This window comes from Massilia sp. 05N420 (genome assembly GCF_056397205.1).
Genome location: NZ_JBFTMX010000011.1, coordinates 1 through 115343, shown reverse-complemented (window position 1 = coordinate 115343; position 115343 = coordinate 1). Strand labels below are relative to the sequence as shown.

Sequence of the window (115343 nt, the reverse complement as noted above, 5' to 3'; positions counted from 1 at the left end):
CCCGCGTTCGCCGTCATGACGTTGACACGGCGCCGGGCGACTGCGTGTTCTCCCGTCCGCGCATCCTGCGCTATAGTCGAGCCGACCCATCCACATCCTCGACTAGCCATGATCTGGTGGTACCACCTATCCGCCCTCGGCGGCCTGAACGTCACCGCATTGCTCGCCGTCGCCATCGCCGCCAGGCTGGTCGGGGCGCGCTGCTGGCGGCTGGCGCTGGCGTGGTGCCTGCTGTTCGGTGGGGCGGTGTTCATCGCGGTGGCCAGCCAGGTGGCCTTCCTCGGCTGGGGCATCGGCGTGCGCGACCTGGAATTCACCGGCTTTTCCGGCCATGCGACGCGCGCCGCTGCCGTCTTTCCGGTCGCGCTGTTCCTGCTGATGGAAAGGCGCGGCTTCAGGCGCGAGGACCGGCGCACGGAATCCCGGCCGGGTGGCCGGGACCGGCGCACAGGCGGCTGGTTGCGCGCTGCGGTGCTTGCCGGCGTCCTGCTCGCGCTAGCGGTAGCGGCGGCCCGCGTCAAGGTCGGCGCCCACTCGGCCAGCGAAGCGGTGGCCGGCTGCATGCTGGGCCTGGCCTGCGCCGGCCTCTTTATCGCTCACACCCGCAGCGCCGGCGACAGCAAGCCCCAGCCGCTGCTGCTTGGTCTGCTGGCGGCGACCCTGCTGCTGCCGCGCGCCGACCCGATCAATTCCCACCAATGGCTGACGGCAGCCGCCCTCAAGCTGTCCGGCAGCGACCGCGTCTGGCTGCGCAACGGCTGGCAGCCGGCCCTGGGACCCTACGTGCCGCCGTGCGCGCCGGAGAAGCGCCGCTTCGGCGTCCTCTGTACCTGACTCAGGGGCGTTCGGCAATCCTGAGAAATTGGACTGGCATTGAAAAATGCCACGTCCTGGCAAGTTTCCTTGCTCGAATGTTGATGGGCGCCTTGGGGCGCGCGCCAGGGACGATCGAAGGTCGCGTAACAAAGGAAGCAATCGGGCCGTCGCGGGTGCCGAGAGCGGAAAGCGACGCCAAATCTTGGCCGTAAAGCAAGGAACAGATGGTATGATGCGGTTTTTCACAGCTCCCACTCCACCCTGAGCAAACGTGCGTCTATCCTCCATCAAATTGTCGGGATTTAAGTCTTTCGTCGATCCCACCAATTTCCAGGTGCCGGGGCAGCTGGTCGGCGTGGTCGGCCCGAACGGATGCGGCAAGTCGAACATCATCGACGCCGTACGCTGGGTGCTGGGCGAATCGAAAGCCTCCGAGCTGCGTGGCGAGTCGATGCAGGACGTGATCTTCAACGGCTCCACCTACCGCAAGCCGGCCGGGCGCGCATCGGTCGAGCTGGTGTTCGACAACAGCGACGGCAAGGCGGCCGGGCAATGGGGGCAGTATGCCGAGATCGCCGTCAAGCGCACCCTGACGCGCGACGGCACCTCGACCTATTACATCAACGGCCAGCCGGTACGCCGGCGCGACATCCAGGACATCTTCCTCGGCACCGGCCTCGGCCCGCGCGCCTACGCCATCATCGGCCAGGGCATGATCTCGCGGATCATCGAGTCGCGCCCCGAAGAGCTGCGCGTGTTCCTGGAAGAGGCGGCCGGGGTCTCCAAGTACAAGGAGCGGCGCCGCGAGACCGAGAACCGCCTGTCGGATACCCGCGAGAACCTGACCCGCGTCGAGGACATCCTGCGCGAGCTGAACGCCAACCTGGAAAAGCTCGAAGCCCAGGCGGCGGTAGCGAACCGCTTCCACCAACTGCAGGCCGACCAGGAAGAAAAGCAGAAGCTGCTCTGGCTGCTGCGCAAGAACGAGGCCAAGGCCGAACAGACGCGCTGGTTCCTCGAGATGGAACAGGCCCAGACCGGCCTCGAAGAGCAGAACGCGAAGATGCGCCACCTCGAGCTGGAACTCGAACGCATGCGCCAGGCCCATTACGCCACCGGCGACCGCCTGCACGCGGCCCAGGGTGAGCTGTACCAGACCAATTCCGAGATCGGCAGCCTGGAGGCGCAGATCAAGTTCGTGGTCGAGTCGCGCACCCGCCTGCAGAACCAGATCGGCACGCTCACCGCCCAGCGCGAACAATGGCTGAACCAGGCGCGCGATACCCAGGAGCAGATCGAGGAAGCGGAGTACCGCCTCGAAGAACTGGCGGCGCGTGTCGAAGGGGCGCAGATCGCCGTCGAGGCCCAGAACGAGCGCCTGCCGGAGCTGGACGCCGCCTGGCGCGCGGCCCAGGAGAAGTCCACTGAATCGCGGGCCCGCATCATGCAGGTGCAGCAGCGCATCGAGCTGTCGTCGGCCCACCAGCGCAATGCTTCGAACATCCTCGCGACACTCGGCACGCGCCGCGAGCGCCTGCAGCAGGAGCGCGGCAACCTGAACCTGCCGGATGCCGGCCAGCTCGACAACCTGCGCATGCAGCTGGAAGAAAAGCAGCTACAGCTCGAAGAGCAGAACCTGTTGTTGGAAGAAGCCGCCAGCCGCCAGGAATCGAGCGAGCAGGAACGCCGCGACGCCCACGCCCAGGTCCAGCAGGAGAGTGCCGCCAATGCCAGGCTGGAAGCGCGCCTGTCGGCCCTGCGCCAGCTGCAGGAGCGGGTCCAGACCCAGGGCAAGGTCCAGCCCTGGCTGCAGAAGCACGAACTCGACAAGCTGCCGCGCCTGTGGCAGAAGCTCGACATCGAGACCGGCTGGGAGACCGCGCTGGAATCCGTCCTGCGCGAGCGTACCGGCGCACTGGAGATCTCGAACCTCGACTGGGCGCGCGGCTTCTTCGGGGATGCCCCGCCGGCCCGCATGGCGCTGTACACGCCATCGACCGGCGCTGCCGCTCCGCACGACCACCACGGCCTGAAACCCTTTGCCAGCCTGCTGAAGCTGAACGATCCGGGCCTGCGCGGCCTGCTCGACGACTGGCTGCACGACGTCTACGCGGCCGACGATCCGGGCGCCGCCCTGGCACAGCGCGAGCGCCTGCCGGAAGGCGGCTGCTTCGTCACGCCGCACGGCCACATCGTCAGCCGCTCCAGCGTGCGCTTCTATGCCGCCGACGCCGAGCAGGATGGCGTCCTCGCGCGCCAGCACGAGATCGACAACATCACCAAGCAGCTGCGCGCCCAGGCCCTGCTGCTGGACGAAGCGCGCACCCGTTCCACCCGCGCCGACGCCGCGGTGAGCGAGCTGCAGCGCCGGCTGCAGGACGGCCGCCAGAAGGTCGCGACCCTGCAGAGGGAAGTGCACGCGCTGCAGATCGAGGTCGTGAAGCAGGCCGAGGTCGAGGCCCGCTTCAACCAGCGCAGCGGCCAGATTTCCGCCGATCTCGACGAGATCGCGGCCCAGGAAGCCGAACAGCGCCAGATAAAGATGGAGGCCGAGGCCGAGTTCGAAGAGCTCGACATGGAACTGGCCGAGCTGCAGGGCGCGCACGAAGACGGCCAGACCGCCTTCCTGGACAAGGAGCGCGCCTTGAACGAAGCGCGCGACAAGTTGCGCGAGCTGGAACGCGCGGCCCAGGAAGCGGTGTTCGCCGAGAAGACCCAGCGCACCCGCATCGAGGAACTGCGCCGCACCATCGCCACCGCCAACCAGCAGGCCGAACAGGTCCTGGAAAGCATAGGCTCTGGCAAGATGGAGCTCGAGGCGCTGGAGTCCGGCACCGCGGCCGAAGGCCTGCAGGAATTGCTGGCGCGCCGCACCGCCCAGGAACAGGCGTTGGCCGACGCCCGCCACGAACTCGACCAGCTCACGCAGCAGTTGCGCGCGGCCGAGGAAGCGCGCATGGCGGCCGAACGCAGCCTGCAGCCGCAGCGCGAGCGCATCACCGAGATGCAGCTGAAGGAACAGGCCGCGCGCCTGAACCAGGAACAGTTCGCGGAAGCCCTGGGCGCGACCGGCGCCGACGAGGCCGAGCTGTCGCAGAAGCTGCAGCCCGACATGAAGCCGCAATACCTGCAGGGCGAGGTGACGCGCCTGACCAATGCGATCACGGCGCTCGGCGCGGTGAACCTGGCGGCGGTCGAGGAACTGGCCCAGGCCACCGAGCGCAAGCGCTTCCTCGATTCCCAGAATGCCGACCTGCAGGAAGCGATCGCCACGCTGGAGGGGGCGATCGCACGCATCGACCGCGAGTCGCGCGACCTGCTGCAGGATACGTTCGACCGCGTCAACGCCAACTTCTCGGAGCTGTTCCCGATCCTGTTCGGCGGCGGCACCGCCAAGCTGATGATGACCGGCGAGGAAATCCTCGACGCCGGCGTGCAGGTGATGGCCCAGCCGCCGGGCAAGAAGAACGCCACCATCCACCTGCTGTCGGGCGGCGAAAAGGCGCTGACGGCGACGGCCCTGGTGTTCTCGATGTTCCGTTTGAATCCCGCGCCGTTCTGCCTGCTCGACGAGGTGGACGCGCCCCTGGACGACGCCAATACCGAGCGCTTCTGCCGCATGGTCAAGCGGATGTCCGACCATACCCAATTCCTCTTCATCTCGCACAACAAGATCGCGATGGAGATGGCCAACCAACTGATCGGTGTGACGATGCAGGAGCAGGGCGTATCGCGCATCGTGGCGGTGGACATGGAGTCCGCCGCGAATTTTGCACAAGAGGCACAAGCAGCATGACAGATTTAGAGATGAGCCTGGTTGCCGCGGGCGGCGTGTTCGTGGCCGGCGTCTTCGGTTACAACAAGTGGCAGGAGTACAAGGCGAGGAAGAGCGTCGAGCGCGCCTTCGCCTCCGACCATGACGACGTCCTGATGAAGGGCGGGGCGGCGCCCGAACGCGGCGCCGCCGAGCCGGTGCTGGGCGAGACCGGCGCCGTCGACCGCCACGAGCCGGTCCTGGATGCCAACGTGGACGCGCCGTTTGCCGAGCTGGCCGGGGCCGATGCGCTTGCCGAACCTTCGGTGCGCGAATCCCAGCACGGCGCCGCCGGCGCTGGCGCCGCTGCCTCGGCCGGACCGTCTGCCGGCGCCACCCTCGATCCGCTCGCCGGCCTGCCGGGCGCCAAGCCGGACACGCCGCCGGCCCAGCTGGCCGAGAACCTGGTCGACCCGCTGATCGACTGCCTGATCCCGCTGAACACCGAAGGCGCCCTGCGCGGCGACAAGATCCTGCCCGCGCTGCTGAAGCTGCGCCGCGTCGGCAACAAGCCGGTCCACTTCGTCGGCCTGGCCGTGAACGGCGACTGGGAGCCGATCGTGCATGGCGGCGTCTACACCAAGCTGCAGGCCGGCGTCCAGCTGGCCACCCGCACCACCTCGCTGAACGAACTCGAATACTCGGAGATGGTCACCCGCCTGCGCGCGGTGGCCGACGAGATTGGCGCCGAGCCGGAAGTGCCGGACATGATCGAGGTGATGAGCGAAGCGAAGAACCTGCACCGCTTCGTCGCCGGCCACGATGCCCAGCTGGGCGTGAACCTGGCCTCGAAGGGCGCGCCGTGGGCGATGTCGACCCTGATCGGCGCGCTCGAGAGCCAGGGCTTCGACGTGCGTCCGGACGGCCGCTTCGCGATGCCCGACAAGGAAGAGGGGACTGCGGGCGGGGTCCTGTTCACCCTGTCGACCAACGTCAACCTGGGCGCCGATACGACTTCGCGCCTAACCCTGCTGCTCGACGTGCCCTGCGTGGCCCCGGCCCGCGACGGCTTCGGCAAGATGGTCGCCTGCGCCAAGTCGCTGGAGCTGCGCCTGGACGCCGCCATCGTCGACGACTTCGACCAGCCGCTGCTCGATGCGGCACTGGGCGAGATCGCCGGCCAGGTCGGCGAGTTCTACCAGGAGATGGAAGCGGCCGACATCCCGGCCGGCTCGACCCGCGCGCTGCGCCTGTTCAGCTGAGGCTTTTTCATGAGCGAGCAGCAGAACTACCTCGAGCGGATGGCGTGGCTGGTCAAGGAGCTGAACCACCACATCTATAACTACCACGTGCTCGACGCGCCCACCATTCCCGACGCCGAGTACGACAAGCTGTTCCGCGAACTGCAGGCGCTGGAAGCGGCGCATCCGGAAGCGGTGTCGAACGACACGCCGACCTCGCGCGTGGGCGGCGCGCCGATCCCGGAATTCAGCCAGGTGACGCACGCGATGCCGATGCTGTCGCTGAACAACGGCTTTTCAAGCGAGGACATCGACAACTTCGACCGCCGCGTGCGCGAAGGCCTGGACCTGCCGAACGGCGCCCGGGTCGCGTATGCGGCCGAGCTCAAGTTCGATGGCCTGGCGATCAGCCTGCGCTACGAGAACGGCGTGTTCGTGCAGGCCGCCACCCGTGGCGACGGCTATACCGGCGAGGACGTCAGCGCCAATATCCGCACCATCAAGGTGATCCCGCTGCGCCTGCAGGGTGAGGATATTCCCGAGGTGCTGGAAGTGCGCGGCGAAGTCCTGATGTTCAAGCAGGACTTCGAGCGCCTGAACCAGCGCCAGCGCGAGCTTGGGCAGAAGGAATTCGCGAATCCGCGCAACGCCGCCGCCGGCAGCCTGCGCCAGCTCGACGCCCGCATCACGGCCCAGCGCAAACTGCGCTTCTTCGCCTACGGTATCGGCGTGCTCGAAGGCGCGGCGATGCCGCAATCGCACTCCGCTGTGCTGGACTGGTTCGAACGCCTCGGCCTGCCGGTGTCGAAGGAGCGCGCGGTGGTGCAGGGCTGCGAAGGCATCCTCGACTACTTCGGCTCGATCGGCGAGAAGCGCAAGTCCCTGCCTTACGAGATCGACGGCGTGGTCTACAAGGTCGACCGCATCGCCGACCAGGCGCGGCTCGGCTTCGTCTCGCGCGCCCCGCGGTTCGCGCTGGCCCACAAATTCCCGGCCGAGGAAGCGCTGACCACGGTCCAGGCGATCGACGTGCAGGTGGGCCGTACCGGCGCCATCACACCGGTGGCGCGCCTGACGCCGGTGTCGGTCGGCGGCGTGACCGTCACCAACGCCACCCTGCATAACGAGGATGAAGTGCGCCGCAAGGACGTGCGCATCGGCGACACCGTAATCGTGCGGCGCGCCGGCGACGTCATCCCCGAGGTGCTGGCGGTGGTGCTGGAGCGCCGTCCGCAGCCCGCGCCGGCCGTCTACGAGCTGCCGAAGACCTGCCCGGTGTGCGGCTCCCACGTGGTGCGCGAAGAGGGCGAGGCGGTGGCGCGCTGCTCCGGCGGCCTGACCTGCGCGGCCCAGCGCAAGGAAGCGATCCGCCACTTCGCCGGCCGCCGCATGATGGACATCGAAGGCCTGGGCGACCGCTACATCGACAGCCTGGTCGAGTGCAACCTGATCCACGGCGTGGCCGACCTCTACCGCCTGACCCTGGACGACCTGCTGGCCATGAAACGCCTGGCCGACGAGCGCGACGGCAGCACGCCCGAATCGGACAAGCCCGCGCTCAAGCAGGGCAAGGTGGCGACCAAGTGGGCCGACAACCTGCTGGCCGCGATCGCCGCCAGCAGGCGCCCGCCGCTGGAGCGCCTGCTGTTCGCGCTCGGCATCCGCCACGTGGGCGAATCGACCGGCAAGACCCTGGCCGACTGGCTGGGCAGCCTGGCGCTGGTGCGACGCGCCCCGGCCGCGCTGCTGCGTGTCCTGCCCGACATCGGCGGCACCGTGGCCGAGGCGATTGCCGAATTCTTTGCCGAACCGAAGAACCAGGCCGCGCTGGATGCGCTGCTGGCCGCCGGGGTCGAACCGCAGGGCGAACATGCGCCCAGGGCCCAGCTGCGCGAGCGCCTCGACGAGGTGCAGCTGCTGGCCGCGCTGGGCATCCCGAAACTGACCGAGCCGCGCGCAAGGCAGCTGCTGGCGGACGGACGCAGCTTGGACGACCTGGCCCACCTCAAGATCTTCAGCGTGTTCGGCCTGCCGGAGGCGATCGCCGCCGCGCTCGAAGAGTGGATGGCGGTGCCCGCCAACCGCGAGACCGTGCAGAAGATCGCCGACCTGCGGCGCGAGCTGCTGGCGCAGTTGCCGGAACAGGCGCCGGCGGGCGAAGAAGGCCCGCTGGCGGGCAAGACCTTCGTGCTGACCGGAACCTTGCCGACCATGTCGCGCGACCAGGCCGGCGCCCTGATCGAGGCGGCCGGCGGCAAGGTGTCCGGCTCGGTGTCGAAGAAGACTTCCTATGTGGTGGCGGGGCTTGAGGCGGGCAGCAAGCTGGAAAAGGCCGAGAGCCTGGGCGTGACCGTGCTGGACGAGGCAGGCCTGCTGGCGCTGCTGCCCAAATGAACCCTGACGGAGGCAGAATGAGTGCAATCAAGAAGGCCGTATTCCCGGTGGCCGGCCTCGGCAGCCGCTTCCTGCCCGCCACCAAGGCGCAGCCGAAGGAAATGCTGCCGATTGTCGACAAGCCGCTGATCCAGTACGCGGTCGAGGAGGCGGTCGCCGCCGGCGTCACCGAGCTGATCTTCATCACCGGCCGCAACAAGCGCGCCATCGAAGACCACTTCGACAAGGCCTACGAACTCGAGGCCGAGCTGGAGGCCCATGGCAAGGAAGAGCTGCTGAAGCTGGTGCGCGGCGTGATCCCGAAGAACGTCAACTGCATCTATATCCGCCAGTCCGAGCCGCTGGGTCTGGGCCACGCCGTGCTGTGCGCCCGGCCGGTGGTCGGCAACGAACCGTTCGCAGTGCTGCTGGCCGACGACTTCATGGACAGCGCGCCCGGCCACAAGCCGGTGCTGGCCCAGATGACCGACCTCTACGACTACGAGAAATGCAGCGTGCTGGCGGTGCAGGACGTCCCACGCGCGAACACCCGCCAGTACGGCATCGTCAGCGCCAGCGCCTACCGCCCGGACCTGGAGCTGGTGTCGGGCATCGTCGAGAAGCCGCAGCCGGACGAGGCGCCGTCGACCCTGGCGGTGGTCGGCCGCTACGTGCTGTCCGGCTCGATCTTCGGGCACCTCGCCAGGATCGGCGCCGGCGCCGGCGGCGAAATCCAGCTCACCGACGGTATCGCCTCGCTGATGGCCGACGAGCGCGTGCTGGCCTACCGCTATGCCGGACAGCGCTATGATTGCGGTTCCAAGCTCGGTTACCTGAAGGCGACCGCGGCGATGGGCCTGAAGCATCCGGAAACGGCGGCCGGCTTCGCCGAGTTCCTGAAGGAGCTGAAATGATCCACGAGATTCTGAAGATGGGCGATCCGCGCCTGCTGCGTGTGGCCGAACCGGTGAAGGAATTCGACACGCCCGGGCTGCACGCGCTGGTTGCCGACATGTTCGAGACCATGCACGCGGTCGACGGCGCCGGCCTGGCCGCGCCGCAGATCGGCGTCAACCTGCAGCTGGTGATCTTCGGCTTTGGCCAGAACCAGCGCTATCCGGACGCCCCCGCGGTGCCGGAGACGGTGCTGATCAATCCGGTCCTGACCCCGTTATCAAGCGAGATGGAAGAGGGCTTCGAAGGCTGCCTGTCGGTGCCGGGCCTGCGCGGCAGCGTGCCCCGTCATACGCGTTTGCATTACGAAGGCTTCGATCAATATGGAAAACATATCAGTCGTGAGGTCGACGGTTTCCATGCGCGCGTAGTGCAGCACGAGGTCGACCACCTGCTGGGCATCCTCTACCCGATGCGCATCAAGGACTTTTCCCGCTTCGGCTTCACCGAAGTGATGTTTCCCCATCTCGATCCGAAAGCAGACGATTGAACACGTTTTTCCCTAAGACCGCGGCAGCCTGCCTGGCGCTGGCTGCGCTGGCTGCGCTGGCTGCGCTGGCTGCGCTGGCACCGGCCGCCCATGCCGACGAGCTGTTCACGAAGATCGACGCCGCGCCGAAGAGCGAGCTCTGGATCGACAGCGGCTTCGCCACCTGGCACTTCAATCGCGACAAGGACCTGAACGGCGCCAACTGGGGCCTCGGCGGCGAGTACCGCTTCTCGGGCACGATGGCGGCCACCGTCGGACGCTTCTACAACAGCGACCGCGAATACTCGAACTATGCCGGCRTGATCTGGCAGCCCTATGCGATCGGCCCGGTGCGCCTGGGTGCGGCGATCGCCGCCTTCAACGGCTATCCGCACATGCGCGACGGCGGCTGGTTCCCGGCCGTGGTGCCGACCCTGACCTACGAATACCGGCGGGTGGGCGTCAATGTCGGCATCATCCCGAGCTACAAGGATCGCTTGTACGGCGGGATTTCGGTGCAGCTGAAACTGAAGCTGTTCGAATAAGCCACCCCTGAACCGGAGCCGCCATGCGCCTCGACTGGACCCAGCCTCTCCCGCGCGAGCAGATCCGTCCTTTCCTGGCGAAGTCCGACCTGGCGAGCTGGCGCATGCTGGCCTTCAACTGGGGCCTGATCGCGGCCTGCTTCGGGCTCGTCATGTGGCGCACCAATCCCTTGACCGTGGCGCTCGCGCTGATCGCGCTGATCGTGCTGGGCGGCCGCCAGCTCGGTCTCGGCATCCTGATGCACGAGACCGCGCACCGTTCGCTGTTCAGGACCGCCGCGCTGAACGAATGGGTCGGCCAGTGGCTGTGCGCGGCGCCGATGTTCGTCGAACTCGGCATCTACCGCCGCTACCACTTCACCCATCACCAGCAGGCGGGCACCGATGGCGATCCCGACCTGCCGAATTACGAAAACTACCCGGTCAGCCCCGCCTCGCTGCGCCGCAAGCTGTTGCGCGATCTGAGCGGACGCTCAGGCCTGCGCGCCTTCGCCGCCCTGATGCTGCTGTATGCGAGCGCCGACCAGCGCAGCGGCTACAGCTACCGCGCCCGCGCCGGGGAGAAGCGCGTGCTGAGCGCGCGTACGCTGCTGCGCAACAGCTGGCGTTGCGCGCTGGCGAATGCGCTCATGCTCGCCGCCTGCGCCGCCGCCGGGCAGGCCTGGACCTATCTGTTGTGGCCAGTCGCCTGGCTGACCACCTATATGCTGTACAGCCGCATCCGCAACGCCGCCGAGCATGGCGCGCTGCCGGGCACCCGCGAGCCCGACATCTGGCGCAATACGCGCACCGTGCTGGCTTCGTGGTGGGAGCGGCTGACGGTGGCGCCGAACTATGTCAACTACCACTTCGAACACCATCTGGTGCCGGCGGTGCCGGCCTGGCAGCTGCCGCGCTTCCATCGCTGGCTGCGCGAGCATGGGGCCTATGAGGCCGGCGCGCCGCTCGAACGCGGCTACGTGCAGGTGCTCAGGCGCATGACAGGTCGAGGAGGGTTCAGTCCTTGCGCGGATACGGCGACTTCCCGCCCTCCGCAATGAAGGTATCGATGCGCGCTTCCAGCACCGGCAGCGGCACGGACCCGAGCTGCAGCACGGTGTCGTGGAAGGCGCGGATGTCGAATTTCGGCCCGAGCGCCGCCTCGGCCTTCTTGCGCGCATTCATGATCGCCATCTCGCCCAGGTAGTAGGACAGGGCCTGGCCCGGCCAGGAGATGTAGCGGTCGACTTCGGTCTCGATCTCGTGATCGGACAGTGCCGTGTTGTCGTGCATATAGGCCTGCGCCTGCTCGCGGGTCCAGCCCTGGGCGTGGATGCCGGTGTCGACCACCAGGCGCGCCGCGCGCCAGGCCTGGTAGCTCAGCATGCCGAACATTTCATAGGGCGTCTCGTAGATGCCCATCTCGGTGCCGAGGCGTTCGGAATACAGGGCCCAGCCCTCGCCATAGGCCGAGATATACGCCCTGCGGAAGGGCGGCACGCCTTGCTGTTCCATTGCCACCGGCATCTGGAAGGCGTGGCCGGGCGCCGATTCGTGCAGGGTCAGGGCCGGCAGGCTGTAGAGGGCGCGGGCCGGCAGGTTATAGGTGTTCACCAGGTAGACGCCGGGACCGCCGCGCGCCGAGGTGTAGTAGGGCGCCTGGTCGGGCGGCACCGGATTGATGCCGAAGCGGCGGCGCGGCAGGTAGCCGAAGTACTGCTCGGCCTTGCCGTCGAACTTCTTGGCGATCCAGGCGGCTCGCATCAGCAGTTCTTCGGGTGTCTTCGCATAGAACTGCGGATCGCTGCGCAGGAAGGCCAGGAAGGCCGGCAGGTCACCCTTGAAGCCGGCCTGGTTCATGGTCTCCTGCATCTCGGCGCGGATCTTCGCCATCTCGGCCAGGCCGATCCGGTGGATCTCGTCGGCGCTCAGCGAGGTGGTGGTGTACTCGACGATCTTCGATTGATAGTAGGCGCGGCCGTCCGGCAGGCTGCCCGCGGCCAGGGCGACGCGCGATTTCGGGAAGTACTCGCTGCGTACAAAGGCCAGCACTTCGGCATGGGCCGGCTGCACGGCGTCGCGAATCGCGGCCGCGCCTTCCGCGCGCAGGCGCTCCTGTTCGGCCGCCGGGATCGCCGAAGGCATGTTGCGGAAAGGCGTGTAGAAGATCGTGTCCTGCGGTGTCTTCGCTTCCGCCACCGAGGCCAGCGGCGCATCGCGTCCGGCCAGGGTCACGCGCGGCGGCGTGAAGCCGCGCGCCAGGCCGGCGCGCATGTTCGCCAGCTGCTCGCGGAAGTAGCGCGGCATGTCGCGCAGCTGGGCGATGTAGTCGCGGTACTCCTGCGCCGACTTGAACGGACGCCGTGCGGCATAGGTGATGTCGGTCCAGAAGGAGCTGTCGGCGTTGACCGGCTGCTCGTATTCGCGGAAGCGCTGGGCTTCGTACAGTGCCTGGATCTGGGCGCGGTAGACGGCGTAGTTGATGCGCTCGGGTTTGGACAGCGTGCCGGGATCGATGCCGTCGAGGCGCTTCAGCACGCCTTCCCAGTAGCGGCGCCGTTCTTCCTGGGTGGCGGCATCGACGTGGGGCAGTTCCGGGCGCCTGCCCTGGGGCAGGTCCTCGTTGTCGGCCAGGTGCTGGGCGATGCGCCATTGCCATTCCTGCTCATGGATCGACTGGAAGCGTTTGTCGGCAGTGGTGGCGGCGGATGATGCGTTGGCGCTGGCACACAGCGACAGCGCCAGGAAAAGGGCGGCGCCCGGTTTTCTTGTCATGTTCTTCCCGGAGTGGACGGCGGATCGGATGAGCCTGGGCTCACGGCGCAGAATAAACGAAAACAGCCCCACGCGGGGCCGTCGGCAAGCGATCAGGCAGGACTCAGCCCGTCCGTTTCTCGCGCAGCGCCTCCGCCGGAACGCCCGCCAGCAGCACGATCGCCCCCAGCACCATCAGCCCCGTCACGAAGTACAGGCCGTAGTTGACGCTGCCGGTGACGGTTTTCATCCAGCCGATCACGAAGGGGCTGACGAAGCCGCCGATAAGGCCGATCGAATTGATCAGCGCAATCCCGCCCGCCGCGGCCGGGCCGGACAGATAGGCTGTCGGCATCGCCCAGAACAGCGGCATGGTGGCGAAGATGCCGATGGTAGCGAAGGATAAGGCGACCAGGGCCAGCGGCAGGTTGCCGGTCAGGAGGCTTGCCGCCACCAGGCCGGCGCCGCCGAGGAAGGCCGCGCACGCGGAGTGCCAGCGGCGTTCGCGGGTGCGGTCCGAATGCTTGCCGAGTGCGATCATGCCGATCGCGCCGATCACGTAGGGAATCGCGGTGAGGAGGCCGATCCGCAGCGGATCGGCGAGGCCGAAACCCTTGATGATGGTCGGCAGCCAGAAGGTGATCACATAGGTGCCGGCGATAAAGGCGAAGTAGGCGAACGCCAGGATGTAGATCTTTGGATCGCGCAGCGCGCCTTTGAGGGAGCCGTGGCGCGACGGTCCCAGGGCCTGGCGGTCCCGCTGCAGGGTACGCTCGACCACGTCCTTCTCCTGCGCCGACAGCCATTTCGCTTCTGCAGGGCGGTCGCACAGCAGGAACCACACCAGCAGCCCGAGCGCCACCGCCGGCATGCCTTCGAGCAGGAACATCCACTGCCAGCCCGCCCAGCCGTTCACGCCAGCCAGGTCCTTCATGATCCAGCCCGACAGCGGGCCGCCGATGATGCCCGCCACCGCCATTCCCGACATGAACAGGGCGATGATTCTTGCCCGCATGTGCGAGGGATACCAGTAGGTGAAGTAGAGGATGATGCCGGGGAAGAAGCCGGCTTCGAACAGGCCGAGCAGGAAGCGGGCGGCGTACAGCTGCGTTGGGGTCGTCACGAACATCATGCCGGCCGAGGTCAGGCCCCACAGCAGCATGATGCGCAGCAGGGTCTTGCGCGCACCGAACTTTTCGAGTAACAGGTTGCTCGGCACCTCGAACAGCGCGTAGCCGAAGAAGAAAATTCCTGCGCCCAGGCCGTAGACGGCGTCGGAAAAGCCCAGGTCCTGCTTCATCTGCAGCTGGGCGAAGCCGATGTTGATGCGGTCCAGGTAGGACGCGACGTAGCAGATGAAAAGGAAGGGAACCAGGCGCAGGGTGATCTTGCGGTAGACGCGCGCGGTCTCGTCGGCCGCTCCTTCCTGAGGGAGCGGCACGGCTAAACGGGTGGTATCGGTATTCATGTCTTGTCTCCTCCAGGGCGGCACGCCGCCCGGCACTGCGTTCAGCGAATGAACTTCTTCACGTAGTCCGTACCCAGGCCCACGGCTTCGTAGTGCTTTATGGCCGCCTCCAGCTTGGTGAACACGTCTTCGTAGCCGACCGGGCGGCCTTCCTCGTCGAGGTAGGTGTAGGCGCCGGTGACGTGGAACAGGGTGCGCATTTCGGTGACGTCTTCCGGCACGTACAGCGTGTGGATCTCGCCGGGGATCTCGTGGGCGTAGGAGCCTTCGATCGCGGTCCAGTCGTGTTCCAGGTAGTACCAGCGGCCCTTCAGCACGACGGCGTGAACCGGGCCGTCATGGCGATGGCGCGACAGCACGCCGCTCTTGCGCACCCGCAGCACGTTGACGAAGTAGCCCTGGGTGACATTCAGGATCAGTGGGCGGAACCAGACGTTCGGGGCCTGCGGCACCCATTCGCGCTCGTCTTCCGGAATGGCGTCGGGTACGACCAGGTCCTGGATCGCAAAACGGGGAATTGGCTGGGCAAAGCCGACCAGGCTGCTGGGATGGGTGCGCTCTAGGGATTTGGACACGTGATACCTCTTATCGATACGATGAATGAGGGTTGCATCTTGCGCTGCGCACGGGCCGTGGTAAATGCGATAATCGTCAATGGGCTTTGACAAAATTTCACAGATGGAGCAGCAGTGCCGATTCCCCTGGGTGAGCTGGAAGTGTTTTTTGCTGCCGTCGACAGCGGCAGTTTTTCCGCGGCTGCGCGCCGGCTGGACCTGACCCCGTCCGCGGTAAGCAAGCTGGTGTCGCGCCTCGAGGCCCGGCTCGATGCACGCCTGCTGCAGCGCAGTTCGCGCGCACTCAGCCTGACCGAGGCCGGGCGAGCGTTGTACGAGGAAGGGCAGGGCGTGTTCGCGGCCCTCGCAAGCGCGGAGAACGCGGTGAAGGCCTGCTCCGACGAGGTCAGCGGCACCCTGCGCATCCACTCGATGGTGACCTTCGCCAAGTATCAGTTGGCGCCGGCGATCGGCGACTTCCTCGCGCGCCACCCCAGGCTGCGGGTCGAATTCGTGCTGTCAAACGAGGCAGTCGATTTCATCGAGCACCGGATCGACGTCTCGATCCAGGGCGGACCGCTGCCCGATTCGTCGCTGGTGGCGCGGCGCTTGCTGCACAGCCCCTGGATCATCTGCGCGGCGCCGGGCTACCTCGCGCGTTACGGCACGCCGGCGGTACCAGGCGACCTCGCGCATCACAACTGCCTGAACTTTACCCAGCGCACGGACTGGAACGCCTGGCCGCTGGTCGAGAACGGCGTGGAAAAGGCGGTGCCGGCGCAGGGCAACGTGGGAGCGAACCTCGGCGACATGCTGCTCGAGCTGGCGAGAAGCGGCCTGGGCCTGGTGCGTCTGGCCGAGTTCCACATCCGCGACGACCTGAGGAGCGGCCGGCTGGTGCCGGTGCTGGAAGCCTTTCGCGCGCCGGCCCAGGAGCCGCTCTACGTGGTCTACCAGGGCCGCAAGCACCTGAGCCCGCGCGTGCGGGCCTTCCTCGGCTTCATGGAAGAGTGCTTCGGCGACTGAGATTCAGCGCTTCACCCTGCCCCAGGCCTCGCCCGCGCGCCACACCGGCATCGCCGGCGCATTCGCCACCGCATACCCCAGGTTCAGGGTGAACTGGGCCTGCTGCACCATGCCCGACAGGTCCCAGCCCGGGTCGTACTGGTCGCTGACCTGGTGGTAGTCCTTGGTGAAGGCGCGCATGCGGCTGCCGGAGGCCGCCGGATCGTGGACGAAGGCGAAGCTGCCGTCGCCGGAGAACACGGCCGAGCCGACGTTGAAGGCGGGGACGCCGGCCCTGGCGAACATGAAGTGGTCGGCGCGGTAGTAGGCGCCGCCCAGGTCCGGCACGCTGGGCGCCAGGCTCAGGCCCATGGCCTTCGCCACCTGGCGCGAGGTCTCGAGCAGGGAGCTGCGCTCGGCGCCGGGTACGCCCATGTCGCGGGTCGGGCCGACGAAGTTCATGCTGTCGAGGTTGAGGTCGGCGGCGGTCCTGGCCAGCGGCCACAGCGGCGCGCGGGTATAGGCCAGGCTGCCCAGCAGCCCCTGCTCCTCGGCGCAGGGCCACAGGAAGATCTGGGTCCGGCGCGCCGGATGGGCCACCGCCGCCTGGGCCATAGCCAGCAGGGCCGCGGTGCCGGAGCCGTTGTCGATGGCGCCGTTCCAGATGTGGTCCGGCTGGCCGTTCTGTTCGTCGATGCCGAGGTGGTCCCAGTGGGCCGAATAGATGACCGCTTCCTCGCGCAGCTTGGGATCGGTGCCGGGCACGATGCCCGCCACGTTGTACTCGGCCACCTGGCGTACCGCGCTCTTCACCTCGGCGTGGGCGCTGGCTTTCAGCTCGACCGGGCGGAAGCCCTTCACCTCGGCGCGGGCGCGCAGCTGGTCGAGGTCCTGGCCGGCGGCCGCGAACAGGCGGCGCGCCATGTCTTCGCTGATCCAGCCCTGCAGCGCGTTGCCGGGGCCGGCCAAGTGGAACTGCTCGTGCGAGAAGCTGTTGGCCGGCACGCTCCACGGATAGGACGCGGACGCCGTCGTATGGATCAGCAGGATCCCGGCCGCGCCCTGGCGCAGCGCCTCGTCGAATTTATAGGTCCAGCGGCCGTACCAGGTCAGCGATTTGCCGGCGAAGCGCTGCGGCTCGGTGGCGGTCGGCTGCGGGTCGTTCACCATCGCCACCAGCAGCTTGCCCTTCACGTCGGCGCCCTCGAAATCGTTCCAGTGTTCCTCGGGCGCGTCGATGCCGTAGCCGACGAAGACCAGGGGCGCGTCCAGCCGGGTCTCGGCCTGGCCGCTCGCATTGGCGTACACGGCGTCCTGGCCGAAGGCCGCCTCGATGGTCTTGCCGCCGGCTTCGAAGCGCAGGCTGCTGCCGGGCCGGGTCTTCTGGCCGACCAGCTCGACCTTCTGGCGATAGCCCTTGCCGGCGGCCGGTTTCAGGCCGATCGCGGCGGCCTGGGTTTCCAGGTAGCGCACCGTGAGTTCGCCGCCGCGCTGGCCGGTGCCGCGGCCTTCGAGCAGGTCGTCGGCAAGGAAGGACAGGTGGGCGCGCAGCGGGGCTTCCAGCACGGCGGGTGCGGCGGCGGGAGCGGCGGCGTGGATGGCGGGCAAGGCGGCAATCAGGGTGGCGCCCAGCAGGGCGGCGCGGAATCGGCGGTCTGGCATGGATACGTCTTGTTGTCGTGTTTGTCTGAAGCAAGGATCTTAGCAGTCCCTGGCGCGTGGCGGCGACTAAATCGGCCAGGAAAATATTGTCACGATTTTACAATTCTCCGTCCGGCGATCCCGTTAYAATATGGACCACATGCCTTGGCCGCCTCGGCGGTGCCGCACCAAGATAAATCCAGTTGACCTGCATGGAAAGAGACGACAACAAGCGGCGACAATCCAGCGATGACGGGACGGCGCAGCCACAGGCGAGCGCTGCCGTGTACAGGCTGCGCCCGTGGCGCCGCATCAGTGGCCAGTTGGTCACGCTGATCGGCGAGAGCGGTTTTTGCGCATTGTTCGGCCGCGCCCTCCGCACGATGGCGGTCCGTTACGAGTGGTTGAGCGTGGATACTTCGCGCAAGACCATCGACGGACTGCTCGTTGCGTTGGAGCGCGACCTGGCAGGCGTCGAGCGCGCCGTGGCCGACATCGCGAACGCGGAGTTGCTGAACACATTCACCAGACAGCTGTCGTCGCTGATCGGCGAAGCGCTCACGGCCCGGCTCCTCGAGCAGGCCAGGGCTTCGGAGCAGGACGGACCGGAAGATGTACAGGAGCACAAGTAAATGACCGACAAAGTACGCCTGGGATTGCTGGCAACCGGGGTTCCGGGCCTCGATGTCCTCCTCGGCGGCGGCCTGACCGAATATTCCTTCACCCTGATCGCCGGCGCCCCCGGCAGCGGCAAGACCACGCTTGCGCACCAGATCATGTTCGCGCAGGCCGGTCCCGAACGGCGCGCCCTGTTCTTTACCGTGCTGGGCGAGCCGCCGCTGAAGATGCTGCGCTACCAGCAGCAGTTCGCCTTCTTCGACATGGCCAAGGTCGGGCCCGACATCCGCTACGTGAACCTGGCCGATGATTTACGAGCAGGCCATTTCCATGGAGTACTGGAACGCATCATGCGCGAGGTCGAGGATTTCGGTCCCGGCCTTGTCTTCGTCGATTCCTTCCGCTCGGTCATGCAATCTGCGCGCAGTGGCAACGAGGGGCTGTCGGACCTGCAGCAATTCATTCAGGAACTCGGTTCGCGGATGGCGACCTGGCAGGCCACCACTTTCCTGATCGGCGAATATTCCCAGGCCGACGTCGAAGCCAATCCGATCATCACCGTGGCCGACGGCATGATCACGCTGATCCAGGCAAACGAGGACAACTCGATGCTGCGCAAGATCCGCATCAACAAGATGCGCGGCCAGGCCCACATGACGGGCTCGCACACCATGCGCATCACCGACGACGGCATCCGCGTCTATCCGCGCGTGCTGCCGCCGCTGGCCGACGACCGCCTGCCGGGCAGCCCGGTTGACCGCAGTCCGCGCCGCATCCCGACCGGCACCGCCGGACTGGACGAGCTGCTGCGCGGCGGTCTGCCGCAAGGCCACACGATGCTGGTGTCCGGACCGACCGGCATCGGCAAGACCATCCTCGGCACCCGCTTCCTGCAGGCCGGCGCCGACCTGGGCGAGAAGGGCGTCGCCCTGTATTTCGAAAAGGGCACGGCGCGCCTGCGCAACGCCGAACTGGCCGCGCTGTCGCAGTCCGGCCAGGTCGAGGTGGTCGAGAGCCGTTCGCTTTCGCTCAGCGTCGAGGAATTGCTGGACGCGCTGATGTGCGCGATCGAGCGCACCGGCGCCACCCGGGTGGTCATCGATTCGCTGTCCGAGATCGAGCTCTACCTGGCGCCGGAAGTGCGCGCAGACCTGCGCCTGGCGGTATTCCGCACCCTGACCGCCCTGGCCAAGCGCGGTGTGACCGCGCTGGTGACGGTCGGCATGGAAGACGATTACATGGGCCTGCGCTTCAGCCCGAGCGCTTTGTCCTTCCTGACGGATGCCGTGGTGTCCCTGCGCTTTGCCGAGATCGAAGGCGAACTGCGCAAGATCATGATGGTCGTGAAGGTGCGCGGCTGCGATCACAGTTCGGAATTACGGGAATACAGGATCACGGACGCTGGCATCGAGGTCGATGGCAAGCCGAGCGAGTACGACGGACTGCTGACGGGACATCCGACGCCAAGGCGTTGACGGGAAAGGCATGGGCGAGGACGCAATGGAACCGCAAGACGACGACATCACGGCCTCGCAACAGCGCGCGAGCACGCACGAGGAGCCGCGCGTTGCCCTGCCGGAGGAATACCTGCTGCGCCGCATTCGCGTCCTCGAAGACGAAGTCGAGAGCCTGCGCGCCGCCGCCGCCGAACGGCGCCGCCTCGAATCCACTCTGGAGCAGCTGCGCGAAGCCAACGAGCACCTGGTGCTGGCGGCGGTGCAGGCCCAGCACCTCCAGGAAGACGCCGAAGCCGCCAACCGGCGCCAGAACGAGTTCCTCGCGATGCTGGCGCACGAGCTGCGCAACCCGCTGTCGCCGATCGGCATGGCGGCCTCGCTGCTGGAACGCGCCCCGGACGCCTCGCCCCAGATGCACAAGCTGTCGCGCGTGATCGCACGCCAGGTCGACCACATGGCCAAGCTGCTCGACGACCTGCTCGACGCCGCCCGCATCAGCAGCGGCAAGATCACCCTGTCGACCCAGCCGCTGGTGCTGGCCGACGTGCTGCAGCAGGCGGTCGAGACCATGCAGCCCTGTATCCAGGAACGCCGCCAGAGCCTGCAGCTTGAACTGCCGCCGGAAAACGTGTTGGTCGAGGGCGACCAGGTGCGCCTGACCCAGGTGTTCACCAACCTGCTGGCGAATGCCTCCAAGTACACCGGCGACGGCGGCAGGCTGCACTTGCGGGCTGCTGCCTACGCCGACGAGGTATCGGTGGCGATCGACGACGACGGCAACGGCATCGCGCCCGAAATCATCCCCTATATCTTCGACCTGTTCACCCAGGGGCCGCGCTCGCTGGCGCGCTCCGAGGGCGGCCTCGGTGTCGGCCTGAACGTGGTGCGCAACCTGGTGTCCATGCACGCCGGCACGGTGACGGCGGAGAGCCAAGGYCCTGGCCAGGGCAGCTGCTTCACGGTGCGCCTGCCGCGCTCCGGCAGCCACAGCATCGGCCGCGGCCCGGCCCAGGTGGCCGTTACCGGCGGACGCAAGCGGGTGCTGGTGGTGGAAGACAATCCGGACACCTGCGCCACCCTGGCGGCCTGCCTGCGCGAAGAGGGACACGAGGTGGTGACCGCGCTCGACGGGCGCAGCGGCCTGGCGGCGGCGCTCGAGCGGCCTTACGACGTGATCGTGTGCGACGTCGGCCTGCCTGGCCTGGATGGATTTGGCCTGATCCGCGCGGTGCGCGCGACGATGGGAAAGGGAGAGCAGAGCACGCGGCCCCTGGCGATCGCCCTGACCGGCTACGGCCAGCCCGAGGACGAAGCGCGAGGCCGCGAGGCCGGCTTCGACCACTACCTGGTCAAGCCGGTCGGGCTGGATGCGCTGCTACCGCTGATCGACGCCTCGCAGCCGCATTTCTGATTCCTTATTTGCGCAGGAAGCCACCGAGGCGCTGCACCGCCTCTTCGATCCGCTCGTACCTGGTCGCATACGAAAAGCGCACGTGGCGGCTCGGCGCGGCGAAGCCGAAGTCGTCGCCCGGCACGATCGCCACATGGGCGTCTTCCAGCACCGCCTTGCCGAAAGCGGTGCTGTCGCCGGCGAGGCGGTGCGGCAGGTGCGAGATATCCGCGTACACGTAGAATGCGCCGTCCGGCATCACCGGCACGGAAAAGCCCAGTTCGCGCAGGGCCGGCACCAGGAAATCGCGGCGGCGCTGGAATTCCAGGCGACGCGCTTCGAAGATCTCCAGCGCGTCGTCGCGGAAGCAGGCCAGGGCGGCATGCTGGGCGATGGTGGGCGCGCAGATGAACAGGTTCTGGGCCAGTTTCTCGATCGCCGGCACCAGGGTTTCCGGCACCACCAGCCAGCCCAGGCGCCAGCCGGTCATGCTGAAATACTTCGAGAAGCTGTTCACGGTGATGACATTGTCGTCGAGCGCGAGGGCGCTGACCGGCTTGCCGTCGTAGGACAGGCCCTGGTAGATCTCGTCGACGATGGCGAAGCCGCCACGCTGCCTGACGGCGGCCAGCAGCTCGCGCGCCTGCGGCACGGTCATCGAGGTACCGGTCGGGTTCGAGGGCGAGGCCACCAGCACGCCGCGGGTGCGGTCGTGCCAATGCTCGGCCACGTGGGCCGCCGTGAGCTGGTAGCGTTCCGCGGCGCTCGCATACAGGAGGGTCGGCTTGCCGCCGAAGGCGCTCACGAAGTGGCGGTTGCAGGGATAGCAGGGGTCCGGCATCAGGACTTCGTCGCCCTCGGCCACCAGGGCGGCGCAGGCCAGCAGCAGGCCGGCCGAGGCGCCGGCGGTGACCACGATGCGGCGCGGATCGATGTCCAGGCCGTAGAAGCGGGCATAGTGGCCGGAAATCGCCTCGCGCAGCGCCGGCAGGCCCAGCGATTCGGTGTATTGGGTGGCGCCGCCGCGGATCGCTTCCATGGCGGCCTGCGCCACCATGTCCGGTGCGGTGAAGTCGGGTTCGCCGACGCTCATGCTGACGACGTCGATGCCGGCGCGGCTCATGGCGGCAGCCTGCTTGACCATTTCCATGACGCGGAAGGGTTCGATGGCGTCGACGCGGGATGCGACCTGGAGAGCGCGGGTCGCGAGCGCGCTGGTATTCTGTGTATCTGGCATCCGCTTATCTTACCTCAGGCCGGCGCCGGSTGCTCGGCGCGCAGCAGCCGGGCGCAGTCGGCGGCCGGCAGCGGCTTGCTGACGTAATAGCCCTGGATTTCGTCGCAGTCATACCTTTCCAGCTCGCGTATCTGTTCGACATTCTCGACGCCCTCGGCCACCACTTTCAGGTTCAGGCTGTGCGCCAGCCGGATCACGGCCTTGGTGATGGCGGCGTCGTCGAGGTCGTCCGGCAGGTCGCGAACAAAGGTGCGGTCGATCTTCAGGGCGTCCAGCGGGAAGCGCTTCAGGTAGGCCAGGCTCGAATAGCCGGTGCCGAAATCGTCCACCGACAGGCGCATGCCGAGCGCCTTGATGCGCGACAGGATCGCCACCGCCGCCTCCGGATTCGTCATCAGCATCGATTCGGTCAGCTCGAATTCCAGCAGGGTCGGATCGACCCCGGCCTTGCCGACGATGCGTTCGATGACGGCGGCCAGGTCGGCCTGCTGCAGCTGGCGGGCCGACAGGTTGATCGCCACCGGCGGCATGGGCAGGCCGGCCGCTTCCCAGCTGCGCAGCTGGCGGCAGACTTCGCCGATCACCCATTCGCCGGCCGGCAGGATCAGGCCGGTGTCCTCGAGGATGGAGATGAATTCGAGCGGCGCTACCAGGCCGCGCTGCGGATGGTTCCAGCGCAGCAGGGCCTCGAAGCCGCTGATGCTGCCGCTCGCGAGGTCGAGCTTGGGCTGGTAGTGCAGCAGGAATTCGTCGCGTTCCAGCGCCTGGCGCAGCTGGGACTCGAGCTGCAGGCGCTGGGCCGCGTTCTCGTGCTGGGCCGCCGAATAGAACTGCCAGGTGTTGCGGCCGCTGTTCTTGGCGCCGTACATGGCGGTGTCGGCGCTCTTGAGCAGCTGCTCGGCGCTGGTGCCGTCTTCCGGATAGCTGGCGATACCGATGCTGGCCGAGACGAACAGCTGCTGGCCCTGCAGGTGGAAGGGCTGGGCCAGCGCCTCGACGATGCGGGTCGCGATCAGCGAGGCGTCGCCCGAATGCCGCTCGTTCGCGCCGAGCCAGGGCAGCACCACCGCGAATTCATCGCCGCCCAGGCGCGCCACCACATTGTCTTCGCGCGCGCAGGCTTCCAGGCGCGCCGCGGCCTGCACCAGCAGCTGGTCGCCGACGCCGTGGCCGAGCATGTCGTTGACGTTCTTGAAGCGGTCCAGGTCGATGAACATCACGGCGGCGCGGTGGCCGTGGCGGCCGGCGCGGTCAATCGCCTCTTCCAGGCAGGCACCCAGCTGGCGCCGGTTCGGCAGATTGGTCAGGGAGTCGTACTGGGCCAGGTAGGTCAGGCGCCGGCGCGCTTCCTGGCGCTCGACCCAGGTGGCGAGGATGTTGGCGATCCCGCGCAGGAACACGGCGTCGTCCTCGTCGAAGCGGCGCTGGCCGTCGCAGTAGGCGCCCAGCACGCCGTACTGGCCGACGCCGGCGTCGAGGCCGGCGCGCAGGCCGTGCATCGCCGCCAGCGGCGCGAACCAGGGGCGCAGGCCGGTTGCCGCCGGTTCCGCCAGCGGAGCGCCGGCGCAGCCGAGCTGCAGTCCGGCCGCCTGCGCCAGCCTGCCGGCGCCGCTGCGCAAGGTCAGCTGGCGCTCCGGGCCGATCTCGAACAGGGCGGCGCAGGGCGTGCCGAGGCCGTGCGCGGCGGCCTGCACGGCGTCGACGAACAGGTCGTCGAGGTCGTTGGCGGCCAGGGCCTTGCGGCCGAGCTCCGCGATCAGGGTCTGGCGCTTGGCGTTTTCCACGATCGCGCGTTCGAATTCCTTGCGCTCGGTGATGTCGATGTCGATGCACAGGTAGCGCTCGATGGCGCCGTCCGCCTCGAAGATCGGGACGATGGTCCGGTACCACTGCAGGCGGCCGGCGCGGCCTTCGACCGTGACCTCGCCGTTCCAGACCTGGGGCGAGGGACTCCAGGCCGCGGCGCTGCCGGCCGGACGGCCGAATTCGGCCAGCTCGCGGCCGAGCGCCTCGGCGCGCGTGTAGCCGCTGCTGCGCTCGAACAGTTCGTTGACGCCGACGATGCGGCCGGCCGGGTCGACGTCGCACACGATGGCGGCCTGGTCCACCGCGCTCTTGTGCTGCATGAGGGAGTTCATCAGCGAGTCGATGCGCTGGCCGTACTGCACGCGCAGGCTGGCGGCGCCCCGGTTGACGGCGCGGATCGCTTCCTGGATCTCGGTCGGGGCGTCGGCCTGCAGGTCGGCTTCGGCGGTGACGCGGCCGGCGGCGACGTCGTCCTCGAAGGAGCGCAGGCGGCCCAGGTTCGACAGCCAGCGCTTCAGCAGGGTGCGCAACAGCGCCACCCCGAGCACGAAGGCGACCAGGGCGAAGGTCGCGGTCTCGATCACCAGCGCCCATAGTTGGGAGGCGATCTTGTCGGCGTCGAACTCGAGCCGGATCACGCCGTAGTCGCGGCCGCCGACATTGGCCACGCGGTTGACCTCGTACAGCTTGGAGGCGATCAGCTGCGTCAGCCAGTCCGGCGCCGGCACGCGTTCGATTTTCGGCGCCTGAACCCGCAGCGTGCCGCCGGCGACGTCGATGAAGGCGGCGCTCTTGAACGGCGACTGGAACAGCATCTTGCCGAGGGTGCGCTGAACGGTGTCGTAGTCGCCGATCACCGCGCTGTCCTCGATGTTCTGGGCCGCGACCTCGATCAGGGTCATGGCCGCGTCCTGGGTCTCGTCGACGTGCTGCAGGAACTGGTAGCGGTAGAACAGGGCCAGGCCGATGCCGAGGAAGAGCAGCATGGTGAGGCTGAAGACGGTGAATACCCGGCCGGCCAGGGAACGCGGCAGCAGGGCGGTCGGCGACATCTTCCTGAGTGTCGAAGACATGCGGCTCAGCACGGTCATGGCGCCGTTCCTGTGTTAGCGCAGGCTGGCCGGCGCGTCGGCGTAGAAAGCCCGGTAGCCGGCGTAGTCGGCGTCGCCGGCCGGGACGAAGGCGACCGGCTTGGGTGCGCGCACCAGCTCGGTTGCGGCGTCCAGTATCTTGCGGCCTTCCGGATCGTCCCGCATGGTCAGGAAGGCCCTGGCGACGGCGCGCACCTCGGCGGCCGGCACGCGGGGCGAGGCCATCAGCGCCAGTTCGTTGTATGGCGGCGAGCTCCACAGGACCCGGAAAGCCTTGCCTTCGCGCTTCGCATAGCCGTCTACCAGTTGTGAGTTGGCGCCGGTCGCCTTGACCTTGCCGGCAAACATCTGACTGAAGGCGGCGTCGTGGTTGCCGGTGAAGACCGGGGTGACGGCAATATTCTTGCGAAGCAGCTGGGCGTAGGGAATCTTGTAGGCCACCAGGGCTTCGGGCCCAGGGAAGGCGATGGCGTTGCCGGCCAGCTCACCGATGTCCTTGACCGGCGAATCGGCCGGGACCACGATCACGCCGTGCACCGGCGGCGCATCGCGGCGGCCGAACACGGTCCAGCCCATTTTTTCGCGGTCCGGGCTGAACAGGTGGTTGGTGAAGGCGAAATCGACTTCGCGCGCCAGCACGTAACTGGTGGTGTCGGCCGAGGTGCGGCCCAGCTTGAGGTTCAGATGCACGCCGCTCTTGTTCGAGACGTAGCGGATGATGGGATTCCAGAAGCTGGCCGAGATCTGCAGGTTGTACTGGTTGACCGGCGAGAAGTTGTAGCTGTGCGGTTCGGCGGCCGCGGCGCGCGCGAACAGGAGACAGGCCAGCGTCAACAGGCCGGTTTTGGGGAGCGTGTGCATGGTGTCGTGACAGGTCATGGACGCCGCTGCGCCCGGTAGAGTCACGCACTATATATCAGATTTCCTTTTTGCAACAGATCGGGTCTGTTCGCCAATCTTTCTTCTGATGCGCACACGCGACAGACGGAGCGATGGGGGAGAAGGGGGCGCAGGACGCGCCCCCGGATGGCGTTGAAACTTACTGGTGCGACTGGTGGCTGGCCGTCAGCTTGCGCATCAGGGGCAGGGCCAGCAGGGCGATCACGGTGCAGGCCACCGCGCCCATGCCCAGCTTGTTGAACAGGCTGGTGTAGATCGGCAGGGTCTGCACCGGATCGGTCAGGTCCTTCGGCACGCTGGCCAGGTTGGCGACCACGCCGCCCAGGTATTGGGAGATACCGGTGGCAACGAAATAGGCGCCCATCATGAAGCCGCTCATGCGGGCCGGCACGTAGCGCGCCACCATCGCCAGGCCCAGGCCCGACACCAGCAGTTCGCCCAGCGAGTACAGGCCGTAGCCGGCGATCATGACCCACGACGAGGTCATGCCGTTCACCGCGAAGGCGCCGGCCACGCCGTAGGCGAAGAAGCCGGCTGCCACCGCGGCGAAGCCGAGCGCGAACTTGCCGGCGATCGACAGGTCCTTGCCGGTGCGGCCTGCGGCCGAGTACACCCAGGCAAGCACCGGGCTCAGCACCATGATCCAGATCGCGTTCAGGGCCTGGAACTGGGCCGGCGACCAGGTCCACAGGTGGGCACCGAAGACACTGAAGTCGAGCTCGACGTTACGCAGGGCGAACAGCGACAGCGAGGTCGACATCTGCTGGTAGAAGATGAAGAAGAACACGGTCTGCAGGGTCAGCACCAGGGCGGCGATCAGGCCGGCGCGCTCGCTCGGCTCGCTCTTGCGGATCAGGTGCACGAAGATGCCCAGCACGACGAAGCCGGCCAGGTAGACGAAGGCGCGCGCCAGGCCCTGGTTTTCCAGGATCTCGGCCGAGCCGAACACCACCAGCACGGCGCCGACCAGCACGGCGGCCAGCTTGCCGACCTGCAGGGGACGCTCGTCCGGCAGGCTGCCGACGTGGGCGATGGTGGCGCGCATCAGGGCCACGTTCAGCAGGCCGACCACCAGGCCGACGGCGCAGACCCCGAAGGCGGCGTGCCAGCCGAAGTTGTTGCCGTACGTGGCGTTGACGTAATCCTTGATCCAGGGCGTGGCCAGCATCGAGACGGTCGAGCCGACGTTCACGGCCATGTAGTACAGGGTGAAGGCGGAGTCGATCTTGGAATCGTCGCCTTCATAGATCTTGCGCACCAGGTTGGCGGTGTTGGGTTTGAACAGGCCGTTGCCGACCACTACCACGCCGAGGGCGCAGAACAGGAAGCGGGTGCTCTCGGTCGGTACCGCCATCAGCGCGTAGCCGACGGTCAGGACCATGGCGCCGAGGTACATCGAGCGCTTGGTGCCCAGCACCTTGTCGCCGATCCATCCACCGATTGCGGGAGCGACGTAGATCAGGGCGGCGGCCGCGCTCCAGACCAGGTTGGCGCGGCTGTCCTCGAAGCCGAGGCGTTCGACCATGTAATAGACGATCAGCGCCTGCATGCCGTAATAGCCAAAGCGCTCCCACAGCTCGATCAGAGCGACGGTGAGGAAGGAACGGGTTTGTGTGTAGGGTAGGGGTAGGGTTTCGGTTTTCATGGGTCTCCCGGATTCTCGGATGCCTGCCTTGTGGACAAGCAATCCCCGGATGCTACGCGACCCCGGCCCTTCGCGCAATGCCGGAAAACGGCGCGTAAAGACTGTCGTGGCGGGCTCTGCGGCTTTTTTCGCTGTCGTGCGGCACGAAAAAACTTGCTGAATATAAAATTGAACGTTGCCCGAGTCTGTCCGACCAATCGAGGATCGAAACGACACCATGAGAGTGCGCACCCACCTAAGCCTGCTTGCCGCGGCGGTCTTCCTGCCCATGATCGTCGGCGCCGGCGTCGCCATCAAGCTGCTGCTCGATGCGGAGCGCCATGCGGTGCTGCGCGGCATGCAGGAACTGGCGCGGGCTTCCGTGCTGGCGATGGACCAGGAATTGACGGCCGCGATCGCCGCCGGCCAGGCCCTGTCGACCTCGGCGCGCCTGCAGCAAGGCGATTTCCGCTCCTTCTATGTGCAGTCGCAGGCGGCGAATGCCGGCAGCGGCCGCCAGAGCGCGGTGCTGCAAGAGGATGGCCAGCAACTTTTCAATACCGCGGTCCCCTACGGCCAGCCGGTGGCGGCCCCGGCACGCGGCGCCCTCCAGCGGGTGCGCGCCGTGTTCGCGCGCCAGCGTCCGACCGTGTCGAACCTGATCGTCGGCAGTTCCACCCACCGCTACATCATCTCGGTCGAGCTGCCGTTGGTGCTGGACGACGGCCGCCGGGTCCTGCTCGACCAGTGGTTCGGTATTTCCCACCTGAACAGCCTGCTGCCGCGCGACGTCCCGGCCGGCTGGCAGGTGGCGGTGTTCGACCGCGACGGCGCGACCCTGGCCCGCAACGGCGCCTGGTTGGCCGAGATCGCTTCGCGCGCCCGTCCCGACCTGCTGGCGGCGTTGCGCTCCGGCGCGGTCCAGGCCGATGCCGCCGATGCCAGAGGTGCGCCGATGACGGTGGCGCTGGCCCGCTCGGCCCTGTCCGGCTGGACCGCAGCGATCGGGGTGCCGTCCAGCGAACTCGCGGCCACCGCGGCGCGCGCGGTGTCGCTGATCGCCGCGACACTGCTGTGCGCGGTGGTGCTGGCGCTGGCGGGGGCGATCCTGTTCGCGCGGCGCCTGTTGGCGGCGACGGAATACCTGGGCGCCGCCACCGAGGGCATGGCGGAAGGCTGGCTGCCGCCGCCGGCCGACCTGCGGATCACCGAACTGAACAGCTTGCAGCAGGTGCTGCACGCCGTCTCGAGGCGCCTGCAGAAGGCCGAGACCGGACGCCGCAAGCACCTGGCCGAAGTGCAGGCGGCGCGCAGCGTGGCGGAGTCGCAGAATCGCGCCAAGGACGAATTCCTGGCCATGCTGGGCCATGAGCTGCGCAATCCGCTGGGCGCGATCAGCTCCGCCATCGCCCTGATCCAGATGGGGGCGAGCGGTCCGGCGGCGGAACGCGCCCATCAGATCATCGGGCGCCAGAGCCGCCACCTGGCGCACCTGGTTGACGAGCTGCTCGACGCCAACCGCGTGTTGAGCGGCAAGGTGGTGCTGGCGCTGGCGCCGCTCGAGCTGGCCGCCGCCGTGCGCGAAGCCGCGCTGACCCTGCAGACCCGGGGCGCCACCAGCGAGCATCACGTCGAGCTCGACCTCGAGCCGGTGTGGGTGAACAGCGATCCGACCCGCCTGCAGCAGGTGATCGGCAACCTGGTCGAGAACGCCGCCAAGTACACCCAGGCCGGCGGCCACATCCGCGTCAGCACGCGCCGGCGCGAAGACATGGCGGAGCTGGTCGTGGCGGACGACGGCAAGGGCATCGAGGCCGAGCTGCTGCCGCGCGTGTGGGACGTGTTCGTGCAGGGCAAGGTGGCGAATCGCAGCAAGGGCGGCCTCGGGATCGGGCTGGCGGTGGTCAAGTCGCTGGTCGAGCAGCAGCACGGTTCGGTGGCCGTGGTCAGCCGTGGCGCGCGGCAGGGCAGCACCTTCACGATCCGCTTGCCGCTGGCGCCCGAGGCCGTGGCCGCCGTCGAGGCGCCGGCGCCCGAGGCGGCGCCGCTGGACGGCCTGCGGGTGCTGGTGGTCGAGGACAACCAGGACCTGCGCGAGATGATGTGCGCACTGCTGGCCTCGCGCGGCTGTGCGGTGAGCTGCGCCGCCGATGGCCATGGCGGCATCGCGCTGGCCCGCAACGCGCTGCCGCAGATCGCCTTCATCGACATCGACCTGCCCGACATCTCGGGCCACGAGGTGGCGCGCGCGCTGGGCGAGCAGGGCGGGATCCGGCTGGTGGCCGTTACCGGCTATGGCCAGCCGGAGGATGTGCGGCGCGCGCTGGCGGCCGGCTTCGACCGCCATCTCAAGAAACCGGTGCGACTGGAAGACCTCGAACGCGCGATCGGCGAGCTCGACGTGGTGCGCTGAATACAGTCAAGCAACAAAGAATGCGCCGTCTGCCGCAAACGCTTGCGGCAGCATTTCCCTCTCTTTGACAGCGCTACCATTTGTCCTGGGCAATCGCCCGGCGCAGACCCGGGGTCGGAGCGTTTTCGCCGCCGCTGCCGCTCGAGCTCGTCTTTATGCAAGCAGGATCCTGTACGATTGAATTCCCATTGGAGATTATCGAGTTGTAAAGTATTCTTGGTTTCAAATGTGAGGTACCAGATACTCACAACAACCTTATATCCTCATTTATGGCTGACTCCTCCCCAGGTTCTGCCGTTGGATACCGCGATGACGCCGTCATCGCGGGACTGCTTCATGAGCGCGGTGTGCATGTCCAGGGCCGCGACCCGGCCGCCGAGCGCAGTGCGCTGGCCTTGCTGGCCCAGTGCCTGGCCGACGAGCCCGAGCTGTTGCTGCAGCGGATAGCCGAGACGGCGCGCGCGCTGTGCGGTGCGAGCGCGGTGGTGATCGCCGTGCGCGAACCCGGCAAGGATGGCGAGGAAATCTGCTGGTGTGCGGTGGTGGGCGGCGGCGACGGCCAGGTGGGAAAGCGCTTTCCGCTGCAATCCTGCCCCTGCGGCGTATGCGTGCAGGCGGATGGCGCGGTGCTGTTCGAACACCCGGAACGGGAGTTCGAATCGGTCCGTGAGGCCGGCGTGAAGGTGGCGGAAGCCCTCGGCGTGCCGTGGCGCGTGCGCGGGCGTCCGGCCGGCGCGCTGATGGCGATCCTGGCCGACGAGGGCGAGAACTTCGATGCCCACGACCTCGAGCTGCTGCGCGAACTGGCAGGCTTCGCCGCCGCCGCGCACCGGGCCGGCGGCGCCCTGCGCGACAATCCGGACCCCGAACGGCTCGAGCGCGAAGTGGAGCAGCGGATGCGGCCCGTCCTCGAAAGCAAGCAGACGCTGGAGCGGGAGGTCGAGGAAAGCCGCGCCGCCGAGCGCGCGCTGCGCGAACACAAGGCCCTGGTCGATGCCACCCTCAGCATCAGCACCGTCGGCGTCGCCTACTTCGACCTCGACGGCACCATCCACGAAGTGAACGAAGCCTACCAGCGCATGACCGGCTACAGCGGGGAAGAGCTGCGCGATTTCGAGAACTGGAAGGCCTCGACCGCGCCCGAGTTCTGGGACCTGACCCTGCGCTCGGGCTACGAGCTGCGCGACATCGGGGTCACGCGTCCCTACACCAAGCAGATGCTGCGCCGGGACGGCAGCCGCTGGTGGGGCCTGTACGCGCCGGCCCGCATTTCCGGCGAGGGCGCGAACGCGCGCTGCGTCTGCTTCATCCTCGACGTCACCGAACTGAAGGAGGCCGAGGCGCGCCTGGCCGAGAGCGAGCAGCGCTTCCGCGCCCTGGTCGAGGGTTTCGGCCAGGCGGTCTGGGAGACCGATGCGGACGGCAACTTCGTCGCCCCTTCTCCCAGTTGGTGCGCGTATACCGGGCAGCGCGAGGCGTCCTCGATGGGCAAGGGCTGGCTCGATGCCGTGCATCCGGACGACCGCGACTACGTGCGCCGCGAATGGCTCGCCGCGCTGGCGATGCGGCGCGGGATCAACATGGAATTCCGCGTCCACGTGGCGATGGGCGGCTGGCGCTGGACCAATGTGCGCGCCGCGCCCCTGTTCGGCCCGGACGGCAGCCTGCGCAAGTGGTTCGGCATGAACATCGACATCGACGAGCGGCGCCGTACCCAGGCCGCGCTGGCCGAGAGCGAGCGCCGCTACCGCATGCTGTTCGAGGCGATGGACGAAGGCTTCCTGCTGGCCACCGTGCAGCACGACGAGAACGGCCGCGCGGTCGGGCTGGCGTATTCGGAAGCGAATCCGGCGGCGGTGCGCATGACCAGCATCCACTACGTCGGCCCCGGCCAGCTGAAGGTGAGGCCCGAGCACGAGCCCTGCTGGCTGGATGCCTGCGCCCAGGTCGCGCGCACCGGCGTCAGTGCGCGCTCGCAGTGCTTTGCCGAGGCGCTGTCCTGCTGGTTCGATTTCTATGTATATCCGGTCGGCGGCGGCGAGGCGCCGCGGGTGGCGATCCTGTTCCACGACATCACGGTGCGCAAGCGCGCCGAGGACGCGCTGCGCGAGAGCGAAGCCCGGTTCCGCGCGCTGGCCGACGCCTCGCCGGCCCTGATCTACCAGTTCGACGCCGACGGCTGCCTGATGTACCTGAACCAGCGCGGCCCCGACGAGGGCGGCCCGGCCGGCGAGGCCGACGGCTGGCGCGCCATCGTCCAGCCGGACGACATGAACGCCTACCTGCTGGAAGTCTGCGAGGGCATCCGCCAGCGCGCCGCCTACACCCAGCGGGTCCGGGTGCCGGCGCGCGACGGCAGCTGGCGCTGGTTCGAATCGCATGCCGCGCCCTGGTACACGGGCGACGGCCAGCACCGCGGCTACGTCGGCATCTCGCTCGACATCACCGGCGCCGTGCAGGCCGAGGAAGCGCTGAAGGAGGCCGACCGCCGCAAGGACGAGTTCCTGGCGACCCTGGCCCACGAGCTGCGCAACCCGTTGGCGCCGATCAGCAACGCGGTCCAGCTGATGCGCCGGCCCGACGGACGGCGCCAGTCCGACCGCGTGGTCGAGATGGTCGGGCGCCAGGTGCGCCAGATCGTGACCCTGGTCGACGACCTGATGGAAGTCTCGCGCATCACCCGCGGCAAGATCGACCTGCGGCTGGAGCGGGTGCCGATCGGCGAGATCATCCACAGCGCGGTCGAGACCAGCCAGCTGGCGATCGAGCGCGCCGGCCACCAGCTGGCGGTGGCCCTGCCGGAGGAGCCGCTGGTGCTGCAGGCCGACCGCGTGCGCCTGACCCAGGTGTTCGCCAACCTGCTCAACAACGCCGCCAAGTACACCGATCCGGGCGGCCGCATCTGGGTCGAGGTCTGGCGCGAGGATGGGCAGGTCCTGACCTCGGTGCGCGATACCGGGATCGGCATCCCGGCCGAGTCGCTGGGACGGGTGTTCGACATGTTCGCCCAGGCCCACCGCGCGGTCGGGCGCGGCCAGGGCGGTCTCGGGATCGGCCTGACCATGGTGCGCAGCCTGGTCGAGATGCACCACGGGAGCGTCGAGGCGCACAGCGGCGGCAGCGGGGCGGGCAGCGAATTCCTGGTGCGCCTGCCGCTGGCGCCGGTGGACGAGGGCCGCAGCGAGCGCCCGGGCCTGGCTCTGGCGCGGCCGAACGCGCCCTTCGCCGGCCAGCGCATCATGGTGGTGGACGACAACCGCGATGCCGCCGATACCCTCGGCCTGCTGCTGGAAGCCGACGGTGCCGACGTGCGCGTGGTCTACGACGGCCGCGCCGCGCTGGCGATGGCGGAAAGCTTTCTGCCGTCCAGCGTCCTGCTCGATATCGGCATGCCCGGCATGGACGGCTACGAGGTCGCGCGCCGCCTGCGCCAGGACGAGCGCTTCGCCAACATGCGCATCATCGCGCTGACCGGCTGGGGCCAGGATTCGGACCGCCGCCAGACCCGCAACCGTGGCTTCAGCCATCATTTGACCAAGCCGGTCAGCCTGGAGGACCTTCACCGAATCCTGATCTGACGCAAAATATCGACAAATCGCAATAATTTCCAGGCGKTTTCATTCACCCTGCATTTTTTATGCAAAGTGAGTTAGCTAACGTCAAAGCCCGATAGCGGCTGATAGACTGAAATCACGTCAACCCGTATTGGGAGGCAGCGATGACGTGGATTTCAGAATTTGTCAGGTATCTATCCGTGCTGGGCGACCCCAGGCTGGAGCCGGGCACGGTCGAAGGACTGCCCCCGTTCGCGCTGCGCCAGACGGCCGATGCGCTGAAGGCCGCCGGCTGGACCACGACCTATGAATACAATGGCGATGACGCCTGGGTCGACTACGCCCGCATCGACATGCGCAAGGGCCGCTCCAAGCTCAGGATCCTGTGGGACCCGGACAGCGGCGGCAGCATCGACGGGCCGCAGACCGTGCTCGAAGGGCTGCGCCCGCTCGACCCGTGGATGGACGAAGCCGGCGAGGGCCGGATCGATTATCAGAAGCGCTCGTCCGGACCCAGGTAGCGCCACTGCCCGGCGGGCAGCTCGCCCAGCTTGACGCGGCCGATCCGCACCCGCTTCAGGCCGATCACCTTCAATCCGACCATGTCGCACATGCGGCGGATCTGGCGCTTGCGGCCTTCCTTCAGGGTAAAGCTGAGCTGGTCGTCGTTCTGCCAGCGCACCTTGGCCGGCAGCAGCGGCTTGCCGTCCATCCACAGGCCGTGGTTGAGCTTCTTGAGCTCGGCGTCCGGCAGCTTGCCTGGCTTGGTGTACTGGACCCGCACCAGGTATTCCTTCTCGATCGCCGTGTCCTCGCCGATCAGCTGGCGCGCGATGCGGCCGTCCTGGGTCAGCACCAGCAGGCCGACCGAGTCGATGTCCAGGCGCCCGGCCGGCACCAGGGAGCGCAGCTGGGTCGGGTGGAACTGCTCGGGCGAGGGATCGTCCTTCCAGCGGTTTTCCGGCTTGACCAGCACCACGGCCGGCTTGTAGCCGTCTTCGGCCTGGCCGCTCACATAGCCGACCGGCTTGTTGATCAGCACCGTCACGCGCTTGCTCTGCTCGGCTGCGGCCTGGCGCTCCACCGTGATCTTCTGGTGCGGCAGCACCTTGCTGCCCAGTTCGTTTACGACCTTGCCGTCGACCCGCACCCAGCCTTTGGCGATCCAGTCGTCGGCTTCGCGGCGGGAGGAGAGGCCCAGTTCGGACATGCGTTTGGAGAGGCGTACGGGTTCGGTCATAAGTGGTAAAAGTTGAACCGTCGTCCCCGCGCAGGCGGGGACCCAAGTTTGCAAGCGCTGTCGTAACGCATCCAACTTGGGTCCCCGCCTTCGCGGGGACGACGTTGGTTAAATTTTCAAAGCGTCGAGCAGCTCGGTCTCCAGCTGCACCTGCACCCGCTGATTATGCAAGGCCTGCCCATCGATCAGGAACACGTCCTCGACGCGCTCCCCGAGCGTCATGATCTTGGCGGTATGCAGGTTGATGCGGTAGCGCGCCAGCACGCTGGCGATCGCATACAGCAGGCCGTTGCGGTCGTTGGCGGCGATCGACAGCAGCCAGAACTGGCCGCGCTCGTCCGGGCGCAGCTCCACGGTCGGGATGATCGGGAAGTTGCGCGACATCCGCGACAGGCGGGCGCGCAGCGGTGGGCTGAGCGCTTCCTGGCGGGTCAGCACCTCGCACAGCTCGTGCTCGATCAGGCTGATGATGTCGCGGTAGTTGTTGGCGAAATTCTCGTCCGTGATCAGGAAGGTGTCGAGCGCGTAGCCGTCCCGGGTCGTGTGGATCTTGGCGTCGAGGATCGAGAAGTTCTTGCGGTCGAAATAGCTGCAGATGCGCGCGAACAGGTCGGGCTGGTCCTTCACGTACACCGTCACCTGCAGGCCTTCGCCGATCGGCGCCAGGCGCGATTTCACCACCGGCTTGTCGCGTCCCAGCTTGTCGACCAGGGCCCGGGTCTGCCAGGCGATGTCGGAGGCGTCATGGCGCAGGAAGTAGGCGACGTCGAGCTGTTCCCAGAGTTTCTCGTGGGCGTGCGGGCCGAGCCCGAACAGGCGCAGCGTGGCCAGGGCTTCCTGCTGGCGCGCCCGCAGTTCGCGGTCGGCCGAAGGCGGTTCGCCGCCCAGCACCCGCAGGGTCATCTTGTACAGGTCTTCCAGCAGCTTGGCCTTCCAGGCGTTCCACACCTTGGGGCTGGTGCCGCGGATATCGGCCACGGTCAACAGGTAGAGGGCGGTCAGGTGGCGTTCGTCCTTCACGAGGCCGGCAAACGCCGCGATCACGTCCGGATCGGATAAATCCTGCTTCTGCGCCACCTGCGACATGGTCAGGTGCTGCTCGACCAGGAATACCACCAGCTCGGTGTCTTCCTGCGAGATGCCGTGGTCGCGGCAGAATTCGAGCACGTCCTGCTTGCCGAGTTCGGAGTGGTCGCCGCCGCGGCCTTTCGCGATGTCGTGGAAGAGGGCGGCCACGTACAGCAGCCAGCGGTCGCGGAAGTTCGCGATCAGCTGGCTGCAGAAGGGGTATTCGTGGGCGTGTTCCGTCATCGTGAAGCGGCGCATGTTCCGCACCACCATCATGATGTGCTGGTCCACCGTGTAGACGTGGAACAGGTCGTGCTGCATCTGGCCGATGATGCGGCGGAAGTTCGGCAGGTAGCGGCCCAGCACGCCCATGTCGTTCATGCGGCGCAACGCGTGCACCAGGCCGACCGGGGCTTGCAGGATGCGCAGGAACAACGCGCGATGCAGGGGATTGGCGCGGAAGGATTCGTCGATCAAGGTGCGCGCATGCCACAGCGCGCGCGTGGTGCGCGCCGTCATGCCCTTGATGTCGGGACGTTCCGTCATCACCACGAAGATTTCCAGCACCGCGGACGGGTTGGCCTCGAAGGTGTCGTCCGCGGCGATGTCGATGAAGCCGTTGACTTCGTTGAAGCGCGGATTGATCGGCATCGGCCTTGATGCCTGGGGGAACAGCTGGGCCTCGATGTTCTGCAGCAGGATGGTGTTCATCTGGGTCACCACCTTGGCGGCCCAGTAATAGCGCTGCATCAGGTATTCGCTGGCGCGGCGCGCTTCCAGGCCCTGGCCGGTCGAGGTCAGGCCGAAGGTCTCGGCGATCTGGGTCTGGACGTCGAACACCAGGCGGTCCTCGCGGCGCCGGGTCTGCAGGTGCAGGCGCACGCGGATGTCCTTGAAGGCGTACTCCTTCTCCATCAGCTGGCGCGCCTCGGCCCGCGTGATCAGGCCGCGGATCGCCAGCTGGGTCCAGGAATTGCCGAGTCCCGCCGCCTTCGCCACCCACAGGATCACCTGCAGGTCGCGCAGGGCGCCCGGGCTCTCCTTCACGTTCGGTTCCAGGCTGTAGGGCGTGAACTCGTACTTGGCGTGGCGCAGCCGCATCTCGGCGGTCTTGGCGTGGAAGAAGGCCTGCGGATCCATCGCTTCGGCATAGCGCCGCTGCAGCTCGGCGAACAGGACCTGACTGCCGGTGACCAGGCGCGCCTCGAGCAGGCTCGTTTGCACCGTGATGTCGGCCGCCGACTCGCTCATGCATTCGTCGACGGTGCGGATGGCGTGGCCGATCTCCAGGCCCAGGTCCCACAGCAGCTGGACGAACTGCTCCAGCCTGGCCTGGGTGAGGGCGTCCGGCGGATCGCCCAGCAGGATCAGGAGGTCGACGTCCGAGTGCGGGAACAGCTCGCCGCGGCCGTAGCCACCGACCCCGACCAGTGCCGTTTCAAGCGGCAGCCCGGCCGCGCGCCAGGCGTCGCCCAGCACGCCGTCGACGCTGTGGCGCAGGCCGCGCAGCAGCTTCTCGGGTTTGCCGTTCTCGCGGAAGTCGGCAATGATGCGCTGGCGCTCGTCCTTCAGGCGCTGCCGCAGCTGCGTCTGGAGGCTGGCCTGCGGTTCGGTGGCGATGGTGCCGCTCATCTCATGCAGCGATTCAGGCCGGGACGGCGTCCTTGTTCAGCACGATCGCCGGCGGCGGCGGGGTGCCGGCCGAGGTGGTCAGCACCTCGTAGCCGGTTTCCGTCACCAGGATCATGTGCTCCCACTGGGCCGACAGGCTGCGGTCCCTGGTCTTGATGGTCCAGCCGTCCGGCATCTCGCGGATGTCGCGCTTGCCGGCGTTGATCATCGGCTCGATCGTGAAGATCATGCCGGCCTTCAGTTCCTCGCCGGTGCCCGGGCGGCCGTAGTGCAGCACCTGGGGCTCTTCGTGGAAGACCTTGCCGATGCCGTGGCCGCAGAATTCGCGCACCACCGAGAAGCCGTTCTTCTCGGCGTGCTGCTGGATCACGTGGCCGATGTCGCCCAGGTGGGCGCCCGGCTTGACCTTGCTGATGCCCAGCCACATGCATTCGTAGGTGATCTCGGACAGGCGGCGTGCCTGGATCGAGGGTTCGCCCAGCAGGAACATGCGGCTGTTATCGCCGTGGAAACCGTCCTTGGTGATCACGGTGACGTCGATGTTGACCGAGTCGCCGGCCTTCAGCACCTTGTCGCCCGGGATGCCGTGGCAGATCACGTCGTTGACCGAGGTGCAGACGGCCTTGGGGAAGGGCGGGTAGCCCGGCGGCGCGTAGTTCAGCGGGGCCGGCACGGTGCCTTGCACCTGGACCATGTATTCGTGGCAGAGGCGATCGAGTTCGCCGGTGGTGACGCCCGGCTTGACGAAGGGGGTGATGTAGTCGAGCACTTCGGCGCCGAGGCGGCCGGCGATGCGCATGCCTTCGATCTCTTCTTGGGTCTTGATGGTGATGGACATAATTTGTCTGTGACGCGAATTCAGTTCTGCAATGGGATATTCGTCCATTATATGTGATCGGGCGGCACGTATGAACTTGAAATCGGAGGCAAATCCCGTTAGAATCTCGGGTTGCTCGTGTTCGTATCGAGCAATGTTGTAAAAAACGTCTTTTTTATTGAATCGCGAATGCGGCCGACAAGGGTGCCTGACACAGGTGTACCGGCCGTTATTCAAGACTTAACCCTGGAGAATCAAATGTCCGTTACTATGCGCGAAATGCTGGAAGCCGGTGTTCACTTCGGCCACCAGACCCGTTTCTGGAACCCGAAAATGGCACCGTTCATCTTCGGTCATCGCAACAAGATCCACATCATCAACCTGGAAAAAACCATGGCGATGTACCAGGATGCGATGAAAACCATCAAGCAGATCGCTGCTAACCGCGGCACCATCCTGCTGGTCGGCACCAAGCGCCAGGCCCGCGACATCATCGCCGCTGAAGCCCAGCGCGCTGGTGTGCCGTACGTCGACCAGCGCTGGCTGGGCGGCATGCTGACCAACTTCAAGACCATCAAGACCTCGATCAAGCGCCTGAAGGACATGGAAGCCGCGATCGAATCGGGTGAAGTCGAGAAGATGTCGAAGAAAGAAGCCCTGATGTTCTCGCGCGAGCTGGACAAGCTGCAGAAGTCGATCGGCGGCATCAAGGACCTGCAGGGTGTGCCGGACGCGATCTTCGTGGTCGACGTCGGCTACCACAAGGGCGCCGTCACCGAAGCCGGCAAGCTGGGCATCCCGGTCATCGGCGTGGTCGACACCAACCACTCGCCGGAAGGCGTTACCCACGTGATCCCGGGTAACGACGACTCCTCGAAGGCCATCACCCTGTACGCACGCGGCGTTGCCGATGCGATCCTGGAAGGCCGCGCCAACGCCACCAACGACGTCGTCGAGGCGGTCAAGGCTGGCGACGACTTCGTCGAAGTTTCCGAGCAAGCATAATGCCGGCGGGCGTCAGCCCGCTGGAGTGAAAGAAGGGGCGCCGAGCCTGGATCGAGCGCCCTTTTTTGCAAGCAGATTCAGCAAGAACAAACCTATTTAGGAGAAATGACATGGCAGCGATTACTGCAGCGATGGTTGGCGAACTGCGCGCCAAGACCGATGCCCCGATGATGGAGTGCAAGAAGGCACTGAACGAAGCCGAAGGCGACATGGCACGTGCCGAAGAGATCCTGCGCGTCAAGCTGGACGGCAAGGCCTCGAAAGCAGCTTCGCGCATCACCGCCGAAGGCGTGGTGACGGCTTACGTTGCCGGCAACGTCGGCGCGCTGGTCGAAATCAACAGCGAAACCGACTTCGTCGCCAAGAACGACGAGTTCATGGCCATGGCCAACCTGGCTGCCAAGCTGGTCGCCGAGAACAACCCGGCCGACGTCGCTGCCCTGGCCGCCCTGCCGGTCGACGGCAAGACCTTCGACGACGTGCGTACGGCACTGATCGGCAAAATCGGCGAGAATATGACCGTTCGCCGCTTCCAGCGCTTCGAAACCACCGGCAAGCTGGCTTCCTACCTGCACGGCGCGCGCATCGGCGTGATCGTCGACTACGACGGCGCCGACGAGCAAGTGGGCAAGGACGTCGCCATGCACATCGCCGCGATGAAGCCGGTCGCCCTGTCGGCTGAGCAAGTGCCGGCCGAGCTGATCGAGAAAGAGCGTTCGGTCGCCCAGCTGAAAGCCAAGGAAGACGCCGAGAAGGCCGTCGCCGAAGGCAAGCAGCCGCAATCGGAAGAGATCGTTGCCAAGCGCATCGACGGTTCGGTGCAGAAGTACCTGAAGGAAGTGTCGCTGTTCAACCAGGCTTTCGTGAAGAACGACAAGCAGAGCATCGAGCAGATGCTGAAGGCGAACAACGCCACCGTCAAGGCATTCACCATGTACGTGGTGGGCGAAGGCATCGAGAAGAAAGTCGACGACTTCGCAGCAGAAGTTGCCGCCCAGATGGCCGCAGCCAAGCAATAATCAGCAGTAAAAAGAAGACGGGCCGAAAGGCCCGTTTTCATAGTAGTACCCCGAATTCGAATCATCTAACATCCAGGAGCCCCATTCATGACCAAACCAGCCTACCAACGAGTCCTCCTCAAACTGTCTGGCGAAGCKCTGATGGGCGACGACCAGTTCGGCATCAACCGCGCCACCATCGAGCGCATGGTGGCCGACGTGGCGGAGGTGCAGAAGCTGGGCGTGGAACTGGCGGTCGTGATCGGCGGCGGCAACATCTTCCGTGGCGTGGCTCCGGGTGCGCAGGGCATGGACCGCGCGACCGCCGACTACATGGGCATGCTGGCCACCGTGATGAACGCGCTGGCCCTGGCCGACGCCATGCGCCAGCAGGGCATCACCGCGCGCGTGATGTCGGCGATCGGCATCGAGCAGGTGGTCGAGCCCTATGTGCGTCCGAAGGCCCTGCAATACCTGGAAGAGGGCAAGGTGGTCGTGTTCGCCGCCGGCACCGGCAACCCCTTCTTCACCACCGATACCGCGGCCGCCCTGCGCGGCTCCGAAATCTCGGCCGAGATTGTTTTGAAGGCAACCAAGGTCGATGGCGTATATACTGCCGATCCGAAGAAGGATCCGCACGCTACCCGCTACGAGCAGATCACTTTCGACGAAGCGATCGCCAAGCATCTGCAGGTGATGGACGCCACCGCGTTCGCCCTGTGCCGCGACCAGAAGCTGCCGATCAAGGTGTTCTCGATCGTCAAGCCGGGCGCGCTCAAGCGCGTGATCATGGGCGAAGACGAGGGTACACTGGTACACGTTTAACATTCCTTATTTAGCAAAACACAGGAGAGCAGTATGTCCGTCGCTGACGTGAAGAAAAACGCCCAGGACAAGATGGCCAAGTCCATCGACACCCTGAAGGCCGACCTGGCCAAGGTCCGCACCGGCCGCGCCCACACCGGCATCCTCGACCACGTGATGGTGGATTACTATGGTTCGCCCACCGCGCTGCCGATGGTTGCCAACCTGACCCTGATCGACGCCCGCACCATCGGTGTGACGCCGTACGAAAAGAAGATGCTCAGCACCATCGAGAAGGCGATCCGCGATTCGGACCTCGGCCTGAATCCGTCGACCTTCGGCGAAATGGTCCGCGTGCCGACCCCGGCCCTGACCGAAGAGCGCCGCAAGGAAATGGTCAAGCTGGCCAAGTCGGAAGCGGAAGACGCCAAGATTGCCGTGCGTAACGTGCGCCGCGACGCCAACGAACAGCTGAAACGCCTCATCAAGGACAAGGCCATCTCGGAAGACGACGAGCGCCGCGCCCAGGACGAGATCCAGAAGCTGACCGACAAGTCCGTCATCGACATCGACAAGCTCGTTACCGAAAAAGAGAAAGAAATCATGACGGTGTAAACTGCGGGGGCGGGGCGCCTTTGTGCCCGCAGCCGCAAACTGTCCGCCGGCCGGGTCCGCCCGTGCCGGCGCCTTGTTTTTACTGCCGATACCGGCCTGATTTATGATTTTCAAAAGTTCGACCACCGCAGTTCCCGACGCGCCGGCGGTACCGCGCCACATCGCCATCATCATGGACGGCAATGGACGCTGGGCGACCAAGCGCCTGCTGCCGCGCGTGGCCGGTCACGTCAAGGGCGTGGACGCCGTGCGCAAGATCGTCGAGGCTTGCGTGGAGCGCGGCGTCGAGTACCTGACGCTGTTCGCTTTTTCCTCGGAAAACTGGCGCCGTCCGGCCGATGAGGTGTCCTACCTGATGGGCCTGTTCGTCGCCGCCCTCGAGCGCGAAGTGGCGAAGATGCACGCCAATAACATCCGCCTGAAGGTGGTGGGCGACCTGTCGCGCTTCGATCCGAAGCTGCAGGACATGATCGCCAACGCCGAGCGCAAGACCGCCAACAATACCCGCCTGACCGTGACCGTGTGCGCCAACTACGGCGGCCGCTGGGACATCATGCAGGCGACCGGCAAGATGGTGGCCGCCAATCCGGGCGTGACCGAATTCACCGAAGAGATGCTGGCGCCGCACCTGGCGATGGCCTACGCGCCGGAGCCGGACCTGTTTATCCGCACCGGCGGCGAAGAGCGCATCTCGAACTTCCTGCTGTGGCAGCTGGCCTATTCTGAGCTGTACTTCACCGACGCCTTCTGGCCGGACTTCTCGCCGGAGTCGCTCGACACCGCCATCGCCTCCTACCAGAGCCGCGAACGCCGCTTCGGCCGTACCGGCGAGCAGGTAGCAACCAAGGCCGCACGCTGATGCTGAAAACCCGCGTCATTACCGCAATCGTCCTGCTGGCAGTCCTGCTGCCGGTCCTGTATTTCAACAACTTCACGGCATTTGCGGTGGTGGCCACGGTGTTTTTCGGCGCCGCCGTCTGGGAATGCGTGCGCCTCTTCAATCCCGGCACCGGCAGCGCCCACATCATCGCCCTGGTCTGGACCGCCGTGTTCGCCGTCTCGGTGCTGACCGGCCACCTGAACGCCGCCTTCTGGGCCGCGCTCAGCCTGGCGCTGTGGATCGCCCGCTTCACGCCCTCGCTCAAGTTCGGCCTGCCGCCGCTGGGCAGCCCGTCCAACACACTGCTGAGCCTGGTCTACGGCTTCGCGATCTTCGGCTGCTTCGTGGCCATCGTCGTGCTGTTCTCGTCCTCGCCGCTGTACCTGCTGTCGGTGATGGCGATCGTGTGGGTGGCCGACATCGGCGCCTACTTCTCCGGCAAGGCCTTCGGCAAGCGCAAGCTGGCGCCGTCGATCTCGCCGGGTAAATCCTGGGAAGGCGCGATCGGCGGCGGCATCGCCGTGCTGGTCCTGGCCTCGCTGTCCGTCGCGTACGGCGGCGCCGCCTTCGCAGACACCTTCGCCGCGCGCGTCCAGCGCGGCTACGGCTGGCCGGCCCTGCTGGCCATCCTGGTCCTGATGGTCGCCGCCAGCATCGTCGGCGACCTCTTCGAGTCCCAGCTCAAGCGCCGCGCCGGCATGAAGGACAGCAGCAAGCTGCTGCCCGGCCACGGCGGCGTCCTCGACCGGATCGATGCCCTGATCCCGGTCCTGCCGCTCGCAGCCCTCATCGGCTCGCGCCTTTAAGCGGCTCTGAAGGAGCACACAATGCAACGCGTTACCATCCTGGGCGCCACCGGCTCGATCGGCGTCTCGACCCTCGACGTGCTCGCGCGTCATCCCGAACACTATGAAGTCTACGCGCTCAGCGCCCACAGCCGCGTCGACGAGCTGGCGGCCCAGTGCCGCCGGTTCCGCCCGGCGCGCGCGGTGGTCGGCTCGCCCGGCGCTGCCGCGCGCCTGAGCCAGCTGATCGCCGACCTGCCGACCGACGTCTCCTGGGGCGAGCAGGCGCTGTGCGAGATTGCCTCCAGCAGCGGCACCGATGCCGTGATGGCCGCCATCGTCGGCGCCGCCGGCCTGGCGCCGACCCTGGCCGCCGCCCGCGCCGGCAAGAAGGTCCTGCTGGCGAACAAGGAAGCGCTGGTGATGTCCGGCCAGCTGTTCATGGACGCCGTGCGCGAGCACAAGGCGACCCTGCTGCCGATCGACAGCGAACACAACGCCATCTTCCAGTCGCTGCCAAGCCACTATGCGCGCAAGCCGGACGCGGCCGGCGTGGCCAAAATCCTGTTGACCGCGTCCGGCGGTCCCTTCCTCAAGCGCGAGGTCGAGACCCTCGAACACGTGACGCCGGAAGAGGCCTGCAAGCATCCGAACTGGTCGATGGGCCGCAAGATCTCGGTCGATTCCGCCACCATGATGAACAAGGGCCTGGAAGTGATCGAGGCCCACTGGCTGTTCGGCGCGCCGGCCGACCTGATCGAGGTGGTGATCCATCCGCAGAGCGTGATCCATTCGATGGTGTCGTATGTGGATGGCTCGGTGCTGGCCCAGCTCGGCAACCCCGACATGCGCACCCCGATCGCCCACGCGCTGGCCTTCCCGGAGCGGATCGCGTCCGGCGTGGCCCAGCTCGACCTCACCAGCATGGCGGCGCTGGAATTCCATGCGCCGGACTTCCGCCGTTTCCCCTGCCTGGCGCTGGCCTTCGACGCCCTGCGCGCGGGCGGCACCGCGCCGGCCCTGCTGAACGCGGCCAACGAAGTGGCGGTGCAGGCCTTCCTCGACCGCCGCATCGGCTTCCGCGACATCGACCGGGTGGTGAGTCGCGTGATGATCGAAGTGCCGCATGGCGCGGCATCGAGCATCGACGCGGTGCTGGCCCAGGACGCGCAGGCGCGCCTGGCCGCCGGCCGCATCGCAGACAGCCTGGCGCGGGCCTGACGCCATGTTCAGCCACATCCTGATCGGCTTCCTGCTTGGTCTCGGGCCGCTGATCATCGTCCACGAACTGGGCCACTACTGGGTTGCGCGACTGTGCGGCGTGAAGGTGCGCCGCTTCTCGATCGGCATGGGCAGGGTGGTGTGGTCGCGCCGCTTCGGCGCCGACCAGACCGAATGGGCGCTGTCGGTGCTGCCRCTCGGCGGCTACGTCAAGCTGGTGGACAGCCGCGACCCGTCGACCGCCCCGCTGGACGCCAGCGAGGAGGCGCGCGAGTTCACGCGCCAGAACGTGTGGAAGCGCATGGCCATCATCGCCGCCGGTCCTGCCATCAACTTCGCGCTGGCGATCCTGCTGATGGCCGGCCTGTTCATGGTCGGCAAGGAAGAGCCGGGCACGCGCCTGCGCGCCATGCAGTCCGACACGCCGGTGTACGTGGCCGGCGTGCGCGGCGGCGACGCCGTCACCGAGGTGAACGGCAAGCCGGTCGCGGCCTGGAGCGACATGCGCTGGGAGATCGTGCGCGCCGCGATCGACAAGCGCGACGCCGAACTGACCCTGCACGGCGCCGGCGGCAGACCCTACCGCGCCGTGATCCCCGCATCCACGCTGGCGCGCTTCGACCCGGACGGCAAGACCGACGTCATGGAGCAGCTCGGCATGCAGATGTGGCGCCCGCGTCCGAGCGTGGAAAAGGTGATCCCGGGCGGGGCCGCCGAACGCGCCGGCCTGCACCACGGCGACCTGCTCACCGCCATCGACGGCAAGCCGGTCAACGACGGCATCGACGTCATCACCACCGTGCGCAAGGCGCCGGGCCGGACCCTGCAGCTGGACCTGTTGCGCGACGGCCAGCCCCTCCACCTGGCGATCACCCCGGACCGCGACCCGGCGAGGGGAGAAGGCGTGATCAAGCTGCTGGTGGCGCAGATGCCGGAGATGGTGAAACTGCAGGCCGGCCCGTTGCAGGCGGTCGCCAAGGGCGCCGGCCGCGCCTGGGACGGCGCCGTCACCACCCTGAAGATGATCGGGAAGATGCTGACCGGCGAGGTCTCGCTGAAAAACGTGTCGGGTCCGATCACGATCGCCGGGGTGGCCGGACAGGCCGCGGACGCTGGCTTTGCGACCTATATCGAGATGCTGGCCTTCATCAGCCTGAGCCTGGGTGTAATGAATCTGTTACCAATTCCCGTTCTGGATGGCGGCCAATTGCTGTATTATTCGCTGGAAGTTTTGACCGGGCGCCCCTTGTCCGCGCGTGTCGGAGAGATCGCGCAGCTCGCCGGGTTCGGCCTGATGCTCATGCTGATGGCGCTCGCCGTCTTCAACGACCTGGTGCGGCTGCTCTGATACCGGGCGCAGAATACGAAGTTCGTCCAATGACTGACCCATTGATCTAACCAATGAAATTACACTCTGATCGTCCTGCCTTGCCCCGCTTCGCCATGCCTTCCCGTCGCAGCCTGATCGGCGCCGCCGTGCTGGCGCTTTGCGCCAGCCACGCTCAAGCCGTCGCTCCCTTCGTCGTGAAGGACATCCGGGTCGAAGGCATCCAGCGGACCGAGGCAGGCACGGTGTTCAGCTACCTGCCGGTACGCGTCGGCGAAACCTTCGACGACGACAAGGGCACCGCTGCGATCAAGGCCCTGTATGCCACCGGCTTCTTCAAGGACGTGCGCCTGGAAGAAGAGAACGGCGTGCTGGTCGTGCTGGTGGAAGAACGTCCCRCCATTTCGAGCGTGGACTTCACCGGCACCAAGGAATTCGAGAAGGACATGCTGGTCAAGGCGCTGAAGGAAATCGGCGTCGGCGAAACCAAGATCTTCGACAAGGCATCGGTCGACCGCGCCGAGCAGGAACTGAAGCGCCAGTACCTGTCGCATGGCCTGTACGGCGTGAAGATCACCACCACGGTCACCCCGATCGAGCGCAACCGCGTGACGATCATGTTCAACGTCGACGAAGGCGATGCCGCCAAGATCAAGGGCATCAACATCGTCGGCAACAAGGCCTTCTCCGACAAGCAGCTGCGCGAACTGCTGCAGCTGAATACCTCGGGCTGGTTCACCTGGTATTCGAAGGCCGACCAGTATTCGAAGCAGAAGCTGACCGGCGACCTCGAGTCGATCAAGTCCTGGTACGCCAACCACGGCTACCTGGAAGCGACCGTCGAATCGACCCAGGTCGCGATCACCCCGGACAAGAAGGACATCTACCTGACCATCAACATCACCGAGGGCGAGAAGTACACCGTCACCGGCGTCAAGATGGAAGGCGAGACCTTCGGCCGCGAACAGGAACTGAAGCAGCTGATCCTGCTGCGTCCGGGCGCGACCTATTCGGGCGAGCTGCTCGAAGCCTCGAACAAGCGCATCTCCGACCGCCTGGCGAGCTTCGGCTACGCCTTCGCCAATGTGAACGCGAACCCGGAAATCGACCAGGCCAAGCACGAAGTCAAGTTCACCTTCATCGTCGATCCGGGCAAGCGCGCCTACGTGCGCCACATGACGATCTCGGGCAATACCATCACCCGCGACGAAGTCATCCGCCGCGAATTCCGCCAGTTCGAGAGCTCGTGGTACGACCCGAACCGCGTGAAGCTGTCGCGCGACCGCGTCGACCGCCTCGGCTACTTCAAGGACGTGACCGTCGAGACCCCGGAAAACCAGGGCACCACCGACCAGGTCGACGTCAATATCGCGGTCACCGAAAAACCGACCGGTAACTTCATGATCGGCGGCGCGTTCTCGCAGGCCGAGAAGTTCACCTTCACGGCTTCGGTCACCCAGGCCAACTTCGCCGGCAGCGGCAACACGGTCGGCGTCGAACTGAACACCAGCAAGTACAACCGCACGATCTCGTTCGCGCAGACCAATCCGTACTTCACCGACGAAGGCGTGTCGCGCGCCTTCCAGCTTTACCTGCGCACCTCGCGTCCGCCGGCGCTGAACATCGGTTCCTACACCGTGCGCCAGATGGGCGGCAACCTGACCTTCGGCGTGCCGTTCTCCGAAACCGACACCGTCTACTTCGGCGCCGGCCTCGAACGCACCAAGCTGGAAACCGACGACAGCTCGCCGACGCTGTACAAGGAATTCGTGCGCCAGAACTCGAGCGACAAGCTGACCAAGCAGACCGGCGTGGGCACCGCGACCACCGATGCGATCCCGTTCACCGTGGCCTGGGGCCGCGACTCGCGCGACAGCGCCATCACGCCGACCCGCGGCCGCTACCAGCGCGCCAACCTGGAGATCGACCTGATCGGCGACGCCAAGTACTACCGCGCGATCTATGAACACCAGTGGTACCGTCCGCTGACCCGCTGGATGACCCTGGCCCTGAAGGGCGAGCTGGACATCGGCGGTGGCCTGAAGGGCCACGCCTACCCGGTCTTCAAGAACTTCTACGGCGGCGGCATCGGTTCGGTGCGCGGCTACGAGAGCTCGTCGCTGGGCCTGGTCGACCCCTACACCCTGGACGCCCTGGGCGGCGCGCGCCGCGTGATCGGCAACGCCGAACTGCAGTTCCCGTTCCCGGGCAGCGGCACCGACCGCTCGCTGCGCTGGTTCACCTTCGCCGACACCGGCCAGGTTTATCAGGAAGGCCAGCGCATGCGCCTCGACCAGCTGCGCTACTCGGCGGGTATCGGCCTGTCGTGGATTTCCCCTGTGGGTCCGCTCAAGTTGAGTTATGCTAAGCCCTTGAACGCCAAGCCGGGCGACCGCCTGGAACGCTTCCAGTTCCAGATGGGTACCGGCTTCTGACAAGGATTGCGGAGCTCATGTTGGAGCTCATGTTGGAGATTATGTTGAATAAATCGATAGCCTCGTTGTCCAGGACTCTGGCGCTGGCCGCCGTCTGCGCGGGCGCGCTGCTGCATGTGAATGCACAGGCGCAGGTGCAGGCGCCGACCGGCCGGATCGGCTTCATCTACACCGAAAGGCTGATGACGGAGTCGCGCCTGGCAAAGTCGGCGGACGAGAAGATCCAGGCCGAGTTCTCGAAGCGCCAGAAGCAGGTCGACGACATGGTCAAGCGCTTCAAGACGGCGCGCGAGAAATTCGACGAAGACGCGCCGAAGCTCAACGACATCGACCGCACCCGCCGCACCCGCGAGCTGCTCGACATGGAGAAGGACGTCCAGCGCATGCAGCGCGAGTTCAACGAGGACCTGCTGCAGCGGAAGAACGAGGAACGCGCCGCCATCGCGCAGCGCGCCTTCAAACTGATCGAACAGGTGGCCGAACAGGAACACCTGGACGTCGTGCTGCAGGAAGCCATCTGGTCCAGCCCGCGCATCGACATCACCGACAAGATCCTCAAGCTGCTCGACAAATAAGCGGCAGCGCACAAGACGAACGCCGGCCGGACGGATGCGCCCGGCCGGCGTATCATTATCAAGATTGACTTCACCATTTTTACGGAACGACCAGATGGGCACTCGACTGGGTGAATTGGTCGAACGCTTCGGCGGACAGCTGGTGGGAGACCCGAACCTCGAGGTTCGGGGCATCGCACCCCTCGACAGCGCCGACGCTTCGCACATCAGCTTTCTAAGCAACAGCAAACTGCGCGCACTGGCGGCGCAAAGCCGGGCGGCGGCACTGATCGTCGCCCCGCTGGACGACGCCACCGTCGCCGCCACCTACGAAGGCGCGCGCATCGTCACCACCAACCCCTATGCCTACTTTGCCCGCGCCGCGCAGTACTTCGCCGCGCTGGAAGAAGTGCCGCCCCCCTGCGGGGTCCATCCGACGGCCAGCGTGCACGAGAGCGCGCAGATCGACCCGACGGCCCATATCGGCCCGCAGGTGACGGTCGAGGCGGGCGCCCGGATCGCGGCCGGCGCGGTGATCGACGCAGGCTGCTTCATCGGCCGCGAGGCGGAGATCGGCGAGGGCACCCACCTGTTCGCCAACGTGAGCTTCCACGCGCACTGTAAAATCGGTAAGCGCGGCATCCTGCACTCGGGCGCGGTGATCGGCACCGACGGCTTCGGCTTCGCCAAGGAGAACGGCGTCTACATCAAGATCCCGCAGACCGGCCGCGTGATCCTGGGCGACGACGTCGACGTCGGCGCCAACACTACCATCGACCGCGGCGCCATGGCCGACACCATCATCGAGGATGGGGTCAAGCTCGACAACCAGATCCAGATCGGCCACAACTGCCATATCGGCGCCAACACGGCCATGGCCGGCTGCGTGGGCGTGGCGGGCAGCGCGAAGATCGGCAAGAATTGCACCTTCGGCGGCGCCGCCATGGTGCTCGGCCACCTGGAAATCGTGGACAATGTCCATATCTCCTCGGGCAGCATGGTCTCGCGCTCGGTGCTGGAGCCGGGGCAGTACACCGGCTTCTACCCGCTGGCCAAGAATTCCGAGTGGGAGCGCAGCGCCGCCATCGTGCGCAACCTGTCCTCGATGCGCGAGAAGATCCGCACGCTGGAAAAGCAAATCAAAACCCTGACTGACAACGCAGAACAAAAATGACGACCGAACAAAACCAAGGCGCCAAGACCCTCGCATCCAAAACTCTTGGTATCACCCAGATCAAGGAATACCTGCCGCACCGCTATCCGCTGCTGCTGGTCGACCGCGTGGTCGATTATGAGCTGGGCAAGACCATCACCGCGATCAAGAACGTCACGGTGAACGAGGAATTCTTCAACGGCCACTTCCCGCACCAGCCGGTGATGCCGGGCGTGCTGATGGTCGAGGCGCTGGCACAGACCGCCGCCATCCTGTCCTTCATGACCATGGGCGTGAAGCCGGACGAGAACTCGGTGGTCTACTTCGTCGGCATCGACAACTGCCGCTTCAAGCGCCCGGTCGGCCCCGGCGACCAGCTCAGGATGGACGTCGAGATCCTGCGCAGCTCGCGCGGCATCTGGAAGTACAAGGCGCAGGCTAGCGTCGACGGCAAGGTCGCCGTCGAGGCGGAACTCATGTGCACGATCCGCGCCAACRAATCGGCGGCCGGTTCGGCTAACCCCCAAGCGGCAGCGGGGCAGTAATGAGCGGCCGGATTCACCCGACCGCGATCGTCGATCCGAAGGCGGAGCTGGACAGCTCGGTCGAGGTCGGCCCGTACTCGATCGTCGGCCCGCATGTGCGCATCGGTTCCGGCACCGTGGTCGGACCGCACGTGGTCATCGAAGGCCACACGACGATCGGCAAGGACAACCGGATCTTCCAGTTCGCCTCGCTGGGCGCGGCGCCGCAGGACAAGAAGTGGGCCGGCGAGCCGACCCGCCTCGAAGTCGGCGACCGCAATACCATCCGCGAATTCGTCACCTTCAACCTGGGCACCGCGCAGGATGCCGGCGTGACCCGCCTCGGCGACGACAACTGGATCTCGGCCTACGTCCACCTGGCGCACGACTGCCAGGTCGGCAGCAACACGATCTTCTCGAACAACGCCCAGCTGGCCGGCCACGTCCACGTGGGCGACTGGGCGATCCTGTCGGGCTACTGCGGCGTCCACCAGTTCTGCAAGATCGGCGCCCATGCCTTCATCGGCATGTACACCAGCCTGACCCAGGACGTGCCGCCGTACGTGCTGGTCTCGGGCAATCCGGCCGAGGCCCACGGCGTCAACATCGAAGGCCTGAAGCGCCGCGGTTTCACGCGCGAGCAGATCAACGCGATCCGCGCCGCGTACAAGACCATCTACCGCAGCGGCAAGACGCTGGAAGAAGCGAAGGCGCAAATGACGGAAGAGGCGGCCGAGGGCGGCGAGGGCGTGGCGCAGATCCAGGCCATGCTCGACTTCCTCGGCGCCACCACCCGTGGCATCGTCCGCTGATTTGACCGCGCCTGTTCATCTGGCGCTGGTGGCGGGCGAGGTCTCCGGCGACATGCTGGCGGCGCGCCTGATGGCCGGCCTCAGGCCGCATCTGCCCGAGGTCCGCTACTCGGGCATCGGCGGCCCGCGCATGCTGGAGCAGGGCCTGGTATCCGACGTGCCGATGGACACGCTCACGGTACGCGGCCTGCTGCCGGTGCTGATGCGCTACCGCGAACTGAAGGGCATCCAGAACCGCCTGCGCGACCGCTTGATCGAGGAGCGGCCGGCCGCCTTCATCGGCGCCGACTACCCCGGCTTCAACCTGGGCCTGGAAGAGCAGCTGCGGGCGAGCGGCATCCCGACCCTGCACTTCGTCGGGCCGCAGATCTGGGCTTGGCGGGGAGGGCGGATCAAGAAGATCCAGCGCGCGGTCTCGCACATGCTGCTGATCTTCCCCTTCGAAGAAGAGATCTACCGCAAGGCCGGCGTGCCGGCGACCTATATCGGCCACCCGCTGGCCGAACAGATCCCGCTGCAGCCCGACGTGGCGGCGGCCAGGCGCCAGCTCGGCATCCCGGAAGACGCCAGGGTCGTGACCGTGATGCCGGGCAGCCGCATGTCCGAGATCAAGTACCTGACCGGACCTTTCGCGGGCGCCGTGCAACTGCTGGCCCGGCGCGACAGGAGCATCCGTTTCATCGCGCCGATGGCGGGCGGGCGCCAGAAGGCGTATTTTATGCAGATGATGGCGAAGGCCGGGCTGCAGGATCTGATTGGCTCCGGCGTGCTCGAGCTGATCGACGGCCAGTCGCACGCGGCCATCGCGGCGGCGGACGCGGTGCTGGCGGCCTCCGGCACGGCGACGCTGGAAGTGGCGCTGTTCAAGAAGCCGATGGCGATCGCCTACAAGGTGGTGCAGGCCGAGTGGCTGCTGATCCGGAACATGGGCTACCTGCCGTGGATCGGGCTGCCAAACATCCTGGCGCGCGAGTTCGTGGTGCCGGAATTCCTGCAGCACGCGGCCACGCCGCAAGCCCTGGCGGACGCGGTCTGGTTCCAGCTGACGGACGAGGCGAATCGCCGGCGCCTGCAGCAGCGCTTCCTCGACATGCACCACAGCCTGCTGCGCAACAGCGCCGAGGCCAGCGCCCAGGCGGTGCTCGAGGTCATAGGACAAGGATAATGAGCAAGAAGAAGTTCGATTTCTATCCGGGACTGCCCGCCAGGGGCCGTCCCTTCACCATTTCCGACGTCGTCTGCGGCGTGGACGAGGCCGGCCGCGGCCCGCTGGCCGGCCCGGTGTTCGCCGCCGCCGTCATCCTCGACCCCAGGCGGCCGATCGAGGGCCTGCGCGATTCCAAGAAGCTGACCGAGGCGCGCCGCGACGAGCTGGCGCCCATCATCCGCGAACAGGCGCTGGCCTGGGCCATCGCCGAGTGCTCGCACATTGAAATCGACACCCTGAACATCCTGCAGGCGACCATGCTGGCGATGCGCCGCGCGGTCGAGCAGCTGGGAACCCTGCCGACCATCGCCCTCATCGACGGCAACCGCTGCCCGCAGCTGCCCGAGGCGATCCGCGCCCACGCCGTGGTCGAGGGCGACGACAAAGTGCACGCCATCTCGGCCGCCTCGATCCTGGCCAAGACCGCGCGCGACGCCGCCCTGGTGGCCCTGCACGAAACCTGGCCGCAGTACGCCTTCGACCAGCACAAGGGCTATTCGACCGCCCTGCATCTGGAGCGCCTGCGCCAACATGGGCCATGCCCGGTGCACCGCCGCTCCTTCGCGCCGGTGCGCGCGCTGCTGCAGGCCGACCTGCTGGCGCATTTCGAGGTCGATCCGGCATGAAGACCGTCAGTTCGCGCGACAACCCCTTCTACAAGGACCTCAAGCAGCTCGCCACCAGCTCGCAGGCGCGCCGCAAGGCCGGCCGCTCGCTGCTGGACGGCGTCCACCTGTGCCAGGCCTGGCTCGACCTCAAGGGCCTGCCTGCGCATTGCGTGGTGTCCGAGGATGCGCTGTCGAATCCGGAGGTGGCGGCGATCGTCGCCCGCGTCGAGGCCGATCGCGGCTTCGTCACCGCGCTGCCGGACGCCCTGTTCGGCGCCATCAGCCAGGTCGAACACGGCGTCAATCTGGTGTTCGTGGTCGAGACCCCAGCGCCGCGGGTGCCCGATGTGCTGGGCGAATCGGCGGTGCTGCTGGACGGCGTCCAGGACCCCGGCAACGTCGGCTCCATCCTGCGCAGCGCCGGCGCCGCCGGCATACGGCAGGTATGGTGCAGCCCCGGCACCGCCTTCTGCTGGTCGCCGAAGGTGCTGCGCGCCGCAATGGGCGCCCACTTCGTGCTGGAGATCTTCGAGAACGTGGAGCTCGCGCCTGTGGTGCGCAAGGCGCAAGTGCCGGTGCTGGCGACCAGCGGCTATGCCGCCGACTGCCTGTACGACGTCGAGCTGGCCGGGCCGGTGGCCTGGATCCTCGGCCATGAGGGGCAGGGCGTGTCGCAGGAGCTGCTGGACCTCGCCAGCCGGCGCGTCGCCGTGCCGCACGCCGGCCAGGTGGAGTCGCTGAACGTGGCGGCCTGCGCGGCGGTGTGCTTTTTCGAGCAATTACGGCAAACCAGGCAACAGCCGCAGCGCCGGGCATAGACGGCACCGCCTGCGCCATGTACCCTTGGGGCTGGGCAAGCGGAGTCGAAATGGACACAATGCAGTCAGCTTTACAGAACCTACATTTCCTGGTGGCGGAAGCCGAACCGGTGCAGCGCCGCGCGCTGATCGAGGCGCTCGGCCAGCTGGGCGCGAGCCGCGTCACCGACGTCCCCGACGGCCCCACCGCGCTGCGCACCCTGCAGGCCGGCTTCACGCCGAAAGTCGACGTCGCCGTCATCGACCTGGCCCTGGGCGGCATGGACGGCCTCGAACTGCTGCGCGCGATCGCCGCGCTGAAGTCGAGCGTTCGCCTGATCGTGGTCGGCGCCCAGCCGGCCAGCGTGCTGTTCTCGGTCGAGACCCTGGCCCAGGCCTACGGCGTCGAGCTGCTGGGCACCATCGCCAAGCCGGTCTCCAGCGCCAAGCTCAAGACCCTGCTGGACAATCTCCAGCCCGCGGCGCGGCCGCGCGCGGTGGCCAGGACGCCGGCGTTCAGCTTCGCCGAAGTCGGCGCCGGCCTGCAGCAGCGCCAGTTCGAACCCTTCTTCCAGCCCAAGATCGAGCTGGCCACCGGCCAGGTCAAGGGCCTCGAGACCTTCGCGCGCTGGCGCCATCCCGAGCACGGCGTGCTGGGTCCGGGCGCCTTCATCGACGCGCTGGAACAGAACAACCGCGTCGACTTCCTCGACTGGACCATGATCGAGCTGTCGGTCGAGCGCTGCCGCCAGTACCACGACCAGGGCATCCCGATCTCGATCTCGCTGAACCTGGCGCCCGAGACCCTGGCGCATCCGAACTTCATCCGCCAGGTGTCGTCCTGCATGAAGCGCCACGGCGTGATGCCGGACTATCTCACCTTCGAGATGACGGAATCGTCGATCCTGAAATTCGACGTCGACTTCATCGAACGCCTGGTGCGCCTGCGCATGATGGGGTTCGGCCTGGCGATCGACGACTACGGCACCGGACGCTCCAACCTGCAGCTGCTGGCGCGGATCCCGTTCTCGGAACTGAAGATCGACCGCTCCTTCGTCGACGGCGCATCGAAGAAGCGCCCGCTGGGCACCGTGCTGAAATCCTGCCTGGGACTCGCGCACAGCCTGGACCGCATGTCGGTGGCGGTGGGCGTGGAGACGCGCCAGGACTGGGACTTCCTGCAGGGGCTGGGATGCACGTATGCGCAGGGCTACCATATTGCCAATCCGATGGAGGCGGGCGCCTTCCCGGGTTGGCTGGAAGACTGGCGGCACTTTTTCTAAGCGTTGGCCGAGGGGTCGGAGCCCACACGCGAAAACCGGACTCTGACCCCTCCGCCGCCTAGTACTCCCGACGATCCGGCTTGATCTCCTGGAGTATGGTCGTCGAAATCTCTTCGATCGACTTGGTGGTCGACGACAGCCAGCGGATTCCCTCGCGCTGCATCAGGGTCTCGGCCTCGTTCACCTCATAGCGGCAATTCTCGAGCGACGCGTATTTGCTGCCGGCCCGCCGCTCGTTGCGGATCTCGGCCAGGCGCTCCGGCGTGATCGTCAATCCGAACAGCTTGTGCTTGAAGGGCGGCAGTGCCGAGGGCAGGCGGCCGCGTTCGAAATCGTCCGGGATCAGCGGATAGTTGGCGGCCTTGATCCCGTACTGCATCGCCAGGTACAGGCTGGTCGGGGTCTTGCCCGAGCGCGAGACGCCGACCAGGATCACGTCCGCATCCGCCAGGTTCTTGTGCGACTGGCCGTCGTCATGGGCCAGCGAGAAGTTGATGGCCTCGATGCGGCTCTTGTATTCCTCGCTGTCGACCACGTTGTGGATGCGGCCGATGGTGTGGGTCGACTTCACGCCCAATTCCTGTTCCAGCGGCGCGACGAAGGTCTGGAACAGGTCCATGTGCATGCCCTGGGCAGCGCGGATCACGGCCGAGAGATCGTGCTTCACGAGGGTCGAGAACACGATCGGACGCTGGTTGTCCGATAGCGCGACCTCGTTGATCCGGCGCGCCGCCTCATACGCTTTCTCGATGGTATCGATGAAGGGCAGGCGGATCTGGCGGAAGCGCATTTCGAACTGGCTCAGCACCGCGTGGCCGAAGGTTTCGGCCGTGATGCCGGTGCCATCGGACACGAAGAACACGGTGCGCGCGCCGCTCGGGGTGGTGGGGGTGGTCAAAGAGGTCATGGTGCCTGTTTGCTAAGATGATGACAAAGTTGCAGCCGGCGCACTGTGAATCAGGCCGGCGCGCGGTAAAATGCTCGGCAACGGTTTTTGGATTGTGCTGCACGGCGCGAAGAATAACAAGAAAACACCGCCGCCCGGCACCGCCAGCGAAAGATTTCCATCATCAAAAAAGGTGTTTCATCATGACTAACCTGTCTACTGCAGCATTGAAGACACTTGACCCCGCGGCGTCGGGTGAAAGCGTCTACGTCGCTTCCTTCGAAAACCTGCGCATGACCGACGTCGAGTCGGTCGGCGGCAAGAACGCCTCGCTGGGCGAGATGATCAGCCAGCTGGCCGAAGCCGGCGTGCGCGTGCCGGGCGGCTTTGCCACCACGGCCGACGCCTTCCGCGACTTCCTGCGCCACAGCGCCGATGGCGGTCCTTCGCTGGGCCAGCGCATCGCGCAGCGCCTGGAAAGCCTGGACGTCGACGACGTGCGCGCCCTGGCCGCGGCCGGCGCCGAGATCCGCCAGTGGATCGTCGAGACCCCGTTCCAGCCGCGCCTGGAGCAGGAGATCCACGCCTTCTACGACCGCCTGGTGGCCGATTCGGACACCGAGGTCTCGTTCGCGGTGCGCTCCTCGGCCACCGCCGAAGACCTGCCGGACGCCTCCTTCGCCGGCCAGCAGGAGACCTTCCTGAACGTGGTCGGCATCGACAACGTGCTGGAAGCCATGAAGCACGTGTTCGCCTCGCTGTACAACGACCGCGCGATCTCCTACCGCGTGCACAAGGGCTTCACCCACGCCGAGGTCGCGCTGTCGGCCGGCGTGCAGCGCATGGTCCGTTCCGACACCGGCGCGGCCGGCGTCATGTTCACCATCGACACCGAGTCGGGCTTCAAGGACGTGGTCTTCATCACCTCCAGCTACGGCCTGGGCGAGACCGTGGTGCAGGGCGCCGTCAACCCGGACGAGTACTACGTGCACAAGCCGATGCTCGAGCTGGGCAAGAAGCCGGTCATCCGCCGCAACATCGGCTCGAAGCTGATCAAGATGGAGTTCACCAAGGAAGCCAAGGCGGGCCGCTCGGTGCAGACCGTCGACGTGCCGGTCGAGCTGCGCAACCGCTACTCGCTGAACGACGAGGAAGTCGTCGAGCTGGCCAAGTACGCCGTCATCATCGAGAAGCACTACGGCCGCCCGATGGACATCGAGTGGGGCAAGGACGGCCGCGACGGCAAGCTGTACATCCTGCAGGCGCGTCCGGAAACCGTGAAGTCGCAGCAGAAGGCCGGCGACGCCCAGCAGCGCTTCAAGCTGAAGGGCACCGGCACCGTGCTGGCCTCGGGCCGTGCGATCGGCCAGAAGATCGGCGCCGGTCCGGTGCGCGTGATCAGCGATCCGTCCGAGATGGAACGCGTGCAGCCGGGCGACGTGCTGGTGGCCGACATGACCGACCCGAACTGGGAACCGGTCATGAAGCGCGCCTCGGCGATCGTCACCAACCGCGGCGGCCGCACCTGCCACGCGGCGATCATCGCGCGTGAGCTGGGCGTGCCGGCGGTGGTCGGCTGCGGCGACGCCACCGAAGTGCTGAAGGACGGCACCTTCGTCACCGTCTCCTGCGCCGAAGGCGACGAAGGCCGGATCTACGACGGCCTGCTGGAGACCGAGGTGTCGGAAGAAGTGCGCGGCGAACTGCCGCCGCTGAAGACCAAGATCATGCTCAACGTCGGCAACCCGCAGCTGGCCTTCGACTTCCAGTCGGTGCCGAACGGCGGCGTCGGCCTGGCCCGCCTCGAGTTCATCATCAACAACAACATCGGCGTGCACCCGAAGGCCATCCTCGAGTACCCGAACATCGACGCCGACCTGAAGAAGGCCGTCGAGTCGGTCGCCCGCGGCCACGCCTCGCCGAAAGCCTTCTACGTCGACAAGCTGGCCGAAGGCGTGGCGACCATCGCCGCCGCCTTCTGGCCGAAGCCCGTCATCGTGCGCCTGTCCGACTTCAAGTCGAACGAGTACAAGAAGCTGATCGGCGGCTCGCGCTACGAGCCGGACGAAGAGAACCCGATGCTGGGCTTCCGCGGCGCGGCGCGCTACCTGGCCGCGGACTTCGCCGAGTCCTTCGAGATGGAATGCATGGCCATGAAGCGCGTGCGCGAAGAAATGGGCCTGACCAACGTCGAGATCATGATCCCCTTCGTGCGCACCCTCGGCCAGGCCGAGAAGGTGGTCGAGCTGCTGGCCAGGTACGGTCTGAAGCGCGGCGAAAACGGTTTGCGCCTGATCATGATGTGCGAAGTCCCGTCGAACGCCATCCTGGCCGAGCAGTTCCTGCAGTACTTCGACGGCTTCTCGATCGGTTCCAACGACCTGACCCAGCTGACCCTGGGCCTGGACCGCGACTCCGGCATGGAGCTGCTGGCCAAGGACTTCGACGAGCGCGACCCCGCCGTGAAAGCCATGCTCTCGCTGGCCATCAAGGCCTGCCGCGCGCAGGGCAAGTACATCGGCATCTGCGGCCAGGGTCCTTCGGACAACCCGGACTTCGCGCAGTGGCTGGTGGAACAGGGCATCGAGTCGATGTCGCTGAACCCTGACTCGGTGATCGATACCTGGAAGAAGCTGGCGGCGATGTAAGCAAGTTAGCGTTCGCCAGAACCCCCGCCCTTGTTGCACAACGGCGGGGGTTTTTCATTGGAGGCGCGGGTCAGCCCTGCGGCTGAAACGCAATCACCGCCATCCCCGCCAGCGCCAGGCCGGCACCGACCAGGTCGAAGCGGGTCAGCGCGATCCCGTCCACGAAGCGCAGCCACAGCAGGGCGACGGCGATATACATGCCGCCGTAGGCCGCATAGGTGCGGCCGGCGGCGCTCGGGTGCAGGGTGAGCAGCCAGGCGAACAGCGCCAGCGAGACGCAGGCCGGCAGCAGCAGCCAGGCGCTCCTGCCGGCCTTCAGCACCAGCCAGGGCAGGTAGCAGCCGAGGATTTCGGCCAGCGCCGTCAGTGCGAACAGGGCTGCGTATTTGGCGGCGAGGAGCATGTCGGTCGTGTCAGGCTGAACTGGCTAAACGGGCAATGCGATTTTCGCGGGCACGGCGCGGGCATCGACCACCGCGTTGCGGCCGCCGGCCTTGGCCGCGTAGAGGGCGGCGTCGGCGCGCGACAGCATGGCATCGATGCTCTCGCCCGGATGCAGGGTGGCGGCGCCGATGCTGACCGTGTAGCCGACGCCGATGTGGTCGTCCTCGCCCGGCGTGCGGTCGAGGCCGCGGCGCAGGCGCTCGGCCACCAGCAGGGCGGTCTCGGCGGCGGTATCGGGCAGCAGCACCGCGAACTCTTCGCCGCCGAGGCGGGCGACGGTGTCGATGCTGCGTACCACCGCGCCGGTGCGCTCGACGATGTCGGCCAGCACCTGGTCGCCGGTGGCGTGACCGTGGGTGTCGTTGATGCGCTTGAAGTAATCGACGTCGAACAGCAGCAGCGACAGCGGGCTGCTGCGGCGCTGGGCGCGCGCCAGCTCGCGCTCGGCCACCGCGAAGAAGGCGCGGCGCGAGTGCGCGCCGGTCAGGTGGTCGTGGTTGGCCGCGTGCTGGGCACGCGCGATCAGGTCGGCGTTCGCCATCATGACGGCGCCAAGTGTCAAGCCCGGCAGGGCAAGCGCCCCGGCCGCGAAGAACACCATGCCGACCGCGACTTCATTCCACGGCAGGACAACGCCGGCCAGCTGGACGCCATACACGAGCGCGCGCACCAGCTGTACGGCGGCATTCGCCAGCGCAGCGTACATCGTGAACAGGATCGGATAGCGCCGCGCCGATCTTTTGAGCGCCTCACGCAGCAGCATGGCCAGCTCGAGCTGCAACGCGCTGTGCAGGAGCGACATCGAAATTACGCGTCCCGGCAGCGTGTCGATACCATGGTGGAGGGCGACAATGAGAAACAGGCCCAGCGCCACGAACCCGCCCAGGCGCAACCACGGAATCTCCAGGCCCAGGTGGCGCCGGAATCCGGCCATGAGCATGACTGCGGTGCCGAGCAGCAAGGCGTTCGCGACTTCGATCGTCAGGAATGCAGGGACGATTCCGCGTGCCGCGAACAGCGGAAGCGACAGCACCGCCAGGGCGTTACCCGCGCACCACTCGCGAATACCGAGCGCGCCGCTGTCGCGCAGCGAAAACAGCACGAGCAGCATGACGGCGGAAAGCGCCATCGTTACCAGCAGAAGGCTTACGACGGTCAACATGGAGGGGTAGGGCAAGGGAAGGATAGATTTCCGTATGGTATCAAAAATTGACGAAAAATTGACATCAAACCCCCTTTGCATATCAATTTTCGTCCCCAAAATGGTGCAGAAGCAACTATAACGTTGACTCCTCGTACAGACGCGATAGACTAGGGATAATGAATTGTCTATTCAAGTCATCATCGAAACCGCAAAAGACCTAGCGAACCCTCGTCACCCAAGCCGGGAGACGGGGGTTTTCGACTTTTTCAGGCAAGTGGGAAGAGAAGGAGGAAACCATGGCTGAGTGGATGGGCTGGCTCGTCGCCGCCGGCGTGCTCGTGATCCTGGAGCTGTTCACCGGGACGTTTTATCTCTTGATGATCGCCATCGGACTGGCGATCGGCGGGCTGGTGGCCCTGCTTGGCGCCGGCGGTCCCGTGCAGACCATCGCGGCGGCCGGGGTCGGCGTGCTGGCGACCGCGCTGCTGCACCGTTCGCGCTTCGGCCGGCCGGCCAGGCACGACGCCGCGCGCGACCGCAACGTCAACCTCGACATCGGCCAGCGCGTGACGGTGCCGGGCTGGGACAACGGCCGCGCCCGCGTGATGTACCGCGGCGCGCTGTGGGACGTCGAGCTTGGCCAGGGCGCCACGCCGCAGGCCGGGGAGTACCGCATCGTCGAGGTGCAGGGCAGCCGGCTGGTGGTGTCGAATGCGGTTTCGCATTCATAAGATTTGCTTAAGATTACAACTCATCTATAAGGGATGCTCATGGAATTTTCATTCGGTACGGTGGCACTGGTGATCTTCGTCATCGCGCTGGTCTTCGTGTTCAAGACCATCAACGTGGTGCCCCAGCAGCACGCCTGGGTGGTCGAGCGGCTCGGCAAGTACCACGCCACGCTCGCGCCCGGACTGAACATCGTCGTGCCCTTTGTCGACCGCATCGCCTACAAGCACAGCCTGAAGGAGATTCCGCTCGACGTGCCGCCCCAGGTCTGCATCACCAAGGACAATACCCAGCTGCAGGTGGACGGCATCCTGTACTTCCAGGTGACCGACGCCATGCGCGCTTCCTACGGCGCCTCGAACTACATCCAGGCCATCACCCAGCTGGCCCAGACCACGCTGCGTTCCGTGATCGGACGGATGGAGCTGGACAAGACCTTCGAGGAGCGCGACCACATCAACACGACCATCGTCAACGCGATCGACGAGTCGGCCGCCAACTGGGGCGTGAAGGTGCTGCGCTACGAGATCAAGGACCTGACGCCGCCGGCCGAGATCCTGCACTCGATGCAGCGCCAGATCACCGCCGAGCGCGAGAAGCGCGCCCTGATCGCGGCCTCCGAGGGCCGCCGCCAGGAAGCGATCAACATCGCCAGCGGCGAGCGCGAGGCCGCCATCGCCCGGTCCGAAGGCGAGAAGCAGGCCGCCATCAACCGCGCCCAGGGCGAGGCGGCCGCCATCGTGGCGCTGGCCGACGCCAGCGCGACCGCGCTGCGCCAGGTGGGCGATGCGATCCGCAGCCCGGGCGGCGTCGACGCCGTCAACCTGCGCGTGGCCGAAGAGTATGTCCACGCCTTCGGCAACCTGGCCAAGACCAACAACTCCATCATCGTGCCGGCGAATCTGGGCGAGATGAGCGGCCTGATCGCGAGCGCCCTGCAGATCGTCAAGGTGCAAAAGTAATGCGGGTGGTGGTCGTCACCGGCGGCTCGGACGGCATCGGCGCCGAGATCGCCCGCCGGCTGGCCGCGCGGGACGGTGCCGCGGGCGGTCGAACCTTGGCGCTGGTGCTGGGCGCGCGCGACCGCGAAAAGCTGGAGCAGGTGGCAGGCCAGTGCGCGGCCCTCGGCGCACAGGCGCTTGCGGTGCCCACCGACGTCGCCGACCCGGACCAGTGCCGGCGCCTGATCGACACGGCCGTGCAGCGCTTTGGCCGCATCGACGTGCTGGTCAACAATGCCGGCCGCTCGGCCCATGCCTTGTTCGAGGAAGTGCCGGATCTCGGCTGGTACGAAGAGCTCATGCGCATCAACCTGTGGGGCAGCGTGTGGTGCACCCAGGCCGCCTTGCCGCACCTGAAGGCGGCGCGCGGACGGATCGTCGCGGTGTCTTCGCTGGCCGGCCTGATCGGCGTGCCGGGACGCACCGCCTACAGCGCCAGCAAGTTCGCGATGACCGGCTTCTTCGAGGCCCTGCGCGCGGAGCTGAAGGGCGCCGGCGTCTCGGTCACGATCGCCTATCCGGGCGTGGTCGATACCCGGATCCGCTACCGCGGTTTCAACGCCCTGGGCCAGGAGATGGGCAGCAGCGGCCTGCGCGAAGAGGGCGCGATGACGGTGCAGGAATGCGCGCGCCTGATCGTCGACGGCATGGAAGCGCGCCGGCGCGAAGTCGTGATGACGGCCAAGGGCAAGCTTGGCCGGCTTCTCAAACTTCTTGCGCCGGGCCTGGTGGAGAAGATGGCGCTGGCGGCATTGAAGGACGAGGTCAAGCCGCTCTAAGCCATCAGAAATCGACGCTGGCCGACACGCTCGCGGTGCGCGGCGCGCCCAGCACCAGGTAGCCGGCGCCCGGATAGCCGCCCGCCGAGGCCCAGTAGTTGCGGTCGAMGGCATTGTCGATGCGGGCGCGGAAGCTGACGTCGCGGTCCATGATGCGGGTGAGGTAGTTCGCGCCCAGGTCGAAGCGGCTCCAGGACGGCAGCTGCTGGGTGTTGGCGGCGTCCGCGTACTGCTTCGAGGTGGTGACGGCGCGCGCGTTCAGCGACAGGCCCGGCACCTGCGCGATGTCCCATTCGGCGCCCAGGTTCAGCTGGGTCCCGGGGACGCCGATCGCATCCTTGCCCTGGTTGACGGCGCCGGCGGTGCGGCGCTGTTCGGCGTCCAGCAGGGTCAGGCCGCCCAGCACGCGCAGGCCGTGCATCGGCATGCCGAACACGGACAGCTCGAGGCCGCGGTTGCGCTGCTCGCCGAAGATGCCGAACACGCGGTTCTCGACATAGGCCATCGGCTGGGCGGTGGTGAAGACGGCTGCCGTCATGCCCAGCTTGCCGCTGTCGTACTTCACGCCGATTTCCTTCTGGCGCGAGGTGTAGGGCGCGAAGACCTGGCCCTGGTTGATGGGCACCACGGTGGAGCCGGAAGCGGTCGGGCCCTGCTGCAGCGCCTCGGCATAGTTCGCGTACAGCGACAAATTCTTCATCGGCTTGTAGACGATGCCGGCGACCGGGGTGTTGGCGCTTTCGTCGTAGGCGGCGTTCTGCAGGCCGCTCGTGTAGTCGTAGCTGGTGTCCTTGATGCGCTGGTGGCGCAGGCCGACCGTGATGCGCAGCGCGTCGTCCAGCAGGGCCATCGAGTCGGCGATCGCGTAGCTGCCGAGGATGGACTTGTGGGTCAGCAGCGGATGGTCCATCGAGCCGCCGGTGAAGAAGGTGGGCGAGGGCGCCGCCACGTCGACCGGGCGATACAGATTGGTCGGCCAGCCGGCGAAGTCGCTCATGCCGTAGGCGTTGAAGGACTTCATCTCGAAGCCTGATGCGCTGGCGCTGATGGTGTGCCTGACCGGACCGGTGCGCAGCTCGCCGCGCACGCCGACTTCGCCGGTGCGGGTGCGGTCGTCGCGTACGTTGTCGAAGCGGCCCATGTTCAGACCGCCGTTGTTGTCGGTGGTGGTGGTCGTGGTCAGCGCGTTGAACTCGCTGCCCTTGCGGGCGCCGAAGGCGGCCCAGCCGGTCAGGTTCGGGGCCAGGTCGACCTCGCCGCGCAGGGTGCCGAAGGTGTCGCGCTCGTTGGAGCGGGTCCAGGGCTGGGCGAAGTTGTGGCCGGCTTCCGGCGCGGCGGGCACGGCCAGGCCGGCGCCGACCGTCACGCTGGGACGGGCGTTGTCGAGGATGTGTTCCTGGAAGCCGACGTCGGCCGACAGGCGGTAGTTGTTGCCGCGGTAGTCCATGCCCACCGACAGCACGTTCAGCTGGCGCGATTCGCGGTCGACGGCGGTGTCGCCGTCGCGGCGCACGGCGTTCACGCGGATGCCGGCGCGATCGCCTTCGCCGAAGCGGCGCGCGACGTCGAAGGCGCCAAGCACCTGGCCGCCCGATTCCACCCCCAGTGTCACCTGGTCGAGCGGGTGGTTCGGCGCGCGTTTCGGCACCAGGTTGACGGCGCCGCCGATGCCGCCGCCGCCCGGGGCCGCGCCGTTGACGAAGCTGTTTGCGCCGCGCAGGATCTCGACGCGTTCCAGCAGTTCGGAGGCGACGAACTGGCGCGGCAGCAGGCCGTACAGGCCGTTGTACGCCATGTCGTCCGAGTTCACGGCAAAGCCGCGGATCACGTACAGCTCCTGGAAGTTGCCGAAGCCGCGCGCCACCCGCACCGAAGGATCGTTCTGGACCACGTCGGCCACGCTGCGGGCCTGCTGGTCCTGGATCAGGGCCTGGGTGTAGTTGGTGGCATTGAAGGGGGTGTCCATGATGTCGGCATTGCCCAGCAGGCCGAGACGCCCGCCGCGCGCCACCTGGCCGCCGGCATAGGCCGCGGACAGGCCCTGGGCCGATGCGTCGGCCGAGGCGCTCACGACGACGGTGGCGATGCCGGGCTGGGTGCCGGATTGCGCGTCCCGGGAAGCGGGAGCGGTCTGGGCGTGGGCGATGGAGCTTGCCAGCAGCAGGGCGCCGAAAGCGGCCGGGGTCAGGGTGGTGCGGGGGAGTGCGTGGTTCTTCATGACATTCTTGCTTTTGATGAGAATAATTCTCATTATATCCATCGCGCTTGATTTCGTAAATGAGAACTATTATTATTTAGCCTCATCCGCAAGCTCGCGCCACCGTCTCCGTCCTTCATGTCCCCCGCAAACCTCCGCCGCTGGTCCTGGATCCACAAATGGAGCAGCCTGGTCTGCACCGTCTTCATGCTGCTGCTTTGCCTGACCGGCCTGCCGCTGATCTACCACCACGAGATCGGCCGCCTGCTGGGTAACGAGGTCGAGCCGCCGGCGCTGACGGCGCAACAGCAGGCGAATCCGCCGCGCGCCGACCTGGACAGCGTGATCGCCGCCGGCAAGGCGCGCTATCCGGACAAAGTGATGATGTATATGTCGCAGGAGGCCGACCAGCCGGCGCTGTGGTTCCTGACCATGGGCAGGCTTGCGAACGATCCGGACTTCGTCTCGATCGCGATCGACGCCCGCACCGCGCGCTACGTGGCCGAACCGCCGATCGAGGGCGGGGCGGTGATGGCCTTCCTGTTCCACCTGCACGTCGACCTGTTCGCCGGCGTGCCGGGCAAGCTCTTCCTCGGCTTGATGGGTCTGTTGCTGGTCCTTGCGATCGGCTCCGGCGTGGTGCTGTACGCGCCCTTCATGCGCAAGCTGGAATTCGGCGCGGTCCGCCACGGCCGTACGGCGCGCCTGAAATGGCTGGACCTGCACAACCTGCTCGGCATCGTGACCCTGGTGTGGGCCCTGGTGGTGGGCGTCACCGGCGTGGTCAACACCCTGGCCGACGTGCTGCTGCAGGTCTGGCAGTCGACCGAGATCGCGGCCATGGTCAAGCCCTATGAAGGCTTGCCGCCGCCGGCGACGCTGGCATCGATGGAAGAGTCGGTGGCGCGCGCCCAGGCGCTGCAGCCGGGCATGAAGGTCGGTTTCATCGCCTTCCCGGGCACCCCCTTCGCCAGCGCGCATCACTATGGCGTCTACATGCGCGGCGACCAGGCCCTGACCGCCAAGCTGTACAAGCCGGTGCTGGTCGACGCCGGTACCGGCCAGGTGACGGACCAGCGCACGCTGCCCTGGTACCTGAGCACCCTGCTGCTGTCGCAGCCGCTGCACTTCGGCGACTACGGCGGCGCCGGCATGAAATTCCTGTGGGCGCTGCTCGACCTGGCGACCATCGTCGTGCTGGGCAGCGGCGTGTACCTGTGGCTCAGGCGGGGCCGCGCGGCCAAGGCGAAGGCTGGGGATGAGGCGCGCGTACGGGCGGCGGGACAGCCTTCGCTGGCACGCGAAGTAGAGCCGCGATGAGCGCCTTCCGTTCCTTGTGGGGCATGCCGATCCTGCTCGGCGTGCTGACCGCGGTCGGGCTGGTGGCGGGACTGCTGGGCGATGGCTGGTGGGATGTCGCGGCCGTGATCTGCCTCGGGATACCGGTGGCGGTGGGCGCGTGGCATATCGGGAAACCCCGCTAGGGTGGGCACGGTGTGCCCCCTGCGGCATGCATACCTGCGCTTTAATTTTCTGTTAAGCATACTCCCGCCAAACCATCGTATAAGGTGGATGAGAACAATTCCAAGGAGCCCGCAGTGAAGAACTTCGTCCGCAACAACAAAGGCTTCCTGGCCTTTCTGGTCCTGTTCGGCGTGTTCCGCTCGGCGGTGGCGGACTGGAATCCGATTCCCTCGGCCTCGATGCACCCCAATCTGTTGGAAGGCGACGTGGTGCTGGTGAACCGCATGGCCTTCGATCTGAAGGTGCCGCTCACCGACGTGGTGCTGGCGCGCATGGGCGAGCCGGCGCGCGGCGACATCGTCACCTTCCGTTCGCCGAAGGACGGTATCCTCCTGATCAAGCGCCTGGTGGCGCTGCCCGGCGACACCGTTGAAATGCGCAACGAGCGCCTCTACATCAACGGCAAGGGCGCGGACTACGGCATGGTGGCGGAGTCGCTGGATTCGATCCAGGGCGCGACCCTGCGCGCGCTGCAGCTGTCCGAATCGATCGAAGGCGGCAAGGGCTGGCGCCGCCACATCCAGGTGCTCCCGGACGTGGTTGCGCCGCGCACCTTCGGCCCGCTGCGGGTGCCGGACGGCCAGTACCTGATGCTGGGCGATAACCGCGACAACAGCGCCGACTCGCGCATGATCGGCCTGGTGCCGCGCAAGCTGCTGGTCGGACGCGCCGAGCGCGTGCTGGTGTCGGCCGACTACCAGGGCAACTGGATGCCGCGCACCGAGCGTTTTGGCATGTCCCTCTACCATGTAAACTGATTGTCGTTACAATCTCGCCTTTGGTTCAGCGAAGGCGATGTAGATGCAAAGACTGTTGACGGTGATCCTGGCCTGCCTGGGTATGGTGGGCGCGCTGGCGATCGATACCTATCTTCCCTCCATTCCCGCGATCGGGCGCGCCTTCGCCGTCGGTCCGGTGGCCGTGCAGCAGACCCTGAGCGTGTTCCTGTTCACGTTCGCCTTCATGATGCTGTTCTACGGGACCCTGTCCGATTCCTTCGGCCGCCGTCCCGTGATCATGGTGGCGCTCGTCATGTACACCCTCGGCTCGGTCGGCGCCGCGCTGGCGCCCACCTTCGGCTGGCTGCTGGCTTTCCGTGCGCTGCAGGGCCTGTCGGCGGGCGCCGGCTCGGTGATCGGCCAGGCCATCGTCCAGGACCGTTTCAGCGGTGCCCAGGCCCAGAAGATGATGTCCCACATCATGATGGTGTTCGGCCTGGCGCCGGCTATCGCGCCGGTGCTGGGCGGCTGGCTGCACGTCACCTTCGGCTGGCGCGCCACCTTCTGGTTCCTGGCGCTGTTCGGCGCACTGATGCTGGTCCTGTGCTGGCGCCTGCTGCCGGAAAGCCTGCCGCCCGAAAAGCGCCACGCCTTCCATGGCGTCGCCATCGCCCGCAACTACCTGAAGGTGCTGGGCCATCCGCAGTTCCTGCTGCTGTCGCTGTCGGTGGGCCTGGCCTTTGGCGGCCTGTCCCTCTACATCGGCTCGGCGGCCAACTTCGTGATGGAGATCCTGCACCTGCCCGAAACCGCCTTCGCCTGGATGTTCATCCCGCTGATCAGCGGCATGGTGATCGGTTCGGCCTGGGGCGGCAAGCGCGCCGGCAGCCATGCGCCGGCAACGATGCGCGCGATCGGCTTCGGCCTGATGCTGCTTGCCTGCGTGCTGAACGTCGGCTATACCGCCTGGGCCGGCGCCGCCGTCGCCGTGCCCTGGGCCGTGCTGCCGCTGATGGTGTACACCTTCGGCCTGGCGGTGGCCATGCCGGCCATCCAGGTGGGCGCGCTGAGCCTGTTCCCGGACAACCGCGGCCTGGCCTCCTCGATGCTGGCCTTCATCCAGATGATGTCCTTCGCGCTGGTGTCGGGACTGGCCGCGCCGCTGCTGTTCGGCAGCGCCTTCAAGCTGGCCTGCGGCGTGACGGTGGGCCTGGCCGGCAGCTACGCGGCGGCGCGCCTGGCGGGCCTGGCGGCGCGCGACGTGCATACCCAAAAGTGATGTGCGGGCGCCGCCGCTGGCGCTAGACTGGCGTTTTCCGCACCGGAGAACGCCATGCATATGCGCGCACGCAGCCTCGTCCTGACCGCCCTGATGCTGGCCGGCGCCGCCGGGGCGCAGACGCCGGTCGGCGACTACCACCAGCACATCTTCAGCGCCGAAGACATCGCGTTGGCCGGCCCCGACTCCGGCCTGCAGCCGCTGGACGCGAAGGACGTGATCGCACTGCTGGACGCCGCCGGCATCCGCAAGGCGACCCTGCTGTCGGTCGCCTTCTGGTACGGCAAGCCGGGCCGCCGGGTCGAGGACGAAGCCGGGCAGGTGCGCCGCGAAAACGACTGGACCGCCGCCCAGGCCGCGCGCTATCCGGACCGCCTGATCGCTTTCTGCAGCTTCAATCCGCTGAAGGACTACGCGTTGCAGGAGCTGAAGCGCTGCGCCGCCACCCCGGGCATGGGACGCGGGATCAAGCTCCATTTCGGGAATTCGGACGTGCAGCTCGACGATCCTGCCCACGTGGCGCGCTTGCGCGAGGTGTTCGCCGCCGCCAACGCGGCGCACATGGCGATCGTTGTCCACATGCGGGCCAGCATCAGCAAGGAGAGGCCCTACGGTGCACGCCAGGCCAGGATCTTCGTCGAACAGCTGCTGCCGGCGGCGCCCGACGTGGTCGTGCAGGCGGCGCATTTCGCCGGCAGCGGGCCGGGCTACGAGGACCCACCGGCGCGCGAAGCGATGGCGGCGCTGGCGAGCAGCGTCGCCCGGCGCGATCCGCGCACCCGCAATCTGTATTTCGACGTCGCCTCCATCGTCGATCGCGACATCAGCCCGGAACTTGCGCAGCTTGTCGCGGACACGATCCGCCAGGTCGGGCCGGGCAGGGTGCTGTACGGGACCGATGCGGCCCAGGGCGCCAACCTGCGGCCACGCGAATCCTGGGCCGCCTTCAGGAAGCTGCCGCTGACCGACGCCGAATTCGCGCAGATCGCCGCGAACGTGCCGCCGTATTTTCGCTGAGCTTCAGCGGCGGTTGCTCTTCATCGCCTTTTCGATTTCGCGCTTGGCGTCGCGGTCGCGTTCKGTGTCGCGCTTGTCGTGCTGTTTCTTGCCCTTGGCCAGGCCGATTTCGCACTTCACGCGGCCGCCCTTGAAGTGCAGGTTGAGCGGGACCAGGGTATAGCCTGATCGTTCGACCTTGCCGACCAGCTTCTCGATCTCGGCCTTGTGCAGCAGCAGCTTGCGGGTGCGCAGGGCTTCCGGATGGCTCCAGGCGGAGGTGGCGGTCAGGGCGCTGATGTGGGCGCCGAACAGGAACAGCTCGCCGTTGCGGACGACGACGTAGGCTTCCTTGATCTGCACGCGCCCTTCGCGGATCGCCTTGATTTCCCAGCCTTGCAGCACCAGGCCGGCCTCGTAGCGGTCCTCGATGARGTAGTCGAAAAAGGCTTTCTTATTATCAATAATACTCATGAAATAGCTAAAATGCGCGCGTCGGTTAAACTACTGTTAATCCAACATCATAACAAACGGCTGACAAATGGCAGTAGTGCACAAATCAGTTTTCTTGGGCTATAGCGCCGAGCAAATGTTCGACCTCGTTGCAAAGGTCGAGGATTATCCGAAATTTCTCCCCTGGTGCAGCGGTGTGAAGCTCATCGAACGGACGGGCGACAACCTGACCGCCTCCCTGCAGATCAACTTCCACGGCGTGAAACAGAGCTTTACCACCGCCAACCACAACCAGCGTCCGACCCAGATGAAGATGCACCTGGTCGACGGGCCTTTCAAGATGCTGGAAGCGGTCTGGTCCTTCAAGTCGCTGCGCGCGGACGCCTGCAAGATCGACTTCGACATGCAGTACGAGTTCTCCAGCGTGATCCTGGAACAGATCGTCGGGCCGGTGTTCGGCATGATCGCCAACACCATGGTCGATTCCTTCTGCAAGCGTGCCGAGCAGGTGTATGGAATCTAAAACGCCCCAGTCGGCCGGCGAGCTGCAGGTCACTATCGTCTACGCCACGCCGAAGGACGAGTTCATCCATCCGATGCGCGTCGCGCCCGGCACCACGGCCGGCCAGGCGATCGAACACAGCGGCGTGCTGGCGCGTTTCCCGGAAATCAGCCTGGTGACCCAGACGGTCGGCATCTACGGCAAGAAGAAGTCGCTGGACACGGTATTGCGCGAGCGCGACCGGGTCGAGATCTACCGGCCGCTGGTGGCGGATCCGAAGGATTCCAGGCGCAGGCGCGCCGCCAGGAAGTAGGGTGGGGCGCTAGATTACGGACATTGCGCCAGAGTGCGCCTTGCCTTTTCCAGCCGCTGCGCGCGCTCCTCGTCCGATACGTAGTCGCGCTCGCCCTTCTTGTCGATGCGCACCAGACGTACGCCTGCATTTAACTGTGCCTGTTCCGCGCGCGCCGCATCGCATCCGGCCGCACGCGCCTTGTCTGCGGCAAGCGCTTCCCCCTCTTCCTTGGCCCGGCTGGCGGAACGTTTCCGGTAGTCCGCCTCGCGCTCCATCCAGCCCGGCGTGGACGGCTTTTCGGCGGACGCACCGGGCGTGGACGCCGGCTCGGGCGCCGGCTCCAGTCCGCGCGGCGCCTTCAGGATACGGCTCGGCGGCGTGCCGGGCGGCGGCGGGCGATCCGAGAAGACGCGCGCGCCTTTTTCGTCGATCCAGCTGTATTGGGCATGGGCGAGCTGCGGGAGCAGGGCGAGGGCGCCAATCGACAGGAGGCGCAGCCAGCTTGGGTTCATGATGTTTCCTTGCGTTATCTTTACCCTGATTTCGCCATGATTCGCCGGGCATGTCAACGTGCGTGGTTTTTCGCCGAATGGATGGGTTTCAGGTGCATTCGGGCCTTTTTTGGCCCCATGAAGACGTTTTACGGGAGTTTCTGTATAATTCGCTTTTGCGCCTATAGGAAATAAAACTATGCGTCTTCTTCAGAAAGCACTCACCTTCGATGATGTGCTGCTCGTCCCGGCCTACTCCAACATCCTCCCGGCCAACACGTCCCTGCGAACCAAACTGACCCGGAATATCTCGCTGAACATTCCGCTGCTGTCGGCCGCAATGGACACCGTGACCGAAGCCCGTCTCGCGATCGCGATGGCGCAGGAAGGCGGCATCGGCATCATCCACAAGAACCTGCGTCCCGCCGACCAGGCTCGCGAAGTGGCGCGCGTCAAGCGCTTCGAGGCCGGCGTGCTGCGCGACCCGATCACGGTCCCGCCGACGATGAAGATCCGCGACGTGATCGCCCTGCAGCACCAGCACGGCTTCAGCGGCTTCCCGGTGGTGGAAGGCAAGCAGGTGATCGGCATCATCACCAACCGCGACCTGCGCTTCGAGGAAGACCTGGACGCGGAAGTGCGCACCAAGATGACCCCGCGTGAAAAGCTCGTCTACGTCAATGAAGACGCCGACACGCTTGAGGCCAAGCGCCTGATGAACAAGCACCGCCTGGAGCGCGTGCTGGTCGTGAACGACGCTTTCGAACTGCGCGGCCTGATCACCGTGAAGGACATCCTGAAGTCGCATGAACACCCGAACGCATCCAAGGATGCGCAAGGCAAGCTGCTCGTGGGCGCGGCAGTGGGCGTGGGCGACAAGGACAAGGAACGCGTGGAACTGCTGGTGAAGGCCGGCGTGGACGTGCTGGTGGTCGACACCGCCCACGGCCACTCGCAGGGCATCCTGGACCGCGTCAAGTGGATCAAGGACACCTACCCGCAAGTCGACGTCATCGGCGGCAATATCGCCACCGCGGCCGCCGCGCGCGCGCTGGTCGAAGCCGGCGCCGACGCCGTCAAGGTCGGCATCGGCCCGGGCTCGATCTGCACCACCCGTATCGTCGCCGGTGTCGGCGTGCCGCAGATCACCGCGATCTCGAACGTGGCCGAAGCGCTCGAAGGCACGGGCGTACCCTGCATCGCCGACGGCGGCATCCGCTTCTCGGGCGATATCTCGAAAGCGCTGGCAGCCGGCGCCCACACCGTCATGATGGGCTCGATGTTCGCCGGTACCGAAGAGGCGCCGGGCGAAGTGATCCTCTACCAGGGCCGCAGCTACAAGGGCTACCGCGGCATGGGCTCGCTGGGCGCGATGGCCGAAGGCTCGGCCGACCGCTACTTCCAGGAAGCCTCGAGCAAGGCCGACAAGTTCGTGCCGGAAGGTATCGAAGGCCGCGTCGCCTACAAGGGCAGCGTGCTGGCCATCATCTACCAGCTGGTCGGCGGCGTGCGCCAGTCGATGGGCTATTGCGGCTGCGCGAGCATCGAAGAACTGCGTGCGAAAGCCGAGTTCGTCGAGATCACTTCGGCAGGCATGCGTGAATCCCACGTCCACGACGTGCAGATCACCAAGGAAGCGCCGAACTACCGCTCCGAATAAAGATCCCGAGACGCGGCCCCTGCGGCCGCGTTTTTGTATTCGCTATCAGAAGACCATATGCATTCCAAAATCCTCATCCTCGACTTCGGTTCCCAGGTTACCCAGCTGATCGCCCGCCGCGTGCGCGACGCCGGCGTGTTCTCCGAGGTCTACCCCTACGACATCGGCGACGACTTCGTCCGCAACTACGGCGCTTCCGGCGTGATCCTGTCCGGCAGCCATAACTCGACCCTGGAAGGCGACTCGCCGCGCGCGCCGCAGGCCGTGTTCGAACTCGGCGTGCCGGTGCTGGGCATCTGCTACGGCATGCAGACCATGGCGGCCCAGCTGGGCGGCAAGGTCGAAAACGGCAAGGTGCGCGAATTCGGCTACGCCGAGGTGCGCGCCCGCGGCCACACCAGGCTCCTGAACGGCATCAACGACTTCGTCACCGATGAAGGCCACGGCATGCTGAAGGTCTGGATGAGCCACGGCGACAAGGTCCTGGAAATGCCGGAAGGCTTCAAGCTGATGGGCTCCACCGACAGCTGCCCGGTGGCCGCCATGGCCGATGAAGAACGCCGCTTCTACGCGCTGCAGTTCCACCCGGAAGTCACCCACACCACGCAAGGCGAAGCCATCATCGGCCGTTTCGTGCACGAGATCTGCGGTTGCAAGAGCGACTGGAACATGCCGGACTACATCGGCGAAGCCGTCGAGAAGATCCGCGCCCAGGTCGGCAGCGATGAAGTCATCCTCGGCCTGTCCGGCGGCGTCGACTCGAGCGTGGCCGCAGCCCTGATCCACCGCGCCATCGGCGACCAGCTGACCTGCGTCTTCGTCGACCACGGCCTGCTGCGCAAGGACGAGGGCAAGATGGTCATGGACATGTTCTCGAAGAACCTCGGCGTGAAGGTGCTGCGCATCGACGCGAGCGACCAGTTCATGGGCCACCTGGCCGGCGTGACCGATCCCGAGCAGAAGCGCAAGATCATCGGCCGCGAATTCGTCGAAGTGTTCCAGGAACAGGCCAAGCAGCTGACTTCCGCTCGCTGGCTGGCCCAGGGCACGATCTACCCGGACGTGATCGAATCGGCAGGCAAGGGCAAGAAGGGCCAGACCATCAAGAGCCACCACAATGTGGGCGGCCTGCCGGAAACGCTCAACCTGCAGTTGCTGGAGCCGCTGCGCGAGCTGTTCAAGGACGAGGTGCGCAAGCTGGGCGTGGCCCTAGGCCTGCCGCACGACATGGTGTACCGTCACCCCTTCCCGGGTCCGGGCCTGGGCGTGCGTATCCTGGGCGAAGTGAAGCGTGAATATGCCGACCTGCTGCGCGAAGCGGATGCGATCTTCATCGAAGAGCTGCGCAATACCCCGTTCGTGGCGCCGATGGTGCCGGGTATCGACGCGGGTAAAGCGCCGGTGAACTGGTACGAGGCGACGTCGCAGGCGTTTGCCGTGTTCCTGCCGGTGAAGTCGGTTGGCGTGATGGGCGATGGCCGTACCTATGAATACGTGGTGGCGCTGCGTGCCGTGCAGACCCTGGACTTCATGACGGCGCAGTGGGCGCATCTGCCGCACGATCTGCTGGGCCGGGTGTCGAACCGGATCATCAACGAGGTTCGTGGTTTGAATCGCGTTGTTTATGATATTTCGGGTAAGCCGCCGGCGACCATCGAGTGGGAGTGACGGGAGTTCTCTAACTAGTTGATTCCAAGTTGGAATTTAATGAGCCGTTGATCATTGCCAGAATGATCGACGGTTTTTTTATCCGGGCGAGTGAGTTCGGGTATGCCAAAGTATTGCCAAGTAAGAGATTTTATTAGGATTAGACGTGGCACTGGCCATGAATCGCCACCATCTTCCTAGATACTCTATAGCCGTAAAGAATATCGCTTTTCAAACTCGACTGGCGACAACCGTTCGTTGAAGCTGTGGCGCCGCTTCGGATTGTAAAACATCTCGATGTAGTCGAAGACGTCCTGTCTGGCCTCGTCGCGCGTTGCATAGACCTTGCGGCGAACCCGCTCTCGCTTCAGCAGCTGGAAAAAGCCCATCATAGACTGAGTGTCGTGGCAGTTACCGCACCTGCTCTTGCTTTGCACAAAGTTGTGTGATTCGAGGGTGTCAAGCTGCCGGCCTGTAGTCGGGCTCTCTCGGCGGCGATTACAAGACATTGGGATGTTCCGCAGGACGTCGCAGACGCCATTGCGCAGGCAGCTGATCCCGGCGAGTCAAACCTTGCCCTGGCGCTTCGCCAGGGCGATTGTATTGCCAAGCTGCGGCTGCTGCTCGACAGCGGTGTCCTATCCGCAGACGATACCCTCATCTCGGTTGCGCTCGACAGTTTCCAGCAGCGCTGCCTGCGAAAGCTGTGCAATGTGGAAAGTTAAAGACATTTCGATTGCTTGCAACGCAGAGAAATCAGTAGCTCAACCATTTTGTCGGAACGGAAGGCATTTGCAACCTAATGCCGCCGAAAAAAAGAACGCGCTTGAAAGTGAAATCAAGCAAATGCGACAAATGTTATGTGTGTGCTCGTCGAGTGCTACAACATGCCGGTGCGCTACGCCTGTCTGGCGCGCAAGTTCTTTGTAACGTTGTCAATTTTCGATCATGGCCGCCCAATCTGGCATTCGGCGCCATTAGACCGGGACAGAACACTGTTCTTGCCGCTTGGTCTACAAGTGGCAGCGCGTGTCGGGGCCTCGACAATGCAGGTGCTATATTGTTCGAAAAAGATTGCAAGACGACGAGGCGCTTGAATCCGTCTTTTTCTTTGCCGTAACTTGGGGGGCTAAGGAATGGCCCGGTCCGCGCTTTATGGAGTTGATGCAATCGAATGCCAGATACCGATCGAAATCGCACACTTCTACCTGCCTTCCTAGTACTGCTGCTTGGATGCTCCGTTTCGTTCTCCGCTTTCGAACTCGAAAATCGCCTCGCTGGCGAACGTACCGCGCTTCACGCGGCGACCGACGCGGCCCAGTACCAGTACGCACTTGAGCAGGGCATCGGCGCTTACGCCCATTTAAGCCGGGACCTGGCGGGTTACGTCGCGGCCGCCGGTGATTCTGGCGAAGCTGGCTTCGTAAGATATGCGCGCACCGCCGATGTGCTTGCCGAGCATCCGGGCCTTCGCTCGATTGGATATGTTGAGCAGGTGCCAGGCTCCAGCCTGGATACCAATGCCTTGTTCTCATACTGGTACATGTATCCGCGAAGTGCAGAGGCGCTGCGTGCCTGGGAGCCCGACTTGTCGAAAGTACCTGAACGCCGGCGGGCAATGCAGGTGGCCCGCGATTCCGGCTTGCCCACCTCTACGCAACCGCATTCCTACCTGAGCAGCTCGAATGCAACGCCAGTGGTCGCCGTTTTCTCGCCCGTCTACCGCACGGCGCTCCCGCCAACTACGATTGCCGAGCGGCGCGCAGCATTGCGCGGCTTTGTTTTTTTAGTTGTCGATGTTGACGAGGCAGTGGAGCGGGTAATGGGGCCGGGATTTCGTCGGTCATTCGACCTTGAGATTTACGACGGATCGGTGCGCCCCGAGAATCAGTTGTATGACGGCGACAAACGACCCCACTTTCGCTTGGGCGACCGTGATTTTCCTGTGGCCCGCCAATCCGACCTTACGTTCGCTAACCGCACGTGGAAACTGTTTTTCTTCGCAAAACCTGTGTACCGCGAGCGTTATTACAATCCCTACGGCGTAGTGATCCTGTTGGCGGGCTTTATGGCGTCGATCGGACTCGCCTACCTCACTGCAGCGTGGATGCGGCGTGTGGCCAAGCGCTCGCGCCGGCGCGCAGAAGTCATGCGCTTTGACACGATCTTCGAAAAACACCCTTTTGCGGCCTATTCCCTCGATCACCGACACCGCTTCCTGAGTGCAAACGCGAAGGCCTTGAATGATTTTAAATTGAGCAAGCAAGACCTGATCGGGAAGCCCATCGAGGAGATGATCGTGCCGGAGAATCTGTCGCGCTTTCTCCAGGCGTTTGCGGAGGTCTTGAATGGGGATTCGGTGTCCTTCGAATCGGCGCTGATCGATAACGTTGGCGTGCGCATCGAGGTGAGCATGATCATGCTTCCGGTAATAGCTAACGATCGGGTGATCAGTGTTCTCGGTATTGCCGAAAACATCACTGAACGCAAATTGATCGAGTGGCGCCTTGCGGACTCTCAGCGGATGCTCAAACTGGTCATCGACAACATTCCCCAGAGGGTATTCTGGAAAGACTCGCAGCTCAGATATCTGGGCTGTAACGAGGCGTTTTCCCGTGATGCAGGCTTGGCGCGACCCGAAGACATCGTTGGCAAGAGCGATTTTGAACTGGCTTGGCGGGCAAGCGCGGAATTGTACCGGAATGACGACATCGAGACGATGCGCTCCAACGAGCCAAAAATCAATTTCGAGGAGCGTCAACTGCGTGATGATGGCAGTGAGACGTGGTTGCGCACAAGCAAAATACCGCTCTATGACATTGACGGACGCACCGTCGCGTTGCTCGGGTTATACGAAGATATCACTGATCGTAAGTTGCTTGAACGACAGCTGCAGCAATTGGCGCATTACGACAGTCTGACCGGGCTGGCCAATCGCGCCTTCTTCTACCACCACTTGGAATTGGTGACGTCGCGCTTGAAGCGCCGCCATGCGACAGTGGCGCTGCTGTACCTCGACCTTGACCGGTTCAAGGCGATCAACGATACCTATGGCCACGACGCAGGCGACGTGGTGCTCAAGGCGTTCGGTCAGCGCATCAAGCACGTGGTGCGAGAGACGGACCTCGTGGTACGCCTCGGCGGCGACGAATTCGCCGTGCTGCTGGAGGATTTGCCCGACCCCAAGACCGCAGAAACCGTGGCGCGCAAGCTTGTTGCAGTGATGCAGGCGCCATTTCCACTCGGGTCGGCCGACGTGGCGGCCGGCACTAGCATTGGTGTCGCCTATCTCGAGCCAGGTATGGCTGGCGACGAGGCGGTGCGCCGGGCGGATCAGGCGATGTATCGGGCCAAGCGTGGCGGACGCAACCGGCATGAGGTTTACGGCTCTGCTCTCTAGGCGTGCATTTGCAGGAGATTGTTGCCATCGGTAGAGAGCCTGGATAGCGGTGCTTTGCCACCGATCCCTTGGCGGGGACGGCCACGGTCGTAATCGTCGTTCCACTGGCGGAGGACATCCGTCCGCTCGTCAGAATCGGTGTAGACGAAACCATGGATCCACTCGTCTAGCGCTGACTAGATGATGCGATCTGCCTTACCGTTGGTTTGCGGTCGGTAGAGTCGGACGACGCGATGCTTAAGTGTTGGACGACAAAGGTTGGAGCCGCTTTTCAGCCCAGGCCTACGCGTCTTCGCAAGTGGACAAGAGCTACGGGAGAATCCGCGGCCAATTGATCTATCTCTGCAGAGTTGTCGGCTCTGCCGTTGAAATCGCCGACTTCCGGCCCAGTTCGCGCCGCAATCGTGCGTGGACTGCTCGCGTACATAATTTGCGCCGGAACCAATTTGAATGGCGACCGCCGCTGGTCATGCTCGATGTCGCTTCCCAGCGACGGTTGCTTGTCGGTTGCTCATCAACCGGGATTCACTGATGAGCTACCGTCAGCTCCTCATAGAAAGGAGCAATCCGAATTAGCGGATGTCGCAACTGCGTGTTGTTTGATCAACTAGAAGTCCTAGGTCTGGCGTAGTGTCCCGCCATGCGGAAGTGCAACATGCTACTGCTAATGGTACGGATCAGTTTGTAGTGAAAAAAGCTTCATCGAATCAACGGGCTAGCTCATCCATTGATAGAATGGGAATGACGCCAGGCTCGCCGGCGGCTCAAAAGCTTAGGCAGTAACGGCAACACGAGCCCCTGATTTCAGGGGCTTTTTTTCATGTTCACGAGAACAAAAAACGGAATCCTGAGAATGAGGAAAAGCAGGGCAATGACCCGAACGCGACGATTGTGCAGCACGCTGATGGGCATCGCATTGAGTTCCCTTGCTTGCGCACAGGGCCATTCCGTCGTTCTGGCCGACTACAACCATGCCGTCTGGACCGCGAGCGACGGCGCCCCCGTACACGTCGAGCGCATGACGCAAACGCCCGATGGCTGGCTGTGGCTGGGGACGCCRAACGGCCTGTACCGCTTCGACGGCGTGCGTTTCCACCCCTTCGTCGCAGCCAACGGCGAGCACTTGCTGAGCCCCCGGATCTGGGAGCTGGCACCCCAGCCCAACGGTGACCTGTACATCGCTTACGAGGCCCCGGGCCTGAGTGTACTGCACGCGGACGGCCGGCTTGAGCATCTCGCTCCGGGAACGAAGGAGAGTCCCGTCAGCAGGACCAATGACGTGGTACGCGACGGCGAAGGCGCGCTGTGGGTCGGCACATCCTCCGGTCTGCGGCGCCTGCAGCAGGGGCGTTGGTCGAAGCTGGGAGCGGCGCAAGGCTGCCCCGATGCGCCGTTGACGATCGCGCTTGATCGCAACGACCGGTTATGGGCCACCAATGGCCGTCACCTGTTCCGCTACGACCGGGACGCCGAGCGTTGCGTCCCCGCCAGCCTGACTGCACCAAACCGCGACGCTTCCGAAAAGATGCTGGGATTCCGGACCTCGCAGGACGGCCGGCTCTGGGTTGGAGCGGATAGCTATCTTGCGCTCGTATCGGCGCCGGCGCCCGGTGCTACCGCGCGGCCGGGCTACCTCAGCCAGGGATCGGGCAGTACCGCCATCTTCGACCGGGCCGGCAACCTGTGGGCACTGCGCTGTCCGACCGGCGTCTGCCTGGCCGCGTACGCCGGCGTGGACCAGGCGAGCTACATCGACGTGGCTGCGGCGACGACGAGCCGGCTCGACCAGCCTGGCCAGCTGAGCTCGCTGGCGCCGCGCGTGATCTTCGAAGACCGTGAAGGCGATATCTGGCTCGGTTCTGCGACCGGTATCGAGCGCTTCCGCCGGAACACCTTGCGCCCCTTGGGGCTGCCGGCCATCAAGGGAGATTTCCATGTCGCGCCCGACGCCGACGGCAGCGTGTGGGTGGTCGCTCCCCAGGAGATGCGGGGATGGCGCTACGATCCTGCGTCGCGCCGTCTCACGGCGTTGCCGGGCAAGTATCGCGGTGCCACGCTTGCGCCCGACGGTGCGGTCGTGCTCCTCAGGGAGGACGGCATTACGGTGCGCCGCGCCGGTGTCGAGACCGTTATCGACCTGCCGGGACCGCTGCCGATGGCGGCCTGGGCACGCGGCGACGGCCACCGGGTCTGGCTCGGCGGGGTAAACGTCCCGGTCCAGCTTTGGGACGGCCACGCCTGGCGGCCGCTGGCCGACCTGCCTGGCGCCGAATTCGTCTTCAGCACGGCGGGCCAGCCCGGCCAGATGTGGCGCGGACTCGCCGATGGCCGCCTGGTGCTGTTCGAGGGTGGCCGCCTGCGGGGGGAATACGGCCAGGCTGCGCTGGGCAACATCGGCCAGGCGACTTGCGTGGCGACGGCGCCCGAACTCGTCGTGGGCGGCGAAGCTGGCGTGGCAGTGTTGCACGAAGGGCGCTTCCGGCGCTTGCGCGTGGAGCGCGACGATGTGCTGCGCCGTGTCACCGGCTTCTTCGTGGCGGCCGACGGCACCCGCTGGCTGAACGGCGGCATCGGCCTGCTGCGTGTCGAAGCAAGCGATTGGCGCCGGGCGGTGGATAGCGGTGCGCCGCTGCGCTATGCCTTGCTGGACGCGCGCGACGGCTACTCGGGCACTGCGGCGGGTGTAGCGTCGTTGAGGTTGGTGGGCGAGCGCCTGTGGGTGACGACCACCGACGGCATCGTCGAGCTCGACCCGTCGCGGCGCGAACGCAATCCGCTGGCGCCGCAGCCCTTGCTGCTGGCGGTGACCGGGGATGAGCTTGCCTACCCGCTGACGCGCCCGCCGCTGATCCGCGCCGGCACCACGCGCCTGCGCTTCGACTTCACCGCGCCTGCGCTCAGCCGGCCCGAACGCATCGTCTTCAGCTACCGCCTCGACGGCGTGGACCGTGCCTGGCAGACCGGCTCCGAACGCAGCGCCACCTATACGGGGCTGGCGCCGGGAGACTACCGCTTCCGGGTGCGCGCCATGAACGAGGACGGCGTGTGGAGCGAAGGCGAACGGACTTTCGACCTGCACGTGGCGCCGACCCTGGTGCAGACCGCCTGGTTCAAGCTGGCGTGCGTGCTGGCCGGCCTGCTGCTACTCTGGCTCGGCTACCGCCTGCGCCTGCGCTTCCTGACGCGGACCTTGACCGAGCGTATGAGTGCGCGGATGGAAGAGCGCGAACGCATCGCGCGCGACCTGCACGACACCGTGCTGCAGACTTTCCAGGGTTTCGTGATGAAGGTGACGACGATCCTGCCCGCATCGGAGTCCGCGCTGGCGGACTCCTTGAGGCGCAGCCTGCGCGACGCCAAGGCCGCCATCGAGGAAGGGCGCGACAAGGTCGCAGCCCTGCGCGACGGCGCGCACCACGAGCCCTCGCTGTGCGACTATCTGCGCACGACGGGGGAGCAGGACGCCGGGCCGGGCCAGCACTTCACGCTGCGCTGCGTGGGCAGGGCGCGGGCGCTGCATCCGATCGTCGAGCAGGAGTTGTGCGCCATCGGCCGCGAAGCCTTGCGCAACGCCTTCCGCCATGCGGATGCAAAACTGCACGAAGCGGTCGTGGAGTACGGTGCAGGCGCCCTGGTGCTGACCGTGCGGGACGACGGCCGCGGTATCGACGCCGGCGCCAGGGACAAGCAGGGCCACTGGGGCTTGCGCGGCATCGAGGAGCGCGCCCGGCGCATCCATGCCGACGCGCGCCTGCGCACGGCGCCCGGCGCCGGCACGAGCTGGCGGATCGAAATCAAAGCGACACTGGCGTATGCGGACGTGCGCCGGGGCCTGCGCTGGCGCTGGCCCTGGCGACGCTGACGTTCAGCGGCTCTGGACGTCCGGGCTGGTACGCGACTCGAGCTGGGACGGCGCCGGCCTCACCGGCGCCTGGACGGCGGCGTGACGCAGGATCGACTGCGACTGGGACACCGGGCGCGTGATCGGCGAACGCTTGGCGCCGAGTGCGAAGTCGCTGGGCCGGTTCAGGCCCGTGGCCACCACGGTCACGCGCATGGCGTCGCCCAGCGACTCGTCGTAGACCGCGCCGAACTTGATGATGGCCTCGTCGCCGGTCTGCGAGCAGATCGCGTTCATTACCGCCTTCGTTTCACGCAGCTTCAGCGTTTCCTCGGATGCGGCAATGTTGACCAGCACACCGCGCGCGGCGCGCAGGTTCGAGCCGTCGAGCAGCGGGCAGGCAATGGCTTCTTCGGCCGCCTTGACGGCACGGTCTTCGCCGCTGTGCTGGGCGGAGCCCATCATGGCCATGCCGGTCTGGCGCATGACCGTGCGCACGTCTTCGAAATCGACGTTGACCATTCCAGGCACGGTGATGATTTCGGCAATCCCGGTCACCGCCTTGCTCAGCACATCGTCGGCGGCGGCAAACGCCTCCTTTTGCGTGATGTCGCCACCGAGGACTTCCTCGAGGCGGCTATTGAGGACGATGACGAGCGAGTCGACGCATCGGGCCAGGGTGGCGATGCCTTCTTCCGCTACGCGCATGCGCCGCGGACCTTCGAATTCGAAGGGCTTCGACACCACGCCGACGGTCAGGATGCCCAGCTCGCGCGCCACTTCGGCAATCACGGGCGCGGCGCCGGTGCCGGTGCCGCCGCCCATGCCGGCGGTGAGGAACACCATGTCGGCGCCTTTGAGCGCGTCGGCGATGATGGTGCGTTCGCGCGTGGCGCTTTCGCGTCCGACGATCGGGTCGCTGCCTGCGCCGAGTCCGCTCTCGCCGAGCTGGATCCGTTTTTCGGTCTTGGTGTTCGACAGCGCTTGCGCGTCTGTATTCGCGCAAATGAATTCGAAGGTCGACACTCCGGAGGAGGCCATATGGCTGACGGCATTGCCGCCGGCACCGCCAACCCCGATTATCTTGATGACCGTTGCCGGTTGGGGAATGTTTGTTTCGGACAAGGAATACTCCGTTTGAAATTGTGTGTTCGACCGGCTGTAATTGCTGCGCGACAAGCGCATGCTGGTGCCGAGCCTATTAGACTACTTGCTGAGGTGCGCACGCGAAAGTTTGAAAACGTTACATTCGAAAACAATTGTAATAACGCGTGCAATGGCGCCGAAACGCTGGTGTGCGCTTAGGTATGCAGCAAGGCCACGAACTGCATGAGCTCGTTTTCGCCAAGGTCCGACACCGCCGAGAAATTCATCCCGCCAGCGCTCCACCGGACCAGGTGATAGCCTTGCCTGTCTGTCATCTGCGGCCTTGAAGGCAGATCCTTGCCTGGCCAGATCGTCACATTAATCGGATGGCGATGGCGGCGGTAGACGAGGACCGCGACATTCTGGCCCGCCAGATAGTCGAGCCGGCCACCGATCAGCGGATATCCTTGCGCTGCGAGGTCGATGACTGGGGGAGCGAAGGCCAGCTTGCCGTTGAACCAGGGTTTGACGGTGTGCTGATCGGACGAGACAAGGTCGGTCAGGTGGTCGACTTGCAGGGACCGTAGGTGGCTTGCGACCAGTTCATCGGTTAGGATCTGTTGCGGCGACCGCGCCATGCGGTACTCGCCGACACCCCAGGCCAGGGCCGCTGCCAGCGCCACGGTGAGTGCCGCGGCGGTTTGCGGCCACCAGCTTCGCCGTGCAAGCGGGCTCGTGCGAGGCATCCGAGTGGACGGCAGGCCCGTGACGACCTGCGCGTGCAGCGCCGGCGGTGCGCTGAAATACGGCGCTTTCTCACGTATCCGCATGCCGGCGCTGCGTTGTTCCTCGATCTCGCGCCGGCACGCGAGACAGGTCTCGAGATGACGATCCACCGCGAGCGTGTCGACGATGCCCAGCTCCCGGTCGACATAGGCGGGCAAGAGTTGCTGGACCTCGCTATGCTCCATCATTCCCTCCGATAGCCTCGCCGAGGTTTCTCGCGAGAAGCTTGCGGCCCCGTCCCAGCCTTGACATCACCGTGCCGATCGGAATACCGGCAATCTCGGCGATTTCCTTGTACGACAATTCTTCCAGTTCGCGCAGGACGACGACCTCGCGAAATTCAAGAGGCAGGGCGGCAAGCGCCTGTTGTACGGCCCGATCGCAATCCTGTTGCATCAGCCGGGCCTCCGGATTCCCACGGGTTTCGTCCAGGCCGTGGAGTTCTTCGTCGAATGCCGTCTCTGGCGGCACGCCTTTTTCACGCAATCCGCTGTAAAAGGTATTGCGCACGATGCGAAGCAGCCACACGCGTCCGTCGCTGCCATGAAATCCTGAAAAATACTTGAACGCACGCATCGCGGCCTCCTGCACGACGTCCTGCGCATCCTCGCGGTTGCGGGTCAACCAGCAAGCGAGATTGAAGGCCGAATTCAGATGCGGCAGGATCAATTCCCGGAATCGCACTTCAAGGGCCGAGCTGTCCATACGCATCCTTCGCTTGTCATCCCATCAAGACTGCGCTCGCCTGGATTTTATTCYCGATTCGTCGGGTGGTCCGGGAATAAGACGTCGCTGCCGCCGGTATACGGCTTACCGATCCGATCGAATCGGGGATGAACATGGAGGAAGCAATGGAACACACTATCGACCGGCGCGATTTCCTCAAGCTGGCAGGGCTGGGTGGCGTGGTGTTTGCGTCCGGCCTGGCCGGCTGGGCCAGCGCAGCGACACCCGGAAAGGATTTTTATTTTGTTCAGCTGTCGGACGCGCACTGGGGTTTTGAAGGGCCGCCAAATCCGGACGCCCGCGGGACGCTGCCGAAAGCAGTCGCGGCCGTGAACAAGCTGGAGCCGCCGCCCGATTTCATCGTGTTTACCGGCGACCTGACGCACACGACCGATGATCCGGTGGAGCGCCGCAAGAGGCTGGGCGAATTCAAGGGGATCATCGACGGTCTGAAGGTCAAGGATCTGCATTTCATGCCAGGCGAGCACGACGCATCGCTGGACCATGGTGCCGCCTTCCAGGAATTCTTTGGCGACACCCACTACAGCTTCGACCACAAGGGCGTGCATTTCATTGTGCTGGACAATGTCTCCGACCCCGCGGGAAGAATCGGCGATACCCAGCTCGCGTGGCTGGCCAGCGACCTCGGCAAGACAGCAGCGAACCTGCCGGTCGTCGTGTTCACGCATCGTCCCTTGTTCGACCTGTATCCACAATGGGACTGGGCCACGCGGGATGGCGCGGCGGCTGTCGAGCTGTTGATGCCGCGCGCGAACGTCACTGTTTTCTACGGCCATATTCATCAAGAAAATCATCACATGACCGGCCATATTGCCCACCATGCGGCGCGTTCCCTGATCTATCCCTTGCCGGCGCCAGGATCGCAACCCAAGCGCGCACCGCTGCCATGGGATGCCGCGCATCCCTATCGCGGATTGGGATACCGCGAGGTGGCCGCGCAGCAGGCGGGGCAGGCCTTTCAATTGCAGGAATTCCCCGTCCAGGGAGGCTCGTCATGAAACCCTGCCTGCAGCGGCGCCTGTTCGTGCTTGGCACGGCGGCGGCTACCCTGAGCATGCTGGTTCCCGCAAGCGCGAGGCGCGAGCAGGAGCGCCTGGTGCAAGTGCGCGCCCGGCGATTCACGTTCGAGCCGGATGAGATCCGGCTCGCGCTTGGCGTACCGGTCAGCTTCGAATTCACTTCGCTGGACGTCCCGATGGGTTTCAATTTGCCGGACTTCGGTGTGCGAAGCGATATCCTGCCCGGTATGGTGACACGGCTCCGCCTGACGCCGGACAAGGCCGGTCAGTTCCCGTTTCATTGCGATATCTTTTGCGGATCCGGCCATGAAACGATGTCCGGAATGATTGTCGTGAGTTGAGGCGTGGTCCAGTCGTCCGCCCCGAATGTCCAGGATGTTCTAGAATTCCCCCGATCCATCTCGTCTGCCGCATGTGGTCTCGTCAGGAGGAGGGCATATGAACCTGTCGCAGGTGACCGTCCAGCCGGCTCCCAGGCCCGGCAGTTCATTCCACCAGGCCCTCCGCATCCTGCCGCGGCCGCGCCGCGCCGCCATGTTCGATATCTATGCTTTCTGCCGCGCGGTGGACGACATCGCCGATGGCGCGGCGCCGCCTGCCGAAAAGCGTGCGGCGCTGGAGCGTTGGCGCGAGGACGTGCACGCATGCATCGACGGCGCCGGCCCGGCGCATCTGGCGAACTTGCAGCGTGATATTGCCACCTTCTCACTCGCACGCCCCGATTTCGACGCCGTCATCGACGGCATGCTCATGGACGCACAGTCCGAGCCTATCTGCGCGCCGCCGGCGGCGACGCTCGACCTGTACTGCGACCGCGTCGCCAGTGCGGTCGGCCGGCTGTCGGTCAGGGTGTTCGGCCTGCCGGACGACGACGGCATCCTGCTCGCGCATCACCTTGGGCGCGCCCTGCAGTTGACCAATATTCTGCGCGACATCGACGAGGACGCCGGCATCGGTCGCGCCTATCTGCCGCGTGAATTGCTGATGGAAGCGGGTATTGCCCCTGGCGACGGCGGGTGGAAGGCGGCGGCGATCGCAGCCGATCCCGCACTGCCGCAAGCCTGTGTCCGGCTAGCCGGCCAGGCGCGCGCCTGTTTCGACGAGGCCACGAATGTCATGCGCGGTCATCGCGGCGGCTGCGTGCGGACACCGCGCATCATGGGCGCGGTGTACCAGGCGCTGCTGGCGCGCATGCTCGAGCGGGGCTGGGCCGGGCCGCGCGGCGCGGTCAGGGTCGGCAGCCTCGAACGGCTCGGCATCCTGCTGCGGCATGCCGTTCTATAGCCCATCATTTCTGTAAAGGAATCATGATGCGATATTCAGCGTTCCGGGCATTGCATGTGGGGACGGCGGGTGCAGGCGGGGTCGCGCATGAGGCGCGCAGCCGCGGTCTCGAGCAGGGAATCGAGCGCGCGCTCCGGGCGGTCCTGGCCGAGCAGCGGCCGGACGGGCACTGGGTCTACGAACTGGAAGCGGATGCCACCATCCCTGCCGAGTACGTGCTGATGGTGCACGCGCTGGGCGAGCCGGCCGACCCGGCGCTGGAAGCGCGAATCGGCCGCTACCTTCGCCGCAAGCAGGGCGCGCACGGCGGCTGGCCGCTGTTCCATGACGGCGCCTACGACCCGAGCGCCAGCGTGAAAGCTTATTTCGCCCTGAAAATGATCGGCGATTCGCCGGATGCGCCGCACATGGTCCGGGCGCGAGAGGCGATCCGGGCGCGCGGCGGCGCCGAACGCAGCAACGTGTTTACCCGCATCCTGCTGGCGCTGTACGGGGTCGTGTGCTGGGACGCCGTGCCGGTCATGCCGGTCGAAATCGCGCTGCTGCCGCGCTGGTTCCCCTTCCATTTGTCCAAGGTCTCCTACTGGACCCGCACCGTGCTGACGCCCCTGCTGGTGCTCGACGCGCTCAAGCCGCGCGCGCGCAACCCGCGCGGGGTCGGCATCGACGAGCTGTTCCTGGCGCCGCCGCGCGAGCTTGGCCCGGCAGCTTGCGCGCCGCACCAGAATCCGTTCTGGTTCGCCTTCTTCAGCAAGGCCGAGGCCTGCGTCCGACTGCTGCAGCCCGGCATGCCGGCCCGCCTGCGGCGCCGCGCGATAGCACGCGCCAGCAGTTTCGTACGCGAGCGGCTCAACGGCGAGCACGGGCTCGGCGCCATTTTTCCGGCCATGGTCAACGCCGTCATGATGTTCGATGCAATGGGCGTCCCGCGCGACGATCCGGATGCCGTCCGTGCGCGCCGTGCGGTCGACAGGCTGCTGGTGGACCGTGGCGACGAAACCTACTGCCAGCCCTGCTTTTCCCCAGTGTGGGATACCGCGCTGATGAGCCATGCCCTCCTCGAAACGGGCACGCCGGAAGCGCTCGAGGCGGCGCGCCGCGGCCTCGAGTGGCTGCGTCCCCTGCAGATCGTCGATCTGCACGGCGACTGGGCCGAGCGCCGCCCCGGCCTGCGCCCCGGTGGCTGGGCCTTCCAGTATGCGAATGCGCACTATCCGGACGTCGACGATACGGCGGTCGTGGCGATGGCCATGCATCGCTACGACCGGCTCCAGCCCGAGCCCGGTTTCCAGGACGCGGTCGAGCGCGCCCGCGAATGGGTACTCGGCATGCAGTGCCGCGGCGGGCGCCACGGGCACGGCTGGGGTGCCTTCGACCCGGAGAACACCCACCTCTACCTGAACAACATTCCCTTCGCCGATCACGGCGCGCTCCTCGATCCGCCCACTGCGGACGTGTCCGCGCGCTGCGTGTCGATGCTGGCCCAGCTCGATCCGGCTGCCTGCCGCGACCGGAAGGCGCCGGCCCGGCGTGCGCTGGCATGGCTGCTCGACGAGCAGGAAGCGTGCGGCGCATGGTATGGACGCTGGGGCATGAACTATATCTATGGCGCCTGGAGCGTGCTGTGCGCGCTCGGCGCCGCCGGCCTGGACATGAAGGACGAGGCGGCCGTGCGCGCCGTCGCATGGCTGGCATCGATCCAGAACGAGGATGGCGGCTGGGGCGAGGACGGCGACAGCTACCGTCTCGGCTACGACGGCCACCGGCCATTCCAGTCGACACCTTCGCAGACCGCATGGGCGGTGCTCGGGATGATGGCGGTGGGCGCGGTCGACTCGCCGGCCGTCGCCCGCGGCATCGCCTGGCTGCTCGAGCGGCAGCGCGAGGATGGCCTGTGGGACGAGCAACACCACACCGCGACCGGCTTCGAACGCGTGTTCTATCTGCGTTACCACGGCTATGCGCGCTATTTTCCCTTGTGGGCGCTGGCGCGCTACCGCAAGCTGCGCTTTAGCGGCGGCGGCAGGCCGGGGTATGGCATGTGAGGGACACGGGCGAGCGGGATGCCAGGGTCATCGTCGTCTGCGGCCTGGGCTTCGAAGCGGCGATCGTGTCCAGGCTGGGCGTGGCCACCGTGCGCGGGCCCGGACCGCAGCGGATTGCCGATGGGCTCGATGCCCTGCTCGCCGGGCAGGGCGGGCGCGCCGGGGACTGGGCCGGCATCCTGAGCTTTGGCTGCGCCGGCGCCACCGATCCCTCACTGCGGCCGGGTGACTGCCTGCTGGCGTCAAGCGTGTGGAGCGCGGCCGGGGCGTTTCCCGTGGATCGCGCCTGGTCGCGTGCACTGCGGGCCCGGCTGCTGCAGGCGCGCGAAGGCCTGCTCGCAGGGCTGGATTTCCCGCTCGCCACGAGCAGGGACAAGGCAAGGCTGTGGCAAGAGACGGGCGTGTGCGCGGTCGACATGGAATCGCATGCGGCGGCGCTGGCGGCGAGGCGTCATGGCCTGCCGTTCGCAGCCTGCCGGGTGGTGCTGGACCCGGCCTGGCGCAGCCTGCCCGCATGCGCCCTGGCCGCGATGCGCCCTGGCGGCGGCACCGATTTCCCGGCGCTCCTGCGCGGCCTCGCGGCGGCACCGCATGAAGCCGCCGCACTGGCCGTTTTGGCGCTGGATGCCTGGCGCGCGCGGCGTTCCCTGCGGCGCCTGGCCGTGCGGCTCGGCGGGGCGCTGGCGCCGCCGCGTTGAATCATTTTTTCTTGTCGGCGGGGCGGTCGTCCGCCGTGCCGCCTCCGGTCGCATTGCTCTTCTGGTCCGCCTCGTAGTCGGGCAGGGCCCGCGGCTGCTCTTCCTCGATTTTGGACTGCCGTTGCGCCAGCCAGGCGTCGCGTACGAACAGGTATTTGTCGAGGGCCGCCTGTTCCAGCAGATTGGTCGCGTTCAGGTAGCGGGCACGTTCGCTGACGAAGTTGATTCCCCACAATGAATTGCGAACCGCGGGGCGGGCGTAGTTGACGGGCGTAACGAACTGGTCGGCGCCGAAGCCGGCGGCGTCGCGGAAGGTGCTGGGCCCGAACAGCGGTAGCACCAGATAGGGACCGCTCGCCACGCCGTAGTGGGCCAGGGTCAGGCCGAAGTCCTGGTTGTGTTTGGGAATCCCGGCCGGCGTCGCGATGTCGAGGAAGCCCAGGAGGCCAAACGTGCTGTTGACGGCCACTCGCATCAGGTCGGACATGCCGTCCATGAGGCGAAGCTGGGCAAAGTTGTTGAACATGACCGGTACATCGCCCAGGTTGGCGAAGAAATTCGCGATGCCCGTACGGATCGGACTCGGCACGACGCGGTTGTAGCCGCGCGCCACCGGCTGGGCGACGGTGCGGTCGACGGCGTCGTTGACGCGCCAGGTGACGCGATTGAGCGGCTCCAGAGGATCGGCTGGATTGCTGCCCGGGCCGGTGGCGCAGCCACCCAGTGCGGCGAGGCCGGCGAGAGCGGCCAGGCGGATCGCGGGTGGCGCAGCGGAGGGTTGGATGTGTGTTCGCATACGGTTCTGGCCTTGGACGTTTCAGGTGGACGAAGGCGCGCGTGCGCTACTGGCCTGACGCTGCCGCGCGCGCGGCTGGCCCAGCAGGATGGGCTGGAAGAAGACGGCGCCGATCAGCGTACAGATCAGGGACAGCACGAGCAGCTCGCCCATGCTGGCGGTGCCAGGATGCCCGGACAGCCACAGGCTGCCGAAGGCAGTCCCGGTGGTGGCGGCGCTGACGACGATGGCTTCGGTCAGCCCGTGCTGGAGCAGAGCGGCTTCACCGCTGCGCCATGCCATTACATAGTAGATCTTGAACGCCACGCCCACGCCGAGCAGCAGGGGCAGGGCGATGATGTTGGCGAAGTTCAGGGATATRCCCAGCAGGACGCTGGCTTCGAGCGTGACGAGGCCCGAGACCAGCAGTGGCACCATGGTCCTCAGCACGTCGCCGAACTGGCGGAAGGCGAGCCACAGCAGCAGTGTAATCGTGAGCACGGCCAGCACCGCTGCCTGCACGAAGGCATCGACGATGAGCGAGGCCGCACCGAGCACCGAGATCGGGCCGCCGCTGGCGTCCGGCGCCACGCGCTGCACGGCCAGGGCGAAGCGGCGCAGGCGTGCGCTTTCCTCGGCGGCACTGTCCGCTTTTGCCCCGGTGGCGCGGCGGGGGCTGACGTCGACCAGCGCGCGGCCATCCGGGGTCATCCAGTTGTGCTTCAGCTGCCCGGGCAGGCTGGCGAGCGTCACCGGGGCGGCCTGCAGCGCCAGCTTGAGGCCGTCCAGTGCCAGCCGGAGCGGGGCGGCGATGGCGGCCTCGGCACGATCGCGCGCGGCRGCATCGGCACGCGCCAGCGCAGCCAAGGCATGGCTCAGGCGTGTGGCATGAAAGGCGCCAGGACCGGGATGGTCGAGTGCCGCGTTGCGCAGCGAGACGGCGGCGGCCTGTAGCGCCGCCACGCGGGTGCCGTCGGTGGCCGGAGGCAGGGGCTGCTGATACAGTACCGGCGTCAGGACGGCCGCGGTCGCGGCGATGCGCTGGAGCTTGGCGGGTTGCTGCTCCGGCACCAGACTGGCAAGGGTCAGCGCCTGTGCGACTTCCGGCAGTGTTTCGATGCGTGCGGCGACGGTCCGGGCCTGCTCCAGCGAGGGCGCCAGCACCTGGACATTGTCGAGGCCGATGTCGGTGCTGCGCGACAGCGCCTGCAGCGAAGTCATCGATTCGCTGCGGGGATCCTTCAGGTGCAGCGGATTGAAGTCGAATTCGAGATTGCCCAGCAGCGGCAATCCGGCGGCCACCATGGCCAGGGTGCCGGCCAGCAGCGGCTTGCGATGCGCCTGCAGCGCCCGGTCGACCGGCGCCAGCCGGGGAAAGCCCGGCGCGGTCCGGCCGGGCGGCGGATCGAGCAGCCGGATCAGCGCCGGCAGTACCGTCAGGCAGGAGGGCAGCGCCACGAACAGGATCCCGCAGCCGGCGATCTGGCCCAGCTCGGCAACGCCGCGGTAGGCCGTCGGCAGGAAGGCGAGGAAACCGAAGGCGGTGGCGATCGCCGCCAGCAGGAGCGGCAGCGCGATCGCCCGACCGGCCTCGTGCAGGGCCTGCGCGGTGCTGGTGCGGCGCTGGTGCATCTCGCGGAAGCGCACGCCGAACTGGATGCCGAAGTCGATGCCGATCCCGACGAACAGGATGGCGAAAGCGATCGAGATCAGGTTCATTGCGCCGACCATCATGATGCCCAGCGCCGCCGTCAGGGCTAGGCCGCCGGCCATGGTCAGGCAAACGGCCAGGATCAGTCGCCCGGAGCGCAGCGCATACCAGAGCAGGGCCAGCACCAGCAGCAAGGCGGCCACGCTGGTGGCCAATGAGCCTTCCTGCAGCGAGGCGAATTCGTCGTCCGACAGCGGAATCGGCCCGGTCAAGCTGACATTCGCCTGGTAGCGCTGGGCCAGGCGCAGCTCGCGCGCGCTGGCCCGGACCGCTGCCGCCGCCGCCGAGCCCGGCATCAGGTCCTTGAAGTCCAGCACTGGAATGACTTCGACCAGGCTGAAGGCACTGCCCGCCGGGCCGGTGTCGACCAGGTTCTGCCAGGAGAGCGCGGCCTGGCGTCCGGCCAGCACGCCTTCGACCGCGTCGGCGCTCTGCGCGAGCAGCGGCGCCATGCCGGGCAATCCGATCCGGCCGCTCTGCAGCGGCGCGCCCAGCGAGACCGACAGCAGGTTGGCCAGGCCGCGCAGGGAGGGATCGCGGGCCAGGGCGTTGAGCAGGGGGCGGGCATCGCGCAGGCCATCGGTCAGGCGGGACAGCTCGGCCTCCGGCACATAGAGCAGGCCGTTACGACGGAAGAAGTCCTCGCCCTCGCCAAGGCTGACAGAACGGAAGCGGTCCGGCTGCCGGCGCAGGCTGGCCGCCAGTTCCCGCGCCGCCTGCGCGGCCAACTCGGGCGCGGGGGCGCGCACGACAACCAGCGTCGTATCGCTGCGACCCGGGAAGGCTGCGGCGACGGCGGCGTCGCGTCTCGCCCAGGGCGCATCCGGATCCATCAGGCGGCCGACGTCCGTGGTGATGGCGAAATGGCCGGCGACATACAGGCAGGCACCGGCCACCAGCAGTGCGAACCCCGCCACGACGGCCCAGGCGTAGCGCACCGAGAGGTCGACGATCCTGGCGATCAGTGTGGTCAGCATGTGCTCGTGATAATGGAGTCTGGCTCATTAAACCCGAGAACACGCCGCCGCATCGCACGATTCGCCGCGCCGCCGGRCCACCGAAGCGGGCCCTTGCCGCCCTTTGCGCTACACTGGTGCGGCCCGCGTCGGGCCACTCATCGGGAGACGCAGAATGAAGCTTTCGAGGCCCTCCTTGCTATTGTCGATCGCCGTGCTGTGCCTGGCGGCCTTGCCTGGCGCCCATGCCGGGCAGGCCGAGCCGGACTCTCGGGCATCGGCGCAGGCGAGCCGCTCGCCCGAGCAAGTGGTGAAATCCACGATTGAGGGCGTGATGGCGGCAATCCGCAGCGACCCGGGCGCTCGCGCCGGCGATCCGGAGCGGACTTATCAGGTGGTCAGGCAAACTTTCTTGCCGTCCACCGACTTCATGTTGACCACCCAGTACGCGGTCGGTCCGGCCTGGGGCTCGGCGACGCCGGCCCAGCGCGAGGCGCTGTTCACCCAGTTCCAGACCCTGCTGGCGCGCACCTATGCGCTGCAGCTGACCCAGATCCGCGAGCAGGACTCGAGCTTCAGCTATGCGAAGCCGGCGCCGCTGCCGGCCGGCGCCAGCGACGCGGTGGTCAAGACCAGCGTCGTGACCGGTGGCGAAGTCATGCCGATCGCCTATCGCCTGCGCAAGACCGGCGCCGGCTGGAAGATCTACGACATCGACATGATGGGCGCCTGGATGATCCAGGTCTACCGCCGCCAGTTCGCAGCCCGGCTGTCTGCGGGCGGCGTCGATGGACTGATCAGCTACCTGGCGGCGCACAACGCGGCCCCTTGATGCTTTCCCGGCGCCAGCGGCCCGCTTCGAACCATTGCCACGACAACAGTGCGGGAATGGCGATGAGGATTTCGCGCATGCGCTTGACCAGGGCCAGCGACAGGGACACGTCGCCGCCCACGCCGGCGAGGTGGCCGAACAGGATGGTGGCCGCCTCCTGCACACCGAGTCCGGCCGGCACCATGAAGCCGGCATGGCGCGCCGCCTGGGTCAGGGACTCGATCGCGAGCGCCGTCGGCAGGTCCACCGGATGGCCGAGCAGGCGCAGCGCATACCAGGTCTCGAAGCATCCCGCGAAATAGGACAGCAGCTGCCAGCCCAGCGCGCGCAGCAGGAGGACGTGCTGTCCGAACAGCCGGGCGACGGCGGCATCCAGGGCGGCGCCGTCCAGGCCCAGGCGGGCCACGATGCGGTCGCCGGACAGACGCAGCGCCAGGGCCTCCAGTCGCCGGAAGGCCTGGCCGCCGCGCAGCAGCCACCAGGCCAGCAGCGGCAGCGGCAGCGACAGCAGCAGGCTGGCCCCGATCACCCAGACCTGGCCCATGCCGGCGGCCACATGCGCCATCAGCACCAGGCCCAGGCCACAGAACAGGTACAGCACGGCGATCGTGATCAGCACTTCGACGATCACGCTGGCGGTGACGCCGGCGGTGTCGGGAACACGCAGGCGCGCCAGGCGCACCCCCGCCAGCTCGCCGCCGACGCCGGCGGCGGGCAACAGGCGGTTGATGGCTTCGCGTACCGAAGCGACCCACAGCAGGTAAGCGAGGCCGGGCGGACGCGGCGGCGCAGCATCGGGTGCGGTGTCGCGCCCTGGCCCGGTCGGCAGGGAGAACCAGGGTTCGAGCAGAATTCGCCAGGCCCAGGCGTCCAGCGCCAGCGTGCCGAGGCGGACGGGTACCAGCAGCAATAGCGGCCAGCCGGCATGGGCAAAGGCGCGCAGCACGTCCCGCCAGCCCTGCCACGCGACCAGCGCGCACAGCAGCGCCAGCCCGGCGATCGCTGCGCCGATGACCAGCCGCCTCATGCGCACACGAGGTCGGCGAAGCCGCCGAAGCGGAAGCCGCGTGCGCGCAGGCGGTCGCGCGCCTGGCGGACGCGTGGCGACACCAGTGCGCCGTATTCGTCCGCGTGGCGGTAGCCCGTCATCGAAGCGGCGATCGCCGCGCCCGACTCCAGGGCCGGGTGCAGATAGAGTTCGCCGACGCCGGAAGCAGGCAGTTCCCGCAGCGCAGCCAGGAGTGCCTCTTCATCGAAACGTCCCGACAGGCGAAGGCCGACGATATAGTCGTTGTGGCGGATGCCGGCCGCCCGCAGCCGGGCTCGCAGCAGGAGCAGCCAGGGCCTCAGCCAGAACGGCAGGCCGTCTTCGAGCGGCAGGCGTACCGCGCGCAGCCCGAATTCGGGGCCGATTTTCAGGACCAGGGACAGCACGGTCGGATGCAGGTGGAAGTGCTTGTGTGCATTGAGGTGGTCGAGCACCAGTCCGGTGGCGGCGAATTCTTCGAACTGGGCGCGGATCTCGAGCGCCAGCTGGGACCGGACCCGGGGCAGGAAGAAGAAGCGGAAGCCGTCGCGCACCATGCGCGAGCCGAAGCGGCCGGAGGCGTCGACGAGGTCGGGGATCAGGCAGCGCGGCAGGCAGGGTTCGCCATCGGCGAGCACCAGGTGCAGGCCGACCCGCAGCGCGGGACAGGCGCGCGCACGCGCCAGCGCATCGCCTGCGGCAGCCGCGCCGACCATCAGGCTTGCGGCGGACAGGACGCCGCCGCGATGCGCGCGCTCGACCGCCTGGTTGACGCTGGCGTGGAGGCCGAAATCGTCGGCGGTGATGATCAGGCCGGGGCCGGGTGCGGCATTCATGCCTGATGCGCGCGCAGGAAACGGAAGAATTCCACGCCCTCGCGCAGGCGCCGCTTCGTCATCTCCCAGCTCTTCATCATTTCGCGCACGATCTCCCAGATCTTCGAGGGGCGGAAGTAAAAGCTGCGGTAGAAGCGTTCCACGCCGTGGTACATCTCTTCGCTCGACAGGTGCGGATAGCTGAGCGCGGCCAGTTGTACCCCGCTCTCGTTGACCAGGTTGATGGTCCGATTAGGCGGAATCCATTGGTTCTCGACCGCCTGCTCGTAGAGCCGGGTGCCGGGGTAGGGCGCCGCCAGCGACACCTGGATCGTGTGCGGGTTGATTTCCTTGGCAAACGCGATCGATTTTTCGATCGTCTCGCGTGTCTCGCCGGGCAGGCCGAGGATGAAGGTGCCGTGCACGGTGATGCCGAGGGCGCGGCAGTCGGCGGCGAAACGCCGCGCGATGTCGGTGCGCAGGCCCTTCTTGATGTTCAGGAGGATCTGGTCGTCGCCGGATTCGTAGCCCACCAGCAGCAGGCGCAGGCCGTTGTCCTTCATGATCTTCAGGGTGGAGTACGGTACGTTGGCCTTGGCATTGCACGACCAGGTGACGCCGAGCGCGCCGAGGCCGCGCGCGATTTCCTCGGCGCGCGGGCGGAAATCGGTGAAGGTATCGTCGTCGAACATGATCTCCTTCACTTCCGGCATGTTCTCCTTGATCCAGCGTACCTCCTCCAGCACGCTTTCCGGCGAGCGGATCCGGTAGCGATGCCCGCCGACGGTCTGCGGCCACAGGCAGAAGGTGCAGCGCGAGCGGCAGCCGCGTCCGGTGTACAGCGAGACATAGGGATAGTTCAGGTAGCCGATGAAATAATTGCGGATATTCAAGTCCCGCTTGTAGACTGGAGCGACGAAGGGCAGTTCGTCCATGTTCTCGATCATCGCGCGCGGCGGATTATGTCGGATGCTCCCATCCCTGTCGCGCCAGCTGATGCCGTCGACTTCCGCGAAGGGCAGGCCGGCGGCCAGGTCGCGGCAGGTGTAGTCGAATTCCTCGCGCGCCACGAAGTCGATCGCGGGACTCGCCGCCAGCGATGGCCCTGGATCGACGGCGACCTTGGCGCCCACCATGCCGACCAGGATGGCCGGCCTGTTCTCCTTGAGCAGTTCGGCGAAGCGCGCATCGCTGGGGAAGGAGGGCGTACTGGTGTGGATGATCACCAGCTCGTAGCCGCAGGCGATGTCCAGGGTCTGTTCGACCGTCAGTCCATCCGCCGGCGCGTCGAGCAGGCGGCTGCCAGGTACCAGGGCGGCCGGCTGGGCCAGCCAGGTAGGGTACCAGAAGGAGCGGATTTCCCGTTTGGCCTGGTAGCGCGAACCGGCGCCGCCGTCGAAGCCGTCGAACGACGGCACTTGCAGGAAGAGCGTTTTGCGCTGCGGGTTCGTGGTCATCGGGGGCTCCGTCCGGGTTCGGGTTTGTCGAGGGAGGATGGCGGTGCGCCGGCGCCGCGCTCGCGGCGGTCGCGTCGGTCGACACACAGCAGGTGATCGCGCCATTGTGCGGTGGCGCCGATGAACGCGCTCAGCCATTCCAGCAGCAGCAGGCAGTCGCGCAGCGGCGCCATGCAAAAGTTTCCGGCGCCCGGCGCCGTGCGCGCTTGCAGGCCCAGGCGTGCGCACAGGCCGACCGAAGCCAGGGCCCAGCTCCAGGCGCCGGGTGAGAGCCACAGGCCGAGTGCGAGCATCGGCAGCGTGATGGTCACGAAACAGAACGCATAGCCGGGCGGATTGAGCGAACGTATCGTCTGCATCCAGCGCCGCTCGCGCCGCCAGAGCGCGCCCAGGCTCGCTTCCGTGACGTCGGTGGACACGCGCACGTCGGAGAGGGCCGTCGCGAGTCCGCGCCGGCGCGCCAGTTCGCCGAGCCAGAAGTCGTCCGCCAGCCTGTCCTTCAAGGCGTCGAAGCCACCGATGGCACGCAGCACCTCGGTGCGCAGGGCGATGGTGGCGCCAAAGCCGAAATCGCTGCTGCCGCCGCGGCTCGCCACGGCGACCGAGGGGGCGAACCAGGTGTCGATGAAGAGCGCGCCCAGGCGGCTCCAGAAGCCGCCGGTCGCCCGGCCACGGTAGAGGCAGGTGACGATGCCGACCCGCGGGTCGGCCAGCGGCGCGGTGACGCGCTCCAGATAGTCGGGCTCGACGGCGACGTCGCTGTCCGCCAGCACCAGCCAGGGATGGCGGGCCTGCGGTGCCATGTTGATCAGGTTGCTGACCTTGAGGTTGCTGCCGTGCACCCGCGAGTCGATCACCAGTGCCATATCGAGTGCGGGATAACGCAGCCGGATGCGCTCGACCACGGCAATGGCCGGGTCGTCGGGCGCCCGCACGCCGAACACGACCTGGAAGCAGGGGTGGCTTTGCGTGCAGAGCGTGGCGAGATTCTGTTCGAGCCGGGGCTCGGCGCCGCACAGCGGCTTCAGCACGCTCACGGGAACCCGCGCCACGGGGGCGCCGGCCCGCGCGCGCGGCCATGTACGGGGACGGCACAGCAGCGCCGCCAGCGCATACAGCGTGGCGAGCACGATGAGGAGTGAACCGGCGACGGCGCTCAAGAGTAGCATCGGATGGCGCTCCCGCGCATGTCAGGCCGGCCCGGCCGTGCCGGCCGCAGGCGCCTGTGCCGCCTTGCGCCCGCGGATCTCCTCGAGCTTGATGGCGACGTGCCGCGCATGGACGTACTGGGCGGGCCGCTGGCCTTCGAGTGCGATGTCCGGCGCCATCGGGCCGCTCGTGGCCACGCCCTTCAGGGCGACCCGCGCGGCGCTCAGCGGGTGGACGAAGGTGTCGGCCACCGCGCTGGCCTCGTAGCCGCTGTGCACCATGCAGTTGGCGCATTTCTCGTAGCGGCCGGTGCCGTAGGCATCCCAGTCGGTCTCTTCCATCAGTGCCTTGAAGGTGGGCGCATAGCCTTCCCCCAGCAGGTAGCAGGGCCGCTGCCAGCCGAACACGGTACGCGCCGGGTTCCCCCAGGGGGTGCAGTGATAGGTCTGGTTCCCGGCCAGGAAGTCGAGGAAGAGGCTGGACTGGCTGAAAGGCCAGCGCCGGCCGCCTTCGCCACGTGCCAGGATGTCGCGGAACAGTTGCCGGGTCGCGTTGCGGTTCAGGAAGTGCTGCTGCTCGGGGGCGCGCTCGTAGGCATAGCCTGGCGAGACGGTGATGCCGTCCACGCCGAGTTCCCCGACCGCGTCGAAAAACGCGGCCACCCGTTCGGGCTCGGCATCGTTGAAGAGCGTGCAGTTGATGTTGACGCGGAAGCCTGCCTGCTTGGCGCGCCGGATCGCGGCCACCGCGCGCTTGTACACGCCGCGCTGGCTCACCGCGCGGTCGTGGGTCTCTTCGTCGCCGTCGAGGTGTACCGACCAGACGAAGAAGGGACTGGGCCGGTACTGGTCCAGCTTCTTTTCCATCAGCAGCGCGTTGGTGCACAGGTAGACGAACTTGCGGCGCGCAACGATGCCGGCGGCGATGGCGGGCATGTCCCTGTGCAGCAAGGGTTCGCCGCCGGCGATCGACACCACCGGGGCGCCGCACTCGTCCACCGCGCCGAGGCAATCCTCGAGCGACAGCCGCTGGTCCAGGATCTCGTCCGGATAATCGATCTTGCCGCAGCCCGAGCAGGCCAGGTTGCAGCGGAACAAGGGCTCGAGCATCAGCGCGAGCGGATAGCGCTTCTGGCCGGCGAGGTGCTTGCGCAGCACGTAGGCGCCGACCAGGGTTTTCTGGAGAAGGGGAATTGCCATGAAACCTCCGTTAGGCGTTCAGGCGGTGCAGTCCGCCAGTTCGGCAGGCAGGCGGAACTCCACGCGTTCCACCGGGCCGTCCATGGTCGCGACTTCGACCGGACCCAGGCGCCGCAGGGTGTCGATGACATCCTCGACCATCGCTTCGGGCGCCGAGGCGCCGGCCGTGATGCCCACCGTGGCGGCGCTCGCCACCCACGCGGGATCGAGCTCGCTGCCGTCGGCCAGCAGGTAGCTCGGGATCCCGCATTCGGCACCGAGTTCGCGCAGCCGGTTCGAATTCGAACTGTTGGCGGCGCCGACCACCAGCAGCACATCGACCTGCCTGGCCAGTTCGCGCACGGCGCGCTGGCGATTCTGGGTCGCGTAGCAGATGTCCCGCACTTCCGGCCCGACGATGTCGCTGAAGCGCCGCTGCAGCGCCGCGATCACGCCGCGGGTGTCGTCGACGCTCAGCGTGGTCTGGGTGATGTAGGCCAGCGGCGTGTCGGCCGGCAGCTCGAGCGCCTCTGCTTCCCGCTCGTTCTGGACCAGCAAGACCGGGCCGTCGATCTGGCCCATCGTGCCCTCGACCTCCGCATGGCCGGCGTGGCCGATCAGGATCACGGTGCGGCCGCCGGCCACGTACTGGCGGCCCTGGATGTGGACCTTGGTCACCAGCGGACAGGTGGCGTCCAGCACGTGCAGGCCGCGCGCCTGTCCGTCCGCCTCGACCTTGCGCGCCACGCCGTGGGCGCTGAAGACGGTCACGGCGCCCGGCGGCACCTGCTCGAGTTCGTCGACGAACACGGCGCCCTTGTCCCGCAGGCCGTCGACCACGGTCTTGTTATGGACGATCTCGTGGCGCACATATACCGGCGCGCCATGCCGGTCGAGCGCGCGCTGGACGATCTCGATGGCGCGGACGACGCCGGCGCAGAATCCGCGCGGTTGGGCAAGAATGACTCGCATGGGCGCTCTCCATGAAGGCGGTTAAGCGATGTTTTGATTACAATCGGCTCACGGACGCCGGCTTCGGGCGCCGCGTGGAGGTGCCGATGGCTGGACAGGAAAGGATCTTGATCACCGGCGCGGCCGGCTTCATCGGTTCCGCCGTGGCGCGCGCGGCCCTCGCGCAAGGCCACCCGGTACGCCTGCTGGTGCGTGCAAGCAGTCCGCGTGCCAACCTCGATGGGCTCGATGCGGAGCTCGCGGTCGGCGACGTCAGGGACCAGGCCGCCGTCGAGCGTGCGCTGGACGGCGTTTCCTGCCTGCTGCACGTGGCGGCCGACTATCGCCTGTGGGCGCGCGATCCCGACGAGATCGTGCGCAACAACGTCCAGGGGACGGCTGCCGTCATGCGGGCGGCGCTGGCCGCCGGCGTCGGGCGCCTGGTCTACACGAGCAGCGTCGCCACCCTGCGCGTCGGACCGGACACCGTGGCGGCCTGCGAGGACGAGCCGGCGGCGCCCGAGCAGGCGATCGGCGCCTACAAGCGCAGCAAGATCCTGGCCGAGCGCCTGGTCGAACGGATGGTGGCCGAGGAAGGCCTGCCGGCCGTGATCGTCAATCCGTCCACGCCGATCGGCGCGCGCGACCTGCGGCCGACGCCGACCGGACGGATCATCGTCGAAGCGGCGCGCGGACGCATGCCAGCCTACGTCGAGACCGGCCTGAACCTCGTCGACGTGGAAGATGTGGCGCAGGGCCACCTGCTGGCACTCGCGCGCGGACGTATCGGCCAGCGCTACATCCTGGGTGGCAGCAACCTCATGCTGCGCGAGCTGCTCGGCGAGATCGCGACCCTGACGGGACGCCGTCCGCCCCGGGTCAGGCTGCCGGTGGCGCCTCTGATTCCGCTGGCCCATGCGGCCGAGGGCATTGCCCGCCTGAACGGGCGCGAGCCCTTCCTGACCGTGGACGGCCTGCGCATGTCGCGCAACCGGATGTTCTTTACCTCCGCCAAGGCCGAGCGCGAGCTGGGATACCGGCCGCGCGCCCACGCGGAGGCGCTGCGCGCGGCGCTCGCCTGGTTCGAAGGCGCCGGCTACCTGGGGTAGGATGCCGGCCGGCAAGGGGGATATCGACGCTGGCATCGCTGGTTCTCAGTTCGGCCCTTCGGCGCGCCGGGCGGGGGCGCTAGTTTTGCCGCGGGGCAGCAGCCGTAGAGCCAGGCGGACCATGCGCGGCACCGTAAGCGGCCGCTGCAGACGCTGGTCGTAGCCGGCAAAGCGCCGTTCGTTCTCTTGCAGGCATAGCGCCAGCAACTCGCGCAGCGTCGGCGCCTCGGCCGCCACGGCTTGCGCGCCGTTCAGCGTGAAGTTGTTGTCCGGCGCGGCCGCGTCGCCGTCGCCATCGATGGCGCGTGCCAGACCGATGCGCTCCCAGGCAAGGAAGGCCCAGGCCCGGGCGACCCTGGCCTCGAAACGCAGGCGCCGCCAGAAGCCGAGATGGGCCCGGTGCCAGGCCAGCCAGTTGGCAAACAACAGGATGTGGCGGCATTCCTCCTGCATGACGGGCTCGAAGGTTTCCACCAGTTCGCAGGGGAACAGGCCCGAGCGGCGCGCCACTTCGAACAGGCCGAAGGCAAAGAAACTGTCGATGCATTCGCTGTAGCCGGTGACCAGGTAGGCCCACTCCGTGTCGCCGGGCAAGGCATAGGGGGCCACGGGCGCCAGTTGGATGCCGTAAGCTTCGACCATGCGCGACAGGACTTCCTTGTGCCGGTTTTCCTCCCAGGCATTGAGGGCGAGCGCACAGCGGATGTCCGGGTTCGAGACGGTGCCGGCGTAGGCGGCCATGCGCAGGCGCGCCTTGCCTTCGGTCTGGACCGCGATATCCCAGATCGGCAGCGCGACGATGCGCGCCAACGCAGCCGGGTCGAGCGCCGGCCAGTCGAGCACCGCGGGCCGGTAAGGATTGAAGGTGTCGCGGAACATGCGGCAGGTCTCGGTCCGGTGCAGGTCGGTTCCCGGCACCAGCGGACCCGCAGCCTGGCTGACCCAGCGCCGCATGCCTGCATCCGCGGCGTCGAGCGCCGCACGGTCGGCGCGCGACGTATCCTGTGGCGGCGGACAGAAGCCGGGCACGAGTCGCTCGATATCGAAATCATCGTACAAATACTTGCCCATGCGATTCCCCCGCAGGCCGCCTATCCGTGCGAACGATCATACACGGGTGTCTTTGGCGACGGCACACGCAAACTCCGTGTCGTCCCGAACGGACATCGTGCTTTGCCGAAGCATCGTCCTGGAGCCTGTTCCGAAATATAATAGGCGACCGAAGTTTTACTTCAGGCAGTATCTAGACTCATGGAGCCCTGTTCGACAGGGCTCTGTTTTTTGCACTTTGAGCACAAAATTTGGACTCCTTCCATGGAAATTAAAGTCAACTTTCTCGACAAGCTGCGCCTCGAGGCCAAGTTCGATGACTTCACGGTGATCGCCGACCAGCCGATCCGCTACAAGGGCGACGGCTCGGCGCCTGGCCCCTTCGACTACTTCCTGGCCTCGTCGGCCCTGTGTGCGGCTTACTTCGTGAAGTTGTACTGCAACACCCGCAACATCCCGACCGAAAACATCCGTCTTTCGCAGAACAATATCGTCGATCCGGAAAACCGCTACCAGCAGATCTTCAAGATCCAGGTCGAGCTGCCGCCGGATATCTCCGAAAAGGACCGCCAGGGCATCCTGCGTTCGATCGACCGCTGCACCGTGAAGAAAGTGGTGCAGACCGGTCCCGAATTCGTGATCGAGGAAGTCGAGAACCTGGACGCCGATGCGCAAGCCCTGCTGACCGTGCAGTCGTCGGCCGAATCGAGCACCTATATCCCGGGCAAGGATCTGCCGCTGGAGCAGACCATCGCCAATATGTCGGGCCTGCTGGCGGGACTGGGCATCAAGATCGAAATCGCGTCCTGGCGCAATATCGTGCCGAATGTCTGGTCGCTGCATATCCGCGATGCGCATTCGCCGATGTGTTTCACCAATGGCAAGGGCGCGACCAAGGAAAGCGCACTGGCCTCGGCCCTGGGCGAGTACATCGAACGCCTGAGCAACAACCACTTCTATGCCGGCGCCTACTGGGGCGAGGAAATCGCCAACGCCCCCTTCGTGCATTATCCGGACGAGCGCTGGTTCAAGCCCGGCGCCGACGATGCGCTGCCGCCCGAGATCCTGGACGAGTATTGCCTGGGCATTTACGATCCCGAGGGCGAACTGCGCGGCTCCCACCTGTACGACACCAACTCCGGCAACGTCGAGCGCGGCATTGTCTCCCTGCCGTATGTGCGGCAGTCGGATGGCGAGACCGTGTATTTTCCGTCCAACCTGATCGAAAACCTCTACGCCAGCAATGGCATGAGCGCCGGTAATACGCTGGCCGAAGCCCAGGTGCAGTGCCTGTCCGAGATTTTCGAACGGGCGGTCAAGCGCGAAATCATCGAAGGCGAAATCGCCTTGCCCGATGTGCCGCAGGAAGTATTGGCGAAATACCCCGGCATCGTGGCCGGGATCCAGGGCCTGGAAGAGCAGGGCTTTCCGGTGCTGGTCAAGGATGCCTCGCTGGGCGGACAGTATCCGGTCATGTGCGTCACCCTGATGAATCCGCGTACTGGCGGCGTGTTTGCTTCCTTCGGCGCGCATCCGAGCTTCGAGGTGGCGCTCGAGCGCAGCCTGACGGAATTGCTGCAAGGCCGTAGTTTCGAAGGTTTGAACGATCTGCCGCCGCCGACCTTTGCCAGCGAAGCCGTGACCGAGCCCTACAACTTCGTCGAGCACTTCATCGATTCGAGCGGCGTGGTGTCGTGGCGCTTCTTCAGCGCCAGATCCGAATACGATTTCGTCGAGTGGGATTTCTCGGGCGAGGGCAGCAATTCGAATGCGGACGAAGCAGCCACCCTGCTCGGCATTCTCGAAGACATGGGCAAGGAGGTCTATATGGCCGTGTATGACGAGCTGGGCGCCACCGCCTGCCGCATCCTGGTGCCCGGCTACTCGGAAATCTATCCGGTCGAGGATCTGGTCTGGGACAACACCAACAAGTCGCTGCTGTTCCGTGAAGATATCCTGAACCTGCACCGCCTCGGCGACGATGCCCTGGCCGCATTGCTGGAGCGTCTCGAGAACAACGAGCTGGACGAGTATTCCGACATCGCCACCCTGATCGGCATCGAATTCGACGAAAACACGGACTGGGGACAGCTGACCGTGCTGGAACTGAGGCTGCTGATCAATCTCGCCTTGAAGCAGTTTGAAGAAGCCCAGGAACTGGTGGGCGCCTTCCTGCAGTACAACGACAATACCGTCGAACGCCGCCTGTTCTACCAGGCCCTGAATGCGGTGCTGGAAGTGGTGCTCGACGACGAGCTGGAACTGGACGATTACGTGGTCAATTTCCGCCGCATGTACGGCAATCCGCGCATGGACGCGGTGCTGGGTTCGGTGGACGGCAGCGTCCGGTTCTTCGGCTTGAGCCCGACGAGCATGAAACTCGAAGGTCTCGACAGGCATCAACGCCTGATGGACAGCTACAAGAAACTGCACAAGGCAAGGGCCAACAGCAAATGACCATCTTCGCTACTCCCGTATTCGACGCCACCGTGATCTACGAAGGCAAGGAACTCTTCAAAGGCCGCGGCGCCGCCAGCATGTGGGCCGAAAAGCTGGCCCGGGAAATCGAAAGCCCCGTCACCGTGGAAAAGATCGGTACCGGCTGGGCCCTGTGCGGCAGCGTCGACGGTGTCGAGTGCAAATGGGGCATTCTCGGCCAGCGCCTCAAGCGCCTGGACTGAGAGGGGCGTCAGGCAAGCATGTCGACTTCATCGCTGACGATCTCGCGCATCCTTCACGCCGGCTACGTGGTCGAATGCGGGGGCACCCGCATCGCATTCGATACGATCTTCGAGAATCCGTTCAGCCGCAACTGCCACGCCTTTCCCGACGTCCGCTTCGACCAGCAGCAGATCCGGCGCCTGCGTTTCGACGCCGTATTCATCTCACACTTTCACGACGACCACTGCTCGCTGGAGAGCCTCGACCTGCTGGACCGCGCGACGCCGCTGTACATCTACTGCATCTTCGAGGAATTGTTCGACATGGTGAGCCAGCTCGGCTTCGAACGGGTGCATTCCTTGCGCCTGAACGAGCCGGTCGAGGTGGGCGCCTTCGAGGTGGTGCCGCGTGAGGCGATGGATGCCGACGTCGACTCGATGTTCCAGGTGAAGGCGGCCGGGCTGAACCTCCTCAACGTCGTCGATTCCTGGATCGACGAGGACACGCTCGCCAAACTGGTCGGGGAGGGGCCCTGGGACATGGTGTTGTGGCCGTTCCAGACCATGCGCGAACTCGAAGTGCTGGCGCCCTCACGTGCCGTTGCGGCGCCGCCAGCCCTGCCGGAAGAGTGGTTGCCCCAACTGAAGGCCCTGAATCCGCGCTATGTCGTGCCGAGCTCCTGCCAGTTTTTGCAGGAACCGTGGTCGTGGTACAACCGGGCGTTCTTTCCGATTTCGTATGCACGGTTCGGACGGGAGGTGGCGGCGACGCTCCCGAAGGCGCAGGTGGTGAGGCTCGATCCCGGGATGTCGGTGCGGCTCGATGCCACGTCGCTGCAGCCGGCGGCGCCGCTGGGCTGGGTGATTCCGGTCGGCTGCCAGGATGTCGATTACGTCTACGAGGGCAATGCGACGCCGCCGTCGACGGCCGATATCGCGCGCCATTTTGCGCCCCTGACGGAGGCCCAGTACGCGCGCGTCATGGAATACTGCCGCACCACCCTGCCCGTGAAATACGCCGAAGTCGAGGCCGCATCCGGCTATTTCGACAGCCCCCGCGTCTGGCAGCTGTCGATCTACGACCACACGGGCGCGGCGACGCGCTTGCGCTACCGGCTCGAGGCCGACGGCGGCGCCTGTCTCGACGAGGACGCCGCACCGCTGGCCTGGACCACCGACATTCCTGCAGCGAAGCTCTATGCGGCACTCGAACTCGGCGAGTCCCTGACGTCGATGTACATGCGCATCAACGATACCGTGTTCGACGCCGAAACCGAACGCGAACTGGCGGATGCCGATGTGGTCGACGACCCGCTGATCCGCTGCCTTTTCAGCGCCACCTTCGGCGCTTACCAGGCGGCCCAGTTGCGCAGGCTGCTGGAAGCTTCCTCGTCCTGACGGGCGGCGCCGGCCTCAATCCGCCTGGACGATGAACCCGGCGACCAGCGCGGCGAGTTCATCCGGCCGCTCCCGGTGCGGCACATGGCCGGTATCCTGCATCATCACGATGCGCGACGGCCCGCCGCAACGCTGCGCAATCATCGCGGGATGACGCGCCGAGCCGTATTCGTCGCGTACGCCATGGATGGCCAGCACCGGGCTGGTCACCATCGGCAGGACGTCGGCGAGCGACCAGCCTCCGAACGCGGGATCGAGCCAGGTGCCGGTCCAGGCGTCCAGCACCCATTTGGCTTTCTCTCCGTGATACCTGCTCAAGCGCTCGAACTGGTCCGCGTTTTTAAATTCTTCCTTCGCGATCCGAATGCCTTGCCGGGTTTCGTCGGCGGCATACGCCTGGGCCGCGACGGTGATCAGCGCGCTGCAGTCGTTCGCGTAGCGGGCGGCGCAATGGACCGCCATGCCGCCGCCCACGCTGTGGCCCAAGGCGACGAAGCGCTGCAGGCCGAGCCGTTCGCGGATCAGCGGGAAGAAGCGTTCGGCCTCATCGGCCACGAAATCCAGTTGCAATTTATCCTGCCTGGGGCCGGAACGGCCGAATCCCAGCCTGTCATAGGCAATCACGCTGCGGCCGGTGGCGGTGGCCAGCCTCGCGGGAAAATCCCGCCACAGTTCCACGCAACCCAGCGAATCATGGAAAAGCACGATCGGTGCCTTATCGGCGGCACCGTTCCAGATGCGGGTGAAGGTGCGGCCTTGCGGGTGGGCGATCCAGACGTCCCGGTGCGGGGGAGGGGAGATTGCGGGCTTGTTCATCGCAAAACGATAGCATAAGGGACCGGGGGCGCCATCTCGCAATAGAATATAGCCGGGTTGACTACGAGGAGACTACCATGCAGCAAAGCTTGAGCTACGTGCACGGCGCACATGAGGTCCCGCTGATCGGGGAATCGATCGGGGTTCATCTCGCATCGATCGCCGCGCGTTTCGGCGATAACGATGCGCTGATCGTGCGCCACCAGAATATCCGCTGGACCTACCGCGAATTCGACGAGCGGGTGACACGCCTGGCCGCCGGTCTCCTCGGGCTCGGGCTGGAGCCCGGCGCCCGGGTCGGTATCTGGGCCCAGAACTGCGCCGAATGGGTGCTGGTGCAGTTCGCGACCGCGCGCGCCGGCCTGATCATGGTGAACATCAATCCGGCCTATCGCCGCTCCGAGCTCGAATATGTGCTCAACAAGGTGCGGTGTAGCGCCCTGATTCTGGCTCCCGCATTCAAAGCCAGCGATTACATCGGCATGGTGCAGGAGATTGCGCCGGAAATCCAACATTGCAAACCGGGTGCGCTGCAGTCGCTGCGRCTGCCCCACCTGCGCCACGTCGTGCGCCTCGGCACCGAACGGACGCCCGGCATGGCCAATTTCGATGAGCTGCTGGCGCCGCCCGGCGCCGAGGCGCTGGCATTGTTGTCGAAGGTGCAGAGCGAGGTGCAGTTCGACGACCCGGTCAATATCCAGTTCACCTCCGGCACGACAGGAGCGCCGAAAGGCGCAACGCTGAGCCACCATAACATCCTGAACAATGGCTTCTTCATCGGCGAGGCGATGAAGCTGGGCATGCGCGACCGTCTTTGTATTCCGGTGCCCTTGTACCACTGTTTCGGCATGGTGCTTGGAAATCTCGCCTGCGTCACGCATGGCGCGGCCATGGTATTCCCCGGCGATAGCTTCGATCCGAAAGCGGTATTGGAAACGGTGCAGGCGGAACGCTGTACCGGCCTGCATGGCGTCCCGACCATGTTCATCGCCATCCTCGATCATCCGGACTTCAAGCAATACGATTTGTCGACGCTAAGGACCGGCATCATGGCGGGATCACCGTGCCCGGCCGAGGTGATGAGCCGGGTCATCAATCACATGCACATGGGCGAAATCACGATTGCCTACGGGATGACGGAGACCTCGCCCGTGTCCTTCCAGAGTTCGGTCGACGATCCGGTCGAGCTGCGGGTCACGACCATCGGCCGCGTCCATCCTCACCTCGAAGTCAAGATCGTCGACGCCAATGGCCGCATCGTTCCCCGAGGCGTGAAAGGCGAACTGCTGACCCGCGGCTATTCGGTCATGCTGGGCTACTGGGACGACGAGGAAAAGACGCGCGACACCATCGATGCGGCGCGCTGGCTGCATACGGGCGACCTGGCCGTCATCGACGAGAACGGTTTCGCGGCTATCGTGGGCCGCTCCAAGGACATGGTGATCCGTGGCGGCGAGAACATCTATCCGCGTGAGATCGAGGAATTCCTGTATCGCCATCCGAAAATCATGGATGTGCAGTGCGTCGGCGTGCCGGACCAGAAATACGGCGAGGAACTATGCGCCTGCATTATCCTGCGCCCCGGGGAGGAGGCCAGCGCCGAAGAGATCCAGGATTTCTGCCGCGGCCAGATTGCCCATTACAAGATACCCCGCTATATCCGCTTCGTGTCTGCCTTCCCGATGACGGTGACGGGCAAGATCCAGAAGTACGTCTTGCGGGACCAGATTGCTACCGAGCTCGGCCTCGCCGGCTGAGCAATCGAACCATGGAATGCAAATGTCGGACACTAAAAACACCCCCTTTCAGCTCACCCTGACCGATATCGAAGTCGGTTCCCTGCTGGTGAAAGTCCTGGCGCAGCATGCGAAATCCGGGCGGGGAGAGCCGATCGCCCACGAGGATTTGCTGACGCTCGGGCGCAATATGTATCCGAAGGATGCGATGTTCGGCCGCGAAGTGCCGGTCGGGATCGGCATGAAGCTCGCCTTTGTCGAGTCCTTCTGCAAGGCGAAGGGCTATCCGAACCTCGCTTGCCTGGCGGTCGACAGGGCGACCATGGACCCTGGATGGGAGACCGAAAGGGAGGCCGTGGCGGCGCAAGACTGGACGGGCGTCGATGCGGCGCTGGCGGCATACGCAGAGGCAGCACGGGCCGCGGTGCCGAAGCGATTTAAGCCGCGGAAGGAACGTCCGGCCGACGTCGCCTGGTATGCCTTTTACTGCTCGCATCGCGAGGCATGCGCCCGGGTCTCGGCCGAGGACAAGAAAGAGATCGTCAATCTGCTGATGGCAGGTCTGGATCCGGACACGGCGCTACGTCGCGTCCTGGCTGCGAAAGCAGGGTAGTTTATGCCCCTTGCATACCCTTGTGCGGTTTGCTATAGTGCGCCTCCTGCTTCTGCAGCGCACGTCGAGATTCAACAACGAGTGCACACTGCAGAAAAGGATGAGTTGACGAGKTAAGCGAAACACTGCATAATCTCRCTYCTCTGCTGCTGACGAACAAAACGATTCGCCGGATGCAGCAAGGCAGTACCGAATACGATCTTTAACAATCAACAGTCGATAAGTGTGGGCGTTTGATGAAGTGCCRGCATCCTTCGGGRTGCTGAATGCTTAAATTATCAAATGTTCACAAAAAGTATAACGTTGCTCAGCAATGAGTRACGGTCAGTATTTTGAGTGGGCGACTCCGCAGTAATGCGGATGACACGAAAGTGTCGCAAACAGAGATTAAACTGAAGAGTTTGATCCTGGCTCAGATTGAACGCTGGCGGCATGCTTTACACATGCAAGTCGAACGGCAGCGCGGGGYAACCTGGCGGCGAGTGGCGAACGGGTGAGTAATACATCGGAACGTACCCAGAAGTGGGGGATAACGTAGCGAAAGTTACGCTAATACCGCATACGTTCTACGGAAGAAAGTGGGGGACCTTCGGGCCTCATGCTTTTGGAGCGGCCGATGTCTGATTAGCTAGTTGGTRRGGTAAAGGCYYACCAAGGCGACGATCAGTAGCTGGTCTGAGAGGACGACCAGCCACACTGGGACTGAGACACGGCCCAGACTCCTACGGGAGGCAGCAGTGGGGAATTTTGGACAATGGGCGCAAGCCTGATCCAGCAATGCCGCGTGAGTGAAGAAGGCCTTCGGGTTGTAAAGCTCTTTTGTCAGGGAAGAAACGGCYGRRGATAATACCTTCGGCTAATGACGGTACCTGAAGAATAAGCACCGGCTAACTACGTGCCAGCAGCCGCGGTAATACGTAGGGTGCAAGCGTTAATCGGAATTACTGGGCGTAAAGCGTGCGCAGGCGGTTTTGTAAGTCTGACGTGAAATCCCCGGGCTCAACCTGGGAATTGCGTTGGAGACTGCAAGGCTGGAGTCTGGCAGAGGGGGGTAGAATTCCACGTGTAGCAGTGAAATGCGTAGAGATGTGGAGGAACACCGATGGCGAAGGCAGCCCCCTGGGTCAAGACTGACGCTCATGCACGAAAGCGTGGGGAGCAAACAGGATTAGATACCCTGGTAGTCCACGCCCTAAACGATGTCTACTAGTTGTCGGGTCTTAATTGACTTGGTAACGCAGCTAACGCGTGAAGTAGACCGCCTGGGGAGTACGGTCGCAAGATTAAAACTCAAAGGAATTGACGGGGACCCGCACAAGCGGTGGATGATGTGGATTAATTCGATGCAACGCGAAAAACCTTACCTACCCTTGACATGTCAGGAATCCTGGAGAGATCCGGGAGTGCCCGAAAGGGAGCCTGAACACAGGTGCTGCATGGCTGTCGTCAGCTCGTGTCGTGAGATGTTGGGTTAAGTCCCGCAACGAGCGCAACCCTTGTCATTAGTTGCTACGAAAGGGCACTCTAATGAGACTGCCGGTGACAAACCGGAGGAAGGTGGGGATGACGTCAAGTCCTCATGGCCCTTATGGGTAGGGCTTCACACGTCATACAATGGTACATACAGAGGGCCGCCAACCCGCGAGGGGGAGCTAATCCCAGAAAGTGTATCGTAGTCCGGATCGCAGTCTGCAACTCGACTGCGTGAAGTTGGAATCGCTAGTAATCGCGGATCAGCATGTCGCGGTGAATACGTTCCCGGGTCTTGTACACACCGCCCGTCACACCATGGGAGCGGGTTTTACCAGAAGTAGGTAGCTTAACCGCAAGGAGGGCGCTTACCACGGTAGGATTCGTGACTGGGGTGAAGTCGTAACAAGGTAGCCGTATCGGAAGGTGCGGCTGGATCACCTCCTTTCTAGAGTGGCACTAGAGCGAAAGCTCAGCATCAAGCGTCCACGCTTATCGGCTGTTATAAAGTTAAACGAGAAGAGTTTTCGGGGCTGTAGCTCAGCTGGTTAGAGCACCGTGTTGATAACGCGGGGGTCGTTGGTTCGAGTCCAACCAGCCCTACCACGTTACGTATGGGGGATTAGCTCAGCTGGGAGAGCACCTGCTTTGCAAGCAGGGGGTCGTCGGTTCGATCCCGTCATCCTCCACCACTCTTCATCACTGCATTTATGTAAGGCTGAGTGCTTTAGATAAGYGTAGTTCTCGAGCTGTCATTTGCCTATGACGTTCCCTGACACTCATGCAGGGGCCAACGTTATAGGGACAAGTGAATAAGTGCACATGGTGGATGCCTTGGCGATTACAGGCGATGAAGGACGTTGTAGCCTGCGAAAAGCTACGGGGAGCTGGCAAACGAGCTTTGATCCGTAGATGTCCGAATGGGGAAACCCGGCCTTTTAGGTCATCACTCACTGAATACATAGGTGTGTGAAGCGAACGCGGCGAACTGAAACATCTAAGTAGCTGCAGGAAAAGAAATCAACCGAGATTCCCAAAGTAGTGGCGAGCGAAATGGGATGAGCCTTGTACGTGATAGTCGACTGGATAGTGGAAGCCTCTGGAAATAGGCGCCATAGCGGGTGATAGCCCCGTACACGAAATYCRRACGGTGGTACTAAGCGTACGACAAGTAGGGCGGGACACGAGAAATCCTGTCTGAAGATGGGGGGACCATCCTCCAAGGCTAAATACTCGTAATCGACCGATAGTGAACCAGTACCGTGAGGGAAAGGCGAAAAGAACCCCGGGAGGGGAGTGAAATAGATCCTGAAACCGTGTGCATACAAACAGTCGGAGCCTCTTYGTGGGGTGACGGCGTACCTTTTGTATAATGGGTCAGCGACTTACATTCAGTGGCGAGGTTAACCAGATCGGGGAGCCGTAGAGAAATCGAGTCCGAACAGGGCGACAGTCGCTGGGTGTAGACCCGAAACCAGGTGATCTACCCATGGCCAGGATGAAGGTGCGGTAACACGCCCTGGAGGTCCGAACCCACTAATGTTGAAAAATTAGGGGATGAGCTGTGGGTAGGGGTGAAAGGCTAAACAAACCTGGAAATAGCTGGTTCTCTCCGAAAACTATTTAGGTAGTGCCTCAAGTATCACCACCGGGGGTAGAGCACTGTTATGGCTAGGGGGTCATTGCGACTTACCAACCCATTGCAAACTCCGAATACCGGTGAGTGCGAGCTTGGGAGACAGACGTCGGGTGCTAACGTCCGGCGTCAAGAGGGAAACAACCCAGACCGCCAGCTAAGGTCCCAAAGATTGGCTAAGTGGAAAACGAAGTGGGAAGGCTAAAACAGTCAGGATGTTGGCTTAGAAGCAGCCATCATTTAAAGAAAGCGTAATAGCTCACTGATCGAGTCGTCCTGCGCGGAAGATGTAACGGGGCTAAGCCAGTCACCGAAGCTGCGGATATGTCTTTGACATATGGTAGGAGAGCGTTCTGTAAGCCTGCGAAGGTGTCTTGTAAAGGATGCTGGAGGTATCAGAAGTGCGAATGCTGACATGAGTAGCGATAAAGAGGGTGAAAAGCCCTCTCGCCGAAAGCCCAAGGTTTCCTGTTCAACGTTCATCGGAGCAGGGTGAGTCGGCCCCTAAGGCGAGGCAGAGATGCGTAGCTGATGGGAAGCAGGTTAATATTCCTGCACCGTCGTATGATGCGATGGGGGGACGGATCGCGGAAGGTTGTCTGACTGTTGGAATAGTCAGTTTCTGGTTCATAGRAGGYRCTTAGGCAAATCCGGGTACAGAATCCAAGGGRYYGGGACGAGCGGSTTTATSCTGCGAAGCAATCGGAAGTGGTTCCAAGAAAAGCCTCTAAGCTTCAGTCATACGAGACCGTACCGCAAACCGACACAGGTGGGCGAGATGAGTATTCTAAGGCGCTTGAGAGAACTCGGGAGAAGGAACTCGGCAAATTGGTACCGTAACTTCGGGATAAGGTACGCCCCGGTAGCTTGATTGGTTTACTCCATGAGGGTGAAAGGGTTGCAATAAACTGGTGGCTGCGACTGTTTAATAAAAACACAGCACTCTGCAAACACGAAAGTGGACGTATAGGGTGTGACGCCTGCCCGGTGCTGGAAGATTAAATGATGGGGTGCAAGCTCTTGATTGAAGTCCCAGTAAACGGCGGCCGTAACTATAACGGTCCTAAGGTAGCGAAATTCCTTGTCGGGTAAGTTCCGACCTGCACGAATGGCGTAACGATGGCCACACTGTCTCCTCCCGAGACTCAGCGAAGTTGAAATGTTTGTGATGATGCAATCTACCCGCGGCTAGACGGAAAGACCCCATGAACCTTTACTGTAGCTTTGCATTGGACTTTGAACCAATCTGTGTAGGATAGGTGGGAGGCTTTGAAGCGGGGACGCCAGTTCTCGTGGAGCCATCCTTGAAATACCACCCTGGTTTGTTTGAGGTTCTAACCTTGGCCCGTGATCCGGGTCGGGGACAGTGCATGGTAGGCAGTTTGACTGGGGCGGTCTCCTCCTAAAGTGTAACGGAGGAGTTCGAAGGTACGCTAGGTACGGTCGGACATCGTGCTAATAGTGCAATGGCATAAGCGTGCTTAACTGCGAGACCGACAAGTCGAGCAGGTACGAAAGTAGGACATAGTGATCCGGTGGTTCTGTATGGAAGGGCCATCGCTCAACGGATAAAAGGTACTCTGGGGATAACAGGCTGATTCCTCCCAAGAGTTCATATCGACGGGGGAGTTTGGCACCTCGATGTCGGCTCATCACATCCTGGGGCTGTAGCCGGTCCCAAGGGTATGGCTGTTCGCCATTTAAAGTGGTACGTGAGCTGGGTTTAAAACGTCGTGAGACAGTTTGGTCCCTATCTGCCGTGGGCGTTGGAAATTTGAAGGGGGCTGCTCCTAGTACGAGAGGACCGGAGTGGACGAACCTCTGGTGTACCGGTTGTCACGCCAGTGGCATTGCCGGGTAGCTAAGTTCGGAAGAGATAACCGCTGAAAGCATCTAAGCGGGAAACTCGCCTTGAGATGAGATTTCCCGGAGCCTTGAGCTCCTTGAAGGGTCGTTCGAGACCAGGACGTTGATAGGTCGGGTGTGGAAGTGCAGTAATGCATTAAGCTAACCGATACTAATTGCCCGTACGGCTTGTCCCTATAACCTTGGCAGTCATGCTGGGGTGCRATGACAGCGTTTGTTGACACAACAGATCAAAAAACTACTTCTTCCGGATTCAGCGTAGCGTCCTCCAYSAGGAGACGACACGCGTACAAGTCATGCCTGATGACCATAGCAAGTCGGTACCACCCCTTCCCATCCCGAACAGGACCGTGAAACGACTTTGCGCCGATGATAGTGCTGCAACCAGTGTGAAAGTAGGTTATCGTCAGGCTAATTATTCGCAGAAGCC

The 115343-nt window shown here is 65.7% G+C and carries 89 protein-coding genes, 2 tRNA genes, 3 rRNA genes and 1 pseudogene; 64 read left to right on the top strand and 31 right to left on the bottom strand.

Going from position 1 to position 115343, the window contains the following annotated elements; genetic code table 11:
- Nucleotides 1-108: 108 nt before the first annotated feature.
- From AC1DIX_RS09045 to AC1DIX_RS09010, 8 genes are all read left to right on the top strand, one after another.
- Nucleotides 109-834 carry a phosphatase PAP2 family protein gene (locus AC1DIX_RS09045; RefSeq protein ID WP_477323691.1) on the top strand — a complete coding sequence of 242 codons (726 nt, stop codon included), beginning with the start codon at nucleotides 109-111 and terminating at the stop codon, nucleotides 832-834.
- 253 nt (nucleotides 835-1087) lie between these two features.
- Nucleotides 1088-4612 (top strand): chromosome segregation protein SMC, encoded by a 3525-nt coding sequence (gene smc, locus AC1DIX_RS09040; protein ID WP_477323689.1) that lies wholly within the window; start codon nucleotides 1088-1090, stop codon nucleotides 4610-4612.
- A gap of 11 nt (nucleotides 4613-4623) precedes the next feature.
- A complete protein-coding gene (locus tag AC1DIX_RS09035; protein WP_477323687.1) occupies nucleotides 4624-5832 on the top strand; it encodes a cell division protein ZipA C-terminal FtsZ-binding domain-containing protein in 1209 nt (402 codons plus the stop codon).
- A 9-nt stretch (nucleotides 5833-5841) separates the two neighbouring features.
- On the top strand, nucleotides 5842-8205 hold the full coding sequence (gene ligA, locus AC1DIX_RS09030; RefSeq protein ID WP_477323685.1) for an NAD-dependent DNA ligase LigA: 2364 nt from the start codon (nucleotides 5842-5844) through the stop codon (nucleotides 8203-8205).
- A 17-nt stretch (nucleotides 8206-8222) separates the two neighbouring features.
- Complete coding sequence (gene galU, locus AC1DIX_RS09025) at nucleotides 8223-9098, top strand: UTP--glucose-1-phosphate uridylyltransferase GalU (protein WP_441934338.1); 876 nt, start codon at nucleotides 8223-8225, stop codon at nucleotides 9096-9098.
- Nucleotides 9095-9628 (top strand): peptide deformylase, encoded by a 534-nt coding sequence (def, locus tag AC1DIX_RS09020; RefSeq protein ID WP_477323683.1) that lies wholly within the window; start codon nucleotides 9095-9097, stop codon nucleotides 9626-9628. Before galU ends, def begins: the two co-directional genes overlap by 4 nt.
- On the top strand, nucleotides 9625-10152 hold the full coding sequence (locus AC1DIX_RS09015) for a hypothetical protein (RefSeq protein WP_477323681.1): 528 nt from the start codon (nucleotides 9625-9627) through the stop codon (nucleotides 10150-10152). Before def ends, AC1DIX_RS09015 begins: the two co-directional genes overlap by 4 nt.
- Nucleotides 10153-10175: 23 nt before the next feature.
- Nucleotides 10176-11192 carry a fatty acid desaturase family protein gene (locus AC1DIX_RS09010; RefSeq protein ID WP_477323679.1) on the top strand — a complete coding sequence of 339 codons (1017 nt, stop codon included), beginning with the start codon at nucleotides 10176-10178 and terminating at the stop codon, nucleotides 11190-11192.
- Here the strand turns inward: AC1DIX_RS09010 and AC1DIX_RS09005 are convergent.
- The 3 genes from AC1DIX_RS09005 to AC1DIX_RS08995 all read right to left on the bottom strand — a co-directional run bounded on the left by AC1DIX_RS09005 (nucleotide 11149) and on the right by AC1DIX_RS08995 (nucleotide 14928).
- Nucleotides 11149-12906, bottom strand: coding sequence for a DUF885 domain-containing protein (locus AC1DIX_RS09005; RefSeq protein ID WP_477323677.1), 1758 nt, complete (start codon nucleotides 12904-12906; stop codon nucleotides 11149-11151). The two genes, AC1DIX_RS09010 and AC1DIX_RS09005, sit on opposite strands and share 44 nt — an antisense overlap.
- 103 nt (nucleotides 12907-13009) lie before the next feature.
- Nucleotides 13010-14353 carry an MFS transporter gene (locus AC1DIX_RS09000; RefSeq protein WP_441934347.1) on the bottom strand — a complete coding sequence of 448 codons (1344 nt, stop codon included), beginning with the start codon at nucleotides 14351-14353 and terminating at the stop codon, nucleotides 13010-13012.
- A gap of 41 nt (nucleotides 14354-14394) precedes the next feature.
- On the bottom strand, nucleotides 14395-14928 hold the full coding sequence (locus AC1DIX_RS08995) for a 2,4'-dihydroxyacetophenone dioxygenase family protein (protein WP_441934349.1): 534 nt from the start codon (nucleotides 14926-14928) through the stop codon (nucleotides 14395-14397).
- 114 nt (nucleotides 14929-15042) lie between these two features.
- Here AC1DIX_RS08995 and AC1DIX_RS08990 point away from each other — a divergent pair, with 114 nt between their 5' ends.
- Complete coding sequence (locus AC1DIX_RS08990; protein WP_477323671.1) at nucleotides 15043-15933, top strand: LysR family transcriptional regulator; 891 nt, start codon at nucleotides 15043-15045, stop codon at nucleotides 15931-15933.
- Between the two features lie 3 nt (nucleotides 15934-15936).
- Here the strand turns inward: AC1DIX_RS08990 and AC1DIX_RS08985 are convergent, their stop codons facing one another.
- On the bottom strand, nucleotides 15937-17574 hold the full coding sequence (locus AC1DIX_RS08985) for a M28 family peptidase (RefSeq protein ID WP_477323667.1): 1638 nt from the start codon (nucleotides 17572-17574) through the stop codon (nucleotides 15937-15939).
- Between the two features lie 191 nt (nucleotides 17575-17765).
- Here AC1DIX_RS08985 and AC1DIX_RS08980 point away from each other — a divergent pair, with 191 nt between their 5' ends.
- From AC1DIX_RS08980 to AC1DIX_RS08970, 3 genes are read left to right on the top strand one after another with little or no spacing between them, the layout of a single operon-like run.
- Entirely contained in the window at nucleotides 17766-18185 is a 420-nt protein-coding gene (locus tag AC1DIX_RS08980; protein ID WP_441934354.1) for a hypothetical protein, read from the top strand.
- Nucleotides 18186-19646 carry an RAD55 family ATPase gene (locus AC1DIX_RS08975; RefSeq protein ID WP_441934355.1) on the top strand — a complete coding sequence of 487 codons (1461 nt, stop codon included), beginning with the start codon at nucleotides 18186-18188 and terminating at the stop codon, nucleotides 19644-19646.
- 25 nt (nucleotides 19647-19671) lie between these two features.
- Nucleotides 19672-21039, top strand: coding sequence for a hybrid sensor histidine kinase/response regulator (locus tag AC1DIX_RS08970; protein ID WP_477323665.1), 1368 nt, complete (start codon nucleotides 19672-19674; stop codon nucleotides 21037-21039).
- A gap of 4 nt (nucleotides 21040-21043) precedes the next feature.
- Here the strand turns inward: AC1DIX_RS08970 and AC1DIX_RS08965 are convergent, their stop codons facing one another.
- From AC1DIX_RS08965 to AC1DIX_RS08950, 4 genes are all read right to left on the bottom strand, one after another.
- Nucleotides 21044-22255 carry a pyridoxal phosphate-dependent aminotransferase gene (locus tag AC1DIX_RS08965; protein WP_477323663.1) on the bottom strand — a complete coding sequence of 404 codons (1212 nt, stop codon included), beginning with the start codon at nucleotides 22253-22255 and terminating at the stop codon, nucleotides 21044-21046.
- 14 nt (nucleotides 22256-22269) lie between these two features.
- Nucleotides 22270-25152, bottom strand: coding sequence for an EAL domain-containing protein (locus AC1DIX_RS08960; RefSeq protein WP_477323661.1), 2883 nt, complete (start codon nucleotides 25150-25152; stop codon nucleotides 22270-22272).
- Between the two features lie 15 nt (nucleotides 25153-25167).
- Nucleotides 25168-26013 (bottom strand): phosphate/phosphite/phosphonate ABC transporter substrate-binding protein, encoded by an 846-nt coding sequence (locus AC1DIX_RS08955; protein ID WP_441934363.1) that lies wholly within the window; start codon nucleotides 26011-26013, stop codon nucleotides 25168-25170.
- 178 nt (nucleotides 26014-26191) lie between these two features.
- Nucleotides 26192-27697, bottom strand: a complete 1506-nt coding sequence (locus tag AC1DIX_RS08950) for a peptide MFS transporter (protein WP_477323659.1) — start codon at nucleotides 27695-27697, stop codon at nucleotides 26192-26194.
- Nucleotides 27698-27914: 217 nt separating this feature from the next.
- Here AC1DIX_RS08950 and AC1DIX_RS08945 point away from each other — a divergent pair, with 217 nt between their 5' ends.
- From AC1DIX_RS08945 to AC1DIX_RS08935, 3 genes are all read left to right on the top strand, one after another.
- Entirely contained in the window at nucleotides 27915-30089 is a 2175-nt protein-coding gene (locus AC1DIX_RS08945; protein WP_477323656.1) for an ATP-binding response regulator, read from the top strand.
- Nucleotides 30090-30436: 347 nt separating this feature from the next.
- On the top strand, nucleotides 30437-33667 hold the full coding sequence (locus AC1DIX_RS08940; RefSeq protein ID WP_477323654.1) for a PAS domain S-box protein: 3231 nt from the start codon (nucleotides 30437-30439) through the stop codon (nucleotides 33665-33667).
- 140 nt (nucleotides 33668-33807) lie between these two features.
- Nucleotides 33808-34164 carry a hypothetical protein gene (locus AC1DIX_RS08935; protein WP_441934371.1) on the top strand — a complete coding sequence of 119 codons (357 nt, stop codon included), beginning with the start codon at nucleotides 33808-33810 and terminating at the stop codon, nucleotides 34162-34164.
- On the opposite strand, the gene AC1DIX_RS08930 is transcribed toward AC1DIX_RS08935, so the two are convergent.
- From AC1DIX_RS08930 to map, 3 genes are all read right to left on the bottom strand, one after another.
- A complete protein-coding gene (locus AC1DIX_RS08930) occupies nucleotides 34137-34883 on the bottom strand; it encodes a pseudouridine synthase (RefSeq protein ID WP_441934373.1) in 747 nt (248 codons plus the stop codon). The genes AC1DIX_RS08935 and AC1DIX_RS08930 overlap by 28 nt on opposite strands.
- 108 nt (nucleotides 34884-34991) lie before the next feature.
- Nucleotides 34992-37583 (bottom strand): [protein-PII] uridylyltransferase, encoded by a 2592-nt coding sequence (locus AC1DIX_RS08925; RefSeq protein ID WP_477323650.1) that lies wholly within the window; start codon nucleotides 37581-37583, stop codon nucleotides 34992-34994.
- A gap of 13 nt (nucleotides 37584-37596) precedes the next feature.
- Entirely contained in the window at nucleotides 37597-38469 is an 873-nt protein-coding gene (map, locus tag AC1DIX_RS08920; protein ID WP_477323648.1) for a type I methionyl aminopeptidase, read from the bottom strand.
- A 189-nt stretch (nucleotides 38470-38658) separates the two neighbouring features.
- Between map and rpsB the strand changes: the two genes are divergently transcribed.
- The 17 genes from rpsB (at nucleotide 38659) to AC1DIX_RS08835 (ending at nucleotide 55408) form a co-directional block, all read left to right on the top strand.
- Complete coding sequence (gene rpsB / locus AC1DIX_RS08915; RefSeq protein ID WP_441934378.1) at nucleotides 38659-39405, top strand: 30S ribosomal protein S2; 747 nt, start codon at nucleotides 38659-38661, stop codon at nucleotides 39403-39405.
- A 110-nt stretch (nucleotides 39406-39515) separates the two neighbouring features.
- Entirely contained in the window at nucleotides 39516-40424 is a 909-nt protein-coding gene (tsf, locus tag AC1DIX_RS08910; protein ID WP_477323646.1) for a translation elongation factor Ts, read from the top strand.
- A gap of 87 nt (nucleotides 40425-40511) precedes the next feature.
- Nucleotides 40512-41228 carry a UMP kinase gene (gene pyrH / locus AC1DIX_RS08905; RefSeq protein WP_441934382.1) on the top strand — a complete coding sequence of 239 codons (717 nt, stop codon included), beginning with the start codon at nucleotides 40512-40514 and terminating at the stop codon, nucleotides 41226-41228.
- A 33-nt stretch (nucleotides 41229-41261) separates the two neighbouring features.
- On the top strand, nucleotides 41262-41822 hold the full coding sequence (gene frr, locus AC1DIX_RS08900) for a ribosome recycling factor (protein ID WP_441934384.1): 561 nt from the start codon (nucleotides 41262-41264) through the stop codon (nucleotides 41820-41822).
- A 103-nt stretch (nucleotides 41823-41925) separates the two neighbouring features.
- On the top strand, nucleotides 41926-42681 hold the full coding sequence (uppS, locus tag AC1DIX_RS08895; RefSeq protein ID WP_441934386.1) for a polyprenyl diphosphate synthase: 756 nt from the start codon (nucleotides 41926-41928) through the stop codon (nucleotides 42679-42681).
- Nucleotides 42681-43508, top strand: a complete 828-nt coding sequence (locus AC1DIX_RS08890) for a phosphatidate cytidylyltransferase (protein ID WP_477323644.1) — start codon at nucleotides 42681-42683, stop codon at nucleotides 43506-43508. The genes uppS and AC1DIX_RS08890 overlap by 1 nt, the downstream gene beginning before the upstream one ends.
- 21 nt (nucleotides 43509-43529) lie before the next feature.
- Complete coding sequence (gene ispC, locus AC1DIX_RS08885; RefSeq protein WP_477323642.1) at nucleotides 43530-44708, top strand: 1-deoxy-D-xylulose-5-phosphate reductoisomerase; 1179 nt, start codon at nucleotides 43530-43532, stop codon at nucleotides 44706-44708.
- 4 nt (nucleotides 44709-44712) lie between these two features.
- Nucleotides 44713-46056, top strand: a complete 1344-nt coding sequence (gene rseP, locus AC1DIX_RS08880) for an RIP metalloprotease RseP (RefSeq protein ID WP_477323640.1) — start codon at nucleotides 44713-44715, stop codon at nucleotides 46054-46056.
- A 53-nt stretch (nucleotides 46057-46109) separates the two neighbouring features.
- Nucleotides 46110-48470 (top strand): outer membrane protein assembly factor BamA, encoded by a 2361-nt coding sequence (gene bamA, locus AC1DIX_RS08875; protein WP_477323638.1) that lies wholly within the window; start codon nucleotides 46110-46112, stop codon nucleotides 48468-48470.
- Between the two features lie 65 nt (nucleotides 48471-48535).
- On the top strand, nucleotides 48536-49045 hold the full coding sequence (locus AC1DIX_RS08870) for an OmpH/Skp family outer membrane protein (RefSeq protein ID WP_441934396.1): 510 nt from the start codon (nucleotides 48536-48538) through the stop codon (nucleotides 49043-49045).
- Between the two features lie 94 nt (nucleotides 49046-49139).
- Nucleotides 49140-50198: a UDP-3-O-(3-hydroxymyristoyl)glucosamine N-acyltransferase gene (gene lpxD, locus AC1DIX_RS08865; protein WP_477323636.1), complete on the top strand. Its 1059-nt coding sequence runs from the start codon at nucleotides 49140-49142 to the stop codon at nucleotides 50196-50198.
- Nucleotides 50195-50722, top strand: coding sequence for a 3-hydroxyacyl-ACP dehydratase FabZ (fabZ, locus tag AC1DIX_RS08860; RefSeq protein WP_477323634.1), 528 nt, complete (start codon nucleotides 50195-50197; stop codon nucleotides 50720-50722). Before lpxD ends, fabZ begins: the two co-directional genes overlap by 4 nt.
- Nucleotides 50722-51513, top strand: a complete 792-nt coding sequence (gene lpxA / locus AC1DIX_RS08855) for an acyl-ACP--UDP-N-acetylglucosamine O-acyltransferase (protein WP_477323632.1) — start codon at nucleotides 50722-50724, stop codon at nucleotides 51511-51513. The genes fabZ and lpxA overlap by 1 nt, the downstream gene beginning before the upstream one ends.
- A complete protein-coding gene (lpxB, locus tag AC1DIX_RS08850; protein ID WP_477323630.1) occupies nucleotides 51497-52678 on the top strand; it encodes a lipid-A-disaccharide synthase in 1182 nt (393 codons plus the stop codon). The genes lpxA and lpxB overlap by 17 nt, the downstream gene beginning before the upstream one ends.
- Complete coding sequence (rnhB, locus tag AC1DIX_RS08845) at nucleotides 52678-53346, top strand: ribonuclease HII (RefSeq protein WP_441934406.1); 669 nt, start codon at nucleotides 52678-52680, stop codon at nucleotides 53344-53346. The genes lpxB and rnhB overlap by 1 nt, the downstream gene beginning before the upstream one ends.
- A complete protein-coding gene (locus AC1DIX_RS08840) occupies nucleotides 53343-54146 on the top strand; it encodes a TrmH family RNA methyltransferase (RefSeq protein WP_477323628.1) in 804 nt (267 codons plus the stop codon). The genes rnhB and AC1DIX_RS08840 overlap by 4 nt, the downstream gene beginning before the upstream one ends.
- A gap of 59 nt (nucleotides 54147-54205) precedes the next feature.
- Nucleotides 54206-55408: an EAL domain-containing response regulator gene (locus AC1DIX_RS08835; protein ID WP_441934410.1), complete on the top strand. Its 1203-nt coding sequence runs from the start codon at nucleotides 54206-54208 to the stop codon at nucleotides 55406-55408.
- Between the two features lie 58 nt (nucleotides 55409-55466).
- On the opposite strand, the gene ppsR is transcribed toward AC1DIX_RS08835, so the two are convergent.
- Nucleotides 55467-56315, bottom strand: coding sequence for a posphoenolpyruvate synthetase regulatory kinase/phosphorylase PpsR (ppsR, locus tag AC1DIX_RS08830; protein ID WP_441934412.1), 849 nt, complete (start codon nucleotides 56313-56315; stop codon nucleotides 55467-55469).
- Between the two features lie 272 nt (nucleotides 56316-56587).
- Here ppsR and ppsA point away from each other — a divergent pair, with 272 nt between their 5' ends.
- On the top strand, nucleotides 56588-58942 hold the full coding sequence (gene ppsA / locus AC1DIX_RS08825) for a phosphoenolpyruvate synthase (protein ID WP_477323707.1): 2355 nt from the start codon (nucleotides 56588-56590) through the stop codon (nucleotides 58940-58942).
- A 70-nt stretch (nucleotides 58943-59012) separates the two neighbouring features.
- On the opposite strand, the gene AC1DIX_RS08820 is transcribed toward ppsA, so the two are convergent.
- Together AC1DIX_RS08820 and AC1DIX_RS08815 are read right to left on the bottom strand one after the other, a co-directional pair.
- Nucleotides 59013-59345: a YnfA family protein gene (locus tag AC1DIX_RS08820; RefSeq protein WP_477323626.1), complete on the bottom strand. Its 333-nt coding sequence runs from the start codon at nucleotides 59343-59345 to the stop codon at nucleotides 59013-59015.
- A 24-nt stretch (nucleotides 59346-59369) separates the two neighbouring features.
- On the bottom strand, nucleotides 59370-60548 hold the full coding sequence (locus AC1DIX_RS08815; RefSeq protein ID WP_477323624.1) for a GGDEF domain-containing protein: 1179 nt from the start codon (nucleotides 60546-60548) through the stop codon (nucleotides 59370-59372).
- A gap of 278 nt (nucleotides 60549-60826) precedes the next feature.
- Between AC1DIX_RS08815 and AC1DIX_RS08810 the strand changes: the two genes are divergently transcribed.
- The 3 genes from AC1DIX_RS08810 to AC1DIX_RS08800 are packed head-to-tail and all read left to right on the top strand — an operon-like array spanning nucleotide 60827 to nucleotide 63039.
- On the top strand, nucleotides 60827-61261 hold the full coding sequence (locus AC1DIX_RS08810; RefSeq protein ID WP_477249564.1) for an NfeD family protein: 435 nt from the start codon (nucleotides 60827-60829) through the stop codon (nucleotides 61259-61261).
- Nucleotides 61262-61300: 39 nt separating this feature from the next.
- Nucleotides 61301-62221, top strand: coding sequence for an SPFH domain-containing protein (locus AC1DIX_RS08805; protein WP_441934420.1), 921 nt, complete (start codon nucleotides 61301-61303; stop codon nucleotides 62219-62221).
- Entirely contained in the window at nucleotides 62221-63039 is an 819-nt protein-coding gene (locus AC1DIX_RS08800; RefSeq protein WP_477323621.1) for an SDR family oxidoreductase, read from the top strand. The genes AC1DIX_RS08805 and AC1DIX_RS08800 overlap by 1 nt, the downstream gene beginning before the upstream one ends.
- Before the next feature lie 4 nt (nucleotides 63040-63043).
- On the opposite strand, the gene AC1DIX_RS08795 is transcribed toward AC1DIX_RS08800, so the two are convergent.
- Entirely contained in the window at nucleotides 63044-65257 is a 2214-nt protein-coding gene (locus AC1DIX_RS08795) for a TonB-dependent receptor (protein WP_477323619.1), read from the bottom strand.
- Nucleotides 65258-65374: 117 nt separating this feature from the next.
- Between AC1DIX_RS08795 and AC1DIX_RS08790 the strand changes: the two genes are divergently transcribed.
- The 5 genes from AC1DIX_RS08790 to AC1DIX_RS08770 all read left to right on the top strand — a co-directional run bounded on the left by AC1DIX_RS08790 (nucleotide 65375) and on the right by AC1DIX_RS08770 (nucleotide 69775).
- Nucleotides 65375-66556 carry a PepSY-associated TM helix domain-containing protein gene (locus AC1DIX_RS08790; RefSeq protein WP_477323617.1) on the top strand — a complete coding sequence of 394 codons (1182 nt, stop codon included), beginning with the start codon at nucleotides 65375-65377 and terminating at the stop codon, nucleotides 66554-66556.
- Nucleotides 66553-66720, top strand: a complete 168-nt coding sequence (locus AC1DIX_RS08785; RefSeq protein ID WP_441934427.1) for a hypothetical protein — start codon at nucleotides 66553-66555, stop codon at nucleotides 66718-66720. Before AC1DIX_RS08790 ends, AC1DIX_RS08785 begins: the two co-directional genes overlap by 4 nt.
- A gap of 114 nt (nucleotides 66721-66834) precedes the next feature.
- The gene (lepB, locus tag AC1DIX_RS08780; RefSeq protein WP_477249574.1) at nucleotides 66835-67518 is read left to right on the top strand and encodes a signal peptidase I; all 684 of its coding nucleotides are present in this window, start codon (nucleotides 66835-66837) and stop codon (nucleotides 67516-67518) included.
- Between the two features lie 43 nt (nucleotides 67519-67561).
- A complete protein-coding gene (locus AC1DIX_RS08775; protein ID WP_477323615.1) occupies nucleotides 67562-68758 on the top strand; it encodes a multidrug effflux MFS transporter in 1197 nt (398 codons plus the stop codon).
- A gap of 54 nt (nucleotides 68759-68812) precedes the next feature.
- A complete protein-coding gene (locus AC1DIX_RS08770; protein ID WP_477323613.1) occupies nucleotides 68813-69775 on the top strand; it encodes an amidohydrolase family protein in 963 nt (320 codons plus the stop codon).
- Nucleotides 69776-69778: 3 nt separating this feature from the next.
- Here AC1DIX_RS08770 and smpB read toward each other — a convergent pair whose 3' ends face one another.
- On the bottom strand, nucleotides 69779-70228 hold the full coding sequence (gene smpB / locus AC1DIX_RS08765; RefSeq protein ID WP_477323611.1) for an SsrA-binding protein SmpB: 450 nt from the start codon (nucleotides 70226-70228) through the stop codon (nucleotides 69779-69781).
- A 67-nt stretch (nucleotides 70229-70295) separates the two neighbouring features.
- Here smpB and AC1DIX_RS08760 point away from each other — a divergent pair, with 67 nt between their 5' ends.
- Both AC1DIX_RS08760 and AC1DIX_RS08755 read left to right on the top strand, forming a co-directional pair.
- Nucleotides 70296-70730 (top strand): type II toxin-antitoxin system RatA family toxin, encoded by a 435-nt coding sequence (locus AC1DIX_RS08760; RefSeq protein WP_441934436.1) that lies wholly within the window; start codon nucleotides 70296-70298, stop codon nucleotides 70728-70730.
- Nucleotides 70720-71022: an RnfH family protein gene (locus AC1DIX_RS08755; protein WP_441934437.1), complete on the top strand. Its 303-nt coding sequence runs from the start codon at nucleotides 70720-70722 to the stop codon at nucleotides 71020-71022. The genes AC1DIX_RS08760 and AC1DIX_RS08755 overlap by 11 nt, the downstream gene beginning before the upstream one ends.
- Nucleotides 71023-71036: 14 nt before the next feature.
- Here the strand turns inward: AC1DIX_RS08755 and AC1DIX_RS08750 are convergent, their stop codons facing one another.
- The gene (locus AC1DIX_RS08750; RefSeq protein ID WP_477323609.1) at nucleotides 71037-71516 is read right to left on the bottom strand and encodes a DUF4124 domain-containing protein; all 480 of its coding nucleotides are present in this window, start codon (nucleotides 71514-71516) and stop codon (nucleotides 71037-71039) included.
- Nucleotides 71517-71694: 178 nt separating this feature from the next.
- On the opposite strand from AC1DIX_RS08750, the gene guaB reads away from it, so the two are divergent.
- Together guaB and guaA are read left to right on the top strand one after the other, a co-directional pair.
- Nucleotides 71695-73155, top strand: a complete 1461-nt coding sequence (gene guaB / locus AC1DIX_RS08745; RefSeq protein ID WP_441934441.1) for an IMP dehydrogenase — start codon at nucleotides 71695-71697, stop codon at nucleotides 73153-73155.
- A 57-nt stretch (nucleotides 73156-73212) separates the two neighbouring features.
- The gene (gene guaA, locus AC1DIX_RS08740) at nucleotides 73213-74823 is read left to right on the top strand and encodes a glutamine-hydrolyzing GMP synthase (RefSeq protein ID WP_477249581.1); all 1611 of its coding nucleotides are present in this window, start codon (nucleotides 73213-73215) and stop codon (nucleotides 74821-74823) included.
- Between the two features lie 185 nt (nucleotides 74824-75008).
- Here the strand turns inward: guaA and AC1DIX_RS08735 are convergent.
- Nucleotides 75009-75257, bottom strand: a pseudogene (locus AC1DIX_RS08735) (IS3 family transposase); the annotation flags it as partial.
- 719 nt (nucleotides 75258-75976) lie between these two features.
- On the opposite strand from AC1DIX_RS08735, the gene AC1DIX_RS08730 reads away from it, so the two are divergent.
- Both AC1DIX_RS08730 and AC1DIX_RS08725 read left to right on the top strand, forming a co-directional pair.
- Nucleotides 75977-78202: a sensor domain-containing diguanylate cyclase gene (locus AC1DIX_RS08730; RefSeq protein ID WP_477323607.1), complete on the top strand. Its 2226-nt coding sequence runs from the start codon at nucleotides 75977-75979 to the stop codon at nucleotides 78200-78202.
- 916 nt (nucleotides 78203-79118) lie between these two features.
- Nucleotides 79119-82064 carry a sensor histidine kinase gene (locus tag AC1DIX_RS08725; protein ID WP_477323605.1) on the top strand — a complete coding sequence of 982 codons (2946 nt, stop codon included), beginning with the start codon at nucleotides 79119-79121 and terminating at the stop codon, nucleotides 82062-82064.
- Nucleotides 82065-82067: 3 nt separating this feature from the next.
- Here AC1DIX_RS08725 and ftsZ read toward each other — a convergent pair whose 3' ends face one another.
- The 3 genes from ftsZ to AC1DIX_RS08710 form a co-directional block, all read right to left on the bottom strand.
- Nucleotides 82068-83228 carry a cell division protein FtsZ gene (gene ftsZ / locus AC1DIX_RS08720; RefSeq protein WP_477323603.1) on the bottom strand — a complete coding sequence of 387 codons (1161 nt, stop codon included), beginning with the start codon at nucleotides 83226-83228 and terminating at the stop codon, nucleotides 82068-82070.
- A gap of 116 nt (nucleotides 83229-83344) precedes the next feature.
- Nucleotides 83345-84103, bottom strand: a complete 759-nt coding sequence (locus AC1DIX_RS08715; RefSeq protein WP_477323601.1) for an anti-sigma factor family protein — start codon at nucleotides 84101-84103, stop codon at nucleotides 83345-83347.
- Nucleotides 84090-84620, bottom strand: coding sequence for a sigma-70 family RNA polymerase sigma factor (locus tag AC1DIX_RS08710; protein ID WP_477323599.1), 531 nt, complete (start codon nucleotides 84618-84620; stop codon nucleotides 84090-84092). The genes AC1DIX_RS08715 and AC1DIX_RS08710 overlap by 14 nt, the downstream gene beginning before the upstream one ends.
- 146 nt (nucleotides 84621-84766) lie before the next feature.
- Between AC1DIX_RS08710 and AC1DIX_RS08705 the strand changes: the two genes are divergently transcribed.
- The 5 genes from AC1DIX_RS08705 (at nucleotide 84767) to AC1DIX_RS08685 (ending at nucleotide 89708) form a co-directional block, all read left to right on the top strand.
- A complete protein-coding gene (locus AC1DIX_RS08705; RefSeq protein WP_477323597.1) occupies nucleotides 84767-85660 on the top strand; it encodes a metallophosphoesterase family protein in 894 nt (297 codons plus the stop codon).
- Entirely contained in the window at nucleotides 85657-86022 is a 366-nt protein-coding gene (locus tag AC1DIX_RS08700; RefSeq protein ID WP_442124370.1) for a cupredoxin domain-containing protein, read from the top strand. The genes AC1DIX_RS08705 and AC1DIX_RS08700 overlap by 4 nt, the downstream gene beginning before the upstream one ends.
- Before the next feature lie 97 nt (nucleotides 86023-86119).
- Complete coding sequence (gene hpnD, locus AC1DIX_RS08695) at nucleotides 86120-86965, top strand: presqualene diphosphate synthase HpnD (protein ID WP_477323595.1); 846 nt, start codon at nucleotides 86120-86122, stop codon at nucleotides 86963-86965.
- Nucleotides 86966-86988: 23 nt separating this feature from the next.
- A complete protein-coding gene (gene shc / locus AC1DIX_RS08690; protein ID WP_477323593.1) occupies nucleotides 86989-89010 on the top strand; it encodes a squalene--hopene cyclase in 2022 nt (673 codons plus the stop codon).
- Complete coding sequence (locus AC1DIX_RS08685) at nucleotides 89007-89708, top strand: phosphorylase family protein (RefSeq protein WP_477323591.1); 702 nt, start codon at nucleotides 89007-89009, stop codon at nucleotides 89706-89708. Before shc ends, AC1DIX_RS08685 begins: the two co-directional genes overlap by 4 nt.
- Nucleotide 89709: 1 nt before the next feature.
- On the opposite strand, the gene AC1DIX_RS08680 is transcribed toward AC1DIX_RS08685, so the two are convergent.
- Both AC1DIX_RS08680 and hpnN read right to left on the bottom strand, forming a co-directional pair.
- A complete protein-coding gene (locus tag AC1DIX_RS08680) occupies nucleotides 89710-90504 on the bottom strand; it encodes an MlaA family lipoprotein (RefSeq protein ID WP_477323589.1) in 795 nt (264 codons plus the stop codon).
- 21 nt (nucleotides 90505-90525) lie between these two features.
- Complete coding sequence (hpnN, locus tag AC1DIX_RS08675) at nucleotides 90526-93171, bottom strand: hopanoid transporter HpnN (RefSeq protein ID WP_477323587.1); 2646 nt, start codon at nucleotides 93169-93171, stop codon at nucleotides 90526-90528.
- A 154-nt stretch (nucleotides 93172-93325) separates the two neighbouring features.
- On the opposite strand from hpnN, the gene AC1DIX_RS08670 reads away from it, so the two are divergent.
- Nucleotides 93326-93982, top strand: a complete 657-nt coding sequence (locus AC1DIX_RS08670; RefSeq protein WP_477323585.1) for an MlaC/ttg2D family ABC transporter substrate-binding protein — start codon at nucleotides 93326-93328, stop codon at nucleotides 93980-93982.
- On the opposite strand, the gene AC1DIX_RS08665 is transcribed toward AC1DIX_RS08670, so the two are convergent.
- The 6 genes from AC1DIX_RS08665 to ispH are packed head-to-tail and all read right to left on the bottom strand — an operon-like array spanning nucleotide 93948 to nucleotide 100580.
- Nucleotides 93948-95009 (bottom strand): lysylphosphatidylglycerol synthase domain-containing protein, encoded by a 1062-nt coding sequence (locus AC1DIX_RS08665; protein WP_477323583.1) that lies wholly within the window; start codon nucleotides 95007-95009, stop codon nucleotides 93948-93950. The two genes, AC1DIX_RS08670 and AC1DIX_RS08665, sit on opposite strands and share 35 nt — an antisense overlap.
- The gene (gene hpnK, locus AC1DIX_RS08660) at nucleotides 95006-95845 is read right to left on the bottom strand and encodes a hopanoid biosynthesis-associated protein HpnK (protein WP_477323581.1); all 840 of its coding nucleotides are present in this window, start codon (nucleotides 95843-95845) and stop codon (nucleotides 95006-95008) included. The genes AC1DIX_RS08665 and hpnK overlap by 4 nt, the downstream gene beginning before the upstream one ends.
- Nucleotides 95842-97281, bottom strand: coding sequence for a hopanoid biosynthesis associated radical SAM protein HpnJ (gene hpnJ, locus AC1DIX_RS08655; protein WP_477323577.1), 1440 nt, complete (start codon nucleotides 97279-97281; stop codon nucleotides 95842-95844). The genes hpnK and hpnJ overlap by 4 nt, the downstream gene beginning before the upstream one ends.
- Nucleotides 97278-98450: a bacteriohopanetetrol glucosamine biosynthesis glycosyltransferase HpnI gene (hpnI, locus tag AC1DIX_RS08650; RefSeq protein WP_477323573.1), complete on the bottom strand. Its 1173-nt coding sequence runs from the start codon at nucleotides 98448-98450 to the stop codon at nucleotides 97278-97280. Before hpnI ends, hpnJ begins: the two co-directional genes overlap by 4 nt.
- Nucleotides 98451-98471: 21 nt before the next feature.
- Entirely contained in the window at nucleotides 98472-99629 is a 1158-nt protein-coding gene (gene hpnH / locus AC1DIX_RS08645; protein ID WP_442124359.1) for an adenosyl-hopene transferase HpnH, read from the bottom strand.
- An 18-nt stretch (nucleotides 99630-99647) separates the two neighbouring features.
- Entirely contained in the window at nucleotides 99648-100580 is a 933-nt protein-coding gene (ispH, locus tag AC1DIX_RS08640) for a 4-hydroxy-3-methylbut-2-enyl diphosphate reductase (RefSeq protein ID WP_442124358.1), read from the bottom strand.
- A gap of 86 nt (nucleotides 100581-100666) precedes the next feature.
- Here ispH and hpnA point away from each other — a divergent pair, with 86 nt between their 5' ends.
- Nucleotides 100667-101668 carry a hopanoid-associated sugar epimerase gene (gene hpnA / locus AC1DIX_RS08635; protein ID WP_477323571.1) on the top strand — a complete coding sequence of 334 codons (1002 nt, stop codon included), beginning with the start codon at nucleotides 100667-100669 and terminating at the stop codon, nucleotides 101666-101668.
- A gap of 45 nt (nucleotides 101669-101713) precedes the next feature.
- On the opposite strand, the gene AC1DIX_RS08630 is transcribed toward hpnA, so the two are convergent.
- On the bottom strand, nucleotides 101714-102739 hold the full coding sequence (locus AC1DIX_RS08630) for a ferritin-like domain-containing protein (RefSeq protein WP_442124356.1): 1026 nt from the start codon (nucleotides 102737-102739) through the stop codon (nucleotides 101714-101716).
- Nucleotides 102740-102982: 243 nt separating this feature from the next.
- Here AC1DIX_RS08630 and AC1DIX_RS08625 point away from each other — a divergent pair, with 243 nt between their 5' ends.
- The 3 genes from AC1DIX_RS08625 to AC1DIX_RS08615 are packed head-to-tail and all read left to right on the top strand — an operon-like array spanning nucleotide 102983 to nucleotide 106776.
- Nucleotides 102983-105175 (top strand): OsmC domain/YcaO domain-containing protein, encoded by a 2193-nt coding sequence (locus AC1DIX_RS08625; RefSeq protein WP_442124355.1) that lies wholly within the window; start codon nucleotides 102983-102985, stop codon nucleotides 105173-105175.
- Nucleotides 105172-105399, top strand: coding sequence for a hypothetical protein (locus AC1DIX_RS08620; protein ID WP_442124354.1), 228 nt, complete (start codon nucleotides 105172-105174; stop codon nucleotides 105397-105399). Before AC1DIX_RS08625 ends, AC1DIX_RS08620 begins: the two co-directional genes overlap by 4 nt.
- 18 nt (nucleotides 105400-105417) lie before the next feature.
- Nucleotides 105418-106776 (top strand): MBL fold metallo-hydrolase, encoded by a 1359-nt coding sequence (locus tag AC1DIX_RS08615; protein ID WP_477323568.1) that lies wholly within the window; start codon nucleotides 105418-105420, stop codon nucleotides 106774-106776.
- Between the two features lie 15 nt (nucleotides 106777-106791).
- Here AC1DIX_RS08615 and AC1DIX_RS08610 read toward each other — a convergent pair whose 3' ends face one another.
- The gene (locus AC1DIX_RS08610; protein ID WP_477323566.1) at nucleotides 106792-107592 is read right to left on the bottom strand and encodes an alpha/beta fold hydrolase; all 801 of its coding nucleotides are present in this window, start codon (nucleotides 107590-107592) and stop codon (nucleotides 106792-106794) included.
- Between the two features lie 77 nt (nucleotides 107593-107669).
- Between AC1DIX_RS08610 and AC1DIX_RS08605 the strand changes: the two genes are divergently transcribed.
- From AC1DIX_RS08605 to rrf, 7 genes are all read left to right on the top strand, one after another.
- Nucleotides 107670-109349, top strand: coding sequence for an AMP-binding protein (locus tag AC1DIX_RS08605; protein ID WP_477323564.1), 1680 nt, complete (start codon nucleotides 107670-107672; stop codon nucleotides 109347-109349).
- Nucleotides 109350-109371: 22 nt separating this feature from the next.
- Nucleotides 109372-109941, top strand: a complete 570-nt coding sequence (locus AC1DIX_RS08600; protein WP_477323562.1) for a hypothetical protein — start codon at nucleotides 109372-109374, stop codon at nucleotides 109939-109941.
- A 389-nt stretch (nucleotides 109942-110330) separates the two neighbouring features.
- Nucleotides 110331-111859 (top strand): 16S ribosomal RNA (locus AC1DIX_RS08595).
- 81 nt (nucleotides 111860-111940) lie between these two features.
- A tRNA-Ile gene (locus AC1DIX_RS08590) sits at nucleotides 111941-112017 on the top strand.
- A gap of 10 nt (nucleotides 112018-112027) precedes the next feature.
- Nucleotides 112028-112103, top strand: a tRNA-Ala gene (locus AC1DIX_RS08585).
- Between the two features lie 110 nt (nucleotides 112104-112213).
- Nucleotides 112214-115089, top strand: a 23S ribosomal RNA gene (locus AC1DIX_RS08580).
- Between the two features lie 123 nt (nucleotides 115090-115212).
- Nucleotides 115213-115325: ribosomal RNA gene (rrf, locus tag AC1DIX_RS08575) — 5S ribosomal RNA — on the top strand.
- The 16S, 23S and 5S rRNA genes sit together here with 2 tRNA genes alongside, the layout of an rRNA operon.
- The last annotated feature ends 18 nt before the right edge of the window (nucleotides 115326-115343 follow it).

Coding starts and splice junctions, on each gene's coding strand:
- hpnI (WP_477323573.1), bottom strand. CDS start 98,450: ATGCTACTCTTGAGCGCCGTCGCCGGTTCACTCCTCATCGTGCTCGCC.
- AC1DIX_RS08815 (WP_477323624.1), bottom strand. CDS start 60,548: ATGTTGACCGTCGTAAGCCTTCTGCTGGTAACGATGGCGCTTTCCGCC.
- AC1DIX_RS08755 (WP_441934437.1), top strand. CDS start 70,720: ATGGAATCTAAAACGCCCCAGTCGGCCGGCGAGCTGCAGGTCACTATC.
- AC1DIX_RS08610 (WP_477323566.1), bottom strand. CDS start 107,592: ATGAACAAGCCCGCAATCTCCCCTCCCCCGCACCGGGACGTCTGGATC.
- AC1DIX_RS08925 (WP_477323650.1), bottom strand. CDS start 37,583: ATGAGCGGCACCATCGCCACCGAACCGCAGGCCAGCCTCCAGACGCAG.
- AC1DIX_RS09045 (WP_477323691.1), top strand. CDS start 109: ATGATCTGGTGGTACCACCTATCCGCCCTCGGCGGCCTGAACGTCACC.
- guaB (WP_441934441.1), top strand. CDS start 71,695: ATGCGTCTTCTTCAGAAAGCACTCACCTTCGATGATGTGCTGCTCGTC.
- galU (WP_441934338.1), top strand. CDS start 8,223: ATGAGTGCAATCAAGAAGGCCGTATTCCCGGTGGCCGGCCTCGGCAGC.
- AC1DIX_RS08760 (WP_441934436.1), top strand. CDS start 70,296: ATGGCAGTAGTGCACAAATCAGTTTTCTTGGGCTATAGCGCCGAGCAA.
- AC1DIX_RS08975 (WP_441934355.1), top strand. CDS start 18,186: ATGACCGACAAAGTACGCCTGGGATTGCTGGCAACCGGGGTTCCGGGC.
- ispC (WP_477323642.1), top strand. CDS start 43,530: ATGCAACGCGTTACCATCCTGGGCGCCACCGGCTCGATCGGCGTCTCG.
- hpnA (WP_477323571.1), top strand. CDS start 100,667: ATGGCTGGACAGGAAAGGATCTTGATCACCGGCGCGGCCGGCTTCATC.
- AC1DIX_RS08835 (WP_441934410.1), top strand. CDS start 54,206: ATGCAGTCAGCTTTACAGAACCTACATTTCCTGGTGGCGGAAGCCGAA.
- AC1DIX_RS08935 (WP_441934371.1), top strand. CDS start 33,808: ATGACGTGGATTTCAGAATTTGTCAGGTATCTATCCGTGCTGGGCGAC.
- AC1DIX_RS08600 (WP_477323562.1), top strand. CDS start 109,372: ATGTCGGACACTAAAAACACCCCCTTTCAGCTCACCCTGACCGATATC.
- shc (WP_477323593.1), top strand. CDS start 86,989: ATGATGCGATATTCAGCGTTCCGGGCATTGCATGTGGGGACGGCGGGT.
- hpnD (WP_477323595.1), top strand. CDS start 86,120: ATGAACCTGTCGCAGGTGACCGTCCAGCCGGCTCCCAGGCCCGGCAGT.
- lpxD (WP_477323636.1), top strand. CDS start 49,140: ATGGGCACTCGACTGGGTGAATTGGTCGAACGCTTCGGCGGACAGCTG.
- AC1DIX_RS08750 (WP_477323609.1), bottom strand. CDS start 71,516: ATGAACCCAAGCTGGCTGCGCCTCCTGTCGATTGGCGCCCTCGCCCTG.
- AC1DIX_RS08730 (WP_477323607.1), top strand. CDS start 75,977: ATGCCAGATACCGATCGAAATCGCACACTTCTACCTGCCTTCCTAGTA.
- AC1DIX_RS08710 (WP_477323599.1), bottom strand. CDS start 84,620: ATGGACAGCTCGGCCCTTGAAGTGCGATTCCGGGAATTGATCCTGCCG.
- AC1DIX_RS08770 (WP_477323613.1), top strand. CDS start 68,813: ATGCATATGCGCGCACGCAGCCTCGTCCTGACCGCCCTGATGCTGGCC.
- hpnJ (WP_477323577.1), bottom strand. CDS start 97,281: ATGACCACGAACCCGCAGCGCAAAACGCTCTTCCTGCAAGTGCCGTCG.
- AC1DIX_RS08985 (WP_477323667.1), bottom strand. CDS start 17,574: ATGCCAGACCGCCGATTCCGCGCCGCCCTGCTGGGCGCCACCCTGATT.
- def (WP_477323683.1), top strand. CDS start 9,095: ATGATCCACGAGATTCTGAAGATGGGCGATCCGCGCCTGCTGCGTGTG.
- AC1DIX_RS09035 (WP_477323687.1), top strand. CDS start 4,624: ATGAGCCTGGTTGCCGCGGGCGGCGTGTTCGTGGCCGGCGTCTTCGGT.
- AC1DIX_RS08790 (WP_477323617.1), top strand. CDS start 65,375: ATGTCCCCCGCAAACCTCCGCCGCTGGTCCTGGATCCACAAATGGAGC.
- AC1DIX_RS08670 (WP_477323585.1), top strand. CDS start 93,326: ATGAAGCTTTCGAGGCCCTCCTTGCTATTGTCGATCGCCGTGCTGTGC.
- ligA (WP_477323685.1), top strand. CDS start 5,842: ATGAGCGAGCAGCAGAACTACCTCGAGCGGATGGCGTGGCTGGTCAAG.
- uppS (WP_441934386.1), top strand. CDS start 41,926: ATGATTTTCAAAAGTTCGACCACCGCAGTTCCCGACGCGCCGGCGGTA.
- AC1DIX_RS08705 (WP_477323597.1), top strand. CDS start 84,767: ATGGAACACACTATCGACCGGCGCGATTTCCTCAAGCTGGCAGGGCTG.
- AC1DIX_RS08615 (WP_477323568.1), top strand. CDS start 105,418: ATGTCGACTTCATCGCTGACGATCTCGCGCATCCTTCACGCCGGCTAC.
- ftsZ (WP_477323603.1), bottom strand. CDS start 83,228: ATGCGCTTGTCGCGCAGCAATTACAGCCGGTCGAACACACAATTTCAA.
- AC1DIX_RS08945 (WP_477323656.1), top strand. CDS start 27,915: ATGAGAGTGCGCACCCACCTAAGCCTGCTTGCCGCGGCGGTCTTCCTG.
- AC1DIX_RS08810 (WP_477249564.1), top strand. CDS start 60,827: ATGGCTGAGTGGATGGGCTGGCTCGTCGCCGCCGGCGTGCTCGTGATC.
- ppsR (WP_441934412.1), bottom strand. CDS start 56,315: ATGACCTCTTTGACCACCCCCACCACCCCGAGCGGCGCGCGCACCGTG.
- tsf (WP_477323646.1), top strand. CDS start 39,516: ATGGCAGCGATTACTGCAGCGATGGTTGGCGAACTGCGCGCCAAGACC.
- AC1DIX_RS08800 (WP_477323621.1), top strand. CDS start 62,221: ATGCGGGTGGTGGTCGTCACCGGCGGCTCGGACGGCATCGGCGCCGAG.
- AC1DIX_RS08890 (WP_477323644.1), top strand. CDS start 42,681: ATGCTGAAAACCCGCGTCATTACCGCAATCGTCCTGCTGGCAGTCCTG.
- AC1DIX_RS09005 (WP_477323677.1), bottom strand. CDS start 12,906: ATGACAAGAAAACCGGGCGCCGCCCTTTTCCTGGCGCTGTCGCTGTGT.
- AC1DIX_RS08805 (WP_441934420.1), top strand. CDS start 61,301: ATGGAATTTTCATTCGGTACGGTGGCACTGGTGATCTTCGTCATCGCG.
- ppsA (WP_477323707.1), top strand. CDS start 56,588: ATGACCGACGTCGAGTCGGTCGGCGGCAAGAACGCCTCGCTGGGCGAG.
- AC1DIX_RS08775 (WP_477323615.1), top strand. CDS start 67,562: ATGCAAAGACTGTTGACGGTGATCCTGGCCTGCCTGGGTATGGTGGGC.
- hpnH (WP_442124359.1), bottom strand. CDS start 99,629: ATGGCAATTCCCCTTCTCCAGAAAACCCTGGTCGGCGCCTACGTGCTG.
- rnhB (WP_441934406.1), top strand. CDS start 52,678: ATGAGCAAGAAGAAGTTCGATTTCTATCCGGGACTGCCCGCCAGGGGC.
- AC1DIX_RS08665 (WP_477323583.1), bottom strand. CDS start 95,009: ATGAGGCGGCTGGTCATCGGCGCAGCGATCGCCGGGCTGGCGCTGCTG.
- AC1DIX_RS09010 (WP_477323679.1), top strand. CDS start 10,176: ATGCGCCTCGACTGGACCCAGCCTCTCCCGCGCGAGCAGATCCGTCCT.
- AC1DIX_RS08930 (WP_441934373.1), bottom strand. CDS start 34,883: ATGACCGAACCCGTACGCCTCTCCAAACGCATGTCCGAACTGGGCCTC.
- AC1DIX_RS08680 (WP_477323589.1), bottom strand. CDS start 90,504: ATGCGAACACACATCCAACCCTCCGCTGCGCCACCCGCGATCCGCCTG.
- AC1DIX_RS08785 (WP_441934427.1), top strand. CDS start 66,553: ATGAGCGCCTTCCGTTCCTTGTGGGGCATGCCGATCCTGCTCGGCGTG.
- AC1DIX_RS08700 (WP_442124370.1), top strand. CDS start 85,657: ATGAAACCCTGCCTGCAGCGGCGCCTGTTCGTGCTTGGCACGGCGGCG.
- lpxA (WP_477323632.1), top strand. CDS start 50,722: ATGAGCGGCCGGATTCACCCGACCGCGATCGTCGATCCGAAGGCGGAG.
- AC1DIX_RS08955 (WP_441934363.1), bottom strand. CDS start 26,013: ATGCACACGCTCCCCAAAACCGGCCTGTTGACGCTGGCCTGTCTCCTG.
- AC1DIX_RS08715 (WP_477323601.1), bottom strand. CDS start 84,103: ATGATGGAGCATAGCGAGGTCCAGCAACTCTTGCCCGCCTATGTCGAC.
- guaA (WP_477249581.1), top strand. CDS start 73,213: ATGCATTCCAAAATCCTCATCCTCGACTTCGGTTCCCAGGTTACCCAG.
- hpnK (WP_477323581.1), bottom strand. CDS start 95,845: ATGAATGCCGCACCCGGCCCCGGCCTGATCATCACCGCCGACGATTTC.
- map (WP_477323648.1), bottom strand. CDS start 38,469: ATGGACGAATATCCCATTGCAGAACTGAATTCGCGTCACAGACAAATT.
- frr (WP_441934384.1), top strand. CDS start 41,262: ATGTCCGTCGCTGACGTGAAGAAAAACGCCCAGGACAAGATGGCCAAG.
- AC1DIX_RS08820 (WP_477323626.1), bottom strand. CDS start 59,345: ATGCTCCTCGCCGCCAAATACGCAGCCCTGTTCGCACTGACGGCGCTG.
- AC1DIX_RS08620 (WP_442124354.1), top strand. CDS start 105,172: ATGACCATCTTCGCTACTCCCGTATTCGACGCCACCGTGATCTACGAA.
- AC1DIX_RS08630 (WP_442124356.1), bottom strand. CDS start 102,739: ATGGGCAAGTATTTGTACGATGATTTCGATATCGAGCGACTCGTGCCC.
- AC1DIX_RS08980 (WP_441934354.1), top strand. CDS start 17,766: ATGGAAAGAGACGACAACAAGCGGCGACAATCCAGCGATGACGGGACG.
- AC1DIX_RS09000 (WP_441934347.1), bottom strand. CDS start 14,353: ATGAATACCGATACCACCCGTTTAGCCGTGCCGCTCCCTCAGGAAGGA.
- AC1DIX_RS08840 (WP_477323628.1), top strand. CDS start 53,343: ATGAAGACCGTCAGTTCGCGCGACAACCCCTTCTACAAGGACCTCAAG.
- rpsB (WP_441934378.1), top strand. CDS start 38,659: ATGTCCGTTACTATGCGCGAAATGCTGGAAGCCGGTGTTCACTTCGGC.
- AC1DIX_RS08965 (WP_477323663.1), bottom strand. CDS start 22,255: ATGCCAGATACACAGAATACCAGCGCGCTCGCGACCCGCGCTCTCCAG.
- AC1DIX_RS08950 (WP_477323659.1), bottom strand. CDS start 27,697: ATGAAAACCGAAACCCTACCCCTACCCTACACACAAACCCGTTCCTTC.
- ispH (WP_442124358.1), bottom strand. CDS start 100,580: ATGCGAGTCATTCTTGCCCAACCGCGCGGATTCTGCGCCGGCGTCGTC.
- AC1DIX_RS08625 (WP_442124355.1), top strand. CDS start 102,983: ATGGAAATTAAAGTCAACTTTCTCGACAAGCTGCGCCTCGAGGCCAAG.